Genomic DNA, 112,645 nt, shown 5'->3' on the forward strand with positions numbered 1-112,645 from the left:
TGTTCCACGGGCATGGTGCCCAGGGCTGGAGTGTGTTCCATCAGCCAGTCGCGCATGGCGGATTCGGCGCCCTCAATGACCGGCCGGTTGTCCCAGAGGGTGTCGTCCAGGTCGAAAGTGATCAGCTGAATACTCATTCGTCCGCTCCCCGTCGCTTTGCTCTCGGGTGGGCCTGGTCGTAGACCGAGGCCAGGTGCTGGAAGTCCAGGTGGGTGTAGATCTGGGTGGTGGAAATGTCGGCGTGGCCGAGCAGCTCCTGTACTGCCCGCAGGTCCTGTGATGATTCCAGCATATGACTGGCGAAGGAATGCCGCAGCATGTGCGGGTGCAAATGCTGGCCCAGTTCACGCACTCCGGCCTGGCGCACCCGTAACTGGACTGCGCGTGCGGAGAGCCGGCGGCCCTGCCGGCTGATGAACACGGCGCGGTCGCCCGGATTGGCCATGGCGCGCAGCGGCAGCCACTCGTCCAGCGCTTCGCGGGCCTTGCTGCCCACCGGCAGCTCGCGAATCTTGTTGCCTTTGCCGCGTACCCGCACTAGACCGGCGGACAAATCGAGGCCGTCGAGGTCCAGGCCCACCAGTTCGGACAGGCGCAGACCGGATGAGTAGAAGAGCTCCAGCATGGCCTGGTCGCGACGGGCGATGAAGTCGTCCTCAACAGCACCGTCCAGCAGTTGCTGGGCGCGGTCGGCATCCAGCGCACGGGGCAGGCGGCGAGCGCCCCTGGGGGCGGCAAGACCATTGGCCGGGTCGTGACGGCAGCGACCTTCACGGATCAGGTATTGGTAGAGGCCACGCACGGCCGAGAGCAGACGGGCCAGGCTGCGACTGGACAGGCCGTCCTGGTGCAATCGGGCAATAAAGCTGCGCAGGCTGCGGACGTCCAGGTCCTGCCAGTCGGCAATGCCGAACTTCTCGCAGAGCGCACGTACCTTGAGCAGGTCGCGGTGGTAGCCGTCCAGGGTGTGAGCTGAAACCTGACGCTCGCTGCGCAGGTGATTCAGGTAAGCATCCAGGTCGGCTTGCATGGGACTTCCTTGGCGTGCGTGGTGGCGGGCTATCTCACCGAACGCAGGGGTGTGGCGAAGCGTGGCAGCACCCGGGCCAGGACTTCGGCGATATAGCCGAGGAACAGGGTGCCGAGGGAGCTCTTGTAGTGCTGCGGATCCGGGCTGCCAATGGCAAGTACGCCGTGCAGGCCCTGGTGGGTCAGGCTGACCACGGCAGCGGAGCCGACCTGGTCGCGCTCCTCGGCGCCGAACAGGAACTCCAGCTCATGGCCGCGCAGTATGCCGCAGATGGTCTTGCCGCCGGCCAGCAGTCCACCGATGCTCTGGTGCGCGTCGGCAACGGTAACGCTCCGACCTACCGGTAGGGTGCTCTCGCTGAACAGGATGAGGCTGACGAAGGGCACCTGGAACTCGTGACGCAGGCTGTCTTCCACGGCGCCCACCACTTCTTCCAGGCTGGAGGCGTCCAGCAGGTCGAGCACCAGGCGGCGGGTCTTGTCGAAGAGCCGGTCGTTCTCCCGCGCGACATCCATCAATTGCGCCAGGCGATGGCGCATCTCGATGTTTCTCTCGCGCAACAGCTTCACCTGGCGTTCCACCAGGGACACAGCGTCACCCGGCTGGTGCGGGATGCGCATTTCGGGAATCAACTCTTCATGCTGGACGAAGAATTCCGGATGGAGGCGCAGGTAGGCCGCCACCGTCTCGGAGTCGAGGTGCTGTGGCGGATCCTGATGCTGGTCGGTCATAGGCGAACCTGTCCTTCGAATACGCGAACGGCGGGTCCGGTCATCATAACGGGATGCCCCGGACCGGCCCACTCGATAGAGAGCCGGCCGCCCGGCAGTTCGAGTTGCACCGGTGAGTCCATCCACCCCTGGCGGATCGCGGCCACTGCGGCGGCGCAAGCACCGGTTCCGCAGGCCAGGGTTTCCCCGGCGCCGCGCTCCCAGACGCGCAGTTTCGCCTGCTTGCGGTCGACGATCTGCAGGAAGCCCACGTTCACGCGCTGCGGGAAGCGCGGATGGTGCTCCAGCTTAGGCCCCAGGCTGTGTACCGGTGCGCTGGCGACATCATCGACGCGCAGCACCGCGTGGGGGTTGCCCATGGAAATGGCTGCCAGTTCGACCGTCTGGCCGTCCACCTCGACCGGGTAGCTCAAGGCTTCGGCGTCGGCCACGAAGGGAATCTGTTGCGGGACCAGGCGCGGCGGGCCCATGTCCACGGTGACCTGGCCATCGGGTCGCACATCCAGTTCGATGATGCCGCTCTTGGTCTCGACGCGAATACGCTTCTTCACCGTCAGGCGCTTGTCGATGACGAAGCGGGCGAAGCAACGCGCGCCATTGCCGCACTGTTCCACTTCCGAGCCGTCGGAGTTGAAGATGCGGTAGCGGAAGTCGACATCCGGGTTGGTCGGGGCTTCGACGATCAGCAGTTGGTCGAAACCGATACCGGTGTGGCGGTCGCCCCACTGTTTGGCGTGCTTGGGCTGGATATGGGCGTGCTGGCTGACCAGGTCGAGGACCATGAAGTCGTTGCCGAGGCCGTGCATCTTGGTGAAGCGCAATAGCATGGATGCGCCCTCACTGCGGCAGCAGGCTTTCGCCGGCATAAAGGTCTTCGATTGTCTCGCGGCGGCGCACCTCGAAGGCTTGCTCACTGTCCACCAGCACCTCGGCGGCGCGGCCGCGGGTGTTGTAGTTGGAACTCATCACGAAACCGTAGGCGCCGGCAGAGCGTATCGCCAGCAGATCGCCCTCGGCCAGCACCAGATTGCGCTCGCGGGCAAGAAAATCGCCCGTTTCGCAGATCGGGCCGACCAGGTCGTAGGTGCGCTCGATGCCGGCATGGGGCTGCACCGGTACCACGTCCATCCAGGCCTCGTAGAGCGCCGGGCGGATCAGGTCGTTCATGGCCGCGTCAATCACGGCGAAATCCTTGTGTTCTGTGTGCTTGAGGTATTCGACCTGGGTCAGCAGCACGCCAGCGTTGGCGACGATGGAGCGACCGGGTTCGAACAGCAGTTCCAGGTTGCGGCCCTGCAGGCGCTGGCGCACGGCCTGGATGTAGTCGCCGGGCTGCGGTGGCTGCTCATCGCGGTAGCGCACGCCGAGGCCGCCGCCGAGGTCCAGGTGACGAATGTTGATGCCACGCGCGCTCAGGCGGTCGATCAGTGTCAGCAGGCGGTCGAGAGCGTCGAGGAAGGGTTCCAGGCTGGTGAGCTGGGAGCCGATATGGCAGTCGACGCCGATCACATCGAGGTTCGGCAGGCTGGCGGCCTGGGTATAGACGGCTTCGGCCTCCTCGATGGAAATGCCGAACTTGTTTTCCTTCAGGCCAGTGGCGATGTACGGGTGGGTGCCGGCGTCCACGTCGGGGTTGACCCGCAACGAAACCGGAGCCTTCACCTCCATGGTGGCGGCGACATTCTGCAGGCGTTCCAGCTCGTTGCGCGACTCGACGTTAAAGCAGTACACGCCGGCCTCCAGGGCGCGGCGCATGTCGTCACGGCTCTTGCCTACGCCCGAGAAGACAATGCGTCCAGGTGCGCCGCCGGCTGCCAGCACGCGCTCCAACTCACCGCTGGAAACGATATCGAAGCCCGCGCCGAGGCGCGCCAGCAGGTTCAGCACACCGAGGTTTGAGTTGGCCTTGACTGCATAACACACCATGCCCGGCGTTCCAGCCAGCGCATCGGCATAGGCCATGTAGCCGGCTTCGATGGCCGCGCGGGAATAGACATAGGTAGGCGTGCCGAAGCGAGCGGCGATGTCGGACAGCGCTACGCTTTCCGCGAACAGCTCGCCGTCGCGGTACGTGAAAGCGTCCATGACTGCTCCCCCGATCAGCGGATGTACACGTCTTTCTGGTGTTCTTTCGCTGCTTTTTCGTCGTCAGGCATGTAGAGCGGGCCTTTCTGGCCGCAGCCAGCCAGCAGGCAGGCAGCAGCGAGCAGGGCGACGAAAGGGGCGTGGAGTCGCTTCATGACGGAATCCTTGCAGAAAACGTGAATTGTTCCGGAGTATACCGACCCCCCGACGCCTTGCCTATTCGCCGGAAAACCCGTCCGGCGTGGCCTGCGGGCCTGTGCAGGGCTAGCATTGGCGGCTGGAAAAAGGAGATCCCATGGATAACGCCGCATCCCTTGCCGGTTCGGTCTCGGTTGCCTATCTACAGGGTCTGATGGCGCGGCTCGAGCCGCTAGGCGTGGCCCCTGCCGACCTGCTTGGCCATGTCCAGCTGACGCCGGCGATCCTCGCCCAACGTGACCAGCGCATTGCCGCCAGCGCCTACCTCGAGCTGCTCGGACATGCTGCACGGCTGTCCGGCGATCCGCACCTTGGGCTGCATCTGGGCGAGGCCGTGCGCCCTGGCCACTACGGTGTACTGGGCTTCCTGCTGATGAGTTGCGCCACGCTGGCCGACGCTCTACACCGCCAGGCGCGCTACGCCGCCCTGGTGGGTAACCTGGGGCGGGTCGAGCTGGCTGACGAGCCACCCTGTGAGGGCCTGGAGCCCCAGGTGGCGCACAGTTGGGAGTCCATCCTGCCGCAGCAGCGCGCCCTGCTGGCAGAAGAGACCCTCGCCGGCTGGGTGACCTTCGGACGCTGGATCACCGGATTGGATATTCCGCCCACCGAGGTGCGCTTCCAGCATCCGGCGCCGGTGGACATCTCGGAGCACCAGCGGATCTTCCGCTGCCCGATACGCTTCGGTCAGACGGACAATGCCCTGGTCTTTCCCAAGCGCCTGCTGGCCACGCCGCTTGGCCAGGCCGACGCCGAGGTGCGCCGGCTATTCGATGGCTATGCCGAGCGCCTTCTCGGTGAATTGCGCCAGGGCCATAGCGTGCTGGATCGCGCCCGCGAGATGCTGGCGGCTCAGCTGTCTGCCGCCGGGCCGGATCTGGAGCGCCTGGCTGATGCGCTGGCGCTGAGTCCGCGTACCCTGCAGCGCCGCCTGCGCGAGGCCGGGTTATCCTTCAGCCAGCTGGTGGACGAGACGCGCCAGCAGCTGGTGCTGCACTATCTGCGCGATCCGACGCTGGAGCTGGCGGACATTGCCTTTCTGATCGGTTTCAGTGAACCCGGCTCCCTGGGGCGCGCCTTCCGCCGCTGGACCGGACAGAGTCTCGGCGAGTACCGTCGCCCTTCATCCCCTATGCCCTGAGGTAATCCCTGATGAGTTTGAGCGAAGCCCAATTCCACGACCTGGTCGATGAAGCCCAGGAGCGTGTGGAAGACGCATTCGATGACAGCGACCTGGATCTGGACCTGGAAAACAGCGCGGGTGTGCTCACCGTGCGCTTCGAGAACGGCAGCCAGGTGATCCTCAGCCGCCAGGAGCCTCTGCGCCAGCTCTGGGTGGCCGCACGTTCGGGGGGCTTCCACTTTGACTATGACCAGGCCAGCGGTCGCTGGATCTGCGACAGCAGCGACGAACCGCTGGGCGAGCTGCTCAGCCGCGTAACCCGCGAACAGGCGGGCGAAGACCTTGAGTTCGACGAACTCTGACAGCGCGCCCCAGGCTCGCCATCCGTCGCCGTGCATCCGACGCTGCTGTCTGGACGATACGGACGTCTGTGTAGGCTGCGGCCGAACCCTTGCGGAAATCTGCGAGTGGAACCAGGCCAGCGACCCGCGCCGCCGCGAAATCTGTGCCGCCGCCGAACTGAGACGGCGACCGATGCGCGGCTGACCGGCCGGTCTTGCCAATCGCGGGTGCCCTGACGTACTGTCGGGCTTCCGGGCAAGTCGTCCGGTTAGACAGAATCTGAAACCCCGCCTTCGGGCGGGGTTTCGCTTTTTTCGCTACCTGCATAAGGAGTCGCGCGTTCGCCATGAACACCCACCCGCCCATCACCATTACCCGTCTCGACCTGCAACGCCTGGAGCGCCTGCTCGACAGCCTGGAGGAGTTCGGCCCCGCCGCCGAGGCGCTGGAGCGCGAGTTGGCTCGCGCTCAGGTGGTTGGCCATGAGGAAGTTCCGCCGGGCGTCGTCACCATGAATTCCCGCGTGCATTGCCGCGAGGAAAGCAGTGGCAAGGACTATCACCTGACGCTGGTCTACCCGGAAGACGTGGGTGGCGAAGGCAAGGTCTCCATCCTCGCCCCGGTCGGCAGTGCGCTGCTCGGCTTGTCCGTCGGTCAGCATATCGATTGGCCGGTTCCCGGCGGCAAGACCCTCAAGCTGACCTTGCTGGAAGTCGAGTACCAGCCCGAAGCGGCCGGCGAATACAGCCGCTGATCCGTCCTGTTGTAGGGGCGACTTCAATCGCCAAGCGGACCGAAGGTTCGCCTCTTGAGATTCGCCCCTACAAGACCCTTCGCCCCGGCCAGCTCAGCCGTCTCGTAACGCCCTGTTCAGCTGTTCTTCCAACTCCACCTTGTAACGCAGGTAGTGGACGGTCTGCGCCTGACCCTTGCCGGGCACCCGCGACAGGTCGAGGTCGGTGATGTAGCACGGGTAGCGCTCAGGCGTACGGCGCTGGGCGATGATGTGTCGGGCTACGGCGGCAAAAAGGCCGGTGCCGTACTCCAGTTCTGAGAACTCGCGGTGGTTGCAGTACAGGGTCACATGCACCAGGCCCTGTTCGGCCGGCTCGACGATGGCCTGCACGTCGTAGAAGGGGTGGCTGACCACCGCTGAGGGCGCCGGGCGTCGTTCCAGGTGACGGCCTTGGCGAACCACCTCGTAATAAAGGATTTCCGGCACCAGCGCAGCGTGCGGACTGTCCAGTGGCAACAAGGCATTGCGTCGGTAGAGCAGCGACTGCAGGAAGCGGTGCAGTGGCGTCAGCAGGCTCTGCTCGTCACGGAAGGGCAAGCGTTGGCGCCAGAGAGCGTTGTGCTCGTCCAGCAGGCTGATCTCGGCACTGTCGCCCTCCCGGCGGTAGAACACCTGGATGCATTCCGGTCGGCCGATGGGCAGGATCACAGCGAGATCCTGATCTTCCAGGGCGTGGCGATCCAGTTGCAGAGGACTGTAGCCCGGAAGATCGCGCCCCAGGTGCTCCACCAGCCCCGGCAGGTCGACCAGGCTGGCGTGGCTCACCTGGCCTGGCTCCAGTTGTAGGACGTGGAAGCGCTGCTGGATTTGCAGCAGGAAGCGCGGCACTCCGGCTGCGCCGAGCAACTCCTGGGCGTCGTCGAACAGTTCTTGTACCCGCTGACCGATCGCCTGAGCCCGGTTGCGGCAGAAACAGCGTACTCGCAGGCCGGGGCGTGCGCTGCTGCTGGGCAGACTGTTGAGGTAGTCGCGCAGGCAAGCGAGCAGGGCGTCCGGACCTTCGAAGCGGTTGACCAGCATCTCGTTCCAGCTGTTCAAGACCACTTGATCGATGGTCAACACCAGGTTTTCGCGCGCCCCGGAATAGCCCAGGGCATCCGTGCGCTCGGTGGTGAGGTGGAGGTTCTTCTGGCTGTGCTGCTTCAGGGGGTCGACGCCGATATTCACCAGCAACAGCACCTCGGTCGGAGTGCCGGCCCTTAACAAGGCGCTGTCATCCACCTGTCCCAGAGGCTGGGGGAAGGTCTGCTGCAGGCTGGTCAGCAAATTGGACAGTTCGTACTCGGTCAGATCGCTGCTCCCCGGGTGCAGGGAAACGCGGGTACTGGTGTCGATCACACCGTTTCGATGGCACCAGGCAAGGAGCGGCATCAGTTCGCGGCTGCGTTTCAGCGGCGCGAAGTCCTGCCATTCCAGGGCATTCAGGCTGCCGGAAAATAGCGTCCACTGGGTTTCGCCCTCGGCATCCGGGCTGGTGCACTGCACCAGGGTGAGAGTGTCTTCGGCGATGTCCGGGGCGATCCCTGGGTTGATGAACTCCACCTTGCCCGCCTTGCGCTCGAAGGCAGCGTAGAGTCGCCGGCCGAGTACCCCCAGGTCGCGGCTGCTGAGGGTGCCGCTGGCCTGTTCGCTGCGGGCGAACTGGGAGAGGAAGCGATAGCTGTAGGTCAGCTCATTGACCAGGGCGCGGCGCTCGGCCAGCACTTGGCGTACTTTCCACTGGCTGCGGCTGTCGAGCATCGCCAACTGGCGTTGCTGCCAGTGCCATTCGGCGGTCAGGCGCTCCAGCAGCAGGCGCTGCCAGCTCTTGTTGCGGTTGCGTGGCGGCCGGCTGAGTTTCTTGTCCACCTTCAGGTAAAGGCAGCGGCGGATCAGCTCTAGGCGCTCGGTTTCGTTGCGCCCGCGCAGGTACTCCTCGAGGCGGCGGTAGACCACCATGTAGGGGTCCAGCTCGTCCAGGTCCAGGCGGTTGGCATAGACCGCCTCCTTGAAACGCAGGGACAGGCAGGCCACCTGCGGATGCTCGCTGGCGTAGACCTCGGTTAGCAGCAGCTTGAGTACCGACTTGTAGGGCGATTCGATGCCCTTGAACAGCTGCCACATGCTGGCGCCAATGAACTCGCCGGGCGGTATGTGCGCCAGGTGCCCAAGGTCGAGTACTTCTTCGGCGCGGATGAAACGCTTGGACAGCAGGGTCTCGGTGTACGCGGTGTAGCGTGACTCTTCGTACACCGGCACCAGCCACCACAGCGGGGTGCGCCCGGCGAGCCAGATGGCAGTGCGATAGAACTCGTCGAGCAGCAAGTAGTGTTGGGTGGTGCCGCAGTCGTCGGAGGTCAGTCGTGTCTCGCGATCGCCCTGGGTGAAGCGGGCCGGGTCGATGAGAAAGAAGTGCGCTTCGGCACCCTGGCTGGCCGCCCATTCCTCCAGCGCGCTGCACTTGCGTTGCAGTTCGGCGGTGGCGGCGGCGTCCAGGTCCGGCGCGTGGCAGACCCAGATGTCCATGTCGCTCTGTTCGGCCTGGGCGATGGTCCCCAGGCTGCCCATCAGGAACAGGCCGTGGATCGGCGTCGGCTGCGGGCCGCGGCGCGGCTTGTAGGCGAAGGAGCGGGTGAGCCGCTGGACTTCGGCCAACAGGTCGTCATCGGGCTCGTAGGCGGCGACCCCGGCCGGCGTGGTGCCGGAGACGTAGCCGGGCAGCAGCGGGTGGTTGACATGGAACAGCAGCGGCAACAGCTTCAGGACCAGTTGCTGGCGTGTGGACAGCGCCTGCATGGCACGATCCAGGCGGCCATTGTTGACCTTGAGGAAGCGGGCGCGCAGTTGCGCAAGGACCTTGCGGTCGATGCCGTCGTCGATGTCCGGGCGGATTTCCTGGGTGCGCGTCATGCTCTGCTCGTGTCCCGATGCTGGCTGCCTGCCGTCAGCCTTCACTGCCGGCAGGCGTCCGCATTGTATCGCCCGTTATGTTGCCGACTTGAGCGGCAGCGGCTTCAGGCGGGCTGGGGCTGGAGAATGGTGCGCAGGGACTGGACGTGTTCGGCAGCATCCAGGCCGAGGCTGGTCAGGTAGCCGCCGTCGGGCTGGGTGATCAGGCCCTTCTGGTGCAATCGCATCACTGCGGCCTGGGCCTTGGGGTTGGCATTGTTGTGGACTTTCAGGCCTTCCTGGGTGTTATCCAGGTTGAACAGGGCCAGCAGTTCGAATTCGGCAATGAGTTCGGGGGTGAAGACCATGATCGCTCCTAGTTCTTGTTGTACCGCGGAGGCCGGCAATGGCCGGCCGGAATCTGGAGTCTATGGAGTGTAGAGAGGTCAGGCCTGATCTTCAGGCAGGTCCGGCAGTGCCCGCAAGGCCTTTTCGTACCATTCGGTGTCGAAGGCGCGGTCGGCCGCGAGCATGGCATCGATCTCGTGGGCCAGGACCAGCGCCATCAACTGGAGAATCTCCTCGCGCTCGTAACCCACCAGGCTGAGCTTGTTGAAGGTGGCGCGGGCAGCGGGCGGTTCACCGGCCTCGATCTGGTTCTCGATGGCCTGGGTCAGCGTGGCTTCGGCGAAGGCTTCCTCGCCTTCATCAATGTCGTCGGTCATTGCGATTTCCTGTCATCGAGACAACCGGGCGGCGCGTGGGGCGTCACCCGGCAAGAGGGTCAGCGGGCGGCGAGCAGGGCTTTGCCGCGCTCAACGGCGGCGCGCACCTGGTTCGGTGCGGTGCCGCCGATGTGGTCGCGGGCGTTGACCGAGCCTTCCAGGGTCAGCACGGCGAAGACGTCGTCGCCGATCTGGTCGCTGAACGTGCGCAGCTCCTCGAGGCTCATCTCGGCCAGATCCTTGCCGCTGTCCACGCCGTACTTCACCGCGTGGCCGACGATTTCGTGGCAGTCGCGGAAGGGCAGGCCCTTGCGCACCAGGTAGTCGGCGAGGTCAGTGGCGGTGGAGAAGCCGCGGCGGGCCGCTTCGCGCATGATTTCGCGCTTGGGCTTGATCGCCGGAACCATGTCGGCGAAGGCGCGCAGGCTGTCGCGCAGCGTGTCGGCGGCGTCGAACAGCGGCTCCTTGTCTTCCTGGTTGTCCTTGTTGTAGGCCAGCGGCTGGCCTTTCATCAGGGTCAGCAGGCCGGTGAGGGCGCCGAAGACCCGGCCGGATTTGCCACGCACCAGCTCCGGCACGTCGGGGTTCTTCTTCTGCGGCATGATCGAAGATCCGGTGCAGAAGCGGTCGGGCAGGTCGATGAACTGGAACTGGGCACTGGTCCAGAGCACCAGCTCTTCGGAGAAGCGCGACAGATGCATCATCGCCAGGGAGGCGGCAGCGCAGAACTCGATGGCGAAGTCGCGGTCGGACACGCCGTCCAGGGAGTTGCCGCCGACGGCATCGAAGCCGAGCAACTGGCAGGTGACTTCGCGCTGGATGGGGTAGGTAGTACCGGCCAGGGCGGCGGAACCGAGCGGCATGCGGTTGACCCGCTTGCGGCAGTCCACCAGGCGCTCATGGTCGCGGCTGAGCATCTCGAACCAGGCCAGCAGGTGGTGGCCGAAGGTCACCGGCTGGGCGGTCTGCAGATGGGTGAAGCCCGGCATGATGGTGTCGGCTTCCGCGTCGGCCAGCCCCAGCAGGCCCTGCTGCAGGCGGGTGATTTCGCTGAGGATGATGTCGATCTCGTCGCGCAGCCACAGGCGGATGTCAGTGGCCACCTGGTCGTTGCGCGAACGGCCAGTGTGCAGCTTCTTGCCGGTGATGCCGATGCGGTCGGTCAGGCGTGCTTCGATGTTCATGTGCACGTCTTCCAGGTCCACGCGCCAGTCGAAGCTGCCGGCTTCGATTTCGCCCTGGATTTGTTTCAGGCCGTCGATGATGGTGTCGCGCTCTGTCTCGCTGAGTACGCCGACCTGTGCCAGCATGGTGGCATGGGCGATGGAGCCCATGATGTCGTGGCGGTACAGGCGCTTGTCGAAGTCTACGGACGCGGTGAAACGGGCGACGAAGGCGTCGACGGGCTCGCTGAAGCGGCCACCCCAGGACTGGTTGGTCTTGTCGGTGCTCATGGGTTCACTCGGTGAGGATGGTGAAAGAAAGCCGATGGGCCGGAAAATACCGTCGATAATAACAGTGTTGCCGAAAAAACCGGCGCGGCCTGTCCGGTCGGGGGCTGGGCAGATTGCCGGAGCCTTTCACGGACGTGCCGTGGATTTGATGGTTCAGTACAGGCTTTTGCCCGGCGACCCCGATTTGTCGCCTGCCGGGCCATTGGGGATATGTCCGGGATGCCGAAGCGCCTGAAAAAGAAAGCGCGTTCCAGAACCGCCAACGACGATTTCTTTCTGCCGGAGCTGTGCCTGCCCGAAGCATTGCTCGGGCTGGTACTGTTGGCGGAACTGCTGGTGCTGGTGCTGGTGCTGGCCGAGCCCATGTTGCCCAGCTTCAATTGGGTGCGCCTGGCCCTGACCTCGCTCTTCGTGCAATGGATCGTCCTGCTCTCCGCTGCGCTGCTGTGCCAGCTGCGGCCGCTGCTGGCGCGTTTGCGCGCGGCGCTGGCCGGTGGCCTCTGTTGCGCCTTGGTGGTGGGCCTGACCCTGGCCGGCACCGCGGTGGCCGACTACTTCGATCTCGGCGGGCCGCTGCCGCGCAATGGCGAGGTCAACCTCTACCTGCGCCACGGGCTGATCAGCCTGATCATGTCGGCGTTACTGCTGCGCTACTTCTACCTTCAGAGCCAGTGGCGCAAGCAGCAGCAGGCGGAACTCAAGGCGCGTATCGAGTCACTGCAGGCTCGCATCCGGCCGCACTTCCTGTTCAACAGCCTGAACAGCATCGCCAGCCTGGTGGTGATCGACCCGGACAAGGCCGAGCAGGCTGTGCTCGACCTCTCCGACATATTTCGTGCCAGTCTGGCCAAGCCTGGCACCCTGGTTGATTGGGGCGAGGAGCTGGAGTTGGCGAAACGATATCTCTCGATCGAGCAATATCGTCTCGGAGAACGGCTACAGTTGGATTGGCAGGTGAATGAAGTACCGGACGATCTGCCCATCCCCCAGTTGACGCTGCAGCCTTTGCTGGAGAACGCCCTGATTCATGGCATCCAGCCGCGCATCGAAGGGGGGCTGGTACGGATCGAAGCGGATTATCGCGACGGTATGTTCCGCCTCTGCGTGAGCAACCCTTACGAAGAGGTCCAGGGACAGTTGCCATCGCGTGGTACCCAGCAGGCTCTGCGCAATATCGACGCCCGCCTGACGGCACTTTTCGGGCCGCGGGCAAGTCTCAGCGTGGAGCGCCGTGACGGCCGCCACTTCACCTGTCTACGCTATCCTTGTGCGAGACTCACGCAGGAAGCCCGTGCGATATGAATGTCCTGATCGTCGACGATGAACCCCTTGCCCGCGAGCGCCTCAGCCGTCTGGTCGGCGACCTCGAGGGGTACCGTGTACTGGAGCCTGCCGCCAGCAATGGCGAGGAGGCACTTACCCTGATCGACAGCCTCAAGCCGGATGTCGTTCTGCTCGACATTCGCATGCCCGGCCTGGACGGGTTGCAAGTGGCCGCCAGGCTCTGTGAGAAGGAGGCACCGCCAGCGGTGATCTTCTGCACGGCACATGACGAGTTCGCCTTGGAGGCTTTCCAGGTCAGCGCCGTGGGCTACCTGGTCAAACCCGTGCGCTCTGAGTCGCTCGCCGAGGCGTTGAAGAAGGCCGAGCGACCAAATCGTGTGCAACTCGCTGCGCTGACCCGTCCTGCTGCGGTCAGCGGGAGCGGTCCCCGAAGTCACATCAGCGCCCGTACCCGGAAAGGAATCGAACTGATCCCGCTGGATCAGGTGATCTTCTTCATCGCCGACCACAAGTACGTGACCTTGCGCCACGAACACGGTGAAGTGCTGCTGGACGAGCCGTTGAAAGCGCTGGAGGACGAATTCGGTGATCGCTTCGTGCGCATCCACCGCAACGCCCTGGTGGCCCGTGAGCGCATCGAGCGCTTGCAGCGCACCCCGCTGGGGCATTTCCAGCTCTATCTCAAGGGGATGAACGGAGAGGCCCTGACCGTCAGCCGCCGCCATGTCGCTGGTGTGCGGAAACTGATGAACAACCTCTGACCGGCTGCCGTCGAACAGATTGACGGCAGTCCGGCGTTCGCCCGCTGCGTTTCTTCGACAACCCGTGTCGCTGCGCGACAACCACCCGCGCCCAGGCAGTGCACGGGCCTGTTATGATTCCGGGCATTACCGTTTCCGGAAATGATCATGTCCCGCGAGATCCGCATCGCCACCCGCAAGAGTGCCTTGGCCCTGTGGCAGGCCGAATACGTCAAAGCCCGTCTCGAGGAGGCGCATCCTGGCCTCAAGGTCAGTCTGGTGCCCATGGTCAGCAAGGGTGACAAGCTGCTCGACGCGCCGTTGGCGAAGATCGGTGGCAAGGGCCTGTTCGTGAAGGAACTGGAAACCGCCCTGCTGGAGAACGAGGCTGACATCGCCGTGCACTCGATGAAGGACGTCCCCATGGACTTCCCCGAAGGTCTCGGCCTCTATTGCATCTGCGAGCGCGAAGACCCGCGCGACGCTTTCGTCTCCAACCGCTTCGACAGCCTCGACACCCTGCCTGTCGGCAGTGTGGTCGGTACCTCCAGCCTGCGTCGCCAGGCCCAGTTGCTGGCCCGCCGACCGGACCTGAAGATCCAGTTTCTGCGCGGCAACGTGAACACCCGTCTGGCCAAGCTGGATGCCGGCGAGTACGACGCCATCATCCTCGCTGCTGCCGGCCTGATCCGTCTCGGCTTCGAGGGTCGCATCCGTTCCTCGATCAGTGTCGAAGACAGCCTGCCAGCCGGCGGCCAAGGTGCCGTTGGCATCGAGTGCCGTACCGCCGACAGCGAGATCCATGCGCTGCTGGCGCCGCTGCACCACCGGGACACCGCCCTGCGGGTTATCGCCGAGCGCGCCTTGAACAAACACCTGAACGGCGGCTGCCAGGTGCCTATCGCCTGCTACGCCGTACTTGAAGGCGACCAGCTCTGGCTGCGCGGACTGGTCGGCCAACCCGATGGCGGCCAGCTGCTGCGCGCTGAAGCCCGCGCGGCTGTCGCCGATGCCGAGGCCCTGGGTGTGAAGGTCGCCGATGAACTGCTGAAACTGGGCGCCGAGGCTATCCTCAAGGCCGTCTACGGCGAGGCCGGTCACCCGTGACGGGCTGGCGGTTGCTGCTGACGCGCCCCCTTGAGGAGTGCGAGGCCCTGGCCGCGGCTCTGTCGGAGCAGCAGGTCTTCAGCAGCAGCCTGCCGCTGCTGGCCATCGAAGCTCTCGAGGAAACGCCCGAACAGCGCAGCGTGATCCTCGAACTCGACCGTTACTGTGCCGTGGTGGTGGTCAGCAAGCCTGCGGCACGCCTCGGCCTCGAGCGGCTCGACCGCTATTGGCCGCAACCTCCGGCGGACCAACACTGGTTCAGCGTTGGCGCAGCTACCGGCACCCTGCTCCAGGATTACGGCCTGCCTACGACCTGGCCGGAGGCAGGTGACGACAGCGAGGCCCTGCTGACGCTGCCGCAGCTGGCTGAAGCGCTGTCCGTGCACGACCCCAAGGTGCTGATCATGCGCGGCGAAGGTGGCCGAGAATTCCTTGCCGAGCGCTTGCGCGGCCAAGGCGTCGCGGTCGACTATCTGGAACTCTACCGGCGCTGCCTCCCGGATTACCCGGCCGGCACCCTGGCGTCTCGTGTCGAGTCGGAGCGCCTGAACGGCCTGGTGGTCAGCAGTGGCCAGGGGCTGGAGAACCTCCAGCGTCTGGCAGGGGACGCCTGGCCAGAGCTGGCCCGCCTGACCTTGTTCGTACCCAGCCCGCGGGTGGCTGAACAGGCTGCCGAGGCGGGCGCGAAGAATGTTGTGGACTGCCGTGGCGCCAGTGCCGCGGCCTTGTTGGCCGCGCTCAGGCAGTATCCGGCGCCGGCCCACTGATGCGAAGGATGGATACGTGAGCGAAGCAGAAGCCCCGAAACAAGAGCAACACACCGCAGCCGCCGAACCCGTCACCCCCAGCAGTGCTGCGCCTGCCCCTCGGGGCAATGGCCTGGCCCTGTTCGCCCTACTGGTGGGCGCCGCCGGCATCGCCGCGGGCGGCTGGGGCATCTGGCAGGTTCGAAATCTGGAAGCCCGCGACCAACAGCAGCTCAGCATGGTCGAGGACGCGCGTGGCCAGACCCGCGCCCTGGCCCAGCGTGAGCAGCAACTCACCCAGCGCCTGGAAGAGCTGCCCAGCGCCGCCGAGCTGGATGAGCGTCGTCGCCTGCTGGTGGACCTGCAGGGCGACCAGCAGCAACTGCGCCAGCGCCTGGAAACCATCCTTGGCGCCAGCCGCAAGGACTGGCGCTTGGCCGAGGCCGAGCACCTGCTGCGCCTGGCCAGTTTGCGCCTGTCCGCACTGCAGGACATCTACAGCGCCACCGCTCTGGTGCAGGCGGCCGACGATATCCTTCGCGAGCAGGATGACCCCGCAGCCTATGCTGCCCGCGAACAGCTGGCGAAAAGCCTGGTCGCCCTGCGCAGTACCGCGCAGCCGGACCGCACCGGCCTGTTCCTGCAATTGGGTGCCCTGCGTGAACAGGCAGCCCAGCTCAATCCGTTGGTACCTGCCTTCGAGGACAAGGGCGGTGTGCTGATGGACATGGCCGCCGAAGGCGATGGCCGCAGCCGCTGGTCTGAGTGGCTGGAAAAGCTCTCTCACTATTTCCGCATCCAGCTGAATGCCAGCCAGGACATCAAGCCGCTGCTCGCAGGGCAGAGTCTGTCGCAGGTCCGGCTCGCCCTGTCGCTGGCTCTGGAACAGGCGCAATGGGGCGCGCTGCACGGCCAGACCCAGGTCTACCAGCAGTCGTTGCGCCAAGCCCGTGAAGTGCTCAGCGGCCACTTCAATGAAGAGAACCCGGACAGTCGCGCCCTGCTGGCACGCCTCGACGAACTCGCAGGCAAGCCTGTGGAAGTGCAGGCGCCTGATCTCGCGCCGGCGCTGAGTGCGTTGCAGTCCTATCTGCAGCGTGTTCCTGGCGCTACTCCCGCCGAAACCGAGGAGCCGGGTGCTGCCGAGCCGGCCAAGGAGGCCGGCCAATGAAGCGCCTGTTCAAGGTCCTGCTGATCCTCCTGGTGATTGGTGCTGCCGCTGCGCTCATTGGCATGGCGGTGGCCCAGCACAAAGGCTACGTGCTGGTGGCCTACAAGGGCTTCCGCTACGAATCCACCCTCTGGGCCACCCTGGCGCTGCTGGCGGTGCTCTGGTTGCTGTTCGCTGGCCTGCGATACCTGCTGCGGCTGGTGGCAGTGTCCGGTGGTGTGGTCAATCCCTGGTCGCGACGCAATGCCCGGCGCCGTGCGCGCCTGGCTTCCGAGCAGGGCCTGCTGGATCTCGCCGAAGGCCGATGGGCGCGCGCACTACGTCATCTCAAGCGTGCCGCCGAAGGCGATTCGCAGCCGCTGATCTATTACCTGGGCGCCGCTCGTGCCGCGCAGAAGATCGGGCAGATCGAAGAAGCCGAGCAACTGCTGGAACGTGCCCTGGAGCGCCAGCCCCAGGCCGAGCTGGCCATCGCCCTGGCCCATGCCGAGTTGCAGCTGGACCGTGGTGACTCCGTTGCCGCACTGGAAACCCTCAAGGCCGTTCACGAGCGTCATCCGCGTCATCACCAGGTGCTGCGTCAACTTCTGCATCTGCATGAGGTGCGCGGCGACTGGTCCTCCCTTGTTGGCCTGCTGCCGACCTTGCGCAAAGAGAAGGCGCTGCCGGAAAGCCAACTGGCAGAGCTCGAGCTGCGTGCCTGGAGCGCGCGCCTGCACCAGGCTGGCGAGGAGGGGCAGAACGAAGGCGAAGCCGCCCTGCAGCCCCTCACCCGAGCCTGGCAGCAACTGACGTCCTCCCAACGCAACGAACCCCGCCTGGTGCTCGCCTTCGCCGAGCAACTGCGCCGGTTGGGAGCGGAGGAAGAGGCCGAGGAATCCGTACGCAGCGCCATCAAGCGCGGCTACGATGATGCCTTGGTGCGACTTTACGGCCTGCTGAGAGGTCGCGATCCGGTCCGTCAGTTGCAGACGGCAGAAGGCTGGTTGAAGGAGCACCCGAGTGACGGGACGCTGCTGCTCACCCTTGGCCGGCTGTGCTTGCGCAACCGCCTTTGGGGCAAGGCAAGGGAGTACTTCGAGAGCAGCCTGAGTTTCCGTCGTGATCCGGAAACCTGCGCGGAGCTGGCTCGCCTGCTTGCGCAGCTGGGAGAGGTAGAGCGCAGCAACCAACTCTTCCAGGAAGGGCTCGGCCTGCTCGATCAGCGCCTGCCGGCCTTGCCCTTGCCGGCCGAAAAGATTGCCTGATGCGAAAAGGCCCGGGAACCCCCGGGCCTTTTTCATCGCGGCTCGCTCGGATCAATTCCCCGCATAGTCGATGCGATAGATAGCCCCGGCGTGGTCGTCGCTAACCAGCAGGGCGCCCTCCGGGGTAACCAGCACGTCCGCCGGGCGGCCCCAGACTTCCCCATCCTCCAGCCAACCCTCGGCGAACACGCTCTGGCGTTTCAGGCTGCCGTCAGGGTTAAGCTCAACTCGCTTGATCCGGTAGCCAATTTTCTCGCTGCGGTTCCAGGAGCCGTGTTCGGCGATGAACAGATTGTTGCGGTACTCCGCCGGGAACTGGCTGCCGGTGTAAAAGCGCAGGCCGAGTGGCGCCACATGAGGGCCGAGCTTGGCCACGGGGGAGACGAATTCGCTGCAGGGGCGCTGGGAGAACTTCGGGTCTGCCAACTCGCCAGCATGGCAGAAGGGAAAGCCGAAATGCTGGCCGGCCTTTTCCAGGCGGTTCAGCTCGCAGTCCGGCACATCGTCACCCATCAGGTCACGGCCGTTGTCGCTGAACCAGAGCTCACCGGTCTGCGGATGCCAGTCGAAGCCCACTGTGTTGCGCACACCGCGCGCCACCAGCTCCATGCCACTGCCATCTGCGTTCATGCGGTGGATGGCGGCGTAGAGGTCGGGGTTCTCGTTGCAGACATTGCACGGTGCGCCCACCGGCACGTAGAGCTTGCCGTCAGGGCCGAAGGCGATGAACTTCCAGCCGTGGTGGGTTTCTCGCGGCAGGTCCGCATAGACCACCTCAGGCTCGGGCGGGGCATCCAGTCGCGACTCTATATCGCGCAGGCGCAGGATTCGGCTGACCGCCGAGACGTAAAGATCGCCTTCCTTGTAGGCCACGCCGACCGGCAGCTGTAGGCCGCTGGCGATAGTGCGAACCTTGCCGCTCGAGGGATTCAGTGCGTAGACCTTGCCCGCCGCATTGCTGCCGACGAACAAAGTCCCGCGTTCGCCCCAGGCCATCTCCCGGGCGTTGGCAACCTGGTCGCTCACCAGCGTGATGCGAAAGCCTTCGGGTAGCCTGATGCGATCCAGAGGCAGGGCAGCCATCGCCAGCCCGGGCAGCAGCAGAAACGTAAGCACCAGTAGCCGACACATGGCAGTGTTCTCCGGATAGGCGACCTCCACCAGCCTAGACGGTCGCCTTGAAAGCCCAAGGTGCTTTCCACTACCGTATCGCCCTTTCCGATAACCCAACGGAGCCGCCATGTCCCTGGCAAGCCCGCGTTCGCTTTTCCTGCTCGCCTTCCTCGGCTGTGTCGCCATCATGGGCGGTGCGCTTTATCTCGAACACGCCCTCGGTCTCGAGCCTTGTCCGCTGTGTGTCGTCCAGAGGGTGTTCATCATCGCCTTTGGCGTCATCTGCCTGATCGCTGCACTGCATGGTCCAGAACACATCGGACGGCGCGTCTACGCCGCACTGGCGCTGCTGTTCTCCGCAGGCGGCGCTGCTGCTGCCGGGCGCCAGATCTGGCTGCAGAGCGTGCCGGCGGACCAATTGCCTGCCTGCCTGCCGAGCTTTGACTACATGATCGAGGCCTGGCCCTTCCTCGATATCCTCAAAACCATGCTCCACGGTACTGCCGATTGCGCGGAAGTGACCTGGACCCTGTTCGGCATGAGCATCCCCGAGTGGAGCCTGCTGGCCTTTGCCGGCTGCGTGCTGTTCTCGCTCTATCAACTGCTGCGCCGCGCCTGACTGAATTGGGCGCATGACCTGTCGTGCGCCCTTCGCCTGTAAGTTCCCGCCTGGTTCTCCTGCGTTCTTTCCCTGCGCCAATCCGTCACGCAGCGCTCAAGGCTCCGGCCAGACCAGCCGTGGCCTGCCAATTAAACGCTCGTATGAATTTTTTCCTGCCCGTGCCTTGCTGGTAGTGCCCTGCGGGCATAATCTGGCCCGCACGCGCCGCCGGAATATTGCCGTTTTGGTGGTGTCTTCCCAGGATCTTGCACCGGTCGACAAAAAACCGTCTCGGAGCGGACGTATAACGGCATTACCGAATTAGGGAAGTGAGGTCGTCACCATGCTCGAAAGTTGCCAGAACGCTCAGGAACGTTGGGGTGGCGTGCACCAGCTGATCGACCGCTGGTTACAGGAACGCCAAGAGTTGGTTCGCGTCTACAGCTCGCTGAGCGACAAGCCCCAGGCCCCCAGCGCCAATGCAGAAGGGCTGCAAAGGTTTTGTGAGGTCCTGCTGGACTACGTTTCCGCAGGGCACTTCGAGGTCTACGAGCAACTGCTCAACGAGGCGAAAGCGTTTGGTGACCAACGCGGCCTCGACCTCGCCAAGCAAATCTATCCTCGCATCGAAGCCATCACCGAAGTTGCGCTGGCCTTCAACGACCGCTGCGACAACGGCGACTGCCGTGACCTCAGTTTGACGACCGAGTTGACGAATCTCGGGCAACTGCTTCACGAACGCTTCGAGCTGGAAGACTGCCTGATCGAAGTGTTGCACAACGCCCACCAGGGACAGGCCTCGCAACCGGCCTGACTGCACCCTGCTGGCGCTGGAATCGGGCCGGGGTACGCCCCGCAGGCCTTATTCCAGAGCCTTCCTGGCGTTGCCCAGCTGTCGGCGCGAACAGGGTTCCCCGGCCTTGCATTGCCAGGTTCGGATCGCTCCAGCGGAACCCTGTACCGACACCTAGTCGCAAGGCCTGTGCGGGCGGAATGGCTTGGCCTCTGGCGACTCGCGAAACAGGCGACTAGTATGGGCCAAATAACGCCCGCCAGGAGGCATACCATGTCGGCCAAGAAGAAGCCCGTAAGCACCCCGCTGCACCTGCTGCATCAGCTTTCCAACAGCCTGCTCGAACACCTCGAAAACGCCTGCGCCCAAGCCTCGGTCGACGCTGAAAAGTTGCTGACCAAGTTGGAGAAACAGCGCGGCAAGACCCAGGAAAAACTGCATGCCGCACGCACCAAGCTGCAGGACGCGGCCAAGGCCGGCAAAGCCAAGGCGCAAGCCAAGGCCAAGGACAGCATTGGCGAACTCGAAGCCTTGCTGGACACCCTGAAGAATCGCCAGGCCGAAACCCGGACCTATATCGCCCAGCTCAAGCGCGACTCCCAGGAAAGCCTGAAGCTCGCCCAGGGCGTCGGCAAAGTACGTGAGGCTGCCACCAAGGCACTGACCTCCCGCGAAGCCAAACCTGCTGCCGCCAAGGCGGTTGCGAAGCCGGCTGCCAAACCTGCGGCCAAACCCGCTGCCAAGGCCGTTGCTGCCAAGCCCTCGGCGAAACCAGTTGCTAAAGCGGCTGCGAAGCCGGTTGCAAGGGCTGCTGCCAAGCCTGTTGCGAAGCCGGCTACCAAGGTTGCCGCTGCGAAACCTGCTGCCAAGGTTGCAGCCAAGCCGGTTGCAAAGGCCGCCGCTGCCAAACCTGTCGCAGCTAAACCTGCTGCCAAGGCTGCAGCCAAGCCAGTTGCGAAGGCCGCTGCTGCCAAGCCTGCCGCAGCCAAACCTGCGCCTAAAGCTGCAGCTAAACCGGCCGCGAAACCAGCTGCTAAAGCTGCAGCCAAGCCGGCCGCGAAGCCCGCCGTTGCGGCGAAACCCGCAGCCGCCGCCAAGCCTGTCGCCAAACCAGCTGCGACTGCTGCCGCTGCCAAACCCGCGGCGAAGAAGCCAGCGGCTAAACCGGCCGTGAAGAAAGCCGCTCCGGCCAAGCCCGCAGCCGCCAAACCCGCCGTAGCACCGGCTGTCAAACCGGCTGCCGCTACTCCGGTCGCTCCGACAGTGCCGGCTGCCGCGCCGGTTGCCAGCGTGGCGCCGACCAGCAGCAACGGTGCTTCCCCGACGTCACCGTCGAACTAAAGCGCCAGGGCCGCGACGCGCAGTAGATCGAGCGCGTCGCGGTCCGCTCCTTCCAGCCCCGGGCAAATGCCCAGAAGCCAAGGCTGAACCTGCTCCATCCCTCCTTCTGCCCAACCATCGGTGGCGCCTTCCAGGCGCGCCAGCAGTTTGCGCTCGGCGTCCATTTCAAGCGCCTTGATCTGCTCTCGTAACCCGGCCAACGCCTGATCGTCCTGCGCTTGCGTCCGCCAGTTCTGGCGGAGTTCACGTAACGGTTTCACCACTTGTTCCTGCCAGGGCTCGCACACCTTGTTCAGGGCGTCCAGGCGTGAGGCGTCGAACGTTGCGCCGCACCGTCCCAGCCAGCAGGCTGTGAGCAACAGGCAGACGTCGGCGCCAGTCTCCTGAAGATGCAGGCAGGCCTGTTCGACACCGGGCTCGGTGTAGAGGCGAAGGGCGAAAGTCCACAGGTCTGAAGTCATGGCGCTCCTCGGGCGATGGGGCGACGAAGCTGATAAACTCCGCCGCCATCATGATCCGACTGCAAAATCTCACTCTACAGCGTGGTCCGCAGCGCCTGCTAGAAGGCGCTGAAATGACCCTGCACGCCGGCCAGAAGGTCGGTCTCATCGGCGCCAACGGTGCCGGCAAATCCAGCCTGTTCGCCTTGCTGCGCGGCGAGCTGGGGCCTGATGCCGGCGATTGCCTGCTGCCCGCTGATTGGCGCATCGCCCACATGCGCCAGGAAGTGGACAACCTGGAGCGCCTGGCCGTGGACTATGTGCTTGACGGCGACCAGCACCTGCGCCAGGTACAGCGTGACCTTGCTGCCGCTGAGGCGGGCCACGACGGCACTGCCATTGCCCGCCTGCACATCGAGCTGGACAGCGCCGACGGCTACACGGCGGACGCCCGCGCGCGCAAGCTGTTGGCCGGCCTTGGCTTCACCTCGGAGCAAATGGACCGCCGCGTCGGCGACTTCTCCGGCGGCTGGCGGATGCGTCTCAACCTTGCCCAAGCGCTGATGTGCCCGTCCGAACTGTTGCTGCTCGACGAGCCCACCAACCACCTTGATCTCGACGCCATCCTCTGGCTCGAAGAGTGGCTCAAGGGCTACCCAGGCACCTTGCTGCTGATCTCCCATGACCGGGACTTCCTCGACGCGGTCGTCGACAACGTCGCGCATCTCGAGCAGCAGAAGCTGACCCTGTACCGCGGTGGCTACTCGGCCTTCGAGCGCACCCGCGCCGAGCGACTGGCGCAGCAGCAACAGGCCTACGAAAAACAGCAGGCCCAGCGTGCGCACATGGAGAAGTACATCGCCCGCTTCAAGGCGCAGGCGACCAAGGCTCGTCAGGCACAGAGCCGGATCAAGGCGTTGGAGCGCCTCGAAGAGCTGGCGCCCGCCCATGTGGATTCGCCCTTCGACTTCAGCTTCCGCGAGGCCGACAAGATCTCCAGCCCGCTGCTGGATCTGTCCGAAGGCCGCTTGGGCTATGGCGACAAGGCCGTGCTCCAGCAGGTCAAGCTGCAGCTGGCGCCGGGCGCTCGCATCGGTCTGCTGGGCCCCAACGGTGCAGGCAAGTCGACCCTGATCAAGACGCTTTCCGGCGACATCGAGCCCCTCGGCGGGCGCTTGGCACGCGGTGAGAACCTGGCCATCGGCTACTTCGCCCAGCACCAGTTGGATGCGCTCGACGCCAAGGCCAGCCCGCTGTTGCACCTGCAACGTATCGCACCGAGCGAACGTGAACAGACCCTGCGCGACTTTCTCGGTGGCTTCGACTTCCGCGGTGATCGCTGCGACGAAGCGGTGGTCAATTTCTCTGGTGGCGAGAAGGCGCGCCTGGCCCTTGCGCTGATCGCCTGGCAGAAACCGAACCTGCTGCTGCTCGACGAACCGACCAACCACCTCGATCTGGAAATGCGCCTCGCCCTGACCATGGCGTTGCAGGATTTCGCGGGTGCCGTCCTGGTCGTGTCCCACGACCGTCATCTGCTCAAGAGCACCACCGACGAGTTCCTGCTGGTGGCCGATGGCCGCGTGCAGAGTTTCGATGGCGACCTCGACGACTATGCCCGCTGGCTGGTGGATTACCGAGCGCGCCAGGCTCCCGTGACCAGTACACCTGTGAACCCGGACAAGACCGACAAGCGCGCCCAGCGCCAGGCTGCGGCCGCCCTGCGTCAGCAACTGGCGCCGCACAAGAAGGAAGCCGACAAGCTGGAGAAGGACCTGGGCAAGGTGCACGAGCAGTTGGCGGGCATCGAGGAACGCCTGGGCGATTCCGCCCTTTACGAGGCGACGCGCAAGGACGAACTGCGTGACCTGCTGGCCGAGCAGGCGCGCTTGAAGGCCCGCGAGGCCGAACTGGAAGAAGCCTGGCTCCTGGCCCTGGAAACCCTGGAGGATCTGCAGCGGCAACTGGAGGCCGCGGACTGATGGATGACCTGCAACTCCTGACTGCCTGGAGCGAGCCGCTGATCCGCGCAGCGCAGGTATTGCTGATCGTGCTGCTGGCCTGGCTGGTGCAGCGCATCGTCACCCGCGGCATCACCCGTCTCGGGCAAAGCTATCCCCAGCTGCCTTCCGAGCTGATGTTGCCCCTGCGTGGGCTCCTGCGCTGGATGATCCTCGGCAGTGCTTTCATGCTGGTGCTGGAGCGTTTCGGCGTGTCGGCCGAAGTGCTGTGGACCGCCCTGACCGGTTTTGCAGCCGTGGCCGCCGTGGCTTTCTTTGCCATCTGGAGCGTGCTCTCCAACATGTTCTGCGCGGTGCTGATCTTCTCCCTGGGGCCGTTTCGCCTGGGGGACAAGGTGGAGGTGATAGAAAGCGCTGACAAGCCGGGCGTGAAGGGCAGGGTGATCGCCATCAACCTCTTCTACACCACCCTCGAAGATCTCAGCGAAGACTGCCATGGCGCGCTGGTGCAGGTGCCCAACAGCCTGTTCTTCCAGAAGGCTGTGCGCCGCTGGCGCTGACGGTACTGGGCAGCGGTTGGACGAAGGGGTAGGCTCTGCGGCCTGCCTTTTTCGTTTCCGAGGTATCTGCCATGGCGCTTCAGACCTGGCTCGCTTTCCTGGTCGCCTGCTGGGTGATCAGTCTGTCACCGGGTGCCGGTGCCATCGCCTCCATGTCCTCCGGCCTGCAATACGGCTTCCTGCGTGGCTACTGGAACGCGCTTGGCCTGCAGATCGGCCTGGCCCTGCAGATTGCCATCGTCGCCGCCGGCGTCGGCGCCATCCTCGCCACCTCCGCCCTGGCCTTCAGCCTGATCAAGTGGTTCGGCGTGATCTATCTGGTCTACCTCGCGGTGAAGCAGTGGAAAGCGTTGCCCAGCGACCTCAGCAACGATTCCGCCGAACGCCCCATCGGACGCCCGCTCACCTTGGTGCTGCGCGGTTTCCTGGTGAACTTCAGCAACCCCAAGGCGATTGTCTTCATGCTCGCCGTGCTGCCGCAGTTCATCGACCCCCACGCGCCGCTGGTGGAGCAGTATCTGGTGATGGGCGTGACCATGATCACCGTCGACCTGATCGTCATGGCCGGCTACACCGGCCTCGCCGCCCGCGTCCTGCGTCTGCTGCGCACGCCGGGTCAGCAGCGGGTGATGAACCGCAGCTTCGCTGCACTGTTCGTCGGTGCCGCAGCATTGCTGGCGACCGTGCGCCGGGCGCCAGTCTGAGCCGCGCATCTCCCGGCGAGCAGGCGCTCGCCGGGCGTCTTCCGGTCTGAAATCTCTTTCCGGCGATCTGTCCAAAGGATTTTTAACCCTGCTACAGGCCAGGTTTGGCGGGACCTGTAGCCAAGTCATGCGACAAATCACCGCTGCGGGTCAAGCTATCCGGGGTTGAGCTGAGTCGTTAGGAAGGTAACAATTCCGCTCCCCATTCTCATTTGAGATTGACTCATGTTCCCGATTCCGAGATTGCTCAGCTGGCTCCTGATGCCGCTGATGGCGCTCTGCAGTTTCAGCCTGATGGCCGACCCGGCCGACGGCGCCGCCCAGGCACTGCACCTGCTCAGTTACATTGGTGCCGACTACCCAGCCACCGTGGTCGATGGCAAGGTCATCGACTCCGGTGAATACCGCGAACAGATCGAATTCCTCGGTGTGCTGCAGGGCCTGATCGTTGCCCTGCCGGCTCGTGATGGCCAGAAGGACCTGGAACAGGGCGTCGCCAGCCTGCACCAGGCCATCGAAAGCAAGCAGGATGGGGCCGCCGTTGCCCGCCAGGCGCGTCAGTTGGCCACCCGGCTGGCGGCGACCTACGAGGTCAGCCAGGCTCCGCTCATCACCCCGGACCCCGCCCGTGGCGCACCACTTTATGCCCAGCATTGCAGTGTCTGCCACGGCGACAGCGGTGCCGGTGACGGCCCGGCGGGCCTGGGGCTGGAGCCGCCACCGGCCAATCTGCGCGATCAGGCGCGGATGGACCGGATGAGCCTCTACGACCTCTACAACACGCTCGGCCTGGGTGTTGAAGGCACCGATATGCCGGCCTTCATCGACCAGCTGGATGATCGTCAGCGCTGGGATCTGGCCAGCTACATCGCTGGCTTCAGCGCCGATTCTTCGGTGAAAGGCCAGGCCATCTCCCTAGGGGAGTTGGCAGGCCGCACGCCGGAGGAAGTCGGCGTCAGCCAAGGCGTTGCTGCCCAGGCGTTGTTCCGTGCCCAGCGGGCCCAGCCGCCGATCCAGCAGCGCGGGCCCAAGGAGCTGATCGGCCATACCCGCGCGACCCTGGAGCAGAGTCTCAAGGCCTACCGTGATGGCGATGCCGACCAGGCCTACGACCTTTCGGTCGCTGCCTACCTCGAAGGCTTCGAGCTGGTGGAAAGCTCCCTCGACAACCTCGATGCGGTGCAGCGCAAGACCACCGAGCGTGCGTTGATGGCTTACCGGCAGGCCCTGCAGGATCGCCAGTCCGTGGGGCAGGCGGCGCAGTTGCTGGAGCAGGCCAAGGCTGAGCTGGACAAGTCCGCGAACCTGCTGGGTGGCGATGGGTTGAGCGGCTCGTTGAGTTTCATTTCCAGCCTGCTGATCCTGTTGCGTGAGGGCCTGGAGGCGATCCTCGTGCTGGCTGCGATCCTCGCTTTCCTGCGCAAGACCGGCCAGGAGCATGCGGTACGCGGCGTCCACGTCGGTTGGGGGCTGGCCATCGTTGCCGGCTTCGCGACTTGGGCGGTGGCAGCCTTCCTGATCGATGTCGGTGGTGCCCAGCGCGAGCTGATGGAAGGCTTCACCGCGCTGTTCGCCTGCGTGATGGTGCTCTGGCTCGGTGTGTGGATGCACGACCGCCGCCATGCGGCTGCCTGGCAGAGCTATATCAAGGAACACCTGCTGAGCAGCAGCGGCCGGTTCGGCTTCGCGACCCTGGCGTTCTTCTCGGTGTACCGCGAGCTGTTCGAAGTGATCCTGTTCTACGAAACCCTCTGGCTGCAGGCCGGCCCGGCCGGTCACAGCATGGTGATCGCCGGTGCGGTGACTGCGCTGGTGCTGCTGGTGGGGCTGGCCTGGGTCATCCTGCGTGGTTCAGCGAAGTTGCCGCTGGGAACCTTTTTCATGGCCAACGCCATGCTGCTTTGTGCCCTGTCGGTGGTGTTCGCCGGCCACGGCGTGGCGGCGCTGCAGGAAGCCGGGGTGCTGGGCACTCGTCCGGTGCCTTTCTTCGAGTTCGACTGGCTGGGCATCCATCCGGACGCCTACACCCTGTCGGCGCAGGGGCTGGCGCTGTTGGCCATCGCGGCGCTCTATGGCCGCAGCTGGCTGCGCGAGCGCGACGCGGCTCGGGCTTGAATCCAGGGCGAGGGGTGTAAACTCCTCGCCCTTTTTCATTTCGGAAGGTGAAGCCAATGCGCGTCTGGATCGATGCCGATGCCTGCCCTCGGGCGGCCAAGGACCAGGTGATCAAGTTCGCCCTGAAGCGCAAGTTCGAGGTGGTGCTGGTGGCCGGGCAGAGCCAGGTGAAACCGGCCTTCGCCTGCGTGCAGCTGGTGGTGGTACCCAGCGGACCGGATGCCGCCGATGACTACCTGGTGGAGAACGCCGTGCCTGGCGAACTGGTGATCTGCAGCGACGTACCCCTGGCCGATCGCCTGGTGAAGAAAGGCGTGGTTGTACTCGATCCGCGCGGTCGCGAGTTCGACGAACGCAACATGGGCGAGCGCCTGGCGGTGCGTAACCTGCTCACCGACTTGCGCGACCAGGGCCAGATGGGCGGTGGCCAGGCGGCCTACGGTGAGAAGGAGCGGCAGGCCTTTGCCAACACCCTGGACCGCTTGCTGACGAAACTGAGCCGACGCTGATGTGGAGGGCACGCCTGCGGCCTGCTTGGCGAATGAAATGGCTATGTCTGCTAGAGATTGACCCATGGGCCAAGAGCCTTGTAGGAGCTGGCTTGCCAGCGAAACGGGGCCATTCGCTGGCAAGCCAGCTCCTACGGGCGATGCAGGTGCTTGCAACACGTCATGCAGACATAGCCAATGAATTCGCCGCTACAGGATGAGCCCGGTCACGATCTGCTCAGCCACAGAGGTAGGTACCGGTGCCCACCGCCACCAGTGTGCCGTCGTCGGCGTGCAGTTCCGAACGCACCACGGCCACCTTGTTGCCTGAGCGCAGCAGCACGGCGGTGGCGGTGAAGTGCTGGCCGCGACCGGGGCGCAGGTAGTCGATACGCAGGTCGATGGTGCCGAGCTTGGATAGCCGCGCCATGCGCTCCGTTGTGGATAAGTGCTGGTGCCGTTCGAAGGCACCGATCAATGCCATGGCACCACCCACGACATCGAGCAGGCTGGAAATCACCCCGCCGTGGAGGATGCCGTGGACGAAGTTGCCGATCAGCTCGTCCTTCATGGGCAGGTGCATGACCACTTTCTCGGTGCTCATCTCGCCGAGCTGGATGCCGAGCACTCGATTGAACGGAATGCGTTCGAAGAAGCCCGCAACGGCCTGTTGCAGTTCAGGGGTGAGGATGAAGTTGGTCTGGCTCATGGCGCCTCCTGGATACATCGATGCTTCGACGCTGCCGCAGAAACGGCCGGGGTGCCAGAGGGGCGGCGGGAGAGGCGGGAGGATTGGCCGGATCGACACGGGGCGGGTGGCTGGCGCCACCCGCCCGGGGGACTTCAGTGGGCCAGTTCCAGCACCCGGTCCACCAGTTTGTAGATGCCGGCGGCGGCTTCGCTGATGGACTGCGCCAGCATGTAGGCCGGGGTGGTCACCAGCTTGCGTCGCTCGTCTTCGACGATTTCGCTGACCACGCAGTCCACGTGCCGGGCGCCCATTTCCGCCAGGGCAGCTGCAGTACCAGCGTCGTTGCCGATGGTGCAGCTCACGCCCTCGCCGTAGATCTTCGCCGCCAACGCCGGGGCGATGCAGATCAGACCCACGGGTTTGCCCGCCTCGGCAAAACCTCGGGCGGCGGCCAGCACGTCGGGCTGGACGGTGCAGTTGGCGCCACTGATGGCGAAGTCAGAAAGGTTTTTTGCTGCGCCGAAGCCACCGGGAACGATCAGGGCGTCGAAGTCGGCGGCATTCAGTTCTCGCACGTCCTTGATCTCGCCACGAGCGATACGAGCCGATTCCACCAGCACGTTCCGGCTCTCTGGCATCTCGTCGCCGGTGGTGTGATTGATCACATGGTGCTGTGCGATGTTCGGGGCGAAACACTGGACCTTGGCACCGCGCTGGTCCAGGCGCAGCAGGGTGACCACGCTCTCGTGGATCTCCGCACCGTCATAAACGCCACAGCCGGACAGGATCACGGCAACTTTCTTGGTCATGGACATCTCCAGGTCATTGGGCCGGCCCGAGGGTTTCGCGCAGGAACGCAAGCGCGCGTCGCTGGGCATCCTGGGCTGGGCCGGGTTGGTAGGTATTCAGGTCGCTGCGCTGGTCGAAGACGTGGTCGGCATCGCCGTACTGCACCAGCTCCAGACGTGCATCGTCCAGACTGTCGAGGGCCGAGAGGCACTGCTTGTGGTCGGTGATGTGGTCCTTGCCACCGAGGAACATCAGCACCGGCGTGTTGTGGCCAAGGCCTGCACGCAGGTGGGCGGGGAAGCCGCAGTAGGGGTAGTAGGCGATCACGCCACGCACACCGGCCAGCGCGCCTTTGCCTGTGGCAGGGAAGCCGTGGCCGGCACTGCCGTCATAGGAGAGGGCGTCGAGGATGGTCCAACCGCCGTGGGAATAACCAAGCAGGGCCAGCTTGCTGCTGTCGATGGCCGGGTTCTTCCGTGCCAGTGCCAGGGCTGCGTATACGTCGATGGCGCGTTCGTTGCCCCACAGGCGCTTGCCGTCGCAAACCGGGCGCCAGTTCTCGATGCCGCGCGCGGCGTGGCTGTCGACGAACATCACGGCGTAGCCGGCGGGCAGTAGCCAGGCGTTCACGTTGCGCATGAACAGCGGGCTCTGGCCGCTGCAGCCGTGGAACACCAGCACGGTGGGAAAGGGGCCGCTGCTGCCTTCCGGTGTGAACAGATCAAGGTGAGGTGCCAGGCGCTGCGCCGTCGCAGGCAGGTCGGCGGTTTGCGGCAGCAGGGCATCGCGATAGGGATAGAGTCCGAGCAGGGCCGCGCAGGCCAGGAGAAGCAGGAATATCAGGGCGGGTTTCAGGAGTTTGCGCATGCTGTCGTCATATGCCGCTTGGGTTGGCACGCCACGCCGAGGGGGCGGGTCGGCTGCGGGAGTAGCATCCCAGGTGCTGAACGAAAGTTGCCAGTGCTTGGTGAGCTTTCGTCTAGACCCTGACGAGCAATCCTAGCAGGCCGGGGAATCGGGTCGCGAGCGCTGCGCCACTCCTCTGTGCCGCCTGTGGGTCACCGGACAAGAACGACGACAAGGCTGCCCCATGAATTACGTCCTCTATGCAGTACCCTTCTTCTTCCTGCTGATCGGTATCGAACTGATCGCCGACCGCTGGCGGGGAATGAACAACTACCGTACCGCCGACGCCTTGAACAGTCTGAGCGCTGGCGTGCTGTCCACTACCAGCGGACTGCTGACCAAAGTGGTGGGGGTGCTGACTTATTCCTTCGCCTGGGAACACCTGGCGATCTTCGAGCTGTCGGCGTCGAACCTCTGGGTATGGCTGCTGGCGTTCGTCTTCTACGACTTCTGCTACTACTGGAACCACCGTTTGGGTCACGAGCGCAACGTGCTCTGGGCGGCTCACTCAGTGCATCACCAGAGCGAGGAGTACAACCTCTCCACCGCCCTGCGCCAGACCAGCACGGGGTTTCTCTTCGGCTGGATCTTCTACCTGCCCATGGCCCTCGCCGGCGTGCCTCCCCTGGTGTTCCTCTCCGTGGGCGCGATGAACCTGCTGTATCAGTTCTGGGTGCACACGCGCCATGTGCCCAAGCTGGGCTGGTTCGAGTGGGTCTTCATCACGCCGTCCAACCACCGCGTCCATCATGCGCAGAACCCGGTCTACATGGATCGCAACTACGGCGGCGTGTTCATTCTCTGGGACCGCCTCTTCGGCACCTTCCAGGAGGAGCTTGACGAGGAACCGGTGATCTTCGGTGTGACTACGCCGCTGGCGAGCTGGAACCCGATCTGGGCCAACCTGCAGTTCTATGTGCAGCTCTGGCGCGACGCGGTGCGCGCCGAATCCGGGTGGGACAAGCTGCGCATCTGGTTCATGCGCACCGGCTGGCGTCCGGCGGACGTCGCTGAACGTTATCCACAGGCCAAGCCCGACCTGTCACGCTTCGCCAAGTTCGAGGTGCCCCTGGGCCTTGCGCAGAAGTGGTATGCCGGATTGCAGTTCGCCCTCTACGTTGTGGCCGGCACCTGGTTGCTGGGCACGGGTAGCGAGGCTTCGCTGGCCGGGCTCTGGCTGGCTTGGGCCTGGATGGCCTTTGGGCTTTATGTGATCGGCAGCTGGCTGGAAAACCGCCCTTGGGCGCGCTGGCTGGAGTTGGCGCGGCTGGCAGTCAACTGGCCTACCCTCTGGGCTGGCGCGGCGCTGGGGCTGCTGCCGCTGGGGGCGATGGGGTGGGGATTGCTGGCGCTTTATAGTCTGATCAGTCTGGTCGCACTGTTCGGCCTGCCGCGCCGCGAGGCAGCCCTGGCAGTCTGAATCAGTTGTCCTTGCCGTTGTTGCGCAGGCGGCGTCTCAGCCAGAGCAGGCCGCCAAGGGCGAGCAGGCCGCCGAGGACCATCAGCTCGTAGCGTTTGAGGTTGCCCAGCATGCCTTCGAGCACGGCACCGAAGTGGAAGGCGGCAAAACCCAGGGCCAGGGCCCAGACCAGCGCACCGATGCCATTGAGGATCAAGTAGCGCAGCGGCGGGTAGCCGGACAGCCCGATGGCCACTGGCATCACGGTGCGCAGTCCGTAGACGAAGCGGAAGCTCAGGACCCAGATATCCGGGTGGCGGCGGATATGTGCCAGGGCGCGGTCGCCCATGGCCTGCCAGCGCGGCTTGCGGGCAAGGATCTGACGGCCCTTGTGGCGGCCCAGGTAGTACCAGAGCTGGTCGCCGGCATAGCTGCCGAAGAACGCCGTGGCGACCACGGCGTTGATGTCCATGTAGCCCCGGAAGGCGAGAAAGCCGGCCAGGACCAGGATCGTCTCACCCTCGAAGAAGGTGCCGAGAAAGAGGGCGAAGTAGCCGAAATCCTGGAGAAATTGTTGCAGCATGGTTGGGGTGCGCAGCGAAATGAACGCGCAGCCTAACCGGGTTGGCGCCCCGGGAAAAGCTCCAACCCGCGCCGATTGACATCAGATTGACCCCGGACAATGCCCACATTGCGCCGGTCGACGCGACTGCGGGTCGCTGTCGCGCGTTGTTACCATTCGGTCATAATCGGCGCTTATATTTGTCACACTGCGTCCGTTCCGGGCCCTGGAGTCTGCTGTGAGCTTTACCCCCGCCAATCGCCTGTTCCCTGCAACCCGCCTGCGCCGCAATCGTCGTGACGATTTCTCCCGCCGCCTGGTACGCGAGAACGTCCTGACCGTAGACGACCTGATCCTCCCCGTATTTGTGCTAGACGGTGAAAACCGCCGCGAAGCCGTGCCTTCGATGCCGGGCGTTGAGCGCCTGTCCATCGATCTGCTGCTCAAGGAAGCCGAGACCTGGGTCAAGCTGGGTATCCCGGCGCTGGCGCTGTTCCCGGTGACGCCGCTGGAAAAGAAATCCCTCGACGGCGCCGAGGCCTGGAACCCGAATGGCATTGCCCAGCGCGCCATCCGCGCCTTGCGTGACCGCTTCCCGGAACTCGGTGTGATCAGCGACGTGGCCCTGGACCCCTTCACCACCCACGGTCAGGACGGCATCCTCGACGAGAACGGCTACGTGCAGAACGATGTGACCGTCGATGCGCTGGTGAAGCAGGCGTTGTCCCATGCCGAAGCCGGCGCCCAGGTAGTGGCCCCCTCGGACATGATGGACGGCCGCATCCAGGCCATCCGCGAGGCCCTGGAGTTGGCCGACTTCCCCAACGTACGCATCATGGCCTACTCGGCCAAGTACGCCAGCGCCTACTACGGCCCCTTCCGTGATGCGGTCGGCTCCGCCGCCAACCTCGGCAAGGGCAACAAGGCCAGCTACCAGATGGACCCGGCCAACACCGACGAAGCGCTGCATGAAGTGGCCGCGGACCTCGCCGAAGGCGCCGACATGGTGATGGTCAAGCCCGGTATGCCCTACCTCGACATCGTTCGTCGGGTGAAGGATGAATTCCGCGTGCCGACTTTTGTCTATCAGGTCAGCGGCGAGTACGCGATGCACATGGCGGCGATCCAGAACGGCTGGCTGAGCGAGGCCGTCATCCTCGAATCCCTGGTGGCCTTCAAACGCGCCGGCGCCGATGGCATCCTCACCTATTTCGCCGTACGCGCCGCAGAAATGCTCAAGACGGGAGCTTGATCTCCCCCCAGGAACTGCAGATGAACACCGAAGGACTCAATCCCAGCGCTTTGCTCGAACCCCTGAAAGAGGCCACAGAGATTCCGGTGGCCCCGGAGGAGCCGGTCGCCGAGGCGGCCCCCGCCCCAGCCCCGGCGCCCGCTCCGGCACCACTGGTGGTGCCGAGCCTGGACGACAGCAGCCTGTACATCCACCGTGAGCTGTCTCAGTTGCAGTTCAACATCCGCGTGCTGGAGCAGGCGCTGGATGAGTCCTATCCATTGCTCGAACGTCTGAAGTTCCTGCTGATCTTCTCCAGTAACCTGGACGAGTTCTTCGAAATTCGCGTTGCGGGCCTGAAGAAACAGATCACCTTCGCCCGCGAACAGGCTGGCGCCGATGGTCTGCTGCCGCACCAGGCGATGGCGCGCATCAGCGAGCTGGTGCACGATCAGGTGACCCGTCAGTACAGCATCCTCAACGACATCCTCTTGCCGGAGCTGGCCAAGCACCAGGTCAACTTCATCCGTCGTCGCTACTGGACCGCCAAGCTGAAGGCCTGGGTGCGCCGCTACTTCCGCGACGAGATCGCGCCGATCATCACGCCCATCGGCCTGGACCCTACGCACCCCTTCCCGCTGCTGGTGAACAAGAGCCTGAACTTCATCGTCGAGCTGGAAGGTGTCGACGCCTTCGGCCGCGATTCCGGCCTGGCGATCATCCCGGCGCCCCGTTTGCTGCCGCGGGTGATCCGTGTGCCCGAAGACATCGGTGGGCCGGGAGACAACTTCGTCTTCCTGTCCTCGATGATCCACGCCCATGCCGATGACCTGTTCCCCGGCATGAAGGTCAAGGGCTGCTACCAGTTCCGCCTGACCCGGAACGCCGATCTCTCGGTGGACACCGAAGACGTCGACGACCTTGCCCGCGCCCTGCGTGGCGAGCTGTTCTCGCGCCGCTACGGCGACGCGGTACGGCTGGAAGTGGCCGACACCTGCCCGAAGAACCTCTCGGACTACCTGCTCAAACAGTTCGGCCTGGCTGAGAGCGAGCTGTATCAGGTCAACGGTCCGGTGAACCTGACGCGCCTGTTCAGCATCACCGGCCTGGAAAGCCATCCGGAGCTGCAGCACTCGACGTTCACCCCGGTGATCCCCAAGCTGCTGCAGAAGGCCGAGAACCTGTTCAGCGTGGTGGGCAAACAGGACATCCTGCTGCTGCATCCCTTCGAATCCTTTACCCCGGTGGTGGATTTCCTGCGCCAGGCCGCCAAGGACCCCAATGTCCTGGCGATCAAGCAGACCCTCTACCGCGCCGGTGCCAACTCCGAGATCGTCGACTCCCTGGTGGAAGCGGCGCGCAACGGCAAGGAAGTCACTGTGGTGATCGAATTGCGCGCGCGTTTCGACGAGGAGTCCAACCTGCAGCTGGCGAGCCGTCTGCAGCAGGCGGGTGCCGTGGTGATCTACGGCGTCGTTGGCTTCAAGACTCACGCCAAGATGATGCTGATCCTGCGTCGCGAGAACGGCGAGCTGCGCCGCTACGCGCACCTGGGGACCGGCAACTACCACGCGGGTAACGCGCGCCTGTATACCGACTACAGCATGCTGACCGCCGACGATGCGCTATGCGAAGACCTGCACAAGCTGTTCAACCAGCTGATCGGCATGGGCAAGACCCTGCGCATGAAGAAGCTGCTGCACGCGCCTTTCACCCTGAAGAAGACGCTGCTCGACATGATCGCCCGTGAGGCCCTGCATGCCAGTGAAGGCAAACCGGCGCACATCATGGTCAAGGTCAACGCGCTGACCGATCCCAAGGTCATCCGCGCGCTCTACAAGGCCAGCCAGAGCGGCGTGCGCATCGACTTGGTGGTGCGCGGCATGTGCTGCCTGCGCCCCGGTATTCCCGGTGTGTCGCACAACATCCAGGTGCGTTCGATCATTGGCCGCTTCCTCGAGCACAGCCGGATCTACTACTTCCTCAACGGTGGCGACGAGAAGATGTACCTCTCCAGCGCCGACTGGATGGAGCGCAACCTCGACATGCGCGTCGAGACCTGCTTCCCGGTGGAAGGCAAGAAGCTGCTTACTCGCGTGAAGAAGGAGCTGGAGGCTTACATCAGCGATAACACCCAGAGCTGGGTGCTGCAGCCGGATGGTCGCTACCTGCGCAACAGCCCGAGTGGCAACCAGAACTCGCGCAACGCCCAGGCAACGCTGCTGGACAAGCTGACCAACCCGCCGATCAGCGCACGCTGAGTGCGACATGAAAACGGGGCCTTCGGGCCCCGTTTTCATTGTCGAGTCTTGCAGGGTGGAGAGCGTCTTTCATTTCACCCCTGCTTGCTACCTCAACTCACGTTCAGCGCAAAATCGATGCGCTTCAGCCATTCGGCTTCCTGCTCGAAATCCGCTTGCGTCAGTGGGTTGGCTTCCAGCCAGTCTTTCGGGAATTGCACTTCAAGGCTGTTGTCGGCGGCCTTGAGTTTCACTTCAGGCATGGCCGAGGTGCCCCGGATGTGGTGGAAGAGAATGGCGAAGCGCAGCAGCACACAGAGGCGAAGCAGCTTCACGCCCTCTTCGCCGAATTCGGCGAACCTGTCCTTGGGGATGTTGCGGCGGTGGCCGCGCACCAGCAGGGCAAGCATCAACTGGTCCTGGCGGGAGAAGCCGGGCAGGTCCGAGTGCTCGATCAGGTAGGCGCCGTGCTTGTGGTAGTGGTAGTGGGCGATGTCCATGCCGATCTCATGGACCCGTGCTGCCCACAGCAGCAGGTCGCGGTGCCAGTCATCGTCCAGCCCCCAGCTGTCCGCGACCTTCTCCAGGGCGGCCAGTGCCTTGGCCTCGACCCGCGCGGCCTGCTCCAGATCCACATGGCAGCGTTCCATCAGGGCGCTCAGGGTGCGCTCGCGGACGTCCTCGTGGTGGTGGCGGCCCAGCAAGTCGTAAAGCACACCTTCGCGCAGGGCACCTTCGGAATGGGTCATGCGCTTGAGATCGAGCGCTTCGAAGATGGCCTCGGCAATCGCCAGGCCGGCGGGGAAGATGGGGCGGCGATCAGGCTTGATGCCGTCCAGGTCGATCTTCTCGACGTCGCCCAGCTTGAACAGTTTGCGCTTGAGCCAGGCCAGGCCTTCCGGGTTGATCTCGCCATTGCCCAGGCCCGCGGCCTGGATCGCCAGGCCCACTGCGCGAATGGTGCCGGAGGCGCCTACGGCTTCCTGCCAGCCTAGGCGGCGCAGGCTGTACTCGATGCCCATCAGCTCCAGGCGCGCTGCCGTGTAGGCCTGGGCATAGCGAGCCGGGGTGATCTTGCCGTCGCGGAAGTAGCGCTGGGTGTAGCTGACGCAGCCCATCTGCAGGCTCTCCCGCAGCTGAGATTCGAAGCGCTGGCCGATGATGAATTCGGTGCTGCCGCCGCCGATGTCCGCCACCAGGCGGCGACCGGGGGTGTCCGGCAGGGTGTGGGAGACACCCAGGTAGATGAGGCGCGCTTCCTCGCGGCCGGAGATGACTTCTACGGGGTGTCCGAGGACTTCCTCGGCGCGGCGGATGAACTCGGCGCGGTTGTGCGCCTCGCGGAGGGCGTTGGTGCCAACGATACGCACCGCGCCCTCCGGCAAGCCGGCAATCATCTGGGCGAAGCGGCGCAAGCAATCGAGGCCGCGCTGCATGGACTCCTCGCTGAGGTTGCGGGCTTCGTCCAGGCCTGCCGCCAGCTGCACCTTGTCGCCGAGCCGCTCCAGGATGCGGATCTCACCGTGGTCGACCTTGGCCACCACCATGTGGAAGCTGTTCGAGCCGAGGTCGATGGCGGCGATCAGGGACGGGATTTCGACGGGCTTTTGCGGCATGGTTTCGGGTCTCGAGGCTGAACCGCGCAATCCTGCCACGGTTGCCCGGTCGCGCCAATGCGAATAGCGGTACGTCAGTACCAGTCTGGCTTGGGCCGGAAACGGTCGGTTGGGTGCGGTTTTCTGGCAAATAGCTGGCTGTGCAAACTATAGGTGGGATATGACAGTCGCGCGTCATTGGGCCAGTGGTCCGCTCAGGCAGCCCTGGGATCGGCTGACAGATTGACGCCGGCTCGCACATCTATCAGCTTTTCCGCGTAACACCATAGCGAAGCTCAATCGCCTTCGGCTTTCGGTCCCGGAAAAGCCGGGCTATGATGGCTCCACTTTTTTGCTTCCGAACCACGGAGATTCTTCCATGAGCGAATTCATCACCAACGTCACCGATGCCAGCTTCGAGCAAGACGTGCTCAAAGCCGAAGGCGCGGTGCTGGTCGACTACTGGGCCGAGTGGTGCGGTCCGTGCAAGATGATTGCCCCCGTCCTCGACGAAATCTCCAAGGATTACCAGGGCAAACTGAAAGTCTGCAAGCTGAACATCGACGAGAACCAGGACACCCCGCCGAAGTACGGTGTGCGTGGTATCCCGACCCTGATGCTGTTCAAGAATGGCAACGTCGAAGCGACCAAGGTAGGTGCCCTGTCCAAGTCCCAATTGGCAGCCTTCCTCGACGCCAACATCTGATTCGCGCGGCCTCCAGCGCCGTCGAAGCCGCATCAGAAGCGTCCCGGAAAAGCCCCGCGCAAAGCGGGGCTTTTTCATTGGTCGGCACTAGACTCCCCGTTGCGCCGGTGTTACATTCGGACCGCTGCTCTTTCTCGCAGCCCTCCACGCCGTCGCCGACGCACTCCTATTCGAATAAGCACAGCGATCCTGTCGCCTTCTCAGCGGCGCGGCCTAAAAAGCTCAATGCTTTCCCTTCTCCATATCTATCTACGTCATTCCTATGAATCTGACCGAACTCAAGCAAAAGCCGATTGGCGAACTTCTGGAAATGTCCGACGCCATGGGCCTGGAGAACATGGCCCGTTCGCGCAAGCAGGACATCATTTTCGCCCTGCTGAAAAAGCACGCGAAGAGCGGCGAGGAGATCTCTGGTGACGGTGTGCTGGAGATACTCCAGGACGGCTTCGGCTTCCTGCGCTCCGCTGACTCTTCCTATCTGGCCGGCCCTGATGACATTTACGTCTCCCCGAGCCAGATCCGCCGCTTCAACCTGCGGACCGGCGACACCATAGTTGGCAAGATTCGTCCTCCGAAGGAAGGCGAGCGTTACTTCGCGTTGCTCAAGGTTGACTCGATCAACTACGACCGCCCCGAGAACGCCAAGAACAAAATCCTGTTCGAGAACCTCACGCCCCTGTTCCCCAACGAGCGCCTGAAGATGGAAGCCGGCAACGGCTCCACCGAGGACCTCACCGGCCGCGTGATCGATCTCTGCGCACCGATCGGCAAGGGCCAGCGTGGCCTGATCGTGGCGCCGCCGAAGGCGGGCAAGACCATCATGCTGCAGAACATCGCAGCCAACATCACCCGCAATAACCCCGAGTGCCACCTGATCGTCCTGCTGATCGACGAGCGCCCGGAAGAAGTGACCGAGATGCAGCGCACCGTGCGCGGCGAAGTGGTCGCCTCCACCTTCGACGAGCCGCCGACCCGCCACGTGCAGGTCGCCGAGATGGTGATCGAGAAGGCCAAGCGCCTGGTCGAACACAAGAAGGACGTGGTCATCCTGCTGGACTCCATCACCCGTCTGGCACGTGCCTACAACACCGTGATTCCAAGCTCCGGCAAGGTACTCACCGGTGGTGTCGACGCCCATGCCCTGGAGAAGCCCAAGCGCTTCTTCGGCGCCGCGCGCAACATCGAGGAAGGCGGCTCGCTGACCATCCTCGCCACTGCGCTGGTCGAAACCGGCTCGAAGATGGATGAAGTCATCTACGAAGAGTTCAAGGGCACCGGTAACATGGAGCTGCCGTTGGACCGTCGCATCGCTGAGAAGCGTGTGTTCCCGGCCATCAACATCAACAAGTCCGGTACCCGCCGTGAAGAGTTGCTGACCGCCGATGACGAGCTGCAGCGCATGTGGATCCTGCGCAAGCTGCTGCACCCGATGGATGAGATTGCCGCCATCGAGTTCCTGCTCGACAAGCTGAAAGACACCAAGACCAACGACGAATTCTTCCTGTCGATGAAGCGCAAGTAAGTCTTGGATGTGCCGCAAGAGCCGGGGAAACCCGGCTTTTGCGTTTCTGTGCTGGCCCATTGTCCTTCTGAATAACCCAGTTCGGCGCTAAACTTTGCGCCCCGACCTGCACGCCCCAAGAGGCTCAAGCATGCAGTATCGCGATCTGCGCGACTTTATTAGCGGCCTGGAACGGCGCGGCGAGCTCAAGCGCATCGCCACCCCGGTTTCGCCCGTGCTGGAAATGACCGAAATCTGCGACCGCACCCTGCGCAAGCAAGGTCCGGCGCTGCTCTTCGAGAAACCCACCGGTTTCGATATCCCGGTGCTCGGCAACCTCTTCGGCACCCCCGGACGCGTGGCATTGGGGATGGGCGCCGAGGACGTCGGCGAGCTGCGGGAGATCGGCAAGCTGCTGGCCTTCCTCAAGGAGCCCGAACCGCCCAAGGGCCTGAAGGACGCTTGGTCCAAGCTACCGATCTTCAAGAAGGTCATTGCCATGGCGCCCAAGGTCCTGAAGGACGGCCCCTGCCAGGAAGTGGTGGAGGAGGGCGATGATGTCGACCTCACCAGGCTGCCGGTGCAGACTTGCTGGCCTGGCGATGTCGCCCCGCTGATCACCTGGGGCCTGACCGTCACCCGCGGCCCGAACAAGGAGCGGCAGAATCTCGGCATCTATCGCCAGCAGGTAATCGGCCGCAACAAGGTCATCATGCGCTGGCTGAGCCATCGTGGCGGCGCCTTGGATTACCGCGAGTGGTGCGCCAAGCATCCAGGCCAGCCGTTCCCGGTGGCCGTCGCCCTGGGCGCTGATCCGGCGACCATCCTCGGTGCCGTTACCCCGGTGCCGGATTCTCTCTCCGAATACGCTTTCGCCGGCCTGCTGCGGGACAATCGCACCGAGCTGGTGAAGTGCCGTGGCAATGACCTGCAGGTGCCGGCCAGCGCTGAAATTGTTCTCGAAGGGGTGATCCATCCCGGCGAGATGGCCGATGAAGGTCCCTATGGTGACCACACCGGCTACTACAACGAAGTGGACAGCTTCCCGGTATTCACGGTGGAGCGCATCACTCGCCGCCAGAAACCGATTTACCACAGCACCTACACCGGACGGCCGCCGGATGAGCCGGCCATCCTTGGCGTGGCGCTGAACGAAGTCTTCGTGCCGATCCTGCAGAAGCAGTTCCCCGAGATCGTCGACTTCTACCTACCGCCGGAGGGCTGTTCCTACCGCATGGCGGTGGTGACCATGAAGAAGCAGTACCCAGGCCACGCCAAGCGCGTAATGCTGGGTGTCTGGTCGTTCCTGCGACAGTTCATGTACACCAAGTTCGTCATAGTCACCGACGACGACGTCAATGCGCGGGACTGGAACGACGTGATCTGGGCCATCACCACGCGCATGGATCCCAAACGCGACACGGTGATGATCGACAACACGCCGATCGACTACCTGGATTTCGCTTCACCCATCTCCGGTCTCGGCTCGAAGATGGGCCTGGACGCCACCCACAAGTGGCCCGGCGAGACCAACCGCGAATGGGGTCGGGTTATCGTCCAGGACGAAGCGGTGAAGCGCCGCGTCGATGAGCTTTGGTCTTCTCTGGGAATCGATTGATGCGTGTCACCCTGCAACCTTCTGGTGCGGTCATCCAGACGGCTCCCAACGAGCGGATTCTGGATGCGGCGCGCCGTCTCGGCTACGAGTGCCCGCAAAGCTGCCGCAACGGCAACTGCCATGTGTGCGCGGCCCTGCTGGTGGAAGGACGGGTGCGCCAGAACGGTGCCGAACTGAGTCAGGGCGAGCTCTTCACCTGTCTGGCTGAACCGATGGAAGACTGCGTGCTGCATTGGGACGGCGTGTTGGCCCCGGGCGAGCTGCCGGTGCGCGCATTGAGCTGCCAGCTCAGCGAGTGCGTGGAAGTGGGCGGCGATGTCTGGCGCGTGCGTCTGCGTGCCCCGGCCGGCAAGCCGCCGCGCTACCACGCCGGGCAGTACTTGCTGATCGAGCGTGACGACGGTGAGTCATCGGCCTTTTCCATGGCCTCGGCGCCTAGCGCCGGGCGGGATATCGAGCTGCATATCCTTGGGCGCGAGAGCAGCGCCAAGGCACTGCTCGCGCAACTGCAGCGTACCCGCATGGCCAAGGTCCGCATGCCCTTCGGCGATACCCACCTGGCGGAACTGCCTGATGGCCCTCTGGTGCTGATCGCTGCTGGCACCGGCATGGGCCAGATGCACAGCCTGATCGAACACTGCCGATCTGCAGGCTTCAGGCACCCGGTGCATCTGTATTGGGGGGTGCGTCAGTCGGAGGACTTCTATCAGTTAGCCCACTGGGATGACTGGCAGCGTCTGGACAACCTCTTCCTGCACAAAGTGGTCAGCGAACCGACTGACTGGCAGGGTCGCTGCGGCCTGTTGCATGAAGCGGTGTGCGAGGACTTTCCTGACCTCACGTCGCTGCGGGTCTACGCCAGCGGCTCGCCCGCCATGGTCTATGCGACCCTCGATGCCCTGGTGGCAGCCGGGATGGATGCCCACCAGATGCGTGCTGACGTGTTCGCCTATGCGCCTCGTTCCTGAACTCCGGACACCTGAACTCCGGACATGGAAAGGCCGCCCTCGGGCGGCCTTGCGCATTTCGTAGAAGGGCTTGCGCTTTCGCTCCACCCATCCTACGGGTCAATGCTTCAACGCACTTCCACTACCACCTTGCCTACGGCCTGGCGCGTGGCCAGGGCGTTGATGGCGTCGCTTGCGCGCTCCAGCGGGAAGGTCTGGGACACCAGCGGTTTCAACTTGCCCTCGGCATACCAGGCGAACAGCTGCTGGAAGTTGGCCAGATTGTCCTGGGGCTGGCGCTGGGCGAAAGAACCCCAGAATACACCCACCACTGAGGCACCCTTGAGCAGCGCGAGGTTGACTGGCAGCTCGGGGATGCGACCGCTGGCGAAGCCGACGACCAGCAGGCGGCCATTCCAGTTGATCGAGCGCACGGCGGCGTCGAACAGGTCACCGCCCACCGGGTCGTAGATCACGTCGGCACCTTGGCCGCCAGTGAGTTCCTTGACGCGGTCCTTCAGGTTTTCCTCGCTGTAGTTGATCAGCGCGTCGGCACCGGCAGCCTTGGCCACTTCCAGCTTCTCCGCACTGCTGGCGGCAGCAATCACCCGCGCTCCCATGGCCTTGCCGATTTCCACCGCCGCCAGGCCGACGCCGCCGGAGGCGCCAAGTACCAGCAGGGTCTCGCCGGGTTGCAGGTTGGCGCGTTGCTTGAGGGCGTGCATCGAGGTGCCGTAGGTCATGCCGAAGGCGGCAGCGGAGTTGAAGTCGATGCCTTTGGGAATCGGCATCACATTGTAGGAAGGCACCGCCACCTGTTCGGCAAAGCTACCCCAGCCGGTCAGCGCCATCACGCGATCGCCTGGCTTGAGGTGGCTGACCTTCTCGCCAACCGCCGCGACCACGCCGGCTGCTTCGCCGCCCGGGGAGAAGGGGAACGGTGGCTTGAACTGGTACTTGCCTTCGATGATCAGGGTGTCGGGGAAGTTGACCGCCGCGGCATGTACGTCAATCAGGACCTCGTTCTTCTTGGGGTCGGGGCTGGCGACTTCCTCCAGCACCAGGGTGTCGGCGGGACCGAAGGCTTTGCACAAGACGGCTTTCATCGCGGAGCTCCTTGGCTTGGGGCGCTGGCCCCGGGCATGTGGCCTTGCAGTGTAGGTGGGGTGCCTGGAGGGTCAATCAGCATGGCTGCGCCTGATGGGCCTGCATAAACGAAGGTCTTGGGGCTGGCCGCACCTGTGGCTATGCTAGGCGCCATTCGTGCTGAGGATAATCCAGGTGAAAAGACTGACTGCAATGTTGCTGGCCCTGACCCTTCCCCTGCTGGCGGTTGCCAGTGAGGAAGAGCCCAAGGAAGGAGAGACGCCCAAGGTTGCCTACGTCGATCTGGTGCCCTCCCTGGTCGGTAACTATGGTTCCGGGCCGCGCCTGAAGTATTACAAGGCGGATATTTCGCTGCGGGTCACCGGCCCTGAAGCCCAGGAAAAGGTCACTCGTCATGAACCTTTGATTCGCAACCAGTTGGTGATGCTTTTCTCCCAGCAGACCGACGAGACCCTGAACGCGTCCGACTCCAAGGAGAAGTTGCGCCAGGAGGCCCTCAAGCAGGTGCAGCAGGTGTTGCATAGCGAGGAAGGTCTGCCCTTGGTGGACGACCTGCTGTTCAACAACCTGATCATTCAGCCCTGACCCTTCTCCCACAAGCAAGTGCGGTTGCGTCCCTCGTGCTTGGCCCGGTAGAGCGCGGCGTCGCTGCGTGATACCAGGCTGTCGGGCTGGTCCTCGCGGGCTGGGTCGGAGATTGCGATACCGATACTCAACGTCAGGTACCCCTCCGGGCTGGCCGGGTGTTCGATGGCCAGTGCGGCTACTTGCGCCATAACCCGTTCCGCCACATGTCGCGCACCGTCTTCGGCGGTATTGACGAGAATGATGGCGAACTCCTCGCCACCGTATCGGCAAGCCACGTCGCCTTCGCGTTGCAGGCTCTGTTGCAGCGCCTGGGCCACCTGGCGCAGCGCGTCGTCGCCAGCCTGATGGCCGAGACGGTCGTTATATGCCTTGAAGTGATCCACATCCAGCATCAGCAAGGCCAGCGGCGCGCCAAGGCGACGCAGGCGGCGCCACTCGCCATTGAGCTGACGATCGAAGTATCGCCGGTTGTAGAGACCGGTAAGGCCGTCCTGCTGGGATAGTCGCTGCAGACGCGCCTCCAGCTCGAGGCGTTCGCGGTTGTCGCGGGACACACCGATCAGGTAATCACGGCCATTCAGGCTGACCATTTGTGCACTGATCTCGGCTGCCTGGAGGCTGTCGTCGGCGCGGCGCATCTGCCGCTGGAAGATGCCGGAGTCGCCATCCCTGCGCGCCTGGCGCACCAGCTCCAGCCAGGTATGGAAGCCGGGCAGCAGCTGTTCCGGATCTTCCTTCAGCAGTTGTCGGAATGCCTCGGCGCTGTAGCCCAGGCTGGCGTGGGTGGCCCGGTTCATGTGCAGGACCTCCCGGTTGGCGAGATCGAAAATGAACAGTCCATCCTCGCTGGAATCGGTCAGGTCGAGCACCAGTTGCAGGCGCTCGCGGCTTTCACGCAGATCTTGTTCGACGTGCTCACGCTGACTGACCTCTTCATTCAGGCGCCGGTAACCGGCCTGTAGGGCGCTGGCGCGGCGGGCGTTTTCCAGCGCCAGGACAAGCGCGGCGACAAGCAGCAGGCTCGTGAGCAGGCTGGCGCCGAGAACCACCTGCGGGAGTGGCGACCTGAGCTGCTCCACTAACTTGGGGGTCGGAGAGAGTTGCAGGGAGAAGTTGCTGTTGTTGAGCAGGTGAAGCGGCACGCGTTGGCTGAGAGACGGCAGACTTTCGGGTTGCTCCTGGTGATAGATGGCGCGGCCTGACTCCAACAGCAGGACGCTGAAGTCCTGGTTGTCGAGGTCGGTGAGGAGCTCATCCATCAAGGTCTCGACCCGAAATACGCCTTGGAGGAAGCCGTCGAAGCTCCGATCACTCTGTTCGTCGCGGATGTAGAGCGGGGTATAGAGGACGAAGCCGCGTCCGCCCTGGACCAGGGCGAAGCTGTTGGACATCTGCGCCTCGCCACTGGCCTTGGCCTGCATGGCGAGGTTGAAGTTGGGATGGTTGCGGGTCAGACGAAAGCCGATTGCGGCTTCATTGCCCTGCTCGGGCAGTACCCAGCGCATGCGTAGATCGGCCCCCATCCACTGGATCGACTGGTAACCGGGGAAGTGTTCCAGGGCGAAGTTGGCTTCCAGGGTCCACTCGTTCCGGGGGATGCGGCCTCGATGGTTCCACAAAAGGGCCATGCGACGCAGGCCCTCGACCTCATCGATCAGGTTGTTTTCCAGCTCGGTCGCGAGTGTTCGCGCCTGATAGCCCACGCGGTCACGGATGCGCTCCTGCTGGGCGTCTTCCAGTTGTTTCCAGAGCAACAGGCTGGTTCCGCACATCGCCAGGAAGAGCAGGGCAAGTGCCGTTCGGACCAGCCAGGCAGGATGAGAGTGCGGCATGGATACGCCCCGGGGGATTCCCCTCCGTCATAGCACAGGGCCACTTCTGACTCAACGCAGCGCGAGTACTCCGGACCATTCTTCCTCGGTCACCGGCATTACCGACAGACGGCTGCCCTTCTGCACCAGAGGCATGCCGCAGAGCACGGCCTGTTCGCGCAGTGCGGCCAACGGAATTACGCGGGGGAAGGCCTCGACGAATTCAACGTCCAGGGCGCTCCAGGGGTTCTTCTCCGCGTTGGCCTTGGGGTCGTGATAGTGGCTTTGCGGGTCCAGGGCAGTGGGGTCCGGGTAGGCCTCGCCAGCAATCCGTGCAATACCGGCTATGCCTGGCTCGGGGCAACTGGAGTGATAGAAGAAGAACAGTTCGCCCGGGCGCATGGCGCGCATGAAGTTGCGCGCCTGGTAGTTGCGCACGCCATCCCAGCGCGCCTTGCCCAGGTGTTGCAGGTCGTGAATGGAAAGTTCGTCGGGTTCGGATTTCATCAGCCAGAAAGGCATGAACTTTGCTCCTGTACGTTCGTCCTTAATCGGGGCACTCAAGCTTGGGCTCTGGCCGACAGCCGGTTGGCGTCATAAATTGCGTGTTCGCTCACGTTGCCGGAGAATGCCGCGCTTTAAGCTGCTACCGCCGTTCGGTCCAATCAAAACAACAACTCGCCATCGGTCATCGCGCGAAGTTTGCCTGCAAGGGGGAGGCAATCGATGAAACGCAAGCCAGACATTCTCTGGGTATTGGTCATCATTTTTGGCCTGGGTGTGGTTACTACCGGTTACACCCAAAGCCTGTGGGAGCGCCAGAGCAGCGCACCCATCAATTTGACCCAGCAGCCCTGATTTCATGCTGATCGGCACCGCAAGGATCGTGGTGCCGTCGTCAGGTTCGTCAGTACCAGCCTCTATCCGTCACGGTCGCCTGCAGGGCTACGTCCCAGCGCGCCAGCTCCAACCTGTCCACCTTCTGACATTCGTGCGCCAGGCCCAGCAGGGCTGGTTTGCGCCATTGGCGTCGACGTGCCAGATAGGCCAGGCTGCGGTCGTAGAAACCGCCGCCCATCCCCAGACGCCCGCCGTATTCATCGAAACCCACCAGGGGCAACATGACCAGATCCAGTGCCCAGACCTTGCGCTGCTGCGGCGGATTGGCGCGTGGCTCGAGGATGCGGAAGCGGTTCTTCTGCAGCCTTTCGCCTGGCCGTAGACGCTGGAACACCATCTTTTCCCGTGGCCAGGCATTCAGTACCGGTAGGTAGGTCTGTTTGCCCCGACGCTGGGCTTCGCGCAGCAACGGGCGTGGGTCGATCTCGCCATTGGTGGGCAGATAGAGGGCGACATGTCGGGCACGGCGGAACAGCCGGTTCTGCGCGAGCTGGCGATAGAGGGACTTTGCGGCGTGTTTCTGCTGGAGGGGGGTGAGTGCGCGGCGGGCCTGGCGAAGCAGGCGGCGCAGGCTCTGGCGGGAATGGGAACCAGCGCAGATCATGAAAAAATAGACTCCCCGGTTGTGCCGCTGTCGGGTTAGCCCTTGAACCCGAAAGTTCAAGGTGGAGGCTGCAGGAGGCGTTAAGGCTTTCCGTCAGGCGGACATGCACACCGGCCTCAACTTGCAACCCCCGTGGTTGCATTTATCGGCTCAGGGACATCACCGACTGGCCAACACACCAGGGAGCTGGCGGCGAGTATACCCCAAGAACCGTTCAGGAAACTGCTGCGCGTCGGTCCGGCCGCGTCAAAAAACGCCAAAGAGCGTCACTTTGTCGCGGCAAGGGGGCTCAGGCCTGCTGGGTGTCCGGGTCAGCCGCCAGGGCGTGGTCGACACGCTCCAGCAGGTCGCGGACCCGCTCGCGGGTGGACGAGGCTTCCTGGTCCAGGCGTTGCTGCTTATGCAGCAAGTCATGGGTGATGTTCAGGGCGGCCATCACGGCGACACGGTCGGCACCGATGACTTTCCCGCTGGAACGGATCTCGCGCATCTTGCCGTCCAGGTAGCGCGCGGCGCTTTCCAGGTTGGCGCGCTCGTCCGCAGGGCAGGCGATGCAGTATTCCTTATCGAGGATTTGGACGGTAACGGTGTTGGACTGGGTCATGAATCCTGCTCCAGGGCTTTCAGGCGCGAAATCATCGCTTCGACCTTTAGCCGGGCCATTTCGTTCTTTTCGATTAGATGAGCGCGTTCTTCGCGCCAGGCCTTCTCGCTGGCAAGCAGGAGCCGGTTCTGGGCCTTGAGCTGCTCGACACGCTGGATCAGCAGTTCCAGCTTGGCTGTCAGTGCATGCAGTTCGGCATCTTCCATGGGCTGTCTACTTGGTGGGGAGTGACCGGGACTATATAGGACCGACTCCGGGAAGGGTCAAACCCGCAAGCGCCAGCGCGATTGGTTGCATGCCTGCGGTCAGGTCCTGAGGACCGGAAGGCCAATGCTGCCTTCACGGCGCCAGGCTGCTAGGATACGAGGCCGTCATTCTAGTGATTGCGCCCTCTGGCGCCTAGCCACCCTTATGTCCAGTTCGAATTCTCCCTACAACGCTTTCGCCGCGCTCCTCGCTTCCACCGGTCAACCGGTTTCCCCCGCTGAACTGCACGGCCTGTTGCTCGGCCGCAGCTGCGCTGGCGCCGGCTTCGACCCCGAGCCCTGGCTGGAGGATGCTGCCGAACTGCTCGGTGGCGCCCCGCAGGACAACCTGCGCCAGGCCCTGATCGGCCTGCAGGAAATGGTCAAGAGCGAGCTGACCGGCACCGAAATGGCCGTGGTGCTTCTGCTGCCCAGCGACGATGCGCCGCTGGCTGAACGCGCTGCTGCCCTAGGCCAGTGGTGCCAGGGCTTCCTCGGCGGCTTCGGCCTGACCGCCCGTGAAGGCGCGTTGTCCGGCGAAGCCGTCGAAGTGCTTCAGGACCTCGCCTCCATCGCGCAGGTGCAGAGCGCCCTGGAAGACTCCGACGATGGCGAGAGCGACTATATGGAAGTGATGGAGTACCTGCGCGTCGCGCCCCTGCTGCTCTTCGCAGAATGTGCCAAGCCTGCCGCGCCGGCCGCCAAACCCTCGTTGCATTGATTCGAGTGGCGGGCCATCTGCCCGCCCTGAAGGAGCGCGCATGACCCGTATCCCCAAGGCAGAATATGCCCGCCGCCGCAAGGCGCTGATGGCGCAGATGGAAGCCAACAGCATTGCCATCCTGCCCGCCGCGCCCGTGCATATTCGCAACCGCGATGTCGAGCACGTCTACCGTCAGGACAGCGACTTCCAGTACCTCAGCGGGTTTCCCGAGCCGGAAGCCGTGCTGGTGCTGATTCCCGGCCGCGAGCATGGCGAGTGCGTGCTGTTCTGCCGCGAGCGCGATCCGGAGCGTGAACTCTGGGACGGCCTGCGCGCCGGCCAGGACGGCGCCATCCGGGACTTCGGCGCGGATGATGCCTTCCCCATCGGTGACATCGACGACATCCTTCCCGGCCTGATCGAAGGGCGCAGCCGCGTCTACTACTCCATCGGCACCAACACCGAGTTCGACCAGCATCTGATGGAGTGGGTCAACGTGATCCGCTCCAAGGCCCGTCAGGGCGCACAACCGCCCAAGGAATTCGTCGCCCTCGACCACCTGCTGCACGACATGCGCCTGTACAAGTCGGCGGCGGAAGTGAAGGTCATGCGCGAGGCCGCCGAGGTCTCCGCGCGCGCGCACGTGCGCGCCATGCAGGCCGCCCGGGCCGGGCTCTACGAGTACCATCTGGAAGCCGAACTGGAATACGAGTTCCGCAGGGGCGGGGCGAAGATGCCGGCCTACGGCTCCATCGTCGCTGCAGGCAAGAACGCCTGCATCCTGCATTACCGCGAGAACGACGCACCGCTGAAGGATGGCGACCTGGTACTGATCGACGCCGCCTGCGAGCTGGACTGCTACGCCAGCGATATCACGCGCACCTTCCCGGTCAGTGGCCGCTTCAGCCCCGAGCAGAAGGCCATCTATGAGCTGGTGTTGAAATCCCAGGAGGCCGCCTTCCTCGAAATCGCCCCCGGCAAGCACTGGAACGAAGCCCACGAGGCGACTGTGCGGGTCATCACCGCCGGTCTGGTTGAACTCGGTCTGCTCAAGGGCGATGTCGACGAACTGATCGCTTCCGAAGCCTACAAGGCCTTCTACATGCACCGTGCCGGTCACTGGCTGGGCATGGACGTGCACGACGTCGGCGAATACAAGGTCGGCGGCGAGTGGCGCGTGCTGGAGCCGGGCATGGCGATGACCGTCGAACCCGGCATCTACATCGGCGCCGACAATCAGAACGTGCCGAAGAAGTGGCGCGGCATTGGCGTGCGAATCGAGGACGACGTGGTGGTGACGAAGACCGGCTGCGAGATACTTACGGGTGGCGTGCCCAAGACGGTCGACGAAATCGAGGCGCTGATGGCTGCTGCGCGCACCCAGGCCGCCTGATATGCATCACTGCCAAGTCGCGATCATCGGCGGTGGTCTGGTTGGCGCCAGCCTCGCCCTGGCGCTACAGGAAGGCGCGCGCGCGCGGGGCTGGAAGATTGTCCTGATCGAACCTTTTGCCCCCGGCAACAGCTTCCAGCCCAGCTACGATGCCCGTTCCTCTGCGCTGTCCTTCGGCAGCCGGCAGGTCTACGAGCGCCTCGGCCTCTGGCAGGCCATCGCCCAACGTGCCGAGCCCATCCTGCAAATCCACGTGTCTGACCGCGGGCGTTTCGGCGCAGCCCGCCTTGCTGCCCTGGAAGAGGGGGTACCGGCCCTGGGCTACGTGGTAGAGAACGCCTGGCTCGGCCAGTGCCTCTGGCAGGCCCTGGACGAGGAGGTGGTGACCTGGCACTGCCCTGCCGAAGTGGTCGGCATGCAGGCGCTGGAGGGTGGTTACCGCCTGACCCTGAACGACGAAACCCAGCTCGACTGTGACCTTGCGGTGCTGGCCGATGGTGGTCGCTCCGGGCTGCGCGAACAGTTGGGCATCGGCGTGCGGCGTATTCCCTACCGGCAAACGGCGTTGATCGCCAACGTCAGCCCGCTGGAAGCCCACCGCGGCCAGGCCTTCGAGCGCTTCACCGATGACGGTCCGATGGCCTTGTTGCCGTTGCCGGAAAATCGCTGCGCACTGATCTGGAGCCGTCCGGGGGATGACGCCGAGCGCCTCGCCCGGTTGGACGAGCGGCGTTTCCTCGTCGAGCTTCAAGAAACCTTCGGCTACCGTTTGGGCGCTTTCCAGCAGGTGGGCGCGCGGCACCTCTACCCGCTCGAACTGGTGGAAGCCGACGAACAAGTGCGCTCCAGCCTGGTGGTACTGGGCAATGCTGCCCACAGCCTGCACCCCATCGCCGGGCAGGGTTACAACCTGTCCCTGCGCGACGCCCAGGCCCTGGCCGAGGCGCTGCTGACCAGCGAACAGCCACTGGGTCATATCGCCACCCTGCAGGGTTACCTGCAGCGCCAGCGCCTGGACCAGAACCTCACGGTGGGCTTCTCCGACCAGGTGACGCGCCTCTTCTCCAATGCCGAGCCGTTACTGGCCGCCGGACGCAACCTGGGCCTGCTCGGCCTCGACCTGCTGCCGCCGGCCAAGCGCTGGTTCGCTCGCCAGGCCATGGGCCTGGGCACCCGCCCGGACTGATCGGGCGTGCCTCATTCGAACACTCAGGGAGCCTCGAGGCCTGATATGGAACTGCGCGCGGATCTGATCATCGTGGGCGCCGGGATGGTCGGCAGTGCCCTGGCCCTGGCGCTGAAAGACAGCGGCCTGGATATCCTGCTGATCGATGGCAGCCCGCTCAGCGTCAAACCCTTCGATGCAAGCGCGGCCTTCGAACCGCGGGTGAGCGCGCTGTCCGCTGCCAGCCAGCGCATCCTCCTGCGTCTGGGTGCCTGGCCGGGCGTCATGGCGCGGCGCAGCAGCCCTTATTCCGAAATGCATGTCTGGGATGGCTCCGGCACCGGGCAGATTCATTTCTCCGCCGCCAGCGTGCATGCCGAGGTGCTTGGCCACATCGTCGAGAATCGCGTGGTCCAGGACGCCTTGATGGAGCCCCTGCACGACAGCGGTATCGGGCTCATGCCCGGTGCACGCCTGGAGCGCCTGCGCCGTTCCGGCGACGACTGGCTGCTGACCCTGGTGGATGGCCGCGAACTGCGCGCCCCGCTGGTGGTGGCCGCCGATGGCGCCAACTCCGCGGTACGCCGCCTGGCCGGCTGCGCGACGCGCGAATGGGATTACCTGCACCACGCCATCGTCACCAGCGTGCGTTGTGCCGAACCGCACCAGCGCACGGCCTGGCAGCGCTTCACCGACGACGGTCCGCTGGCGTTCCTGCCGCTGGAGCGGGAAGGCGAGCACTGGTGCTCCATCGTCTGGTCGGTGACCCCCGCCGAGGCCGAGCGCCTGATGGCCCTGGACGATGTCGGTTTCTGCAGCGAACTCGGGCGTGCCTTCGAATGGCGTCTGGGTGAGGTGCTCGGCGCCGACCCGCGCCTGTGCATCCCGTTGCGCCAGCGCCACGCCAAGCGCTATGTGGAAGAAGGGCTGGTGCTGATCGGTGACGCTGCCCACACCATCCACCCGCTGGCGGGGCAGGGGGTCAACCTCGGTTTCCTCGACGCGGCGGTGCTGGCGGAAGTCCTGCTCCACGCCAACGGCCGTGGCGAGCGTCTGGCCGATGAGCGCGTGCTGGGCCGCTACGAGCGTCGACGCATGCCCCACAACCTGGCGATGATGGCCGCGATGGAAGGCTTCGAGCGGCTGTTCCAGGCCAATCCGCTGCCGCTGCGCTGGCTGCGCAACAGCGGCCTGAAATGGGTGGACGGCATGCCCGAGGCCAAGGCACTTTTCGTCCGCCAGGCCCTTGGCCTGTCTGGAGACCTGCCGGACCTGGCACGGGCTTGAACCTGGGGGGGCACTTTCCCACCCCGGGCTTTTCTGATTCCTCAGGCGAAAGATACACACCCGGACATAAATCACTCTTCAGCTTGCAACTGAGGTTGACTATCATTCAGCCTTTGTCGCCATCAAGAGGTTCCAGCAATGTGGGCACGTAAGTCCCTTTTCGCGCTCCTCGCGCTCTCCGCCGCCGCCAGTTCGGCCCAGGCCGCCGAAGAAGTGGTGGTCTATTCCTCGCGGATCGATGAGCTGATCAAGCCGGTGTTCGATGCCTACACCGCCAAGACCGGTGTGGAGATCAAGTTCATCACCGACAAGGAAGCCCCGCTGATGCAGCGGATCAAGGCCGAGGGCGAGAACGGTGTGGCCGACCTGCTGCTCACCGTCGATGCCGGCAACCTCTGGCAAGCCGAGCAGATGGGTATCCTGCAGCCTTTCACCTCGCCTGTGATCGACGCCAACATTCCGCCCCAGTACCGCTCCGGTAGCCATGCCTGGACCGGCCTGTCGCTGCGCGCACGGACCATTGTCTACTCCACCGAGCGGGTGAAGCCGGAAGAGCTGTCCACCTACGAGGCGCTGGCCGACAAGAACTGGGAAGGTCGCCTCTGCCTGCGTACCGCGAAGAAGGTCTACAACCAGTCGCTGACCGCCACCCTGATCGAGACCCATGGCGCGGCCAAGACCGAGGAAATCCTCAAGGGCTGGGTGAACAACCTGGCCACCGACGTCTTCGCCGACGACAACGCCGTGATTCAGGCCGTGGATGCCGGCCAGTGCGACGTCGGTATCGTCAACACCTATTACTACGGCCGACTGCACAAGGAAAACCCGAACCTGCGGGTGAAGATTTTCTGGCCGAACCAGGCTGATCGCGGCGTACACGTGAACCTGTCCGGCATTGGCCTGACCACTCACGCCCCGCATCCCGAGGCCGCCAAGGCGTTGGTGGAGTGGATGACCACCGATGAGGCGCAGGGCCTGTTTGCCGGCATCAACCAGGAATTCCCGGCCAATCCGAAGGTCAAGCCGTCGGCGGAGGTGGCTGCCTGGGGCAGTTTCAAAGCTGACAGCATCCCGGTGGAAGTGGCCGGCAAGCGCCAGGCCGAAGCCATCAAGATGATGGACCGCGTCGGCTGGAACTGATCCGCCGCTGTGCCGCTATACTCGACGCCCCGGCCTGCCCGGGGCGTCCTGTTTTGATCCCCGAGAGGTTTGCGTGGCCCATCCCGCCCAGCGTCGCTGGTATCCCATCAGCTTTGCCGTCGCCGTCCTGGTTCTTCTGCCCCTGAGCGTATTGCTGCTGTCCTGGGGCGAGGTGGATGGGGAGATCTGGTCCCACCTCTGGGAAACCCAGATGCCGCGCCTGCTGGGCAACACCCTGATGCTGGTTGCCGGTGTGTCGGTGGGGGTGACCGTGATCGGCGTCAGCCTGGCCTGGCTCACCAGTCTCTGCGAATTCCCCGGCCGGCGCTGGCTGGACTGGGCGCTGATGCTGCCCTTCGCTGTTCCGGCCTATGTGCTGGCCTTCGTCTTCATCGGCCTGTTCGACTTCTCCGGCCCGGTACAGACCCTGCTCCGCGAATGGTTCGGCAGTGGCCTGCGGCTGCCGCGCGTGCGCTCCACCGGTGGGGTGATCCTGGTGCTGGTGCTGGTCTTCTATCCCTACGTCTACCTGTTGGCTCGCGCGGCCTTCCTTGCCCAGGGCAAGGGCCTTATGGAAGCCGCGCGGGTGCTCGGACTGTCGCCTTGGCAGGCCTTCTGGCGCGTTGCCTTGCCCATGGCGCGGCCCGCCATTGGAGCCGGCCTGGCCCTGGCCGTGATGGAGACGCTGGCCGATTTCGGTGCCGTGGCGGTGTTCAACTTCGATACCTTCACCACGGCCATCTACAAGACCTGGTACGGCTTCTTCAGCCTCTCCAGTGCGGCACAACTGGCCAGTCTGCTGCTGCTGGGCGTCTGCCTGGTGCTCTACGGCGAGCGCCGTGCCCGTGGTGCCAGCCGCCCGGCGAGCGAACGACCGCGGGGCAAGGCGCTTTACCATCTGCACGGCATCAAGGCCCTGGCGGCCACCTCATGGTGCGCCCTGGTGTTCGCCTGCGCCTTCGTCATCCCCATGCTGCAGTTGCTGGTCTGGTTCTGGCAACGAGGACGTTTCGACCTCGATGAGCGTTATGCCGGACTGATCCTGCACACCCTCTACCTCGGCGGCATGGCTGCGCTGCTCACGGTCTGTGTGGCGCTGCTGCTGGCCTTCGCCCGGCGCCTGGCACCGACGCGGCCGGTACGAGCTGCGGTGGGCCTGGCCAATCTCGGCTATGCACTGCCGGGTTCGGTGCTGGCAGTGTCGATCATGCTGGCCTTCAGCTACCTCGACAGCCATCTGGTGATCCCGCTGTCCGGTTGGCTAGGTGGTGCCGGCAAGCCGCTGCTGCTGGGTAGTCTTGGCGCGCTGTTGCTGGCCTACCTGGTGCGCTTCATGGCGGTCGCCTACGGGCCGCTGGAAAATGGCCTGGCGCGCATCCGCCCGTCTCTGCCGGAAGCCTCTCGCAGCCTGGGTGTCGGCGGCCCGGCGCTGTTCTTCCGGGTCTACCTGCCCCTGTTGTTGCCCGGCACCCTCAGTGCGGCCCTGCTGGTGTTCGTCGATGTGCTCAAGGAGATGCCCGCCACCCTCCTGATGCGCCCATTCGGCTGGGACACCCTGGCTGTGCGCATCTTCGAGATGACCAGCGAAGGGGAGTGGGCCCGGGCCGCGTTGCCTGCCTTGACCCTGGTGCTGGTCGGCCTGCTGCCGGTGATCGGCCTGATACGCCGTTCGGCACGGCGGATCGGCCACTGACGACGGGCGCAAAGGCGTCCGCAAGCTAGACCTGAACAGGGTCCCTTGCCGATTTTCCGACTCACGGCCGCACCGCTCGCGCACTGCTGGCTGGAGTGTCCAGTGCCTCACCTTGCGGCTACAATGCGCGCCATTCGTTGCGGCCTACCCTGCTGCGGCAGCGGAATTTTCCGCGCCCAGGGCCTGCCGCATCCTCGCCAAGCCCGGAAGGAGAAACCCATGGGACAGCGCACTCCATTGCACGACCAGCACCTGGCGCTGGGAGCCAAGATGGTCGATTTCGGCGGCTGGGACATGCCGCTGCACTACGGTTCCCAGGTCGAAGAGCACCACCAGGTGCGGCGCGACTGCGGTGTCTTCGACGTCTCCCACATGACTGTGGTGGATGTCTCCGGTGCCCAGGCCAAAGCCTGGCTCCAGCACCTGCTGGCCAACGATGTCGAGCGCCTGCAGGCGCCCGGCAAGGCCCTGTACAGTGCCATGCTCAACGAGCAGGGCGGGGTGATCGACGACTTGATCGTCTACCTCACCCAGTTCGGTTATCGCCTGGTCGTCAACGCCGCTACCCGCGACAAGGACCTGGCCTGGATGCAGGCCCGCTGCCAGGGTTTCGATGCCCACCTGACCGAGCGCGCCGACCTGGCCGTACTCGCCATCCAGGGGCCGAATGCCCGTGCCAAGGTCGCCGAACTGTTGAGCACCGAACGTGCCGCGCTGATCCACGAGCTCAAGCCCTTCCAGGGCCTGCCCGACGGTGACTGGTTCATCGCCCGCACCGGCTACACCGGCGAAGACGGCCTGGAAATCATGCTTCCTGCCGACCAGACCGCCGGGTTCTTCAACGAGCTGGTGGGAGCCGGTATCGCGCCCATCGGCCTTGGCGCCCGCGACACCCTGCGCCTTGAAGCCGGCATGAACCTCTACGGCCAGGACATGACCGAAGAGGCGTCCCCGCTAGTGTCCAACATGGCCTGGACCATTGCCTGGGAGCCCGAAACCCGTGACTTCATTGGCCGCCAGGCCCTGGAAGCCGAACGCGCTGCCGGAGTGGCCAGCAAGCTGGTCGGCCTGGTACTGGAGGAACGCGGCGTGCTGCGTGCCCATCAGGTGGTGCGGGTGGAAGGCGTGGGCGAGGGCGAGATCACCAGCGGCAGCTTCTCCCCAACCTTGAACAAATCCATCGCCATGGCGCGCGTGCCGATGGCCACCGGCGATCGCGCCGAGGTGGAAATCCGCGGCAAATGGTTCCCGGTCCGCGTTGTGCGGCCGAACTTCGTGCGCAATGGCAAAGCCTTGATCTAAATTTGCAGGCGGGCCATCCGCCACAGTCTCTGAGGAACTCGACATGAGCAACATCCCCGCTGATCTGCGTTACGCCCCCAGCCACGAGTGGGCCCGTCTGGAAGCCGATGGCACCGTTACCGTGGGTATCTCCGACCACGCCCAGGAGGCCCTGGGTGACGTGGTCTTCGTCGAACTGCCGGAAGTCGGCAAGACCGTTGCCGCTGGTCAGGAAGCTGGCGTGGTGGAGTCGGTGAAGGCCGCCTCCGATATCTATGCGCCGATCGGCGGTGAAGTGATCGCGGTGAACGAGGCGGTCAGCGACGCCCCCGAAAGCGTCAACAGCGATCCGTACGGTTCCTGGTTCTTCAAGCTCAAGCCGAGCGACGTGGCCGAGCTGGACAAGCTGCTCGATGCCGCTGCCTACAAGGCCGCCGCCGACGCCGATAGCTGATTCTCCCGCTATCCTTCAAAAAGCCTCGCTAGTCGAGGCTTTTTGTTTTTCTGAAGAGGCCAAACGAGGTTCTGCCCCATGTCCCAGATGCCCTCGCTGTCCCAGCTCCAACAGCCCGACGCCTTCCTCCGCCGCCACCTGGGCCCGGACGAGGCGGAACAGCAGGCCATGCTCGAGGCCCTGGGCCTCGCCAGCCGCGACGAGCTGATCGTGCAGACGGTGCCGCCGGCGATTCGCCTGAATCGGCCCCTGGACCTGCCGCCGGCGCTGGATGAGCAGCAGGCCCTGGCCAAGTTGCGTGGCTACGCGGAGCAGAACCAGTTGTGGACCAGCCTGATGGGCATGGGCTACTACGGCACGGTCACGCCCACCGTGATCGTGCGCAATGTGTTGGAAAATCCCGGCTGGTACACCGCCTACACCCCCTACCAGCCGGAAATCGCCCAAGGGCGGCTGGAGGCGTTGCTGAACTTCCAGCAACTGACCATCGACCTCACCGGCCTCGATCTCGCCAGCGCGTCCTTGCTGGACGAGGCCACCGCCGCCGCCGAAGCCATGGCCCTGGCCAAGCGCGTAGCGAAATCGAAAAGCAACCTGTTCTTCGTCGACGAAGACTGTCACCCGCAGACCATCTCGGTGGTGCAGACCCGCGCCCAGGCCTTTGGCTTCGACCTGGTGGTGGCCCCTGTGGATAACCTTGCGCAACACCAGGTTTTCGGCGCATTGCTGCAGTACCCGGACACCCATGGCGAAATCCGCGACCTGCGGCCCCTGATCGAACACCTGCACGGCCAGCAAGCACTTGCCTGCGTCGGCGCCGACCTGCTCAGCCTGCTGCTGCTTACCCCGCCCGGTGAACTGGGCGCCGACGTGGTATTCGGCTCGGCCCAGCGTTTCGGCGTGCCCATGGGCTATGGCGGACCCCATGCGGCGTTCTTTGCCACCCGCGACGACTTCAAGCGGGCCATGCCGGGGCGGATCATCGGCGTCTCCAAGGACGCCCGGGGCAATGTCGCGCTGCGCATGGCGCTGCAGACCCGCGAGCAACACATTCGCCGTGAGAAGGCCAACTCCAACATCTGTACGGCCCAGGTACTGCTGGCCAATATCGCCAGCTGCTACGCCGTCTATCACGGCCCCGAGGGGCTGAAGCGCATCGCCCAGCGGGTCCACCGGCTTACCACCATCCTCGCAGAAGGGCTGGCGCGCCGGGGCATCCAGCGCGACAACCAGTACTACTTCGATACGCTCACCCTGGATGTGGGCGGCAGCCAGACCGCGATCATCGAATCAGCCAAGGCGGTGCGTATCAACCTGCGCATCCTCGGTCGCGGCAAGCTGGGCGTCAGTCTCGACGAGACCTGCACGGCCGACACCCTGGAGCAGCTGTTCTGCATTTTCCTCGGCGCCGACCACGGCCTTTCCGTCGCCGAGTTGGACGCGTCGGTGCTGGTCCCGGGCATTCCAGCGGAGCTGCAGCGCAGCACGGGCTATCTCAGCCACCCGGTGTTCAACGCCCACCACAGCGAAACGGAGATGCTGCGCTACCTCAAGCAGCTGGAGAACAAGGACCTGGCGCTGAACCAGGCGATGATCCCGCTGGGCTCCTGCACCATGAAGCTCAATGCCACCAGCGAGATGATCCCCATCACCTGGCCGGAGTTCGCCAACCTGCACCCTTTCGCCCCCCGCGAACAGGCCCTGGGCTACAAGCTGATGATCGACGAGCTGGAAGACTGGCTCTGCGCGATTACCGGTTTCGATGCCATCTGCATGCAGCCCAACTCCGGAGCCCAGGGTGAATACGCCGGGCTGCTGGCCATCCGCCGTTACCACGAGAGCCGCGGCGAGGGGCACCGCAATATCTGCCTGATCCCGGCTTCTGCCCATGGCACCAACCCGGCGTCGGCGCAAATGGCGAGCATGCGCGTGGTGATCGTCGAGTGCGACCAGGACGGCAACGTCGACCTGGAAGACCTCAAGCGCAAGGCTGGTGAAGCCGGCGGCCAGCTGTCCTGCCTGATGGCCACCTACCCGTCGACCCACGGCGTATACGAGGAAGGCATCCGCGAGATCTGCGAGGTTATCCACAGCCACGGCGGCCAGGTCTACATGGATGGCGCGAACCTCAATGCCCAGGTGGGCCTGGCGCGACCGGCAGATATCGGTGCCGACGTTTCCCACATGAACCTGCACAAGACCTTCTGCATTCCCCACGGCGGTGGCGGGCCGGGCATGGGGCCGATCGGCGTGCGGGCGCACCTGGCGCCCTTCGTCGCCAACCACCCGGTGATCGAGCTGAAGGGGCCGAATCCGGAGAATGGTGCGGTCAGTGCAGCGCCCTGGGGCAGTGCGAGCATCCTGCCGATCAGTTGGATGTACATCGCCATGATGGGGCCGGAACTGGCCGATGCCACCGAAGTGGCCATCCTCAGCGCCAACTACCTGGCCAAGCAGCTCGGCGATGCCTACCCGGTGCTCTACAGCGGGCGCAATGGACGGGTCGCCCACGAATGCATCCTTGACCTGCGGCCGCTCAAGGCGGAAACCGGCATTTCCGAGGAGGACGTTGCCAAGCGCCTGATGGACTACGGCTTCCATGCCCCGACCATGAGTTTCCCGGTGCCGGGCACGCTGATGGTCGAGCCCACCGAGAGCGAAAACAAACACGAGCTGGACCGCTTCATCGAGGCGATGCTGAGCATCCGGGCCGAGATCGCCAAGGTGCAGGCGGGCGACTGGCCGGCCGAGGACAACCCGCTCAAACGCGCACCGCACACCCTGGCCGACGTGATCGGTCACTGGGAGCGTCCCTACAGCATCGAGGAAGCCGTCGCCCCCAGTGCCCATACCCGCGCCCACAAGTACTGGCCGACGGTAAACCGGGTGGACAACGTCTACGGCGACCGCAACCTGTTCTGCGCCTGTGTGCCGGTGGATGACTATCGCGAGTAGGCAAATTCCCGGGCTGTGTCGGCTATTTCTGAAGTCTCGCCCATGGCGTTGACCTGACCCGGGGCGGGCGTCAAGGTGTGCCCCGCACGTTGCCCGCGTGGACTCTCGTCGGTGTGGGACGTGTTCATCGTGTGCTGCCGGTGTGGGTAGCAACCCCTGAGCCCCGCTGCATGGCGGGGCTCTTTTTTGTCCACAGATAACGTCCGCCGCGCATGGCTGGGCGATGCGCGGCGGCGTCGGGAGTCACTCTTCGGTGGCAAGAATCGCGCTGGCTAGCTCACCGTCACTGGCTTTCAGGTCCGGGTGCTCGCTGCGGATGCGCTGCAGCGCGGCTTCCAGGTACGGGCCGCGAATCTCGCCGCCGCTGGCGAGGAAGCTGCTGGCGTCGTCGCGGGCCGCGACTATCAGTTTGTCGTCCTTGAAGGTCAGGTAGGTGGAGGCGGTGGTGGCGCCGGACGAAATGACGTCGCGCCAGAAATCACTGTCGGCCATGGCCGACCCTATGGGCAGGGCGATCAGGGTGAGAGCGGCGGCATACAGGCGAGTGCGCATGGCGGTTACTCCGATTGCAGATGGACCTGAACCATCAGATTCGGCCGCCTTTAGCCGAGTTCAACCTGGCTGCCAGCCGGTCATGGCGTCTCGCCAGCCCGGATCATTCCCGACGAAGTGCGGGGTCGTCGGGGTTCTGCTGTTCCAGTTCCGCCAGCAGCGCCTGGACTTTCTGGATCTGCCCGGCTTCGCGCCAGTAATTGATCAGCGCCAGGCGTGCTTCGCGGTTGGCGGGGTCGCGCTCCAGCAGCTCCTCCAAGCGGTGGCCGGCGGCTTCCAACTGACCGCTGTCGTGCAGGGCTACCGCGTAGGCGTAGTCGTACGCGACGCTCTTCGGCTCCAGCCGGACCGCCTCGGCGAAGGCTTTGAGGGCGGCGGGCAGATCGCCCTTGCGGAGTAGCAACAGTCCGTTGGCGTGCTGCAGCAGTGCCGATTGCGGATGCTCCCTGATGGCCTGCTCGAGCAGGGCGCGGCCTTCTTCCCAGCGGAAGTTGCCGTCCAGCCATTGCACCAGGACAACCAGGGCCGGCAGGTAGGCCGGGTCGCGCTGCAGCGCGGTGCGCAGGCGCGACTCCACCTGGTCGGCGCGGCCGTCGGCCTGGTACAGCAGCGCCAGGTTCAGATTCGCCTCAGCGCGATCCTGCAGGCTGAGCTGTGCCGCTTCGTACTCGGCAATGGCCTTGCTCCAGCTCTTCTCGTAATTGCCCAGACCCGTTGCGCGCATGCCCAGCAGCTCGTGGGCTGCGGCGATGCGCACCGCTCGCACCGGGTCATTCAGCAGGGGGGCCAGCAGGTTGCGGCGCTGCTCCGGCGGCACCAGGGCGCCCACTGCCCTGATCGCCGCCTCGCGCACCTGTGGCGCCGGATGGGTCAGATCACGGGCGGCAGCCTTGAGGGCGCGCTCGCTGGGGTAGCTGGGCAGCTCGGCGAGCAGGGTGGCGCGGCGAATGGCCGGCAGTTCGCGGGATTCCAGTTGCTGGTAGAGCGCCCGCGAGGCGCCTGGTCGGCCATTGCGGATCAGCCACAGGCTCTCGTCGTAGCGCGTCGCATTGACCTTGCCTTCTCCGTACCAGAGGTGGAACTGCTCGGCGACCGTGTCGCCCGGCTGGTCGCGGTGACAACCCAGGCAGGCATCCGTGGTGCCCAGACGCAGGGCGCGGGCCGGGTTGGGCAGGGTGAAGCCGTGGTCGTGGCGGTAGTCGTTGCCCAGGAACAGCTTGCCCGGCATGTGGCAATCCACACACTGCGAGCCGGCCTCGCCCTGGGTGTGGTGGTGATGCTCGGGGCTGTCGTAGTTCTTCGCCTTCAGGCCCTTGCCGTCGATGCCCTCGATCCCGGCCTTGCCCGATGGGTTGTGGCACTGCAGGCAGAGGCCGTTGCCCGGCACCTTGAGCGCTGTGCTGTGGGGATCATGGCAGGTGCTGCAACGCAATCCTTTGGCGAACATCCGGCTCTGGGCGAAGGCAGCGTATTCGTACACCTCGTCCTTGATCTTGCCGTCCAGTTCGAAGAGTTCACGGGTCAGCGCGCTGGGCAGATAGTCGTCCATCAAGCGCTTTTCGTGGTGATAGCCGTCATCCAGGGGCACGCGACGGGAATGGCAGCGGGCGCAGGTTTCCACCGACTTGATCCGGTCCGCCTGGGTCAGGTCGACATCGAATCCGGCGTTGGCCGCCTTGAGCTTGTTCGTCGCCCAGTCGAGGTGCCGGGACGCCGGGCCGTGGCAGGCCTGGCAGCCGACGCCGAGGCTGTTCCAGCGGCTGGCGTAGCGGTCGCTGGCCGGGTCGTAGTTGCGCTGGTAGCCGGTGGTGTGACATTCCACGCAGAGGACGTTGGCGTTCTGCTGCGGACGGCTCCAGTGCTGCGAATTCTTCGCCTCCACACCCTGGCCAGGCTGCAGCTTGAACCAGGTGCGCTGTTCCACGTCCCAGGCCACGTCCAGGGCTTGCAGGCGCCCGCCGGGGGCGTCGACCAGGTACTGCTGCAGCGGCGCAACGCCAAAGGTATAGGTGACGCGGAAATCCGCCGGCTTGCCATCTGCGCCAGGGGTACTGACCCAGAAGCCACCGTCCTTGCGGAAGAACCGGGTGGTTTCCTGATTGCTCTGGAAGGTCGAATCGTTGAAGTCCCCTTGCACGCTGGCGTCGTTTGCTGCCTGCATCGCCAGTCGATGGTGGCTGCCGTGCCAGTCACGGGCCTGCTGGGTGTGGCAGCTAGCGCATTGCGCTTCGTCGACCATGCTGGCCGGCTGGCCGCTGATCGGGGACGGCGCCTTGCCCGGCAGGGCACCGCTACCCCCCTTGAGGAACAACCAGACAGCCAGGCCGAGCAATAGCAGCAGGCCCGCGAGGACCGGGTAGACGGGGCGCCGGACAGGCCGGTGCGGGGGAATCTGGTGGTGCTTCGACATGCAGACATCCGCTGTGCTGGCAAGCGTGCTTCACGGTGGCGTGCAGGTTCCGTGAATGCCCCGGAGGCCGTCAAGGCTGTCTGATGATGCGCCCGTGGATGCTTACTTCACCCATACCCAAACAGGTAGCCTGCCCGCTGGGCGTCACGCCGGCTCAACCTTGAGCAGCACGCCGTCCTGGCCGATGACCCGGACTTGGCTACCGGCGGGCAGGTCGGGGCCGACCACCAGCCAGACGGAGTCGCCGGCGCGGATCTTGCCCCGTCCACCGCTGATGGCTTCATGCAGGGCGAACTCGCGGCCAATGAACTCCTGTCCGCGCTGGTTAAGGCCGGGCTGCGCGGAGGGTTTTGCGGCACTGCGCTGGCGCTGCCACCAGTACACTGCGGTAAAGATCGAAAGCACGCCGAAGAGCAGAAACTGGATGGCCCAGTGCAGCTCCGGGACGATGAACGTGAGCACGCCGACGCTGGCCGCAGCCACGCCTACCCAGAGCAAGTAGCCGCCGGCGCCGAAGACTTCGAGGATCAGCAGCAGGGTGCCCAGGGCCAGCCAGTCCCAGTAGGTCAGGTGCTGGAGGTAGTTCCACATCGGTTCAGCCCTTCTTGCTGTCGAAAGTGGCGCGGACGATTTCGCCGATACCGCCTACGGCGCCGATCACCTGGCTGGCTTCCAACGGCATCAGCACCACTTTGCTGTTGTTGGCACTGGCCAGGTTGCCCAGGGCCTCGACGTACTTCTGCGCGACGAAGTAGTTCACCGCCTGCACGCTGCCCTGGGCAATGGCGTCGGAAACCATGCGCGTCGCTTCGGCTTCGGCCTGGGCGCCCCGTTCACGGGCCTCGGCCTCGAGGAAAGCGGCTGCACGCTGGCCTTCGGCCTTGAGGATCTGCGCCTGCTTTTCGCCTTCGGCGGTGAGGATTTCGGCCTGGCGGCGACCCTCGGCTTCGAGGATCTGTGCACGCTTGAGGCGCTCGGCCTTCATCTGGCTGGCCATGGCTTCCACCAGGTCGGCCGGCGGGGTGATGTCCTTGATCTCGATGCGGGTGACTTTGATGCCCCAGGGCGCGGTGGCTTCGTCCACGGTGCGCAGCAGGCGCTCGTTGATCGAGTCGCGCTGGCTGAGCATGGCATCCAGCTCCATGGAGCCGAGCACGGTGCGGATGTTGGTCATCACCAGGTTGCGGATGGCGTGCTCCAGGTCGTTGACCTCGTAGGCGGCCTGGGCGGCGTTGACCACCTGGAAGAAGCACACGGCGTCGATGGTGACGATGGCGTTGTCGGCGCTGATGGCTTCCTGCGGCGGGATGTCCAGCACGCTTTCCATCACGCTGAGCTTGCGGCCGATGCGGTCCATCACCGGCACGATGATGTTGAGGCCCGGTTTCAGGGTATTGGTGTAGCGGCCGAAGCGCTCCACGGTCCACTCGAAGCCTTGTGGCACGACCTTGAAACCCATGAACACAATCGCGATCGCAAGGACGACGAAGAGAATGACGACACTGCCGATTTCCATGGGGAAAGCTCCGTTTGCTGGCTGTGATTCTTGTTGGTCGGGGCCCCTCCGCCCCAAGCCGACAAGGATTTCATTTCTGCTCGCTTTGTGGCGTGACCCGCAGCACTTCTTCGATGGTCGTCAGGCCTGAGGCGACCTTCTGCGCGCCGGACAGGCGCAGGCTGCGCATGCCTTCCTTGAATGCGGCCCGGCGCAGGGAAATCAGGTCAGTGTCGGCGGTGATCAGCGGCTTGACGGCATCGGACAGCAGCATGATTTCGTATACCCCGGCGCGGCCACGGTAGCCGGTATCGCGGCATTCCAGGCAACCGACAGCGCGATGGGCGCCGGTGGGCAGTGGTGCGCTCCAGGGTTTGGTCAAGTTGTTCCAGTCGTCCTCGGCGAGCTCCATCGGCGCCTTGCAATGCGGGCAGAGGGTACGTACCAGGCGCTGGGCCATGACCCCGAGCAGGGTGGCGCGCAGCAGGTAGTAGGGCACACCCAGCTCCAGCAGTCGGGTGATGGCGCTGGGTGCGTCGTTGGTGTGCAGGGTGGAGAGCACCAGGTGACCGGTCAGCGCGGCCTGGATGGCCATCTCGGCGGTTTCCAGGTCGCGGATCTCGCCGACCATGATGATGTCCGGGTCCTGCCGCATCAGCGCACGTACGCCACTGGCGAAGGTCAGGTCGATGTTGTGCTGCACCTGCATCTGGTTGAAGGCGCCCTCGATCATCTCGATGGGGTCTTCGATGGTGCAGACGTTCACCTCGCTGGTGGCCAGTTGCTTGAGCGTGGTGTAGAGCGTGGTGGTCTTGCCCGAGCCGGTGGGGCCGGTGACCAGGATGATGCCGTTGGGCTGGTTGGTCATGCTCTGCCAGCGGCGCAGGTCGTCCTGGGAGAAACCGAGTTGGTCGAAGCTCTTCAGCAGCACCTCGGGGTCGAAGATCCGCATCACCATCTTTTCGCCGAACGCGGTGGGCAGCGTAGACAGGCGAAGTTCCACTTCGCCGCCGTCCGGGGTCTTGGTCTTGACCCGGCCGTCCTGGGGTTTGCGCTTCTCCGCCACGTTCATCCGTCCGAGGCTCTTCAGGCGGCTGACTACCGCCATGGTGACCTGGGGCGGGAACTGGTAGACGGTGTGCAACACGCCGTCGATGCGAAAACGCACCGTGCCCTGCTCGCGGCGCGGCTCGATGTGGATGTCGCTGGCGCGTTGCTGGTAGGCGTACTGGAACAGCCAGTCGACGATGTTGATGATGTGCGCGTCGTTGGCGTCCGGCTCCTGGTCGCTGGCGCCGATTTTCAATAGCTGCTCGAAGTTGCCGACGCCGCTGGTCTTCTGGTCCACCGCGCTGGCGCCGCTGACCGACTTGGCCAGGCGGTAGAACTCCAGGGTGAATTTCTGGATGTCGATCGGGTTGGCCACCACCCGCTTGATCGGGCGCTTGAGCACATGGGTGAGGTTGCTTTCCCAGCTCTGTACGAAGGGCTGCGCGCTGGCGATGGTCACCGCTTCACTGTCGACGGCTACGGCGAGGATCTTGTGGCGCTGGGCGAAGGCGTAGGACATCAGCGGGGTGATGGCGGCGACATCGATCTTCAGCGGGTCGATGCGCAGGTACGGCTGGCCGGCGTGCTCGGCCAGCCAATGGCTGAGGGTCTCCAGGTCGAGCTTTTTGCCGGGGCGCTTGAGGTCGTCCACCTGCTGCGCGGCGAGAAACTCCAGGGGGTGCTGCTGGTTGTTCACGGCGCTACGGCGAATAGCCAGGCAGTGCTCGGCCTGGTCCTGGCTCAGGCGGCCCTGGGCCACCAATTCGCGCATCAGGTCGTTGAGGTCGAGCCAACGGTCCTGGGCGGGTGAGGCAAAGGCGGACATGCAAGCTCCTCGGTCACGCTGCTCAGTCTGGAAGAGTAGTCAATCGCTCTTCTCGCGGGACGGCAAGCATGCCCGATTCGCCAGCATTCGGCTAAGCGCTGGATCAAGGAACGGAAGCCTGTTCCAGCTCAACCGAGAACACGCTGACCAGCGACCGCATTTTCTGCGCGATGACTTCCGCCCGGTGCGGCGTCAGCCCCGGTTGGCGCAGTTGCACCAGCAGGTTGTCACCCAGCTGATTGACCTCCAGCCAGCGCGGCACCAGCTGCAGCTGGGCGAAGTAGGCGAGCAGGCGACCGAGGATGTCGGCTTCCGCTTCGGCGAGGATGGCGAACTGCATCTCGCCAGCATGGAGCTGGGCGGTGCGCCGGTGCCAGTGGTCTTCGCGGAGGGCGGGGGCTGTCTGCAGGCTGGGCATGGAAGATTCCTCGGTGGGGATGCCGATAGTTTTCCAGTCTGAATGGGGATTTTTCTGCCTGAATTGCGTGGATAGGTAGAATCTTTGGATAAACTTTCCGGGGAACTCGAAAAGCGGGGAAATTTTATGTCCGTCACCCTGGATGTCTACGACAAACGAATTCTCGACCTGCTGCAGGAGGATGCCAGCCTGTCCACCGCCGAGATCGCCGAGCGGGTGGGGCTGTCCCAATCGCCCTGTTGGCGGCGCATCCAGCGCCTGAAGGATGAGGGCGTGATCCGTTGCCAGGTCACCCTGCTGGATCGCCGCAAGGTCGGCCTCAACGCGCAGATCTTCGCCCAGGTGAAGCTCAACGCCCACGGCCGCTCCAACCTCACCGAGTTCGCCGAGGCGATGCGCCAGTTTCCCGAGGTGCTGGAGTGCCATGTGCTGATGGGCGCAGTGGACTTCATGCTGCGCATCGTCACCAGGGACATCGAGGCCTACGAGCGCTTCTTCTTCGAGAAGCTGTCGCTGGTGCCGGGAATCCAGGAGGTGAACTCCATCGTGGCGCTGTCGGAGATCAAGTCGACCACCAGCTTGCCGGTGGGGCAGGGGCTTTAGGGGCGATCTCAATCGCCGGGGGCAGCGCGGCTGACCTGTCAGGCTCAACCAGTTTGGCGAACCTTCGGCTCGCTTGGCGAATGAATTCGCCCCTTCTACAAAAGAGTTCTCAGGGGGCCTTGTCGCCGTCCGTCAGCACCACCGGCTCAATCGCCAGGCGGCCGGCCTGATGCGGCGGGGCGAGCCCCATGGACAGATAGATGCCCGTCAGTCCGTCGACACCCATGTCCGCCGGGCGCACCCATTCCACCGGGACGTAGATCAGCCCGCCGCCCACCGGGATAGGCGCTGTGGGCACGAGCACGGCGCAGTACTGGCGGCCTTCCAGTTCGAAGGATTCCGAGCTGGGGCGCAGCGCCAGCACGGCTGCACCGTCACCGCCGAAGAAGCACCAGACCGGGCTCATGGCGGCGATATCGGCGTTCTTGCTGCGGTCCAGCAGGCCGACGAAGCGGTCGGCCAGACTGTACAGGCTGCCCACCAATGGCGCGCGGCGCAGGGTCATGTCCAGCAGCCACGCCAGTGGGCGGCGCAGGCCGAGCTGCACCGCCAGGCCCAGGGGATAGAGGCTGCCCAGCAGCACCAGGGTGCCGACCAGATACGCTAGCACCGGATTGCTGGCGAATGGCTGGCCGAGAGCACCGAGGAGCTGGCCGATCACCGTGGACGGCCCCACCAACTTGTTCAGCAGGCTCACCAGCCAGGCCAGCAGCGCCAGTGTCAGCACCAGCGGCAGTAGGGCCAGCAGGCCGGTCAGCCAGGTGGTGACCACGGAGCGGAAGCTTTGCCTGAGCATGGTGGCGTTTCCGTTTTACTTGGCCAGTGCCTTCCAGCTGCGCAGGCTGATCAGGGTCTGCGCCTGCTCGCCGCGGGCGGCCAGTACTTCGCCGTCCAGCGGCAGGGCCGCCAGCTCAGCGAACTTGGACAGCTCGCCATAGGCGCGGTCGACCTCCGGCACGTCCAGCACCTGCCGCGCCAGGCGCAACCAGACCAGCAGGCGCTCGATGCGCGGCAACTGCTCGGCCAGGTCCTCGGGCTGGCGCTTGTAGCGCTCCAGCTTCAGGGCCTCGGCTTCTTCGCTCAGCAGGCGCGGCAGCCAGTTGCCCAGCGGCGCCTTGCCTTGGCGGTTGCCGCGCTCATTGCGCTCGACGGTCCAGGCGCGGGTCAGTAGCCAGCGGGAGGTATTCAGGGAGAACAGGCCCCAGCGGGTGCCCTGCAGTTCTTCGGCGAACTGCTGCGGCGCGCCGTGGCGCACGGCCTCGTCCAGCTCACCGGCCTGGAGACGCGGGCGCCAGTCCTTGAGCAGGGCATCCAGGGTTTCGCGCAGTTCGTGGCTGCTGGCGCGCGGGGCGGCCTGGCCGAGGCTGCCGATCAGGGCGCGCAGGTCGATCAGTTGCTGCAGCCAGTCCACCAGCAGCTTCCAGTGGCCGTTGAAGCGGTACTGCTCGGCCAGGCGCTGGCTGCTGCCCAGCAGGTGCCAGGCGAGCGCGGCGAAGGCGTCGTCCAACGACAGTTCCGCCGACAGTGCGGGCGCCGGCAGGCTGAGGTGATAGCTGTTGGCGTCATGAAGGCGGTAACCGCGCTCGGCCTTGCTGATATCGCAGGGCATCAGTGGCAGGTCGGCGGCCAGTTCGGCGGCCAGTTCCAGCAGGGCCTCGGGTTCGCCCTGACGCAGCTCCAGCTCCAGCTCGCAAATCTCTTCCTGTTGCTTGCCGGCGATCACCTTGCCCAGGTCCAGGGCGGCTTCGATCACCACCTTGGCCTTGCCGCGACCCCAGGCGATCTCGGCGCGGTCGCGATTGAAGTCGGTGGTGAAGATCGGCTTGAGCTGCTTCTTGTCCAACTCGGCCAGGCTGGCGGGCCAGCAGTCGTCGGTGAGTTTCTTCGGGTCCAGCTTGGCCTTGTCCAGGTACCAGTCCCACTCGTTGCGCTCGGACAGCCCGGCGACGCTCTGGCCACGGGTCTTGAGGGTCTGGATGAACTGTTCGCCGTCACGGCGCAGGCGCAGGGCCACGCGGGCCTGGGCCAGGTCGCGCTCGGGCGTGTCGAAGTACTGGTTGAAGAGTTCGCGGCGTTCCCAGCCGGACTTGTTGCGCTTCTTCAGCAGCGGGTGGTCGCGCAGGGCTTCCAGGGTCTCGCGGCTGGCGCGAAGCTTGATTTCGGTCTCTTTGTTCATCGCCGGGGTCTTTAGACGCAGCCAGGGGGTGGCTACCAAGGCGGTGAAGTTTACAGGACAGGTCCGCACCTTGCCGCAGCGGTTTCGCCCGGCGCGGGCTTGGGCCTATGATGATTGCTTGCCCGTGGAGGTCCCCGATGCCTGTTCCAGACCTGAAATCGCAGTTCGCCGCGCTGATCGCCACGCCTTCGGTGAGCTGTACCCAGCCCAGTTGGGACCAGTCGAACCAGGCGGTGATCGAGTTGCTGGCCGGCTGGCTCGGCGACCTGGGTTTCCGTTGTGAGATCCAGCAGGTGGCGCCTGGCAAGGCCAATCTGCTGGCCACCTACGGCTCGGGCCCCGGTGGCCTGGTGCTGGCCGGCCACAGCGACACGGTGCCCTTCGATGCCGCCCTGTGGAAAACCGACCCGCTGAAACTCAGTGAGGTGGGCGATCGCTGGTTCGGCCTGGGCAGCTGCGACATGAAGGGTTTCTTCCCGCTGGCCATCGAGGCCGCACGCGGCCTGCTGGACCAGCCGTTCCGCCAGCCGCTGATCATCCTCGCTACCTGCGATGAGGAAAGCTCCATGGCCGGCGCCCGCGCCCTGGCCCAGGCGGGGCAGCCGCTGGGCCGCGCGGCGGTGATCGGCGAGCCGACGGGCTTGAAGCCCATCCGCCTGCACAAGGGCGTGATGATGGAACGCATCGACATCCTCGGGCAGAGCGGCCACTCCTCCGACCCCAGCCTCGGCCACAGTGCCCTGGAAGCCATGCATGCGGTCATGAGCGATCTGATCGAATTACGCGGCGAATGGCAGCAGGAATTCCGCAACCCGCAATTCACCGTGCCGCAGCCCACCCTCAACCTCGGCTGCATCCACGGCGGCGACAACCCCAACCGCATTTGCGGCCAGTGCAGCCTGGAGTTCGATCTGCGTCCGTTGCCGGGCATGAACCCGGACACCCTGCGCGCAGTGATCCGCCAGCGCCTGCGACCGGTGGCCGAGCATTACCAGGTGAAGATCGACTTCAAGCCGCTGTTCCCGGCGGTACCGCCGTTCGAGCAGTCGCCGGAAAGTGATCTGGTACGCGTGGCCGAACGTCTTACCGGGCATACCGCGCAGGCGGTGGCCTTTGGCACCGAAGCGCCGTATCTTCAGCAGCTCGGTTGCGAGACCCTGGTACTCGGCCCCGGCGATATCGCCTGCGCCCACCAGCCCGACGAGCACCTGGAACTGTCACGGATCGAGCCTACCGTTGCGCTACTGCGCCAGCTCATCCAGCATTACTGCCTGTAATCCGCCACCACCTACTGATAGAGAGGGATTCCGTTGATGCTCATGCGACGACGATAACGCGCCGCCTCACTTTCATTCCCAGAACCGCTGGGAGTCGCACTCGTCATTTCGCTTAACCAAAGGCTCACGGAACCATGCCTGATTACGTCAACTGGCTGCGCCACGCTACCCCCTACATCAATGCCCACCGGGACTGCACCTTCGTGGTGATGCTGCCCGGCGAGGGCGTCGCTCACCCCAACTTCGGTAACATCGTCCATGACTTGGTGTTGCTGCACAGCATGGGCGTACGCCTGGTGCTGGTGCATGGCTCGCGCCCCCAGATCGAGGCGCGCCTGGCAGCCCGCGGCCTGACGCCGCATTTCCATCGCGACCTGCGGATCACCGACGGCCCGACGCTGGAATGCGTGATTGATGCCGTGGGCCAACTGCGCATTGCCATCGAGGCGCGCCTGTCCATGGATATCGCCGCGTCGCCCATGCAGGGCTCGCGGTTGCGGGTGAGTACCGGCAACTTCGTCACCGCGCGGCCCATAGGCGTGGTCGACGGCATCGACTATCACCATACCGGCGAAGTGCGCCGGGTGGACCGCAAGGGCATTGGTCGCCTGCTGGACGAGCGCACCATTGTGCTGCTGTCACCACTCGGCTACTCGCCCACCGGGGAAATCTTCAACCTCGCCTGCGAGGACGTGGCCACCCGCGTGGCCATCGACCTGGGGGCGGACAAGCTGATCCTGTTCGGCGCCGAGCGTGGTCTGATCGACGAGTCCGGCAAGCTGGTGCGCGAACTGCGCCCGCAGCAGGTGCCGCCGCACTTGACCCGTCTCGGCAACAACTACCAGGCCGAGCTGCTCGATGCGGCCGCCCAGGCCTGTCGCGCCGGGGTCAAGCGCAGTCACATGGTCAGCTACGCCGAAGATGGCTCGCTGCTCACCGAGCTGTTCACTCGCGACGGTGGCGGCACCCTGGTGGACCAGGAACAGTTCGAGTCACTGCGCGAAGCCACCATTGACGACGTCGGCGGCCTGATCGACCTGATCACTCCGCTGGAGGACCAGGGCATTCTGGTGCGCCGTTCGCGGGAAGTGCTGGAGCGGGAGATCGAGCAGTTCACCATCGTCGAGCGCGACGGTCTGATCATCGCCTGTGCGGCGCTCTATCCCATCGCCGACTCCGACACCGCTGAGCTGGCCTGCCTGGCGGTGAACCCGGAGTATCGCCACGGCGGCCGCGGCGATGAACTGCTGGAGCGTATCGAGGAACGCGCCCGTGCCTTGGGGCTGAAGACCCTCTTCGTCCTCACCACCCGCACCGCGCACTGGTTCCGCGAGCGCGGCTTCCAGCCCAGCGGCGTCGAACGTCTGCCGGCTGCGCGGGCGTCGCTGTACAACTTCCAGCGCAATTCACAGGTGTTCGAGAAAACGCTGTGAACCGCTTGGACCAAGCTGGCAAGGCCTTACCCTGTGGGGGCGAATTCATTCGCTAAGGGCAGACCTGCGGTCTGCTTGGCGATTGAAATCGCCCCCACAGGAACGGTGAAGGGCGATTTGGCGATCAGTTGCTGATCAACCCCAGGATGCTCGCCTGGTAGGCGGCGACGAAGGTGTCGAAGTCCACTTCCGGTTCGGCTTCCAGCCGCGCCTGTTCGTCCAGGGACGCGCGGGCCATGGCCTCGAGGTGGGCCTGGTCTTCGGCGCTCAGCGGCTGGCTGCGGAAGTACTCGGCATGCTGGCGGCTGTGGCGCAAGGCGAATTGGCTGAAGCTTTCGTTGCGTTCGCGCAATTCGGCCAGCACCTGGGCCGACGGGGTCAGCGCCGGGTCGGCGACCTTGGCACGTTGAGCGGCCAGGGCCTGCGAGTGAGCTTCGCCACCCTGGGCGGCGTCCAGCAATTCGGCGGTGCGGGCGATGCGGTCGAGCAGCTCGGTGCCCCACTCGGTCAGGCCAACGGCATGGCCGTGACGCTGCAGTTGCAGACCCGGGCGCCGGCCTTCCTTCACCACACGCTGGAAGTTGTCGGTGGCGCAACCGCATTCCTCGCCGGCCATCGGCGGGCTGTCCTGCAGGGCACAGAACAGCAGGAATGCATCGAGGAAGCGCGCTTCAGTCAGGTCGATACCCAGCGGCAGGAATGGGTTGATGTCCAGGCAGCGCACTTCCACGTACTGCACGCCACGGGCCATCAATGCCTGGATCGGACGCTCACCGGTGTAGGTGACGCGCTTGGGACGGATCGACGAGTAGTACTCGTTTTCGATCTGGATCACGTTGGTGTTCAGTTGTACCCACTCGCCGTCCACCTTGGTGCCGATCTCGGCGTAGGGCGGGTAGGGTGTGGACACGGCCTGACGCAGGCTCGCGAGGTAGCTGTCGAGGCTGTTGTAGCAGGGCGTCAGGCCGGCCTGGGCGTTGTTCTGGTAGCCCAGGTCGCTCATTCGCAAGCTGGTGGCGTAGGGCAAGTAGAGGGTGTCGGCATCCAGGGTGTCGAGGTCGTGCGGGTGGCCGCGCAGGAAGCTCTTGTCCAGGGCGGGAGCTGCGCCGAACAGGTACATCAGCAGCCAGCTGTAGCGGCGGAAGTTGCGGATCATCGCGATGTAGCGCGCCGACTGGTAGTCGCGGTCGCTCTGCGGATCGCCTTCGGCTTGCTTCAGCAGCGGCCAGAGCGCTTCGGGCAGGGAGTAGTTGTAGTGGATGCCGGCGATGCACTGCATGGTCTTGCCGTAACGCACGGCCAGGCCCTTGCGGTAGACGTACTTCAGGCGGCCAATGGGCGAGGTGCCGTAGCGGGCGATCGGGATGTCTTCCTCCGCCGGCAGCCGGCAGGGCATGGAAGGGCTCCAGAGCAGTTCGTCGCCGAGCTTGCTCACCGTGAAGCGGTGGACCTTTTCCAGGTCTGCCAGGGTCTGCGCCGGATCGGTTTCGGCCGGAGTGATGAACTCCAGCAGGGATTCGGAATAGTCCGTGGTGATCTGCGCATGGGTCAGGGCCGAACCCAGGGCCGGGGAGTGTGGCGTCAGCGCCAGTTGGCCATTGCCATCGACCCGCAGGCATTCACGCTCGATGCCATGCAGGCAACGGGTGAGCAGGTGCAGGTTGGCGCGCTCGCCGAGCAAGGCCAGGCGGCGGGAAAGAAGATCGCTCAATTTGGAATCCTTCACGCGTCGGTCGCCCCAATATGGGGGTGGACCAAGCTGTCTACAAGAGGCGGACTTTGCCGCCGGCCGAAATACTTTTCTTGCCGGCGGCTCACGTTGTCGCTTCGTCCAGAATAGAGCGTTGTCACTGTCCCGCTGTTACAGCTGAGCGAAGGTGCCTTGTCCCTTGGCGACCAGCTTGTCGCCTTGCAGCACATCCGCTTCCACCACCAGGGTGCGCTTGCCGGCGTGCAGCACGCGCGCCTTGCAGATCACCTCACCCTCCGCCACCGGGCGGATGTAGTTGATCTTGCACTCCAGGGTGGCGCTGCGCCGGTCGAAGCCGTGGGTGCTGGTGCAGGCCAGCCCCATGGTGATGTCCAGCAGCGAGAAGATGGCCCCGCCATGCATCACCTGCCCGCGATTGCGCAGGTGCTCGTCCATGGGCAGACGAGCCTCGGCGACGCCGTCGCCAAGGCTCAGCGGCTCGATGCCCAACAGCTTGCTGTAGGCACTGGTGGTTTGCTGGTCGGTGAAGTCCATGGTCACTTCTTCTTGATCTGCTTGGCGTTGGCGAACAGCGAAGCCATGGCGCCGGAAGCCGGCGGTGCGCTCTGGCGCGGGGCGCTCTGCTGCTGGCGCGGCTGGCCTCCCTGGCGACCACCTCCACGCGGTCCGTCGACTTTTTCGCCAGGGGTGTCGCCCATGCGCATGGACAGGCCCACGCGGTTACGCGGGATGTCCACTTCCATGACTTTCACGCGGACGATGTCGCCAGCCTTGACCACTTCGTATGGGTCCTTGACGAACTTTTCCGACAGCGCGGAGATGTGCACCAGGCCGTCTTGATGGACGCCGATGTCGACGAAGGCACCGAAGTTGGTGACGTTGGTCACCACGCCTTCCAGGACCATGCCGGGTGTGAGGTCCTTGAGGCTTTCCACACCTTCCTGGAACTCGGCGGTCTTGAACTCGGGGCGCGGGTCGCGGCCGGGTTTGTCCAGTTCCTTGAGAATGTCGGTGACGGTGGGCAGGCCGAAGGTTTCGTCGGTGAACTTGGCCGGGTCCAGGCGCTTGAGGAAGCCGGAGTCGCCGATCAGCGAGCGGATGTCGCGGCCGGTATCGGCGGCGATGCGCTGCACCAGCGGGTAGGTTTCCGGGTGCACGGCGGAAGCGTCGAGCGGGTTGTCGCCGCTCATCACGCGGAGGAATCCTGCGGCCTGCTCGAAGGTCTTCTCGCCCAGGCGGCTGACCTTCTTCAGCTCGTCGCGGGTCTTGAAGGCGCCGTTGGCGTCGCGGTAGCTGACGATGTTCTGCGCCAGGGTGGCGTTAAGGCCGGAGATGCGTGCCAGCAGGGCGGCGGAAGCGGTGTTCACGTCCACGCCCACGGCGTTCACGCAGTCCTCGACCACGGCATCCAGGCTGCGCGCCAGTTGAAGCTGGGAAACGTCGTGCTGGTACTGGCCGACGCCGATGGATTTCGGGTCGATTTTCACCAGCTCGGCCAGCGGGTCCTGCAGACGGCGTGCGATGGACACGGCACCACGCAGGGAAACGTCCAGGTCAGGGAATTCCTTGGCGGCCAGCTCGGAAGCGGAGTACACCGAAGCGCCGGCCTCGCTGACCATGATCTTGGTCATCTTCAGGGCGGGGTACTTCTTGATCAGCTCGATGGCGAGTTTGTCGGTCTCGCGGCTGGCGGTGCCGTTGCCAATGGCGATCAGGTCAACGCTGTGCTTGGCGCAAAGCTTGCCGAGGATGGCCAGGGTCTCGTCCCATTTGTTGTGAGGCACATGCGGGTAGACGGTGGCGGTGTCCAGCACCTTGCCGGTGGCGTCGACCACGGCCACCTTGCAGCCGGTACGCAGGCCCGGGTCTAGACCCAGGGTGGCGCGCGGACCGGCCGGGGCCGCCAGCAGCAGGTCGTGCAGGTTGCGGGCGAAGACGTTGATGGCTTCGCTTTCGGCCGCTTCACGCAGCTCGCCCATCAGGTCGGTTTCCAGGTGGGTGTAGAGCTTGACCTTCCAGGTCCAGCGCACCACTTCGGCCAGCCATTTATCGGCCGCGCGGCCCTGGTTGGAGACGCCGAAGCGTTCGCCGATCATCAGCTCGCACGGGTGCATGGTGCCGGGCTGCTCTTCGCCAACCTTGAGGGCGATGCTCAGCACACCTTCGTTGCGGCCACGGAAGATCGCCAGGGCACGGTGCGACGGCACGCCCTTGAGGTTCTCGTCATGCTCGAAGTAGTCGCTGAATTTGGCGCCCTCCTGCTCCTTGCCGGCCACCAGGCGGGCACTGAGGGTGGCGTTGTCCTTGAGGAAGCCACGCAGGTTGGCAAGCAGGGTGGCGTCTTCGGCGAAGCGCTCCATGAGGATGTACTTGGCGCCCTCCAGCACCGCCTTGACGTCGGCGAAGCCCTTCTCGGCGTCGATAAAGCGCTCGGCTTCGGTTTCCGGGGTCAGGTTCGGGTCGTTGAACAGCGCGTCGGCCAGCTCGCCGAGGCCAGCTTCCAGGGCAATCTGGCCCTTGGTGCGACGTTTCTGCTTGTAGGGGAGGTAGAGGTCTTCGAGGCGGGTCTTGGTATCGGCGAGCTTGATCTCGCGCTCCAGTTCCGGGGTCAGCTTGCCCTGCTCGGTGATGCTGGAGAGGATCGCGGTACGGCGGTCCTCCATTTCGCGCAGGTAGCGCAGGCGCTCTTCCAGGTTGCGCAGCTGGGTGTCGTCGAGGCTGCCGGTGACTTCTTTCCGGTAACGGGCGATGAAGGGCACGGTGGAGCCTTCGTCCAGCAGTTCCACGGCGGCGGCGACCTGTTGCGGGCGCACGCCCAGTTCTTCAGCGATGCGGTTGTTGATGCTGTCCATTGAAAACACCTGCATGGGCGGCAGCCCGGGCCGGGCCACGGAGGCTACCGCGGAATGACAGACCGGCGAGCCAGGGGCTCGCCGGTGATGAAAGGCGCCGCATTATAAACACCGAGTTTCAAAGGGTAGGGAACCGTTCGGGGAAAAATCTGCTAACAATGGGCAAGCCGCCGCGCGCCCGTTGCAAGCGATAATGCGCGGCTTGCCGAACAGGAGAAAACATGAGCAGCAACCCGACCGCTGAAGGTGAAAAGATCCTCATCGTTGACGACGACGCCCGCCTACGGCGCCTCCTCGAGCGTTTTTTCGACGAGCAGGGCTTCCGTGTGCGTGCCGTGGAGAACGTCGAGCAGATGGATCGCCTGCTGGCTCGCGAACTCTTCAACCTGGTGGTACTGGACCTGATGCTGCCTGGCGAGGACGGCCTGTCGGCCTGCCGCCGGCTGCGCGCGTCCAACAACCAGGTGCCGATCATCATGCTCACCGCCAAGGGCGACGAGACCAGCCGCATCCAGGGCCTGGAACTGGGCGCCGACGATTATCTGGCCAAGCCGTTCAACCCCCGCGAGTTGCTGGCGCGGATCAAGGCGGTACTGCGTCGCCAGGCGCCGCAAGTGCCGGGTGCCCCGGCCAGCGAGGACGAGAGCGTCAGCTTCGGCGAGTACGAACTGTCGCTCGCCACCCGCGAGCTGAAGAAGGGCGACGACGTGCAGATGCTCACCACCGGTGAGTTCGCCGTGCTCAAGGCATTGGTCCAGCACGCCCGCGAGCCGCTGACCCGCGACAAGTTGATGAACCTGGCCCGTGGCCGCGAATGGGACGCCCTGGAGCGCTCCATCGACGTGCAGATTTCCCGCCTGCGCCGACTGATCGAGCCGGACCCTTCCAAGCCACGCTACATCCAGACCGTCTGGGGCGTCGGCTACGTGTTCGTACCTGATGGCAACAAGTGAACGCGCGGCGGGAGTTCCCGCCGCCGGGCAACCCAGGGTGGTGATGCGCACCCCCTACTGGTTCCCGCAGAGCTTCTTCTCCCGCACCCTCTGGCTGGTGCTCATCGTCGTGCTGTTTTCCAAGGCGCTGACCCTGGTCTACCTGATGATGAACGAGGACGTGCTGGTGGACCGCCAGTACAGCCATGGCGCGGCGCTGACCCTGCGCGCCTACTGGGCGGCGAGCGAAGAAGAGCGTCACGACCTGGCCAAGGCCGCCGGCCTCAAGCGGGTCACCCGCGATGCCGTGCCTGCCAGCGAGCAGCATTGGCCCTACAGCGAAATCTTCCAGCGCCAGATGCAGGCCGAGCTCGGTCCTGGCACTGAAGTGCGCCTGCGCGCCCAGAGCCCGCCGGCGCTCTGGGTCCACGCCCCGGAACTGGGGCCGGACTGGGTGCGCATCCCGCTTTATCCCCACCCCCTGCGTGGGCAGCGCATCTGGAGCGTACTCGGCTGGTTCCTCGGTATCGGCCTGCTGTCCACCGCCGCTGCCTGGATCTTCGTGCGCCAGCTCAACGCCCCGCTCAAGCGCCTCGTCTTCGCTGCCCGCCAGGTCGGCCAGGGTCGCAGCGTGCGCCTGCCGGTGAGCGACACACCGAGCGAAATGGCCGAGGTGTACCGTGCCTTCAACCAGATGGCCGAGGACGTCGAACGCGGCGCCCGCGAGCGCGAGCTGATGCTGGCCGGTGTCTCCCATGACCTGCGCACGCCGCTCACGCGCCTGCGCCTGTCCCTGGAGCTGATGAGCAATGACTCCGAGCTGACAGAAGACATGGTCCGCGACATCGAGGACATGGACGCCATCCTCGACCAGTTCCTCGCCTTCATCCGCGATGGCCGCGACGAGCGCGTGGAAGAGCTGGACCTGGGCGAGCTGGTGCGTGAAGTGGTGGCGCCCTACAACCAGCAGGAGGAGCAGGTTCGCCTGTGCCTGGAGCCGCTGCCACCGTTCCCGCTGCGGCGCGTGTCGATCAAGCGTCTGTTGGTAAACCTGATCGAGAACGCGCTGCGATACGGCGGCAATGGCGTCGAAGTGGCGGCCTTCCTGGCTGGCGATAATGCTGCGCCCTACGTGGTGCTGAGCGTGCTGGACCGAGGGCAGGGCATCGATCCTTCGGAACTTCTGGACATCTTCAACCCCTTCATCCGCGGCGACCGCGCCCGTGGCGGCAAGGGCACCGGCCTGGGCCTGGCCATCGTCAAGCGCATCGCCGCCCAACACGGCGGCAACGTCGAGCTGCGCAACCGCTCGGGCGGTGGGCTGGAAGCGCGGGTGTGCCTGCCGCTGGGCCTCATGCTCCCCCGCGACGCGGTGTAGGTTCCTACGAAAAGGGATACCGCACGCGCCCTACTGTTGGGCGCTTCTGCTCCTGAAATCCCTTCGGTCCAGGATTCCGGCCTGCCATCGGCGGTGATGCCACTGGGCCATTTTTTCGGGGTACGCTAGGCCGGCGCTGGGCTATCCTCAGCTTGCGCACCGACATGAGGTCAGTATGCCAGCTGCTCCCTTCCGACTGCCCCAATGGACTTGGTGGTTGCCTTTGCCGTTGCTGCATCTGGCGACCTGGATGTCCCTGGCGACACAGGCGACCACCGGGCTCGCAGTCTGGTATTTGCCCTTCGCCCTCGGCCTTGTGTTCTGTCTCTGGTGGGGCGCCCGGGTACTGCCCGCCATCTACTTCAATGCCTTGCTCAGCGCCCCCTTGTTGGACCTGAACTGGTACTGGGCGCCGTTCCATGCACTACCGGAAACCCTCAGCGTCGCTGCGGGCTGGTGGGCGCTCAAGCGGGCAGGCTGCCACGCCGATCTGCGGGACTTCCCCGAACTTCTGCGCTTCATGCTCTACGGCGTGCTGCTGCCGGTCAGCCTGCTGGTCTACGGCGAGCAGACGGCCTTGATGTTGGCCGGTAGTCCTGTGCGGGACAGTTGGGGCAAAGCCGCCCTGCTGGTCTGGCCCGGAGCCTGCCTGACCACCCTGGCCGTGAGCCTGCCGCTACTGACCTACCTGACCCCAATGTTCAGTCGCCGTGGCTGGGTGCCGGAGCCGGTGGAGGCATTGCCGGAAACCCTGCACCGCCTGCCGCCCTGGCCGCTGCTGCTGGCCCTGGCATTGCTCATTCCCTGGCTGCTGACGTTGGTGCCGCTGATCCTCACCCTACCGCCCATTGGCCTGATGATGCTCGGCCTGGCGCTGGTCTGGGGGTTCCCCGGTGCCCTTTGCGGCGCTGGCCTCACCGCACTGACCGTGCTCGCCCTGCCGGCACTGCGTCAACTGGGTGGCGCGGCGCACATGGCCGAGCCGCAGTGGGGCGTCGAGCTCTACTTCAGCGTGCTGTTGCTGATGATGTCGGCGCTGCTGGTGGGACGCAGCCTTAGCGACCTGCGCCTGGCCCTTGGTCGCCGTGACGAGATGCAGAAGGAACTGGCCCTGACCAACCTGGCGCTGCAGGCCAGCCCCCTGGGGGTGACCATCGTTGACGCGCGCCAGGCCGATCAGCCACTGATCTACTGCAACCCGGCTTTCGAGCAGATGAGCGGTTATCCGCGACAGGAGGCCCTGGGCAACCACTGGCGCTTCCTTCTCCACCACGACCGCAACCAGTCCGAGTTGCCACGCCTGCAAGATGCCCTGCAACGCGGCGAACAATGCCACCTGGTGCTGCGCAACTACCGCAAGGATGGCAGCCTGTTCTGGAACGAGATCACCGTGGCGCCCATGCGCGACGCCCACGGCATCAGCCACTTCGTTGCCTTGCAGCACGATGTCAGCAGCCGCGAGATGCTCTCCGAGGAACTGGATACCCGCCGTGACGAGTTGCTGCGCCAGACCCACCTGTTGAACCAGACTGAAGCCATCGCCGACATCGGCAGCTGGGTGTTGGAGATTGCCACCCTGAAGATGGCCTGGAGCGAGGGTAGCTTCCGCATCTATGAGCTGGACCCTGGCGCCGGTGCGCCCAGCCTTGGCCAAATGCTGAGCTTCTTCGATCCGGCCAGTCGCGCCATTCTGGAAGACACCCTGGAACAGTGCCTGCGCAGCACCGAGCCCTTCGAGGTGGAACTGCGCATGCAGGGCGCCCGGGGCACCACGCGCTGGCTGCGGATCAAGGGCCTGGCCGAACACGATGGCGACCAGGTGATCCGTATCTACGGCGCCATGCTCGACCTGACCGGTCAGAAGCGAGCAGAGCGCTTGCAGCACGAACGCGACAAGCACCTGCACCTGTTCTTCGAAGCGCCGCTGATCGGCATGGCCCTGTGCACCCCAGACCAGCGCTGGGAGGAGGTCAACTACAAGCTCTGCAGCATCCTCGGCCGCTCCCGCGAGCAACTGCGGGGTGTCGACTGGATGAGCATGACGGTGGCTGAGGACCGTGCCGCCGAGGAAGCCCTGCTGGAGGAGGTGCGCAAGGGCGCGCGCGACGGCTACGAGCTGGACAAGCGCTTCATGAAGGGCACCGGCGGTACCGTGCATACGCGGGTCAACGTGCGCGGTGTGCGTGACCTTGATGGCCAGCTCTATGCGTTGCTGGCGTTGGTGGAAGACATCAGCGCCCGTCGCGAGGCTGAGGCGCGCTACCGAACCCTCGTGGAGCACGCGCCGGAAGCCATCCTGGTATTCGACCCGCAGCGCGGCATAGTCGAGGCCAACGAGAATGCTGCGCGTCTGTTCGGCCTTTCCCGCGAACAGCTGCACGGCCACATGCCCACCGACTTCAGCCCACCGCTGCAGGCCGATGGCCGCTCTTCGCGGGAGCTGGGCAACGCCTACACCCGCGCGGCGCTCAAGGGTGAGACCCCGACGTTCGATTGGCTGATGCGTGACGTCAACGGCCGTGTACGCCCGTGCGAGGTGCGCCTGGTGCGCCTGCCTGGAGAGGGAAGGCCGCTGATCCGTCTGAGCATTACCGATATCTCCGAACGCCAGCGCTACCAGCGCGAGATCGAGCGCCTGGCCTATAGCGATGAACTTACCGGCCTGCCCAATCGCCGCCTGCTGCTCGACCGTCTGCAGCACGCCATGGCCCGCGAACAGCGCGAAGAACGCTTCGGTGCGCTGCTATTCATCGACCTGGATCACTTCAAGACGGTCAACGACAGCCTCGGTCACCCGGTGGGCGACGCCCTTCTGCGGGAAGTCACCGCGCGGCTCGCCGGTTGCCTGCGCAATGAAGACACTCTGGCGCGTCTCGGTGGCGATGAGTTCGTGGTACTGCTCGAGGCCATGGCCGATACCCCGGAGCAGGCCGGCAAGCTGGCCGCCGAGGTCGGGGACAAGTTGCTGCAGAGCCTGCATGGCAGCTACATCATCGGCGAGCATGAACTGGTGGTCAGCGCCAGCATTGGCATCGCCCTGCATCCTTTCGCAGAACAGGTTGCCGCTGACGTACTCAAACAGGCGGATACCGCCATGTACCGGGCCAAGCAGTCCGGACGCAATGCTCTGCATTTCTTCGCCCCGGAAATGCAAGCGGCCATCGACCAGCGCCTGCAACTGCAGAACGAACTTCGCCAGGCCATGGATCGCGGCCAGCTGGGGCTCGAATTCCAGCCCCAGCTGGCCCTTGCCGATGGTCGGGTACTGGGCGCCGAGGCCCTGATGCGCTGGCACCACCCCACCCGCGGCGAGGTGCCGCCGGCGCAGTTCATTCCGCTGGCGGAAGAAACCGGCCTGATCATCGAACTGTCGGACTGGATGTTGGAGCGCGCCTGTTCGTGCCTGGCCAACTGGCAGGCCGATCTGCCCTGGCTGGTGCTGGCCATCAACGTCAGCCCCCGCGAACTGCGCAAGCCTGGTTTCGTCGAGCGCATCAGCAGCGCGCTGCAACGCCACGGCGTGCCGGCGGGGCGGCTGGAGCTGGAAATTACCGAAGGCAGCCTGCTGGAAGAAGTCGAACAGTGCATCGCCGCCATGCAGGCGCTCAAGGCCCTGGGCGTGCGTTTCGCCATCGACGATTTCGGCACCGGCTATTCATCCCTGGCCTACCTCAAGCGCCTGCCGCTGGACCGACTGAAGATCGACCGCAGTTTCGTCGACGGCCTGGCCGTCGACGCGAGCGACCTGGCCCTGGTGGAAACCATCCTAGCCATCGGCCGCAATCTGGGCCTGGAATGCATTGCCGAAGGCATCGAGTGCGAGGAGCAGCTTTCCATGCTGCGCCAGCGTGGTTGCGAGCTGGGCCAGGGCTATTACTTCAGCCGACCACTGGACGAGGCCGGCTTCCGTGCCTGGATCCGTGAGCGCGAGGGGCAGCAGGTGCTGGAGCGCAGCTTGTAGGGCGCCGCTGCCTTCTTGTGGAGGTTACCGGGTCACCCCTTGCCTTTCGTCCTGGTCGAGTTGGGGCAGGCGTTCTTTTCCAGGTACTGGATGATGATGCCGGCTACATCATGCCCGGTGGTGGTTTCGATGCCTTCCAGGCCGGGCGAGGAGTTCACCTCCATCACCAGTGGTCCGTGGTTGGAGCGCAGGATGTCCACGCCCGCCACCGAAAGCCCCATCACCTTGGCGGCGCGAATAGCGGTCATGCGCTCTTCCGGCGTGATCTTGATCAGGCTGGCGCTGCCGCCGCGGTGCAGGTTGGAGCGGAATTCGCCGGGCTTGGCCTGGCGCTTCATCGCTGCGATCACTTTGTCGCCCACCACGAAGCAGCGGATGTCGGCGCCACCGGCTTCACGGATGTACTCCTGCACCATGATGTTCTGCTTCAGGCCCATGAAGGCCTCGATCACGGATTCGGCGGCCTTCTCCGTCTCGCACAGCACCACACCGATACCCTGGGTGCCTTCCAGCACCTTGATCACCAGAGGCGCGCCGTTGACCATGCGGATCAGGTCGGGGATGTCGTCGGGGGAGTGGGCGAAACCAGTCACCGGCAGGCCGATGCCCTTGCGCGACAGCAGTTGCAGCGAGCGCAGCTTGTCCCGCGAGCGGGTGATCGCTACGGACTCGTTGAGCGGGAATACGCCCATCATTTCGAACTGGCGCAGCACGGCACAGCCATAGAAAGTGACCGAGGCGCCAATCCGCGGAATCACCGCATCGAAGCCTTCCAGTGCCTGGCCGCGATAGTGGATCTGCGGCTTGTGACTGGCGATGTTCATATAGGCGCGCAGGGTGTCTATGACCACCATTTCATGGCCGCGCTGCTGGCCAGCCTCTACCAGGCGGCGAGTCGAATACAGGCGCGGATTGCGCGATAACACGGCGATTTTCATTGGGCACCCGGAAGGGAAAGTGTCGGTTTTTCCTGAACGTAGGTGAGGGCCGGGTTGACCACCAGTTGCGCCTGCACCAGGGCCTTGGAGCCCAGCAGTACGCGGTAACGCATGGTCTTGCGGCAGGCCAGGGTGAACTCGATGGGCCAGACCCGGTCACCCAGGGCAAGCAGGGTGCGGATGACGTAGCGGGTCTGTGCCTGGCCGTTGGAGCTTTTTATGGTCTTTACCGTGACCACTTGCGCCTCGCAGCGGTGACGCCGTTGCACCAGGGTGCCGAGGTGCGCGGTGAACCTGACCCAGCGCTCGCCGCTCTTCTCGAAGGGGACGATGTCGCTGGCATGCAGGGTGGAGGTGCTGGCCCCGGTATCAATCTTCGCGCGCAGGCCAACCATGCCAAGTTCCGGCAGGGCGATCCATTCGCGGAGTCCGATTACGGAGAGATGGTCGAAAGTCTTCAATGCAGGCTTTCCGGTAAAGTTGGCGCATTCTAGTGGGCCGATGTGACAACTGCATCAGGCCCTGGCTGAGCTTAGACCGGGCTGACGAATGGGGCAGCCCTGGCGAGATGGAAACGAGTCATGCGTGAGAAAGACGAAAAAGACGACAAGGTTCGCCTCGATAAATGGCTCTGGGCTGCGCGCTTCTACAAGACCCGTGCCTTGGCAAAAGAAGCCATCGAGGGCGGCAAGGTCCACCACCATGGCGAGCGCTGCAAGCCTTCGAAGGAGCCGAGGATCGGAGACGAATACGTGATCCGCGCAGGCTTCGACGAGCGTACCGTGGTCGTTCGCGCGCTGTCCGCAGTGCGTCGCGGGGCCCCCGAAGCTCAGGCCCTCTATGAGGAAACCGCCGAGAGCCTGACCAGGCGCGAAGCGGCCGCCGCCATGCGCAAGGCCGGCGCCCTGGGCATCCAGACCGACGGTCGGCCGACCAAGAAACAGCGTCGGCAGATCCATTTCCTGCGTGGTGGTCACGAATAGGGCGGCGACGCAATCGGGCGGCGTTCGGCATCGATAGAAAACACCTGCGCTGGCGATAGACAACCGGCCCTTGGTCAGCCAACGGATTTGCGCATAAAATCGCCAGCCTTTCGGCCAAATTGGCCCAAATGCAGCGAGTCCGGCATGACCGATTTCACCCAACGTTTTCTGTTCGACGACACCGATGTGCGAGGCGAACTGGCCTCCCTCGGCGAGAGCTACGCTCACGTCCTGGCCAAGCACCCCTACCCGGAGCCGGTTGCCCAACTGCTCGGTGAAATGCTCGCCGCCGCTTCCCTGCTGGTCGGCACCCTGAAGTTCGACGGCCTGCTGGTGCTGCAGGCGCGCTCCAGCGGCGCCGTTCCTCTGCTGATGGTGGAATGCTCCAGCGATCGCGAAGTGCGCGGCATCGCCCGATACCACGCGAGCCAGGTCACCCCCGGTGCCGGTCTGCACGAGCTGATGCCCGAGGGCTCGCTGACCCTGACCGTGGACCCGAAGCAGGGCCAGCGCTACCAGGGCATCGTCGCCCTCGAAGGCGCCAGCCTGGCCGAATCCCTTTCCGGCTACTTCGACAACTCCCAGCAACTGCCCACTCGGTTCTGGCTTTACGCCGATGGTCGCAATGCCCGTGGCATGTTGCTCCAGGCCCTGCCGGCCGACCGACTGAAGGACCCAGAGGCTCGCGAGGCCAACTGGCAGCACCTCACCACCCTGGCCGACACGTTGACCGCCGAGGAACTGCTCGGCCTGGACAACGAAACCGTGCTGCATCGCCTCTATCATGAAGAAGCGGTGCGCCTGTTCGATCCGCAGGTCATCCATTTCCGCTGCAGCTGTTCGCGCCAGCGTTCGGCCAATGCATTGGTCAGCCTGGGCAAGGACGACGCGCAAGCCCTGCTGCAGGAAAGCGGCGGCAACGTGGTGATCGACTGCCAGTTCTGCAACCAGCGCTACAGCTTCGACGCGGCGGATATCGCGCAGCTGTTCGCCGGTGGCGGCAGTGCGGCGCCTTCGGAAACGCGCCACTGAATATGTAGCGTGCCCGCAAGGTCGCCGCGTGACTGAAGTGCGATTATCGGTCAGGAATATGCCCGGCTGACAGGAGGTTTCTACCCAAAGCGGGCTTTTCTGGCATAATCGCGCGCACTTTTTTCGCTGTAGGGGGTCGCAGTACCCACTACAAATCGTTTGGAGGACTCGGCTTTTCGCCGACGGGGAACCACATGACGCAAGCCAATACCGCCGTGTACACCGATATCAGTGCCGCGCAACTGGTCGAAGAGGCCATCCGCCGTGGCGAGGGTGAACTGGCCGCCAACGGTTCGTTGGTCGTCCAGACCGGCCACCGCACCGGTCGTTCTCCGGCAGATCGCTTCATCGTTCAAGAGCCGAGCACCGAAGCCAAGATCGCCTGGGGCAACATCAACCGCCCCTTCCCGGCGGACAAATTCGATGCGCTGTGGGCCCGCGTTGAAGCTTATGTGACCGAACGTGAGCGTTTCGTTTCGCATGTGCACGTTGGTGCTGATCCCGAGCACTACCTGGCCGTCAAGATGACCACCGAGACCGCCTGGCACAACCTGTTCGGCCGTTGCCTGTTCATCAACCCGGAACAGTACAACCCGCAGTCCCGCCAGGAATGGCAGATCATTAACGCGCCGAACTTCGTCTGCGAGCCGGAGCGTGATGGCACCAACTCCGATGGTTGCGTGATCCTCAACTTCGCCGCCAAAAAAGTCCTGATCGCCGGCATGCGCTACGCCGGTGAAATGAAGAAGGCCATGTTCTCCGTGCAGAACTTCCTGCTGCCGGAAAAAGACGTGCTGCCGATGCACTGCGCCGCCAACGTTGGCGAAGAAGGCGACACCACCCTGTTCTTCGGCCTGTCCGGCACCGGCAAGACCACCCTGTCCGCTGACGAAAGCCGTTACCTGATCGGTGACGACGAGCACGGCTGGGGCGTGGGCACCGTGTTCAACATCGAAGGCGGCTGCTACGCCAAGTGCATCGACCTGTCCGCGAAAAACGAGCCGGTGATCTGGAAAGCCATCCAGTTTGGCGCCGTGCTGGAAAACGTGGTGCTGAACCCGGAAACCCGCCTGCCCGACTACAGCGATGACAGCCTGACCCAGAACACCCGTGCGGCCTACCCGCTGCAGCTGGTCGAGAAGCGCGTCGAGGCCAACCGCGCCGGCGAGCCGAACGCAGTGATCTTCCTGACCTGCGACCTGACCGGCGTGCTGCCGCCCGTTTCCATCCTGAACAACGAACAGGCTGCCTACCACTTCCTGTCCGGCTACACCGCGCTGGTTGGTTCCACCGAAATGGGTTCCGGCGGCGGCATCAAGTCCACCTTCTCCACCTGCTTCGGCGCGCCGTTCTTCCCACGTCCGGCTGGCGAGTACGCTGAGCTGCTGATCAAGCGCATCCAGGGCTTCGGCTCCAAGGTGTACCTGGTCAACACCGGTTGGACCGGCGGTGGCTACGGCGTTGGCAAGCGCTTCAACATCCCGACCACCCGTGGCGTGATCGCTGCCATCCAGAGCGGTGCCCTGATCGGTGCCGAGACCGAGCACCTGGACACCATCAACCTGGACGTGCCGAAGGCCGTTCCGGGCGTCGAAACCAACCTGCTCAACCCGCGCAACACCTGGGCTGACAAGGCTGCCTATGACGAAGCTGCCAAGGCCCTGGCCAAGCAGTTCGTCGAGAACTTCAAGAAGTTCGACGTCTCCGACGCCATCAAGAACGCCGGCCCGCAGCTCTAAGCTGCACCGTGTCGAGAAAGCCGCCTTCGGGCGGCTTTTTCATTCCTGGCGAGTAGGCTGGCGTCGAGCGAAGCGAAACCCATCAAGGCCCTGCACCATCAACCGTGCAAGGATGGATATCGTCGTTCACGTCCTGCATCGGTCCCCGGCGCGCCCTCCGATGGTGGTTCGATGAAGCGTGACCCACCCCATGCTTGTGCCGAGCCGTACCATTCGCACCGGAGCTCCGGACTCGTCCGACCCATTTGGCGCTCCGAGGCAGTGTGCTTCGGGTCATGATCGTTGGCCCCTTCGAAGGAGTGAAGCCATGCCCCTCAACACCCTTGCCCGTGTCTTCGGCTACGACCATTTCCGCCCCGGCCAGGAAGCCGCCATTTCCGCCGTGCTGGCCGGTCGCCCGGCCGCCGCCATCTTCCCCACCGGCTCCGGCAAGTCGCTGTGCTACCAGTTGCCGGCCTTGCACTTGCCGCACCTGACCCTGGTGGTGTCGCCACTGCTGGCGCTGATGCAGGACCAACTGGCCTTCCTTCACCGCCACGGCATCGCCGCCGCCAGTATCGACTCGGCGCAGAGTCGCGAGGAGGCCGCCGAGGTCATGGCCAGGGCGCGCTCGGGTGAGCTGAAAATCCTGATGATCTCGGTGGAGCGATTGAAGAACGAGCGTTTCCGCAGTTTCATCCAGCAGGTGCCGATTTCCCTGCTGGTGGTGGACGAGGCCCACTGCATTTCCGAGTGGGGCCACAACTTCCGCCCCGACTACCTCAAGCTGCCGGAGTACCAGCGCCAGTTCGGCATTCCCCAGGTGCTGTTGCTGACCGCCACCGCGACGCCGACGGTGATCGTCGACATGCAGCGCAAGTTCGCTATCGCCGACGCCGATGTCATCACCACCGGCTTCTATCGCCCCAATCTCAACCTGCTGGTGGAGCCGGTGGCCGGCGCACGCAAACTGCAGCGGCTGGTGGATTGGCTGGGCTCCCGCGTCGGTCAGCCGACCATCGTCTACGTGACCTTGCAGAAGACTGCGGAAGAGGTTGCCAGGCACCTCAGCGAGCGCGGCATCGCTGCCAGCGCTTACCACGCAGGAATGCCCATGGAAGCGCGCGAAGCACTGCAGCGCCGGTTCATGGCCGGAGAGGTCAATGTGATGGTCGCCACCATTGCCTTCGGCATGGGCATCGACAAGAGCGATATCCGCCAGGTGGTGCACTACGACCTGCCCAAATCGGTGGAGAACTACAGCCAGGAAATCGGCCGCGCCGGGCGTGACGGCCAGCCTTCGGATTGCCTGGTGCTGGCGAACCGCGACAGCCTGAACGTGCTGGAAAACTTCGTCTACGGCGACACCCCGGAGTCGTCCGGCATCCGCCAGGTGCTGGCGGAGCTCAAGGCGGCGGGGCAGGCCGGCGAGCGCTGGGAGCTGATGCTCGGCGCGCTCTCCGACCAGAGCAATATTCGCCAGTTGCCGCTCAAGACGCTGCTGGTGCAACTGGAGCTTCGCGGCATCATCGCGCCGCTGTTCGCCTACTTTGCCGAGTACCGCTTCAAGTACCTGATCGAGCCTGAAGCGCTGGTGGCGAAATTCGAAGGCGAGCGCCGCCAGTTCGTCGAAGCGCTGGTGCGCACCTCAGCCCGCGCGCGCACCTGGTGCACGGTGGATTTCGACAGTCTCTACCGCCAGCACAGCGCCGAGCGCAGCCGTGTGGTGAAGGCCCTGGACTACTTCCAGGAGCGCGGCTGGATCGAGCTGGAGAGCAAGCAGATGACCGAGGTCTACGCCGTGCTGAAGCCCGACTTCGAGGCGCACGCGCTGGCCGCCGAGCTGCACAGCTACTTCTGCCAGCAGGAAGACAGCGAGATCGCCCGGATCCAGGCGATGCTGGCACTGTTCGCCAGCGAGACCTGCCTCAGCGCGCGACTGGCGCATTACTTTGGCGATCGCGACGTGCCGGAGCGTTGTGGCCACTGCTCGGTCTGTGAGGGCCGCGTAGCACGCCTGCCCGCGCCGCCGGCACTGGCTCCGCTTGCAGAGCGCAGCTTCAGTACCCTGTGCGACGGCTTCATCCAGCGCTTCGCGGAACTCAAGGGCGAATCCCCCAGTGCCGAGTGCCTGACCCGTCTGCTCTGTGGCATCAGCGCGCCGCTCTTCACCCGGCTCAAGGCGCGCAACCTGCCGGGCTTCGCTGCGCTGGAGGCTTATCCCTACGCTGAGGTGCGCGACTGGGTGAGTCAGCAAGCAGGTTGAGACTCACAACGGCATTCTGATTTTTTGATGAGTTAAATCATTAATCAGCGTTGGTAGTGGGCGTCTCGGCTGCTTAGGATGGCGCACTTTCAATTTCGCCACTCTCAGGAGCACGCCATGCATATCGATGAAGCCATCCGCAGCCGCCGCGCCATCAAGGGCTACGACACCAACCACAGCATCAGCCGTGAAGAGAAGGACGAGCTGCTGCAGCTGGCCCTGCTCGCGCCTACCGCCTTCAACCTGCAGCACGTGCGCCTGGTGGAAGTCAGCGATCCGGCGCTGCGCCAGCGCATTCGCGACGTGGCCTGGAACCAGGCGCAGGTGACCGAGGCCTCGATGCTGGTGATCGTCTGTGCGCGCCTCGATGCCTGGGAAAAGGACGCCGCCCGCGTCTGGGCCGAAGCCCCGCTGCCGGTGCAGGACTTCATGGCCGGCGCCATCGACAACTACTACCGCGACAAGCCCCGCGTGCAACGTGATGAAGTGATGCGCAGCTGTGGCCTGGTCGCCCAGACTCTGATGCTCGCCGCTCGTGGCAAGGGGCTGGATACCTGCCCCATGGACGGCTTCGACTTTGACGCCGTAGCCGACCTGATCCGCTTGCCGGAAAACCACGCCATCGGCCTGATGGTGGCCGTGGGCAAGCAGACCGCCCCCGCCCATCCGCGCATCGGCAAGCTGGCCTTCGACGAGGCGGTGATCCGCAACCAGTTCTGATGCCGTGATGCTGCACGCTCCGTAGGATGGGTAGAGCCTGCGAAACCCATCGTCCAGTGGTGATGGGTTTCGCTTCGCTCGCGGAACGCCGCCCGCCCCATCCTACAATCGCCCAATGGCCATCAAGCGTTCCATCAGCCATTGCAGCGCTTCGTCCTCTTCGCGCTGGGCCACGCTCACCAGGTCGAGATGGAAGGGGCCGAGGGCGAAGGGCAGGGGCTGCACCTGCAAGGGCAGCAGGCTGGCGAAGTGCTGGGCCAGCCGTGCCGGCAGCACCACGGTGAGGTCGGTACCGGCCACGATATGCGCCGCCTGCAGGTAGTTTGGCGTGGTGTAGACGATGTCCCGCGCCAGGCCTTGTTCCCCAAGCCACTGATCGACCATGCCTTTGGTCTGGCCACCGTGTACCCAGAGATGACGTAGCCTGAGGAAGCTGGACAGGTCGGGCGCTTCCTGCAATTGCGGGTGGTCGTGGCGGGCCACCAGGCGCAGCGTCTCGCTCATCCAGCGGCGGCTGGCGAAGCGTGACGGAATGCTTTCGAAGCGGCCCAGCACCAGGTCCAGTTCACCCTGGTCCAGCGCCGCAGCGGGCAGGCTGGGGGATAGGTGGCGGATGGCGATCTTCACCCCCGGCGCTTCTTCGGCCAGTTGTTGCAGCAAGCGTGGCATGCAGATCAGCTCCACGTAGTCGGTCAGCGCAATGGTGAAGCGCTGGCGACTGCGCGCCGGGTCGAAGCCTTCGCCGACCACCAGGCTCTGTTCGATCTGTTTGAGCGCGGCGCGAATGGGCGTTTCCAGGGCCAGCGCCCGCGGCGTGGGCTGCATTGCCCGGCCCACGCGTACCAGAAGCGGGTCGCCGAGCAGTTCGCGCAGGCGGTTGAGTGCATTGCTCACCGCCGGCTGGCTGAGGGACAGGCGCTCCGCCGCGCGGGAGACGTTGCGCTCGCGCAGCAGGGCGTCCAGCACCCGCAGGAGGTTGAGGTCGAAGTTGGAGATATTCACCGAGGGAATGCCACGTATCACAAGACTAAATTTCAAAAATAGTACCGGCTTCCTTAAGGTGATTGGCGATTTTGTCTCCCCATCAGAACAACAAGAGGGCCAGCCATGACCCAGAGCGTATTCAACATCCAGCGGGCCGCCGTGATCGGCGCCGGCACCATGGGCCGCGGTATCGTCATGAGCCTGGCCAGCGCCGGCCTTGTGGTCCGCTGGCTGGACAACAACCCGCAGATGCTCGAGCAAGTCCTGGGGGCGGTTGCCGATACCTACGCCCACAACGTGCGCCAGGGGCGTATCAGCGAGGCCCAGGCTGCCGAGCGCGTGGCGCGCATCCAGGCGGTGGGCAGCTACGACGACCTGGCGGAGGTCGACCTGGTGATCGAGGCGGTGTTTGAAAACCTCGAACTCAAGCAAGCCATCTTCCGTGAACTGGATGCCCGCTTGAAGCCGGACGCCATCCTCGCCAGCAACACCTCGGCCCTGGACATCGACGCCATTGCCGCCATCACCCAGCGCCCGGAGCAGGTCCTCGGCCTGCACTTCTTCAGCCCGGCGCACATCATGAAGCTGCTGGAAATCGTCCGCGGCGCGCGCACCGCGCCAGCCGTTCTCGCCGCCGCCCTGGAACTGGGTCAGCGCATGGGCAAGGTCAGTGTGGTGGCGGGGAACTGCAAGGGTTTCATCGGCAACCGCATGCTTCACACCTATGTGCGCGAGGCGCGGATGCTGCTGCTGGAGGGCGCTTTCCCGCACCAGGTGGATAGCGCCCTGCAAGGCTTCGGTTTCGCCATGGGTCCGTTCCGCATGTACGACGTGGTGGGCATTGACCTGGAGTGGCGCGCCCGCGAATTGGCCGGCAAAGGCCAGGACGACCCGGCGGTGCAGGTGGACAACCGCCTCTGCGGCCTCGGTCGCCTCGGCCAGAAGGCTCGCATGGGCTACTACCGCTACGCCGAAGGCAGCCGTCAGGCCGAACACGACCCTGAGGTTGATGCGCTGGTACTGCAGGTTTCCGAGCAACTCGGCTTCCGCCGTCGCGATATCAGCCCGGAGGAAATCCTCGAGCGTTGCCTGCTGGCCCTGGTCAACGAAGGGGCAAAGATTCTCGAAGAGGGCGTCGCCACTTCCAGCGCCGATATCGACACCGTTTACCTCAATGGCTACGGCTTCCCGGCAGACAAGGGCGGGCCCATGGCCTGGGCCGACAGCCAGGGTCTGCCTGCTATTCGCGGGCGCCTGGATGCCCTTGCCGAGCGCTTCGGCACCCACTGGCAACCGGCGGATTTGATTCTTCGGCTGGCTGAATCCGGCGGCCGTTTTTCCGATTTCCAACAGGAGGCCTGAACATGGCTTACAAGGCACCCCTGCGCGACATGCGCTTCGTGCTTCACGAACTCTTTGACGTTTCCAGCCACTGCGAGCTGCTGGCCAACGGTCTGGACCGCGAGCTGATCGACGGCGTGCTGGAAGAAGGCGCGCGCTTTGCCGGCGAAGTGGTTTCGCCGCTCAACCGTAACAGCGACGAGGAAGGCGTGACTCTGGTGCAGGGCGCGGTGACCACGCCCCATGGCTTCCGCGAAGCCTATCGGCAGTACTGCGACAACGGCTGGGCGAGCATGACCGGGCCGCAGGAGTTCGGTGGCCAGGGTTTCCCGCAGATGGTCGCTTGCAACTTCCACGAGATGCTGATGGGCGCCAGCCTGTCTTTCCGCGTCTACTCCGGTCTGACCGAAGGCGCCGTGGTGGCGCTGCACAAGCACGGCAGCGACGCACTCAAGCAGGCCTACCTGGAAAAACTGGTGAGCGGTCAGTGGGCCGGCACCATGTGCCTGACCGAGCCCCAGGCCGGCACCGACCTGGCCCTGCTGCGCACCCGTGCCGAGCCTCAGGCCGATGGCAGCTACAAGGTCAGCGGCAGCAAGATCTTCATCAGCGGCGGTGAGCAGGACCTTTCCGAGAACATCGTCCACCTGGTGCTGGCGCGCCTGCCGGATGCCCCTGCCGGGGTGAAGGGCATCAGCCTGCTGCTGGTACCCAAGTTCATCGCCAACCCCGACGGCACGCCGGGGACGAAGAACGCCCTGGGTTGCGGCGCCATCGAGCACAAGATGGGCATCAAGGGCGCGGCCACCTGCGTCATGAACTTCGACGGCGCCACCGGCTGGCTGATCGGCGAAGCCAACCAGGGCCTGGCCTGCATGTTCACCATGATGAACGACGCGCGCTTCCAGGTCGGCCTGCAGGGGCTCGGCATTGGCGAACAGGCCTTCCAGGGAGCCCTGGCCTATGCCCGTGAACGCCTGCAGTCGCGCGCCCTCAGCGGCCCGGCGGCTCCGGACAAGCCCGCTGACCCGATCATCCACCACCCCGACGTGCGGCGCATGCTGCTGACCCAGAAGACCCTGGTGGAAGGCAGCCGCATGCTGTCCGCCTATTGCGCACGCCAACTGGACCTGGAACACGGGCACCCGGATGTCGCCCAGCGCAAGGCGGCCGGTCGACGTGCGGCACTGCTGATACCCATCGTCAAAGCCTTCCTCACCGACATGGGGCAGGAGGTGGCCAGCCTGGGTGTGCAGATTTACGGGGGGCATGGCTTCATCCGCGAGTGGGGCATGGAACAGCTGATGCGCGACAGCCGCATTACGCAAATCTACGAAGGCACCAACGGCATCCAGGCGCTCGACCTGATCCGCCGCAAGCTGATGGGTGATGGCGGTGCGGAACTGACCGCATTGCAGGATGAGTTCGCCGCCCTGGCCGATGTCCAGGCCAGCCGTGGGGAACTGGCCGAGCTGGCCGGCGCGGTGCTGGCACGCCTGCAGGAATGGCGTGCCCTGACCGTCACCTTGCTGGATCGGGTACGGGAGGCCCCGGAGGAAATCGGTGCCGCCTCGGTGGACTTCCTCCAATACTCGGCCTATGTGCTATTGGCAGGGTTCTGGTTGCAGGCTGCGGCCCGTGCCCAGGACGCATTGGACGCGGGCACGTCGGACGTGGATTTCTACCAGGCCAAACTGCACAGCGCGCGCTTCTACATGCGCCGCGTGCTACCGCGTGCCAGCGGTCACCGTGAAGCCCTGTTGGGTGGCGCGGATTGCCTGATGGCGTTGCCCGAGGCGCATTTCGCGTTCTGAGCCTGTCACTCTGCGCGCCGCGCCATCGCGGCGCACACACAACAAAGGAGGACGCCAAGATGCAGCCCTTCAGTTTTGCCACTACCGCGCAGATTCTCTGCGAATCCGGTTCGGCCGTGCGCCTGGCCGAGCTTTGTCGTGAGCGCGGCGCCCAGCGTGTGCTGCTGGTCAGCGACCCGGGGATTACGCATTTCGGCCTGCTCGATGAGGTTCTTCCCGGCTTCGCCGCCGCCGGCCTGACCGTTGCCGTCTATGATCGAGTCCAGGCCGATCCGCCGGAAGCCATTGTGCTGGAGGCGGTGGCTCTGGCGCGGACCCTCAATGCGGAGCTGGTGGTGGGCTTCGGCGGTGGCAGCTCCATGGATGTGGCCAAGCTGGTGGCCCTGCTGGCGCACCCGGATTGCCGCCAGGGGCTGGCGGATGTCTATGGCGTGGGTAACGCGCGGGGTCGGCGCCTGCCGTTGCTGCAGGTGCCGACCACTGCTGGAACCGGCTCCGAGGTAACTCCCATTGCCATCGTCACTACCGGCGAGACCACCAAGATGGGCGTGGTGTCGCCGCTGCTGTTGCCGGACTTGGCATTGTTGGACGCGGACCTGACGCTTGGCCTGCCGGCGGCGGTGACTGCGGCCACCGGTATCGATGCGATGGTCCATGCCATTGAGGCCTACACCAGCAAATTGAAGAAGAACCCGCTGTCCGACTTGCTGGCCCGCGAGGCCCTGCGCCTGCTGGCCGGTAATCTGGACACGGTGGTACACAACGGTCGCAACCGCGAGGCTCGCCAGGCCATGCTGCTGGGTGCCTGCCTCGCCGGCCAGGCATTCGCCAACGCCCCGGTGGCCGCTGTGCATGCCCTGGCGTATCCCCTGGGCGGGCACTTCCATATTCCCCACGGGCTGTCCAACGCGCTGGTGCTGCCCCATGTGCTGGGTTTCAACGCCGAGGTGGCCGCGCCCCTCTATGCGGAGCTGGCACCGCTGGTGCTCGGGGGCAAGCTCAAACCCGGTAGCGACGCCCAACTCACCGAGCAGCTGATCCTCGAACTGGCCGATTTCAGCGCTCGCAGTGGCCTGCCCACACGCTTGCGAGAAGCCGGCGTGCCGCAGGACATGCTGTGCACGCTGGCCAGCGACGCCATGTTGCAACAGCGGCTGCTGGTGAATAATCCGCGCGAGGTCAGTGAGGCCCAGGCCCTGGCCATTTACCAGGCGGCCTACTGAGCCTCCTGTAGGAGCCAGCTTGCTGGCGAATGCATCCGTTCGCGAGCAAGCTCGTTCCTACAGGAATCGATCCAACCGAACCCAGGGAACCCCATGAGCCAACCCCAGCACCTGCGTGGCGACTACCGCCACTTCCAGCCCATCACCACGCGCTGGCACGACAACGACCTCTACGGCCATGTGAACAACGTGGTGTATTACGGCTACTTCGACAGCGCGGTGAACACCTATCTGATCGAGCAGGGCGGCCTGGATATCCATGACGGCAACGTGGTGGGCTTCGTGGTCAGTTCCTCTTGCGACTACTTCGCCTCCATCGCCTTCCCCGACCGCATCGAAGTCGGGCTAAGGGTGGGCAAGCTCGGCAACAGCTCGGTGCAATATGAACTGGCGATCTTCAAGCAGGACGAAGACGAAGCCTGTGCGGCCGGGCGATTCGTGCATGTGTTCGTCGACCGCGCGAGCAATCGACCGGTGCCGATCCCCGAGCGACTGCGCGCGGCGCTGGCGGAGCTGGTGGTGGAGGGCTGATCCCGGTCACCACGGGGAAGAGCAACTGCCCTCGAGAGATTCAGGGGCAGACCTGCGGTCTGCATGGCGAATGAATTCACCCTTACAGCCAACTTTCACCCAGTCGACCCGAAACGGCTGAAATAGCGACATCCAGCGGCCCGACCGTCTGTCCGCTCTACCCATCCGCAGTGCGAATCCGCACAATGCGCGCCAAACTCGAAACGACCCGTCCGGCTGCGAGGTGATTCACCACGCGGCGCGGCGCTTTCTTTTTCGCTGATCTGCGGCAGTGAAGGCGAGGTGTCATCGGGGTTCAATGTCCACTCTGGGCCAGCCAGTGCACGGCCCGACGTTCAGCGGTACCTGCCATGACTCACGCAAACGGCTCCATCCTGCAACGCTTGAAACGCACCAGCCTGGTGACCCGGATCCTCATCGGTCTGATCGCCGGCATCGCCCTCGCCCTGACTTCGCCCGAGTACGCCAGCGCCGTTGGCCTGCTCGGCACGCTCTTCGTCACCGCGCTGAAAGCGGTTGCACCGATCCTGGTGTTCATCCTGGTGACAGCGGCCATCGCCAACCACAAACCGGGTGAGCGCACCCAGATCCGCCCGATTCTCGTCCTCTACCTGATCGGCACTTTCTCCGCTGCCGTGGTGGCGGTAATGGCCAGCAGCCTGTTCCCGTCCACCTTGACGCTGACCACAGCAGCCACCGACGTGGCGCCGCCGGCAGGTATCTCCGAGGTGCTGTTGAGTCTGCTGTCCAGCGCTGTGGCCAACCCGGTCAAGGCCCTGATGGAGGCCAACTTCATCGGCATCCTGGTTTGGGCCGTGGGCCTGGGCATTGCCATTCGCCAGGGCAGCGAAACCACCCGCAACGTGTTCAGCGACTTGTCTCACGGTGTGTCGTTGATCGTCCGTGTCGTGATCAGCTTCGCGCCGCTGGGTATCTTCGGTCTGGTGGCTTCGACCCTGGCGGAGAACGGTGTTGGCGTGCTGGCCGACTATGCCCACCTGCTGGCGGTGCTGCTGGGCTGCATGCTGTTCGTGGCCTTCGTGGTGAACCCGCTGATCGTGCTCTGGAAGATTCGCCGCAACCCCTACCCGCTGGTGCTGACCTGCCTGCGTGAAAGCGGCATCACCGCCTTCTTCACCCGCAGTTCGGCAGCCAACATTCCGGTCAACCTGCAGTTGTGCGAAAAACTGGGCCTGCACGAGGACACCTACTCGGTATCCATCCCGCTGGGCGCCACGATCAACATGGCCGGTGCGGCCATCACCATTACCGTGCTGACCCTGGCAGCAGTGACCACGCTCGGTATCCAGGTGGACATCCCCACCGCCATCCTGCTCAGCGTTGTGGCTTCCATCTGCGCCTGCGGCGCTTCCGGCGTGGCCGGCGGCTCGCTGCTGCTGATTCCGCTGGCGTGCAGCCTGTTCGGCATCCCCAGCGAAGTGGCGATGCAGGTGGTGGCTGTGGGCTTCATCATCGGCATCCTCCAGGACGCCGCCGAAACCGCACTGAACTCCTCCACTGACGTGCTCTTCACCGCGGCTGCCTGCATGGCCAGCGGTGATGTGGACGAGGCGCGCGCCGAGCAGATCGGTTGATACCCGCCTGAAACGAAAAAGCCCGGCACTCGTGCCGGGCTTTTTCATGGGCGCATCGATCAGTGGCGATGCTTGCGGTGCTTGCGGTGACCGTCGTGATCGTCCTTGGTCAGTTCGGTGGCGATGGCACCACCTGCCGCGCCGCCGAGGCCCGCGCCGATAGCGGAGCCGGTGGAGCCGCCCAGTGCGCGACCGGCTACCGAGCCGCCCGCTGCGCCCAGGCCCCCGCCGATGGCGGCTTCGGTCTTCTTGCCGCTCTTGGCGGTCATGGCGCTACCGGCAGCACCACCCAGGCCGGCGCCAATTGCCGCGCCGGTGCTGCCGCCGACAGCATTGCCGACAACGTTGCCCAGTGCGCCGCCGAGGCCGCCGCCGATGGCGTTGTTGGTGGTCTCGCCGGCTACAACGACCTGGGTTGCCAGTAGGCTGAGGGCGAGGGCGGTTACTGCTTTGCGCATCGTGCTGTTTCTCCGTTTCGAAAGGGGGTGTTGATGGTCCCGCGGCAACGCGGAGTGCCCCATGACACAGGTCAGATTATGTATTTGGAAGGGGACCGGTCGTCGCTCGACCAGACCTCAGGTGTGGAAAAAAGCCCGCTGGAAGCGGGCTTTTTTTGTTGGCGTGTGTTGATCAATCATCCCAGCCGCGGTGCTTGTGCTTGCGATGGCCCCAGGCGTGACCACGACCAGGGTGATCGCGGTAGGAGCGACGGTAATGGCGATGATCATCATCGTAGTCGTCATCGTCGTAGCGGTTCCTGTCGCCGTATTCATTGCCCAGGGCGCCGCCAGCGCCGCCACCCAGGGCTGCGCCGATCAGGCCGCCGGTGGTTCCGCCCATCTGCCGGCCGACGACTTGACCGCCGGCGGCGCCGAGGCCACCGCCGATGGCGGCTTCAGTACGGTTGCGGCGCGGGGCAGCGACTGCACCACCCGCCGCGCCACCTACGCCAGCGCCGATGGCTGCGCCGGTGCTGCCGCCCACGGCATTGCCGACCACGGAACCCAGGACCCCGCCCAGCGCACCACCAATACCGGCATCGGTATTGCCGCCTGCGAAGACGCTGCCGCTGGCCAGGCCAAGAGACAGGAGAAGGATCGAGGTGTACTTCATGGTGAGGATCGCCTCAGTGGTTTTGGTGAGGCGATATTTGCTGTGGGAATTAACTTACGCAAGTGTCGGACGACGAAAAGCACTAACTTTTCTTATTTTTTTAATTGCTTGATTTACTGGTAGAACTTTTTCCGAGTCGGGCTGTCTGAGACCTATTCCCGCCCGCGTCATTCCTGCTTTTTACGCCACTTGCAATGCTGGCAAAGTGCCAAATCAGATAAAGTTCCTTCGGAGCTTTATATAGGCATTAATTCCCTATTTCAAATTGTTTCTGCCGGAAACAAGTTAGAGAAACAAACTTCCCTTACTGCAGTTAAAGACGGGCTTGCGCCCCACTGTTGCGTGTCGGCAGGGTAGCGTGCGCGTGGACACTTCGAGTGGATACCTTGGTGAGCATCGTGCGCCGGCCAGTGGCTCCGGACCCGGCAGGTGCCGGTCCGGAGCCGCATCCTCAAAGGATGCGGTCGTTGTCGCGGGAGGCTTCGAGGCGGATGGCCACGAACTTGGAGGTGGGGGTGTAGCTGCCCTCGCCGTAGCTTTCCAGCGGCACTAGCGGGTTGGTTTCCGGGTAGTAGGCGGCGGCCTGCCCGGTTGGAATGTCGAAGGCCAACAGGCTGAAGCCGGATACCCGGCGCTCCACGCCGTCGTCCCACAAGGTCACCATGTCCACCTTCTGTCCTGGCTCGAAGCCCAGGCGACGGATGTCTGCCTCGTTGGCGAAGACCACTTCGCGTTGGCCACGTACGCCGCGGTAGCGGTCGTCCAGACCGTAGATGGTGGTGTTGTACTGGTCGTGCGAGCGCAGGGTCTGGAGGATCAGGTGCGGCTTCTCGCCGGTGTTGCGTACCTTTTCGTGGAGCAGGTCAGCCGGCAATGGCGCGGCCATGAAATTGGCGCGACCGCTCTGCGTGCTCCATTGTCGCGCATTGGCGGTGTTACCCAGGTAGAAGCCGCCTGGGTGCTGCACGCGGCGGTTGAAGTCCTCGAAGCCGGGAATCGTGTCGGTGATCAGCTCGCGGATGCGGTCGTAGTGGGCCACCAGGGCGTCCCAGTCCACCGGGTGGTTGCCCAGGGTGGCCTTGGCGATTCCTGCGATGATGGCCGGTTCCGAGCGCATCTCGCGGGAGGAAGGCTCCAGTTGACCGTAGGACGCATGGATCATGCTGAAGGAATCTTCCACCGTCACCGCTTGTGGGCCTTCCGCTTGCCGATCGATATCGGTGCGGCCGAGACAGGGAAGGATCAGCGCTTCCTGGCCGACAGTCAGGTGGCTGCGGTTGAGCTTGGTGCTGATCTGCACCGTCAAATCGCAACTCTGCAGCGCGGCATGGGTGCGCGGGCTGTCCGGTGTGGCCTGGGCGAAGTTGCCGCCCAGGCCGATGAACACCTTCGCGTGGCCATCGAGCATGGCGTTGATCGCTTCCACCGTGTTGTGGCCATTGTCCCGCGGGACCCGGAAGCCGAAGCGTTTCTCCAGCGCATCGAGCAGCGCTGCCGGCGGCCGGTCGTTGATGCCCATGGTGCGGTCGCCCTGCACGTTGCTGTGGCCGCGCACCGGGCAGAGGCCGGCGCCGGGGCGGCCGACATTGCCGCGCAGCAGTTGCAGGTTGACGATTTCCTGGATGGTCGCCACCGAGTGGCGATGCTGGGTGATACCCATGGCCCAGCAGATGATCACGCTGCCGGCGTTGCGGTAGATGCGCGCGGCAATCTCGATCTCAGCCAGGGTCAGGCCGGATTGTTGTTCGATCTGCGTCCAGGGCGTGGCGTCGAGTTCGCTCAGGTAGGCGTCGACGCCGTCGGTGTGCTCGGTGATGAACGCGTGGTCAAACACCGGCGCCTCGCCGTTCGCCTGGGCCTCGCGTTCCCATTGCAGCAGGAACTTGGCGATACCGCGGATGGCGGCCATGTCGCCACCCAGTGCCGGACGGAAGAAAGCGGTGTTCAGCGGCCGTGAGCCGTTGCTGAGCATTTCCAGGGCGTGCTGCGGGTGCTGGAAACGCTCCAGGCCGCGCTCCTTGAGCGGGTTGAAGCAGACCACCTGGGCACCGCGCTTCACCGCTTCGCGCAGCGGTTCGAGCATGCGCGGGTGATTGGTGCCCGGGTTCTGGCCAAGCACGAAGATGGCGTCGGCATGTTCGAAGTCGTGGAAGGTCACGCTGCCCTTGCCCACGCCAACGCTCTGGCCCAGGGCTACGCCGCTGGCCTCGTGGCACATGTTCGAGCAGTCGGGGAAGTTGTTGGTGCCGAAGGCGCGGACGAACAGCTGGTAGAGGTAGGCTGCCTCGTTGCTGGCGCGACCGGAGGTATAGAACTCGGCCTGGTGCGGGCTTTCCAGGTTGCGCAGGTGCCGGGCGACGAGGGCGAAGGCGTGTTCCCAGCTGACCGGGACATAGTGGTCGGTCTGGCGGTCGTAGCGCATGGGTTGGGTCAGGCGGCCCTGGTACTCGAGCCAGTAGTCGCTCTGCTCGCGCAATTGGCTGACGCTGTAGCGCGCAAAGAAGGCGGCATCCACCCGGCGCTTGGTGGCTTCCCAGTTGACCGCCTTGGCACCGTTCTCACAGAACTTGATGCGACCGTCCTTGGGGGAGTCGCCCCAGGCGCAGCCGGGGCAGTCGAAGCCGCCGCTCTGGTTGGTCTTGAGCAAGGCGCGCAGGTTCTTGAACGGCTGTTTGCTGTCCAGCCAGAAGCGGGTGACGCTCTTCAGCGCACCCCAGCCGGCCGCGGCGCCCTTGTAGGGTTTGTAGCGAGGTTGTACGGGTTGCAGGCTCATTCTTTCGGGGCGTTCGCTTCTGGCGCCGGGCTGTAGACCCGTGGGGCGCTATGGTGGGGCAGGTGGATGAGGTTGAGGTGGTGCCGGCGTGCCCATTCCACGGTCAGGCTGGTGGGCGCGGAGAGGCTGACCAGGGTGGACAGGCCTGCGCGCACCGCCTTGTGGATAAGTTCCAGGCTGCAGCGGCTGGTGACCACGGCGAAACCCGCGCGTGGGTCCAGGCCTTGGCGTAGCAAGGCGCCGATGAGTTTGTCGAGGGCGTTGTGGCGGCCGATGTCTTCACGGCACAGGCGCAGTTCCCCGCTGGCATCGACGAACAGCGCGGCGTGCAGGGCGCCACTGCGCCGGGCCAACTCCTGCGCCTCGTTGATGCGCTGGCGCAGGTCGCGGAAGTGTTCGGCTGGCGGCAGGGGGGCCGGGTCCAGCGAGCGTAGCTCAGGCAGCGCCTGTTCCAGCGCTTCCACGCCGCAGAGGCCACAGCCGGTGGTGCCGGCCAGGTTTCGGCGCTGTTCCTTGAGCGACCAGAAGGCGCGATTGCCAATGTCCACTTCGGCGTGCAGGGCGATACCTTCGCCTTCGATCTGGATGTCATAGATGTCGTCGATGGATTGCACCACCGCGCTGCTCAGGCTGAAGCCCGCGACGAAGTCTTCCAAGGCACTCGGGGAAACCATCATGACGGCGTAGCTGATGCCGTTGTAGGAAATTGCCAGGGCGCATTCTTCCGCCAGGTCGGCGTCCTCAATGCGTGCGGCGGCGTCCAGTTCGGCATATTGGTAACCGGTGGGTGCGGGTGGGTTATCCACAGCGGAGAGATAGCGCTTGGCGTCTGGGTTTGGCATCGATTTGCCCCCTGCGACGGATTGACTCAGCCATCCTAGGCCCCTCTGGCAAGGGCGTCTAATCGCTATTCCCGATTCAGTGATCGAGCGCGCTTATCAAGAGGCGGAATCGAGCCCCAGCAAGGTCCGCGCTTCGGAGAAGCAGGCATCCGCCAGAGCCGAGCGGGGGGCGCCCCGGCGCAGGATCAGGCCCAGCGGTGCGAGGGTGCGGGCGTCTTCGATGGGGGTCAGCGCCAGGTGCTCAGTGAAGTCGTCGAGGCCGCTGTCCAGCGGCATGATGGCGCAGCACAGGCCGGCACTGACGGCTTGCAGCAGCTGGTGGACGGCGTCGGTCTCCAGTCTGGGCTGAGGCGAGAGGCCACGGCTGCGAAAGCCATGGTCGATGGACTGGCGAAAGTGCATGCCGCCGAAGAGCAGCCCCAGGGGCAGGTCCACCAGGCTTTCCCAGGGCAGTGCGGGGATGTCGAAACTGAAGTGGCGGCGGTCGTGCAGCAAGCCCATGCGGGTCTGGGCCAGTTCCAGGCTTTCGAAGTGCTCGCGGTCCAGGCGGTCGAGGTAAGAAAGGCCCAGGTCCAGCTGGTTGCGTGCCAGGCCTTCGAGAATCTGTTCGGAGCTCAGGGAGAACAGTTGGAAGCGCAGGCTCGGGTGCGGGCCGGAGAAGGCTTGTACCAGGCGCATGGGGTCGAAGCCGGCCAGTGGCACCATGCCCAGGCGCAGGGTGCCGACGAGTTGGCCGCGGCAGGCTGCCGCCTCGGCGTAGAGACCATCGTGGGCCGCCAGCAAAGTGCGCGCCCAGGCCAGTACACGCAGGCCGGCGTCGGTGAATCCCTCGAAGCGCTGGCTACGGACGACCAGTTCCAGACCCAGTTCTTCTTCGAGGCTGCGCAGGCGCATCGACAGTGTTGGTTGGGTGACGTGGCAGCGCGCGGCGGCCTGGCCGAAGTGACGGGTCTCTTCCAGGGCGATGAGGAACTTCAGTTGCTTGATGTCCATGCCGGCTCCTTGATCAGGGCATGGATTCTAGCCTGTCGTCGCCCGTGGGGAGGTTGAAGTGGAGCGGCCGTCTAGACTTGCACTTCCCAGGCGCCGGGCGCGCCGTCCCTATGGAACGAGAGGATCTGTCATGGGCATCTTCGACTTTGTCAAAGAAGCGGGTGTGAAGCTGTGGGAAACCCTGGTAGGGCAGGAGGCGCAGGCCGCCGAGACGTTGAAGGAGCACGTGGCCAAGGTGGGGCTGGGCAATCCGGCCATCGAGCTGACGGTGGAGGGTGACAAGGTGATCGCCCGTGGTGAAGTGGCGACCCAGGAAGAGAAGGAGAAAATCCTCCTGGCCCTCGGCAACGTCGAAGGTGTGGCCCAGGTCGAGGATCAGATCAGCGTCAGTGCACCCGCCGTGGCGCCGGCCCGCTTCGTCACGGTGAAGAAGGGCGACACCCTGAGCGCGATTGCCAAGGCCGAGTATGGCAACGCCAATGCCTACATGAAGATATTCGAAGCCAACAAGCCGATGCTTTCGCATCCGGACAAGATCTATCCGGGGCAGGTACTGCGCATCCCCGAATGACGATCTGCTGCGCGTCGGAATAACGGCGTTGAGAATGGCCTCGGAAAGCCGCTAGCGGCTAACGCGCTTCAGCGCGGCCCGGAGGGCGAACGAAGTGAGTACTGCTCATTTACAGCTCGTAAACTCCGCGCCCTCGGCCATTCTCGCTTTGTTCTTCTCTAGCTCGCGCGATCGTCAGCCGCATGGTTGAGGCTGTCCACCAGGCTCTGGTAGCTGTCCACCGCGGCGAATTCCTCGGTGTCCTTCGGGCCCTTGCGACTGTCCGGCTCGCGTACCGCCAGCAGTTGGGCGATGCCGTACTGTCGCGCACTGCGCAGGACCGGCAGGCTGTCGTCGATGAACAGACTGCGCGCCGCATCGAAGCCGAAGTCTTGTTGCAGGGCGTGCCAGAACTGCTGGTCTTCCTTGGGATAGCCGTAATCGTGGGAGCAGATCAGGCGGTCGAACCAGGGGGCGAGCTGGACTCGCTCCATCTTCAGCGACAGGGAGTCGCGGTGGGCGTTGGTGATCAGTGCCACGCGCTTGCCTGAGCGTCGCAAGGCCGCGAGGAAGAGGTCGGCATCCGGGCGCAGGGCGATCAGGTGCGCCACCTCGCGCTTGAGTTCGCGGATCGACAGGCGCAGCTCGCGACTCCAGAAGTCCGTGCAGTACCAGTTCAGTTGCCCGGCGTTGTCGCGAAACAGCGGCAGCAGCTCGGCGTCGGCCAGCTCGCGGCTGATGCCGTGGTGCTCGGCATAGCGTTGCGGCAGGTACTCCATCCAGAAGTGGTTATCGAAGTGCAGGTCGAGCAGGGTACCGTCCATGTCGAGCAGGACGGTGTCGATGTCGTTCCAGGGCAGTGATGGCATGGGTGCTGTCGGTCGTTCCGGTGGGCTGTCGCCGTTACGTCGCTGGCCGTCGCTGGTACGCAATCTCCAGCGGGGACATTGGGCAAAGGCGGGGTATGATAACCCGCCGGTCATGCCAAGGAGTTCGTTATGCGTCAGAAGCCCACGGTGCTTGCTCGCGAGATAGTCGCCAGCAGCCGCCTGTTCCGTGTCGAGGAGCTGCAATTGCGCTTCGCCAATGGCGTCGAACGCACATACGAACGCCTGGTCGGCAAAGGCGCCGGCTACGGCGCCGTGATGGTGGTGGCCATGGCCGATGCCGAACACGTGCTGTTGGTGGAGGAGTACTGCGCCGGCACCGACGACTACCAGCTGTCCCTGCCCAAGGGCTTGATCGAGCCGGGCGAGGACGTGCTCGCCGCCGCCAATCGTGAACTCAAGGAAGAGGCCGGGTTTGGCGCACGTCGCTTGGAGCACCTTACCGAACTGTCCCTCTCGCCTGGCTACATGAGCCAGAAGATCCAGGTGGTCCTGGCTCGTGATCTCTTCGAAGAGAGCCTGCCGGGTGACGAGCCCGAACCGCTGCGAGTCGACCGCATCAGCCTGCGCGAACTGTCCAGCCTCGCCCAGCACCAACAATTCAGCGAAGGTCGCGCCCTGGCCGCGCTCTACCTGACCCGAGACATCCTGACCCAACGTGGGGAGTACCAACCTTGAACCATCCCTTGCTTCCCGCCGTGATCGAACTGGTGCGCCAGGCGGGTGACGCCATCCTGCCTTTCTGGCGCGGCGAACTGGCCGTTACCGAAAAAGACGACGCTTCTCCTGTTACCGCTGCTGATCTCGCGGCTCACAAAGTGCTGGATGCCGGCCTCGCGGCACTGGACCCGAGTATTCCGGTGCTTTCCGAAGAGGCAGCGAACATCCCCCTGGCCGAGCGTGCCAGCTGGCAGCGTTGGTGGCTGGTGGACCCACTGGATGGCACCAAGGAATTCATCGCTGGCAGTGAAGAGTTCACCGTCAACGTGGCGCTGATCGAAGGCGGCCGGGTGGTGTTCGGTGTGGTCGGCATGCCGGTCACCGGACGCTGCTACTACGGCGGTGCTGGCCTTGGTGCCTGGAGTCAGGATGAGGAGTTCGAAGCCGACGAAATCGCTGTACGCATCGCGCCGGACGAAGCGTTCACCGTGGTCGCCAGCAAGCGTCATTCGAGCCCGGCCCAGGAGCGTCTGTTGGCGTGGCTGTGTGAGCGCTTCGGTGATCTGCAACTGGCCAGTATCGGCAGCTCGCTGAAGTTCTGCCTGCTGGCCGAAGGCTCAGCGGACTGCTACCCGCGCCTGGCCCCCACTTCCCAGTGGGATACGGCCGCCGCTCAGGGCGTGCTAGAAGGCGCTGGCGGTGAGGTGCTGGATCTTTCCGGCAAGCCGCTTACCTATGAAGCCCGCGAGGGTTTCCTCAATCCGTCCTTCCTGGCGTTGCCGGCAGCCGCCGAATGGCGGGCGGAGCTGATTCAGCTGGCGCGTGCGCTGGACTGAAAACACCGGAAACGAGCAAGGGCCCCGAGGGGCCCTTTTTCATGGCTGCCGCTTCATACAAGATTCGTAGGATGGCGTAGAGCGAAGCGATACCCATCACCGCAATCGACGGATTTCGCAGGCTCGCGGCGCCAAGTAGCGGCTTCAGTCGAGCATGTCGGCGAAGCGCTCGTCCTTCCGGTAGCGCAGCGTCTGGGCGAAGCCGGGCACCTGGATGCCCTCAGGGCTCAGTTCGATTTGCTGCTCGTCGATCAGGTCGTTGCCGAAGTTGTAGATGATGTCGAACTCGCCCAGGCGAGCGCGGCGGTCGTATTCCTCGGCGTTGGCGCGGGTCTGTTCGCGTTTGGCTACGTAGGTGGCAAAGGCGGTCTCGCCATAGCGTTTCTTCAGCATCTTCTCGGCCAGGCGCGGGGAGATGACCACACCGGTGGCGTTGTTTCCGCCGAAGCCCTTGGAGTTGATGAAGCAGACGTCCAGCTGACGATCGCCCAGGACACGGTCACGGGTTTCGATGGACAGATGCTGGCGGTGCACGTCGTCGGCCACCCGGTCGATGGTCTTGATGCCTGGGAGGATGCCGTACTTGAACGTGCCCAGGGCGGCGATCACCTGGTCGCCGCTGGCGGTCGCCAGGGAGTGCCCGACGTAGGCCTTCACGGCGGCGACCGGCCATTCATCGATGCCAAAGGCGCCGGCAACGCGGTCCAGCAGCTCGGATTCGGTCACGCGGTTGGCCGGGGTGCTGGAGCCGTGGGCGTGGACGAAGCTCCGTTCGCGCACACCGTCCGGGCCAATCAGCTGGGCGGCGGCGGCCACGGCCTTGGCCAGGGTCAGGTAGTTGCCCGGGCCGGGGGCGGAGATGGATTTCTTGAAGCCGTCGGCGTTGATGAAGACATCGGTCACAGCGCCGTGGATATCGGCACCCAGTTCCAGCGCCAGTTCGTCATCCATCAGCACCACGTACTGGCTGGACTCGGCCAGGGTGAAGCCGCAGTTCTCGCCGAACGGGCGGCTGGCACGGCGGAAGTCCACGTCTTCGCGGCCACCCACCTGGCGCAGGCCCTCTTCGGTGGCCAGAGCGCCCATGGCGCCGTAACCGTCGATGCATTCCTGGTTGATCGGTGCCTCGGCGTTGCCCACCAGGACCACGCGGGAGCGGCCGGAGGTGATGAGCTCGATGCCCTTCTGCAGGTTGTAGAGGAAGGTGGCGCAGGCGCCCGTGACGCTGCCAGTGGTACCGACGCTGCCCAGCACGTAAGCATTGATGAAGTCGGCGGGCATGGTGTTCAGGCCCAGTGGCAGCTGCTTGGCGCTGACGCGGCTGCCCTTGAGGCGCGATTGCATCAGGCCGCCGAAGCCGTTCTCGTCCAGCTGGCTCATGATGCTGCCGGAGAACACGGCGATCTCGTCCGGTTGCACGCGGTCGACGATGCTCTTCCACGCCAGGCCAATGGAGCGGATGGCATCGGTAGCGGCAACGACCGACATCTGCAGCCCGCGTGGGTGGAAGCGCGAGTTGTACAGCTCGCCCGGCTCGAAACCGGTGGGCAGTTGGCCGGCGGACTTCACTGGCAGTTCGCGGTAGCTGTCCACCTTGAAGTCGCAGGTGCCCTGGAGGGTCACCTGGACTTCACCGTTATCCAGGGCTTCCACGTTCCAATTGGCGGGCAGCGGTTCAGGCAGTTGCTTGCGCGATGTGGTGAAGCTGAGGGCCTGGTTGTCACCGACCTGGGCCGTGAGGCTCTTGTGCCAGTGGGCGGCGTCCACGTCCAGGTGCTGCTTGCCGATGCGGCGTACCAGGGTGGAGTCGAGGATCTCGGCGGTGTAGCGGGTCTCGATCTCGGCCAGGCTCAGGGCCTTGCCGTCGGCATCCAGGTACTGGCCGTCGGTCACGGAAACCAGCTTCATCATCACGGCGAGGCCAGCCAGGGTCTCCTGACGGGCCTGAGCGTCCAGCGTCTCGATCACGATGCGACGGAAACCGTGGTGAAACGAGCTTCGTCCGGCCGCGTTGTAGCCGCCAAAACCCACAATCACTGGAAGTCGGGACATCTCTCGGAAACTCCTCAAAAAGACCATCTCATGCCGGCCGGCAGGCTTAGCCGCGGGGCGCCGCGCTCAGGTGGCGGCAGTTTGCGGCATCAAGCATCACGGGCCAGGTGGCATGAGCCAGGTGGCAGCTCGAATGAATGGGATGTCTACCTGACGCGGGGTGTGACTATCAAGTCACGCCGATGGTCATTCGGCAGGAGATTGGGAGCGATGCGGAGGGGAGGGAAGCAACCTTGTGGGGGCGATTTCAATCGCTGAGCAGACCGCAGGTCTGCCCATGGGATTTCAAGGGCAGCTGCGCTGCCCTTTGCGAATGAATTCGCCCCCACAGGGGGGGTAACGCTTGTGGATCAGCGGTATTCGATTCCCGCCTTCTTGGTGGAAACGCGTGTACCGGATTTGCCTTCGGTGATGGCCACGATGTTTTCCAGGGAGCCGATCACCGCGTCCTTGCCAGTGTTGCGAGCGAATTCCATCGCCGCCTGGACCTTCGGCCCCATGGAGCCAGCGGCGAAGCCCAAGCGTTCCAGCTCGTCCGGGTGGGCCTGGGCGATGGCTTTCTGGGTCGGCTTGCCCCAGTCGATATAGGCGGCATCGACGTCGGTGGCGATGATCAGGACGTCGGCGTCCAGTTCCTCGGCCAGCAGGGAGGAACAGAGGTCTTTATCGATCACCGCTTCGACGCCGGAGAGCTTCTTGCCGGATTCGTCGTACATGGTCGGAATGCCGCCGCCACCGGCGCAGATGACGATGGTGCCTTTCTCCAGCAGCCACTTGACCGGGCGAATCTCGAAGATGCGCTTGGGACGCGGGCTGGCGACCACGCGGCGGAACTTGTCGCCATCGGGCGCAATGCTCCAGCCCTTCTCCTTGGCCAGGGCCTCGGCCTCTTCCTTGGAGTAGACCGGGCCGATCGGCTTGGTCGGGTTCTGGAAGGCCGGGTCTTTGGCGTCGACTTCGACCTGGGTGAGGAGGGTGGCGAATGGCACTTCGAATGGCAGCAGGTTGCCCATTTCCTGTTCGATCATGTAGCCGATCATGCCTTCGGTCTCGGCGCCGAGAACGTCCAGCGGGTAGGGCGTGACCTTGTCATAGGACGCGCCCTGCAGGGCCAGCAGGCCGACTTGGGGGCCGTTGCCGTGGGCGATCACCAATTCGTTGCCGGGCGCGACCTTGGCGATCTGCTCGGCGGCAATCTTCACGTTGGCGCGCTGGTTGTCGGCAGTCATGGGCTCGCCACGACGCAGCAGGGCGTTACCGCCCAATGCGACGACGATACGCATAGTGATTTCCTCCTGAGGGTGAAAATGCGTCCCGGACCGGCGAGCGCGTCGCGGTCCGGGGCGTATCGGGACTTACATGTCGGCGAGGGTCGAAACGAGGATCGCCTTGATGGTGTGCATGCGGTTTTCCGCCTGCTCGAAGGCGATGTTGTACGGGGACTCGAAGACGTCTTCGGTGACTTCAATGCCGTTCTTCAGGTTCGGGTACTTGGCAGCGATTTCCTTGCCAACCTTGGTTTCGCTGTTATGGAACGCCGGCAGACAGTGCATGAACTTCACGCGCGGATTGCCGGCCGCTTTCATCATGTCCATGTTGACCTGGTAGGGCAGCAGTTCCTGGATGCGCTCGCCCCAGGCTTCCACCGGCTCGCCCATGGAGACCCAGACGTCGGTATGGATGAAGTCCACGCCCTTGACCGCTTCTTTCGGGTCTTCGGTGATGGTGAGGCGGGCGCCGCTTTCTTCAGCGAATTTCTTGCAGGCCGCGACGTGCTCGTCGGTCGGCCACAGTTCTTTCGGCGCGGCGATGCGTACATCCATGCCGAGCTTGGCGCCGATCAGCAGCAGGGAGTTGCCCATGTTGTTGCGGGCGTCGCCCAGGTACGCATAGGAGATTTCGTGCAAGGGCTTGTCGCTGTGCTCGCGCATGGTCAGTACGTCGGCCAGCATCTGGGTCGGGTGGTATTCATCGGTCAGGCCGTTGAACACCGGCACGCCGGCGTACTTGGCGAGCTCTTCGACGATTTCCTGCTTGAAGCCCCGGTACTCGATGGCGTCGTACATGCGGCCAAGCACGCGGGCGGTGTCCTTCATGCTCTCTTTGTGGCCGATTTGCGAAGAGTTCGGGTCGATGTAGGTGACGTTGGCGCCTTGGTCATAGGCGGCCACTTCAAAGGCGCAGCGGGTACGGGTGGAGGTCTTCTCGAAGATCAGCGCGATGTTGTTGCCTTTGAGGTGCTGTTGCTCGGTACCGGTGTACTTGGCGCGTTTCAGGTCGCGGGACAGGTCCAGCAGGTAACGCAGCTCGCGAGTGCTGTGGTGCATCAGGCTGAGCAGGTTACGGTTGTGCATGTTGAAAGCCATGGTTCTTTCTCCTTGTGGGCAGCTTGAAACCTGGCCCCGTCAGAACAGCTCGTGGCTGGCGGGGCGGGCGACTCCGGGTTGAGAGCCGCCTTGGAATATCAACTCAGTAGTCGATCGGGTCGCGCAGGATCGGGCAGGTCATGCAGTGACCGCCGCCACGGCCGCGGCCGAGTTCGCTGGCGCTGATGGTGACCACCTCGACACCGGCCTTGCGTAGCAGGGTGTTGGTGTAGGTGTTGCGGTCGTAGCCGACCACCACGCCGGGTTCCAGGCAGACCACGTTGTTGCCGTCGTCCCACTGCTCGCGCTCGGCTTCGAAGGCATCGCCGCCGGTCTGCACCACGCGCAGCTTCTTGAGGTTGAGGGATTCGGCCACCACGGAAATGAAGTCCTTGTCCTCGCGGCGGATATCGATGCCGTAGGGACGGCTTTCATCCGGGCGCAGGATGAAGGGCACGATTTCCTTGACCACTTCCGGGAAGACGGTGACCAGGTCGCGGTCGCAGAAGGTGAAAACGGTGTCCAGGTGCATGGCGGCGCGGGATTTGGGCAGGCCGGCGACGACGACTTTCTGCGCGGCGCCTTTGGCGAACAGCGATTGAGCCAACTGGCCGATGGCCTGGCGCGAGGTCCGCTCGCCCATCCCGACCAGCACTACGCCGTTGCCGATGGGCATTACGTCGCCGCCTTCCAGGGTGGACATCCCATGGTCCTTGTCAGGATCGCCATACCAGACTTCGAACTCGGCCTCGGTGAAGGTCGGGTGGAACTTGTAGATGGCCGTGGTCAGCAGGGTCTCCTGGCGACGGGCCGGCCAGTACATCGGGTTGAGGGTCACGCCGCCGTAGATCCAGCAGGTGGTGTCGCGGGTGAACTGGGTGTTGGGCAACGGCGGCAGGATGAAGCTGGAATGGCCCAGGTAGTCGCGGTACATCTTGATGGCGCTGACGCCTTCGCTTTCCGGCAGATCAGAGCCGGCGACGCCGCCGATGAGGAATTCGGCGATCTTGCGTGGCTCCAGACCTTCGATCCAGGAGCGCACTTCATTGACCAGGCCGACGCCGACCTGGTCGTTGGTGAGCTTGCGATCGAGGATCCACTTCAGGGCTTCCTTGTTCTGCACGATGTCGGTGAGCAGATTGTGCATTTCCAGGACGTCGATGCCGCGCTCACGCATCTTGGTGACGAAGTCGAAGTGGTCGCGCTTGGCCTGGTTCACCCAGATCACGTCATCGAACAGCAGCTCGTCGCAGTTGTTGGGGGTCAGGCGCATATGTGCGAGCCCCGGCGAGCAGACCATTACCTTATGCAGTTTGCCGGCTTCCGAATGAACGCCGAGTTTGACTTTGGACATGGCAGGGTCTCCTTACGGGTTACAGGGTCAGGAAGCCGTCGTAGAGCCCGTAGGCCGCCACAAGCGCGCCGATTACCACGGCGGCGAAGATCAGCTTCTCGACATTGGTGAATACCGGTTGG

The 112,645-nt window shown here is 64.6% G+C and carries 103 protein-coding genes and 1 other RNA gene (2 of these 104 running past the window's edge); 55 read left to right on the plus strand and 49 right to left on the minus strand.

Annotated elements, in window-relative coordinates; translation table 11 throughout:
* The 6 genes in view from E8F20_RS19960 to E8F20_RS19985 are tightly spaced (at most 29 nt apart) and all read right to left on the minus strand, a layout consistent with a single transcriptional unit that may run on beyond the window.
* Positions 1-137, minus strand: the beginning of a protein-coding gene (locus E8F20_RS19960) for an HAD family hydrolase (RefSeq protein WP_280285284.1). It extends 568 nt beyond the left edge of the window; 137 of the gene's 705 nt are visible here — the first part of the coding sequence; it begins with the start codon at positions 135-137; its stop codon lies off the left edge, out of view.
* The gene (xerC, locus tag E8F20_RS19965; protein ID WP_280285285.1) at positions 134-1,030 is read right to left on the minus strand and encodes a tyrosine recombinase XerC; all 897 of its coding nucleotides are present in this window, start codon (positions 1,028-1,030) and stop codon (positions 134-136) included. Before xerC ends, E8F20_RS19960 begins: the two co-directional genes overlap by 4 nt.
* 29 nt (positions 1,031-1,059) lie before the next feature.
* Positions 1,060-1,761 carry a DUF484 family protein gene (locus tag E8F20_RS19970; protein ID WP_280285286.1) on the minus strand — a complete coding sequence of 234 codons (702 nt, stop codon included), beginning with the start codon at positions 1,759-1,761 and terminating at the stop codon, positions 1,060-1,062.
* The gene (dapF, locus tag E8F20_RS19975; RefSeq protein ID WP_028626861.1) at positions 1,758-2,588 is read right to left on the minus strand and encodes a diaminopimelate epimerase; all 831 of its coding nucleotides are present in this window, start codon (positions 2,586-2,588) and stop codon (positions 1,758-1,760) included. Before dapF ends, E8F20_RS19970 begins: the two co-directional genes overlap by 4 nt.
* A gap of 10 nt (positions 2,589-2,598) precedes the next feature.
* The gene (gene lysA / locus E8F20_RS19980; RefSeq protein ID WP_280285287.1) at positions 2,599-3,846 is read right to left on the minus strand and encodes a diaminopimelate decarboxylase; all 1,248 of its coding nucleotides are present in this window, start codon (positions 3,844-3,846) and stop codon (positions 2,599-2,601) included.
* 14 nt (positions 3,847-3,860) lie between these two features.
* Positions 3,861-4,001 (minus strand): lipoprotein, encoded by a 141-nt coding sequence (locus tag E8F20_RS19985; RefSeq protein ID WP_028626859.1) that lies wholly within the window; start codon positions 3,999-4,001, stop codon positions 3,861-3,863.
* Positions 4,002-4,141: 140 nt separating this feature from the next.
* Here E8F20_RS19985 and E8F20_RS19990 point away from each other — a divergent pair, with 140 nt between their 5' ends.
* From E8F20_RS19990 to rnk, 4 genes are all read left to right on the plus strand, one after another.
* On the plus strand, positions 4,142-5,185 hold the full coding sequence (locus E8F20_RS19990; RefSeq protein ID WP_280285288.1) for an AraC family transcriptional regulator: 1,044 nt from the start codon (positions 4,142-4,144) through the stop codon (positions 5,183-5,185).
* 11 nt (positions 5,186-5,196) lie between these two features.
* Entirely contained in the window at positions 5,197-5,529 is a 333-nt protein-coding gene (gene cyaY / locus E8F20_RS19995) for an iron donor protein CyaY (protein ID WP_028626857.1), read from the plus strand.
* Entirely contained in the window at positions 5,510-5,713 is a 204-nt protein-coding gene (locus E8F20_RS20000) for a DUF1289 domain-containing protein (RefSeq protein ID WP_280285289.1), read from the plus strand. Before cyaY ends, E8F20_RS20000 begins: the two co-directional genes overlap by 20 nt.
* Positions 5,714-5,855: 142 nt before the next feature.
* The gene (rnk, locus tag E8F20_RS20005) at positions 5,856-6,263 is read left to right on the plus strand and encodes a nucleoside diphosphate kinase regulator (RefSeq protein WP_028626856.1); all 408 of its coding nucleotides are present in this window, start codon (positions 5,856-5,858) and stop codon (positions 6,261-6,263) included.
* A 93-nt stretch (positions 6,264-6,356) separates the two neighbouring features.
* Here the strand turns inward: rnk and E8F20_RS20010 are convergent, their stop codons facing one another.
* The 4 genes from E8F20_RS20010 to argH all read right to left on the minus strand — a co-directional run bounded on the left by E8F20_RS20010 (position 6,357) and on the right by argH (position 11,352).
* Positions 6,357-9,194, minus strand: a complete 2,838-nt coding sequence (locus E8F20_RS20010) for a class I adenylate cyclase (RefSeq protein WP_280285291.1) — start codon at positions 9,192-9,194, stop codon at positions 6,357-6,359.
* Positions 9,195-9,298: 104 nt separating this feature from the next.
* Positions 9,299-9,541 carry a TIGR02647 family protein gene (locus E8F20_RS20015; RefSeq protein ID WP_028626854.1) on the minus strand — a complete coding sequence of 81 codons (243 nt, stop codon included), beginning with the start codon at positions 9,539-9,541 and terminating at the stop codon, positions 9,299-9,301.
* Positions 9,542-9,619: 78 nt separating this feature from the next.
* Positions 9,620-9,898 carry a hypothetical protein gene (locus tag E8F20_RS20020; protein WP_280285292.1) on the minus strand — a complete coding sequence of 93 codons (279 nt, stop codon included), beginning with the start codon at positions 9,896-9,898 and terminating at the stop codon, positions 9,620-9,622.
* 59 nt (positions 9,899-9,957) lie between these two features.
* Entirely contained in the window at positions 9,958-11,352 is a 1,395-nt protein-coding gene (gene argH, locus E8F20_RS20025) for an argininosuccinate lyase (protein ID WP_280285293.1), read from the minus strand.
* Positions 11,353-11,571: 219 nt separating this feature from the next.
* Here argH and E8F20_RS20030 point away from each other — a divergent pair, with 219 nt between their 5' ends.
* The 6 genes from E8F20_RS20030 (at position 11,572) to E8F20_RS20055 (ending at position 17,647) form a co-directional block, all read left to right on the plus strand.
* A complete protein-coding gene (locus tag E8F20_RS20030; RefSeq protein ID WP_280285294.1) occupies positions 11,572-12,654 on the plus strand; it encodes a sensor histidine kinase in 1,083 nt (360 codons plus the stop codon).
* Entirely contained in the window at positions 12,651-13,397 is a 747-nt protein-coding gene (locus tag E8F20_RS20035; protein ID WP_016495333.1) for a LytTR family DNA-binding domain-containing protein, read from the plus strand. The genes E8F20_RS20030 and E8F20_RS20035 overlap by 4 nt, the downstream gene beginning before the upstream one ends.
* Positions 13,398-13,541: 144 nt before the next feature.
* Positions 13,542-14,483: a hydroxymethylbilane synthase gene (gene hemC / locus E8F20_RS20040; RefSeq protein WP_280285435.1), complete on the plus strand. Its 942-nt coding sequence runs from the start codon at positions 13,542-13,544 to the stop codon at positions 14,481-14,483.
* The gene (locus E8F20_RS20045) at positions 14,480-15,250 is read left to right on the plus strand and encodes a uroporphyrinogen-III synthase (RefSeq protein ID WP_280285295.1); all 771 of its coding nucleotides are present in this window, start codon (positions 14,480-14,482) and stop codon (positions 15,248-15,250) included. The genes hemC and E8F20_RS20045 overlap by 4 nt, the downstream gene beginning before the upstream one ends.
* 16 nt (positions 15,251-15,266) lie before the next feature.
* Positions 15,267-16,400, plus strand: coding sequence for a uroporphyrinogen-III C-methyltransferase (locus E8F20_RS20050; RefSeq protein WP_280285296.1), 1,134 nt, complete (start codon positions 15,267-15,269; stop codon positions 16,398-16,400).
* Positions 16,397-17,647, plus strand: a complete 1,251-nt coding sequence (locus E8F20_RS20055; protein WP_280285297.1) for a heme biosynthesis HemY N-terminal domain-containing protein — start codon at positions 16,397-16,399, stop codon at positions 17,645-17,647. The genes E8F20_RS20050 and E8F20_RS20055 overlap by 4 nt, the downstream gene beginning before the upstream one ends.
* Before the next feature lie 51 nt (positions 17,648-17,698).
* Here the strand turns inward: E8F20_RS20055 and E8F20_RS20060 are convergent, their stop codons facing one another.
* Complete coding sequence (locus tag E8F20_RS20060; RefSeq protein ID WP_280285298.1) at positions 17,699-18,778, minus strand: PQQ-dependent sugar dehydrogenase; 1,080 nt, start codon at positions 18,776-18,778, stop codon at positions 17,699-17,701.
* 109 nt (positions 18,779-18,887) lie between these two features.
* On the opposite strand from E8F20_RS20060, the gene E8F20_RS20065 reads away from it, so the two are divergent.
* From E8F20_RS20065 to E8F20_RS20075, 3 genes are all read left to right on the plus strand, one after another.
* A complete protein-coding gene (locus tag E8F20_RS20065) occupies positions 18,888-19,379 on the plus strand; it encodes a disulfide bond formation protein B (protein ID WP_280285299.1) in 492 nt (163 codons plus the stop codon).
* A 325-nt stretch (positions 19,380-19,704) separates the two neighbouring features.
* The gene (locus E8F20_RS20070) at positions 19,705-20,175 is read left to right on the plus strand and encodes an Rsd/AlgQ family anti-sigma factor (RefSeq protein WP_028626844.1); all 471 of its coding nucleotides are present in this window, start codon (positions 19,705-19,707) and stop codon (positions 20,173-20,175) included.
* Positions 20,176-20,427: 252 nt separating this feature from the next.
* Positions 20,428-21,495 carry an AlgP family protein gene (locus E8F20_RS20075; RefSeq protein ID WP_280285300.1) on the plus strand — a complete coding sequence of 356 codons (1,068 nt, stop codon included), beginning with the start codon at positions 20,428-20,430 and terminating at the stop codon, positions 21,493-21,495.
* Here the strand turns inward: E8F20_RS20075 and E8F20_RS20080 are convergent.
* Complete coding sequence (locus E8F20_RS20080; protein ID WP_280285302.1) at positions 21,492-21,956, minus strand: TIGR02444 family protein; 465 nt, start codon at positions 21,954-21,956, stop codon at positions 21,492-21,494. The two genes, E8F20_RS20075 and E8F20_RS20080, sit on opposite strands and share 4 nt — an antisense overlap.
* Before the next feature lie 50 nt (positions 21,957-22,006).
* Here E8F20_RS20080 and E8F20_RS20085 point away from each other — a divergent pair, with 50 nt between their 5' ends.
* The 5 genes from E8F20_RS20085 (at position 22,007) to E8F20_RS20105 (ending at position 27,784) form a co-directional block, all read left to right on the plus strand.
* Positions 22,007-23,917: an ATP-binding cassette domain-containing protein gene (locus E8F20_RS20085; protein WP_280285303.1), complete on the plus strand. Its 1,911-nt coding sequence runs from the start codon at positions 22,007-22,009 to the stop codon at positions 23,915-23,917.
* The gene (locus E8F20_RS20090) at positions 23,917-24,456 is read left to right on the plus strand and encodes a mechanosensitive ion channel family protein (RefSeq protein WP_280285304.1); all 540 of its coding nucleotides are present in this window, start codon (positions 23,917-23,919) and stop codon (positions 24,454-24,456) included. The genes E8F20_RS20085 and E8F20_RS20090 overlap by 1 nt, the downstream gene beginning before the upstream one ends.
* 71 nt (positions 24,457-24,527) lie before the next feature.
* Positions 24,528-25,160 carry a homoserine/homoserine lactone efflux protein gene (gene rhtB, locus E8F20_RS20095; RefSeq protein WP_028626839.1) on the plus strand — a complete coding sequence of 211 codons (633 nt, stop codon included), beginning with the start codon at positions 24,528-24,530 and terminating at the stop codon, positions 25,158-25,160.
* A gap of 225 nt (positions 25,161-25,385) precedes the next feature.
* Positions 25,386-27,275, plus strand: coding sequence for a cytochrome c/FTR1 family iron permease (locus E8F20_RS20100; protein WP_280285305.1), 1,890 nt, complete (start codon positions 25,386-25,388; stop codon positions 27,273-27,275).
* Positions 27,276-27,331: 56 nt separating this feature from the next.
* Positions 27,332-27,784 carry a YaiI/YqxD family protein gene (locus E8F20_RS20105; protein ID WP_280285306.1) on the plus strand — a complete coding sequence of 151 codons (453 nt, stop codon included), beginning with the start codon at positions 27,332-27,334 and terminating at the stop codon, positions 27,782-27,784.
* 217 nt (positions 27,785-28,001) lie between these two features.
* Here E8F20_RS20105 and E8F20_RS20110 read toward each other — a convergent pair whose 3' ends face one another.
* The 3 genes from E8F20_RS20110 to E8F20_RS20120 all read right to left on the minus strand — a co-directional run bounded on the left by E8F20_RS20110 (position 28,002) and on the right by E8F20_RS20120 (position 30,110).
* Positions 28,002-28,472: a thioesterase family protein gene (locus E8F20_RS20110; protein ID WP_280285307.1), complete on the minus strand. Its 471-nt coding sequence runs from the start codon at positions 28,470-28,472 to the stop codon at positions 28,002-28,004.
* A gap of 134 nt (positions 28,473-28,606) precedes the next feature.
* Entirely contained in the window at positions 28,607-29,263 is a 657-nt protein-coding gene (gene elbB / locus E8F20_RS20115) for an isoprenoid biosynthesis glyoxalase ElbB (protein WP_280285308.1), read from the minus strand.
* Positions 29,264-29,276: 13 nt separating this feature from the next.
* A complete protein-coding gene (locus E8F20_RS20120; protein WP_280285309.1) occupies positions 29,277-30,110 on the minus strand; it encodes a dienelactone hydrolase family protein in 834 nt (277 codons plus the stop codon).
* A gap of 223 nt (positions 30,111-30,333) precedes the next feature.
* Here E8F20_RS20120 and E8F20_RS20125 point away from each other — a divergent pair, with 223 nt between their 5' ends.
* On the plus strand, positions 30,334-31,569 hold the full coding sequence (locus tag E8F20_RS20125; RefSeq protein ID WP_280285310.1) for a sterol desaturase family protein: 1,236 nt from the start codon (positions 30,334-30,336) through the stop codon (positions 31,567-31,569).
* Between the two features lies 1 nt (position 31,570).
* On the opposite strand, the gene E8F20_RS20130 is transcribed toward E8F20_RS20125, so the two are convergent.
* Entirely contained in the window at positions 31,571-32,131 is a 561-nt protein-coding gene (locus E8F20_RS20130; RefSeq protein WP_280285311.1) for a DedA family protein, read from the minus strand.
* Positions 32,132-32,348: 217 nt separating this feature from the next.
* On the opposite strand from E8F20_RS20130, the gene hemB reads away from it, so the two are divergent.
* Both hemB and ppk1 read left to right on the plus strand, forming a co-directional pair.
* The gene (hemB, locus tag E8F20_RS20135) at positions 32,349-33,362 is read left to right on the plus strand and encodes a porphobilinogen synthase (RefSeq protein WP_280285312.1); all 1,014 of its coding nucleotides are present in this window, start codon (positions 32,349-32,351) and stop codon (positions 33,360-33,362) included.
* Between the two features lie 20 nt (positions 33,363-33,382).
* Positions 33,383-35,602 carry a polyphosphate kinase 1 gene (gene ppk1, locus E8F20_RS20140; RefSeq protein WP_137821945.1) on the plus strand — a complete coding sequence of 740 codons (2,220 nt, stop codon included), beginning with the start codon at positions 33,383-33,385 and terminating at the stop codon, positions 35,600-35,602.
* Positions 35,603-35,694: 92 nt separating this feature from the next.
* Here the strand turns inward: ppk1 and ppx are convergent, their stop codons facing one another.
* Complete coding sequence (gene ppx / locus E8F20_RS20145; protein ID WP_280285313.1) at positions 35,695-37,197, minus strand: exopolyphosphatase; 1,503 nt, start codon at positions 37,195-37,197, stop codon at positions 35,695-35,697.
* A gap of 358 nt (positions 37,198-37,555) precedes the next feature.
* On the opposite strand from ppx, the gene trxA reads away from it, so the two are divergent.
* The 4 genes from trxA to E8F20_RS20165 all read left to right on the plus strand — a co-directional run bounded on the left by trxA (position 37,556) and on the right by E8F20_RS20165 (position 41,969).
* Positions 37,556-37,882 carry a thioredoxin TrxA gene (gene trxA / locus E8F20_RS20150; protein ID WP_028626828.1) on the plus strand — a complete coding sequence of 109 codons (327 nt, stop codon included), beginning with the start codon at positions 37,556-37,558 and terminating at the stop codon, positions 37,880-37,882.
* A gap of 262 nt (positions 37,883-38,144) precedes the next feature.
* Positions 38,145-39,404 (plus strand): transcription termination factor Rho, encoded by a 1,260-nt coding sequence (rho, locus tag E8F20_RS20155; RefSeq protein ID WP_016495310.1) that lies wholly within the window; start codon positions 38,145-38,147, stop codon positions 39,402-39,404.
* Positions 39,405-39,534: 130 nt separating this feature from the next.
* On the plus strand, positions 39,535-41,001 hold the full coding sequence (ubiD, locus tag E8F20_RS20160; RefSeq protein ID WP_280285314.1) for a 4-hydroxy-3-polyprenylbenzoate decarboxylase: 1,467 nt from the start codon (positions 39,535-39,537) through the stop codon (positions 40,999-41,001).
* A complete protein-coding gene (locus E8F20_RS20165; protein ID WP_280285315.1) occupies positions 41,001-41,969 on the plus strand; it encodes a CDP-6-deoxy-delta-3,4-glucoseen reductase in 969 nt (322 codons plus the stop codon). Before ubiD ends, E8F20_RS20165 begins: the two co-directional genes overlap by 1 nt.
* A gap of 107 nt (positions 41,970-42,076) precedes the next feature.
* On the opposite strand, the gene E8F20_RS20170 is transcribed toward E8F20_RS20165, so the two are convergent.
* The gene (locus tag E8F20_RS20170; RefSeq protein ID WP_280285316.1) at positions 42,077-43,054 is read right to left on the minus strand and encodes an NADPH:quinone oxidoreductase family protein; all 978 of its coding nucleotides are present in this window, start codon (positions 43,052-43,054) and stop codon (positions 42,077-42,079) included.
* A 175-nt stretch (positions 43,055-43,229) separates the two neighbouring features.
* Here E8F20_RS20170 and E8F20_RS20175 point away from each other — a divergent pair, with 175 nt between their 5' ends.
* A complete protein-coding gene (locus tag E8F20_RS20175; RefSeq protein WP_280285317.1) occupies positions 43,230-43,640 on the plus strand; it encodes a flagellar basal body-associated protein FliL in 411 nt (136 codons plus the stop codon).
* Here the strand turns inward: E8F20_RS20175 and E8F20_RS20180 are convergent.
* Positions 43,631-45,475, minus strand: coding sequence for a diguanylate cyclase (locus tag E8F20_RS20180; RefSeq protein WP_280285318.1), 1,845 nt, complete (start codon positions 45,473-45,475; stop codon positions 43,631-43,633). The two genes, E8F20_RS20175 and E8F20_RS20180, sit on opposite strands and share 10 nt — an antisense overlap.
* 51 nt (positions 45,476-45,526) lie before the next feature.
* The gene (locus tag E8F20_RS20185) at positions 45,527-45,976 is read right to left on the minus strand and encodes an EVE domain-containing protein (RefSeq protein ID WP_280285319.1); all 450 of its coding nucleotides are present in this window, start codon (positions 45,974-45,976) and stop codon (positions 45,527-45,529) included.
* A gap of 204 nt (positions 45,977-46,180) precedes the next feature.
* Here E8F20_RS20185 and E8F20_RS20190 point away from each other — a divergent pair, with 204 nt between their 5' ends.
* Positions 46,181-46,312: a hypothetical protein gene (locus E8F20_RS20190; RefSeq protein WP_256658067.1), complete on the plus strand. Its 132-nt coding sequence runs from the start codon at positions 46,181-46,183 to the stop codon at positions 46,310-46,312.
* A gap of 49 nt (positions 46,313-46,361) precedes the next feature.
* Here E8F20_RS20190 and E8F20_RS20195 read toward each other — a convergent pair whose 3' ends face one another.
* The 4 genes from E8F20_RS20195 to E8F20_RS20210 all read right to left on the minus strand — a co-directional run bounded on the left by E8F20_RS20195 (position 46,362) and on the right by E8F20_RS20210 (position 47,768).
* A complete protein-coding gene (locus E8F20_RS20195) occupies positions 46,362-46,958 on the minus strand; it encodes a 5-formyltetrahydrofolate cyclo-ligase (protein ID WP_280285321.1) in 597 nt (198 codons plus the stop codon).
* Positions 46,959-46,966: 8 nt separating this feature from the next.
* A non-coding RNA gene (ssrS, locus tag E8F20_RS20200) (6S RNA) lies at positions 46,967-47,146 on the minus strand.
* A gap of 101 nt (positions 47,147-47,247) precedes the next feature.
* Positions 47,248-47,562 carry a cell division protein ZapA gene (locus E8F20_RS20205; RefSeq protein WP_028626820.1) on the minus strand — a complete coding sequence of 105 codons (315 nt, stop codon included), beginning with the start codon at positions 47,560-47,562 and terminating at the stop codon, positions 47,248-47,250.
* A complete protein-coding gene (locus E8F20_RS20210; RefSeq protein WP_028626819.1) occupies positions 47,559-47,768 on the minus strand; it encodes a TIGR02449 family protein in 210 nt (69 codons plus the stop codon). Before E8F20_RS20210 ends, E8F20_RS20205 begins: the two co-directional genes overlap by 4 nt.
* A gap of 205 nt (positions 47,769-47,973) precedes the next feature.
* Here E8F20_RS20210 and E8F20_RS20215 point away from each other — a divergent pair, with 205 nt between their 5' ends.
* The 9 genes from E8F20_RS20215 to gcvP all read left to right on the plus strand — a co-directional run bounded on the left by E8F20_RS20215 (position 47,974) and on the right by gcvP (position 59,878).
* Positions 47,974-48,528: a YecA family protein gene (locus E8F20_RS20215; protein WP_280285322.1), complete on the plus strand. Its 555-nt coding sequence runs from the start codon at positions 47,974-47,976 to the stop codon at positions 48,526-48,528.
* A 40-nt stretch (positions 48,529-48,568) separates the two neighbouring features.
* The gene (gene pepP, locus E8F20_RS20220; RefSeq protein WP_280285323.1) at positions 48,569-49,903 is read left to right on the plus strand and encodes a Xaa-Pro aminopeptidase; all 1,335 of its coding nucleotides are present in this window, start codon (positions 48,569-48,571) and stop codon (positions 49,901-49,903) included.
* Position 49,904: 1 nt separating this feature from the next.
* The gene (gene ubiH / locus E8F20_RS20225) at positions 49,905-51,089 is read left to right on the plus strand and encodes a 2-octaprenyl-6-methoxyphenyl hydroxylase (RefSeq protein ID WP_280285325.1); all 1,185 of its coding nucleotides are present in this window, start codon (positions 49,905-49,907) and stop codon (positions 51,087-51,089) included.
* A gap of 51 nt (positions 51,090-51,140) precedes the next feature.
* Complete coding sequence (locus tag E8F20_RS20230) at positions 51,141-52,355, plus strand: 2-octaprenyl-3-methyl-6-methoxy-1,4-benzoquinol hydroxylase (protein ID WP_280285436.1); 1,215 nt, start codon at positions 51,141-51,143, stop codon at positions 52,353-52,355.
* Positions 52,356-52,493: 138 nt separating this feature from the next.
* The gene (locus tag E8F20_RS20235) at positions 52,494-53,495 is read left to right on the plus strand and encodes an extracellular solute-binding protein (RefSeq protein ID WP_280285327.1); all 1,002 of its coding nucleotides are present in this window, start codon (positions 52,494-52,496) and stop codon (positions 53,493-53,495) included.
* A 73-nt stretch (positions 53,496-53,568) separates the two neighbouring features.
* Positions 53,569-55,188, plus strand: coding sequence for an iron ABC transporter permease (locus E8F20_RS20240; RefSeq protein WP_280285329.1), 1,620 nt, complete (start codon positions 53,569-53,571; stop codon positions 55,186-55,188).
* 219 nt (positions 55,189-55,407) lie between these two features.
* Complete coding sequence (gene gcvT / locus E8F20_RS20245) at positions 55,408-56,490, plus strand: glycine cleavage system aminomethyltransferase GcvT (RefSeq protein WP_280285331.1); 1,083 nt, start codon at positions 55,408-55,410, stop codon at positions 56,488-56,490.
* A 43-nt stretch (positions 56,491-56,533) separates the two neighbouring features.
* Positions 56,534-56,923, plus strand: a complete 390-nt coding sequence (gene gcvH, locus E8F20_RS20250) for a glycine cleavage system protein GcvH (RefSeq protein WP_137821938.1) — start codon at positions 56,534-56,536, stop codon at positions 56,921-56,923.
* Between the two features lie 78 nt (positions 56,924-57,001).
* Complete coding sequence (gcvP, locus tag E8F20_RS20255; RefSeq protein ID WP_280285333.1) at positions 57,002-59,878, plus strand: aminomethyl-transferring glycine dehydrogenase; 2,877 nt, start codon at positions 57,002-57,004, stop codon at positions 59,876-59,878.
* Between the two features lie 243 nt (positions 59,879-60,121).
* On the opposite strand, the gene E8F20_RS20260 is transcribed toward gcvP, so the two are convergent.
* The 6 genes from E8F20_RS20260 to E8F20_RS20285 all read right to left on the minus strand — a co-directional run bounded on the left by E8F20_RS20260 (position 60,122) and on the right by E8F20_RS20285 (position 66,629).
* Positions 60,122-60,430 (minus strand): DUF2388 domain-containing protein, encoded by a 309-nt coding sequence (locus E8F20_RS20260; RefSeq protein ID WP_280285335.1) that lies wholly within the window; start codon positions 60,428-60,430, stop codon positions 60,122-60,124.
* A gap of 103 nt (positions 60,431-60,533) precedes the next feature.
* Complete coding sequence (locus tag E8F20_RS20265; protein WP_280285336.1) at positions 60,534-62,840, minus strand: tetratricopeptide repeat protein; 2,307 nt, start codon at positions 62,838-62,840, stop codon at positions 60,534-60,536.
* A 144-nt stretch (positions 62,841-62,984) separates the two neighbouring features.
* Positions 62,985-63,431: an NfeD family protein gene (locus tag E8F20_RS20270; RefSeq protein WP_280285337.1), complete on the minus strand. Its 447-nt coding sequence runs from the start codon at positions 63,429-63,431 to the stop codon at positions 62,985-62,987.
* Positions 63,432-63,435: 4 nt separating this feature from the next.
* Positions 63,436-64,356, minus strand: coding sequence for an SPFH domain-containing protein (locus E8F20_RS20275; protein WP_280285338.1), 921 nt, complete (start codon positions 64,354-64,356; stop codon positions 63,436-63,438).
* A gap of 70 nt (positions 64,357-64,426) precedes the next feature.
* Positions 64,427-66,211: a GspE/PulE family protein gene (locus E8F20_RS20280; RefSeq protein ID WP_280285339.1), complete on the minus strand. Its 1,785-nt coding sequence runs from the start codon at positions 66,209-66,211 to the stop codon at positions 64,427-64,429.
* Between the two features lie 103 nt (positions 66,212-66,314).
* The gene (locus E8F20_RS20285) at positions 66,315-66,629 is read right to left on the minus strand and encodes a hypothetical protein (protein ID WP_280285340.1); all 315 of its coding nucleotides are present in this window, start codon (positions 66,627-66,629) and stop codon (positions 66,315-66,317) included.
* A 126-nt stretch (positions 66,630-66,755) separates the two neighbouring features.
* On the opposite strand from E8F20_RS20285, the gene E8F20_RS20290 reads away from it, so the two are divergent.
* Entirely contained in the window at positions 66,756-67,232 is a 477-nt protein-coding gene (locus tag E8F20_RS20290; protein ID WP_028626803.1) for an Lrp/AsnC family transcriptional regulator, read from the plus strand.
* A gap of 109 nt (positions 67,233-67,341) precedes the next feature.
* Here E8F20_RS20290 and E8F20_RS20295 read toward each other — a convergent pair whose 3' ends face one another.
* Together E8F20_RS20295 and E8F20_RS20300 are read right to left on the minus strand one after the other, a co-directional pair.
* A complete protein-coding gene (locus tag E8F20_RS20295; RefSeq protein WP_280285341.1) occupies positions 67,342-68,028 on the minus strand; it encodes a DUF502 domain-containing protein in 687 nt (228 codons plus the stop codon).
* A 15-nt stretch (positions 68,029-68,043) separates the two neighbouring features.
* Positions 68,044-69,408, minus strand: coding sequence for a CYTH domain-containing protein (locus tag E8F20_RS20300; RefSeq protein WP_280285342.1), 1,365 nt, complete (start codon positions 69,406-69,408; stop codon positions 68,044-68,046).
* Between the two features lie 137 nt (positions 69,409-69,545).
* Here E8F20_RS20300 and argE point away from each other — a divergent pair, with 137 nt between their 5' ends.
* Together argE and argA are read left to right on the plus strand one after the other, a co-directional pair.
* Positions 69,546-70,685, plus strand: coding sequence for an acetylornithine deacetylase (argE, locus tag E8F20_RS20305; RefSeq protein WP_028626800.1), 1,140 nt, complete (start codon positions 69,546-69,548; stop codon positions 70,683-70,685).
* Positions 70,686-70,819: 134 nt separating this feature from the next.
* A complete protein-coding gene (gene argA / locus E8F20_RS20310) occupies positions 70,820-72,118 on the plus strand; it encodes an amino-acid N-acetyltransferase (protein ID WP_280285343.1) in 1,299 nt (432 codons plus the stop codon).
* Positions 72,119-72,242: 124 nt separating this feature from the next.
* On the opposite strand, the gene gshA is transcribed toward argA, so the two are convergent.
* The 3 genes from gshA to E8F20_RS20325 all read right to left on the minus strand — a co-directional run bounded on the left by gshA (position 72,243) and on the right by E8F20_RS20325 (position 76,681).
* Positions 72,243-73,829: a glutamate--cysteine ligase gene (gshA, locus tag E8F20_RS20315; RefSeq protein ID WP_280285344.1), complete on the minus strand. Its 1,587-nt coding sequence runs from the start codon at positions 73,827-73,829 to the stop codon at positions 72,243-72,245.
* A 150-nt stretch (positions 73,830-73,979) separates the two neighbouring features.
* Positions 73,980-74,363 carry a PaaI family thioesterase gene (locus E8F20_RS20320; RefSeq protein WP_028626797.1) on the minus strand — a complete coding sequence of 128 codons (384 nt, stop codon included), beginning with the start codon at positions 74,361-74,363 and terminating at the stop codon, positions 73,980-73,982.
* Positions 74,364-74,365: 2 nt separating this feature from the next.
* Positions 74,366-76,681, minus strand: a complete 2,316-nt coding sequence (locus E8F20_RS20325; protein WP_280285345.1) for a Tex family protein — start codon at positions 76,679-76,681, stop codon at positions 74,366-74,368.
* A gap of 221 nt (positions 76,682-76,902) precedes the next feature.
* Between E8F20_RS20325 and ompR the strand changes: the two genes are divergently transcribed.
* From ompR to E8F20_RS20340, 3 genes are all read left to right on the plus strand, one after another.
* Positions 76,903-77,634: a two-component system response regulator OmpR gene (gene ompR, locus E8F20_RS20330; RefSeq protein ID WP_028626795.1), complete on the plus strand. Its 732-nt coding sequence runs from the start codon at positions 76,903-76,905 to the stop codon at positions 77,632-77,634.
* Positions 77,635-77,677: 43 nt separating this feature from the next.
* Positions 77,678-78,991 carry an ATP-binding protein gene (locus E8F20_RS20335; RefSeq protein ID WP_280285437.1) on the plus strand — a complete coding sequence of 438 codons (1,314 nt, stop codon included), beginning with the start codon at positions 77,678-77,680 and terminating at the stop codon, positions 78,989-78,991.
* Positions 78,992-79,166: 175 nt separating this feature from the next.
* Entirely contained in the window at positions 79,167-82,952 is a 3,786-nt protein-coding gene (locus tag E8F20_RS20340; protein ID WP_280285346.1) for an EAL domain-containing protein, read from the plus strand.
* A gap of 32 nt (positions 82,953-82,984) precedes the next feature.
* On the opposite strand, the gene rimK is transcribed toward E8F20_RS20340, so the two are convergent.
* Together rimK and E8F20_RS20350 are read right to left on the minus strand one after the other, a co-directional pair.
* The gene (gene rimK / locus E8F20_RS20345; protein WP_028626792.1) at positions 82,985-83,890 is read right to left on the minus strand and encodes a 30S ribosomal protein S6--L-glutamate ligase; all 906 of its coding nucleotides are present in this window, start codon (positions 83,888-83,890) and stop codon (positions 82,985-82,987) included.
* The gene (locus E8F20_RS20350) at positions 83,887-84,324 is read right to left on the minus strand and encodes an ATP-dependent zinc protease (protein WP_256658068.1); all 438 of its coding nucleotides are present in this window, start codon (positions 84,322-84,324) and stop codon (positions 83,887-83,889) included. The genes rimK and E8F20_RS20350 overlap by 4 nt, the downstream gene beginning before the upstream one ends.
* A 147-nt stretch (positions 84,325-84,471) precedes the next feature.
* Here E8F20_RS20350 and E8F20_RS20355 point away from each other — a divergent pair, with 147 nt between their 5' ends.
* From E8F20_RS20355 to E8F20_RS20375, 5 genes are all read left to right on the plus strand, one after another.
* Complete coding sequence (locus E8F20_RS20355; RefSeq protein WP_280285347.1) at positions 84,472-84,873, plus strand: S4 domain-containing protein; 402 nt, start codon at positions 84,472-84,474, stop codon at positions 84,871-84,873.
* 144 nt (positions 84,874-85,017) lie between these two features.
* Positions 85,018-85,905, plus strand: coding sequence for an Hsp33 family molecular chaperone HslO (gene hslO / locus E8F20_RS20360; RefSeq protein WP_280285348.1), 888 nt, complete (start codon positions 85,018-85,020; stop codon positions 85,903-85,905).
* A gap of 194 nt (positions 85,906-86,099) precedes the next feature.
* Positions 86,100-87,644, plus strand: a complete 1,545-nt coding sequence (locus E8F20_RS20365; RefSeq protein ID WP_028626788.1) for a phosphoenolpyruvate carboxykinase — start codon at positions 86,100-86,102, stop codon at positions 87,642-87,644.
* A 307-nt stretch (positions 87,645-87,951) separates the two neighbouring features.
* Entirely contained in the window at positions 87,952-89,889 is a 1,938-nt protein-coding gene (locus E8F20_RS20370; RefSeq protein WP_280285349.1) for an ATP-dependent DNA helicase RecQ, read from the plus strand.
* Positions 89,890-90,006: 117 nt separating this feature from the next.
* The gene (locus E8F20_RS20375; protein WP_280285350.1) at positions 90,007-90,609 is read left to right on the plus strand and encodes a nitroreductase family protein; all 603 of its coding nucleotides are present in this window, start codon (positions 90,007-90,009) and stop codon (positions 90,607-90,609) included.
* Positions 90,610-90,711: 102 nt separating this feature from the next.
* Here the strand turns inward: E8F20_RS20375 and E8F20_RS20380 are convergent, their stop codons facing one another.
* The gene (locus tag E8F20_RS20380; RefSeq protein WP_280285438.1) at positions 90,712-91,611 is read right to left on the minus strand and encodes a LysR family transcriptional regulator; all 900 of its coding nucleotides are present in this window, start codon (positions 91,609-91,611) and stop codon (positions 90,712-90,714) included.
* Between the two features lie 105 nt (positions 91,612-91,716).
* Here E8F20_RS20380 and E8F20_RS20385 point away from each other — a divergent pair, with 105 nt between their 5' ends.
* From E8F20_RS20385 to sstT, 5 genes are all read left to right on the plus strand, one after another.
* Positions 91,717-92,955 (plus strand): 3-hydroxyacyl-CoA dehydrogenase, encoded by a 1,239-nt coding sequence (locus E8F20_RS20385; protein ID WP_280285351.1) that lies wholly within the window; start codon positions 91,717-91,719, stop codon positions 92,953-92,955.
* Between the two features lie 2 nt (positions 92,956-92,957).
* Positions 92,958-94,748, plus strand: coding sequence for an acyl-CoA dehydrogenase C-terminal domain-containing protein (locus E8F20_RS20390; RefSeq protein WP_280285352.1), 1,791 nt, complete (start codon positions 92,958-92,960; stop codon positions 94,746-94,748).
* Positions 94,749-94,807: 59 nt separating this feature from the next.
* Positions 94,808-95,971, plus strand: a complete 1,164-nt coding sequence (locus tag E8F20_RS20395) for an iron-containing alcohol dehydrogenase (RefSeq protein ID WP_280285353.1) — start codon at positions 94,808-94,810, stop codon at positions 95,969-95,971.
* 93 nt (positions 95,972-96,064) lie between these two features.
* A complete protein-coding gene (locus E8F20_RS20400) occupies positions 96,065-96,502 on the plus strand; it encodes a thioesterase family protein (RefSeq protein WP_280285354.1) in 438 nt (145 codons plus the stop codon).
* A gap of 350 nt (positions 96,503-96,852) precedes the next feature.
* The gene (sstT, locus tag E8F20_RS20405; RefSeq protein WP_280285355.1) at positions 96,853-98,097 is read left to right on the plus strand and encodes a serine/threonine transporter SstT; all 1,245 of its coding nucleotides are present in this window, start codon (positions 96,853-96,855) and stop codon (positions 98,095-98,097) included.
* A 59-nt stretch (positions 98,098-98,156) separates the two neighbouring features.
* On the opposite strand, the gene E8F20_RS20410 is transcribed toward sstT, so the two are convergent.
* The 5 genes from E8F20_RS20410 to E8F20_RS20430 all read right to left on the minus strand — a co-directional run bounded on the left by E8F20_RS20410 (position 98,157) and on the right by E8F20_RS20430 (position 103,818).
* Positions 98,157-98,555 carry a glycine zipper domain-containing protein gene (locus E8F20_RS20410; RefSeq protein ID WP_028626779.1) on the minus strand — a complete coding sequence of 133 codons (399 nt, stop codon included), beginning with the start codon at positions 98,553-98,555 and terminating at the stop codon, positions 98,157-98,159.
* 172 nt (positions 98,556-98,727) lie between these two features.
* Positions 98,728-99,210: a hypothetical protein gene (locus E8F20_RS20415; protein ID WP_280285356.1), complete on the minus strand. Its 483-nt coding sequence runs from the start codon at positions 99,208-99,210 to the stop codon at positions 98,728-98,730.
* Positions 99,211-99,661: 451 nt separating this feature from the next.
* The gene (locus tag E8F20_RS20420; protein ID WP_280285357.1) at positions 99,662-101,983 is read right to left on the minus strand and encodes an FdhF/YdeP family oxidoreductase; all 2,322 of its coding nucleotides are present in this window, start codon (positions 101,981-101,983) and stop codon (positions 99,662-99,664) included.
* Complete coding sequence (gene fdhD, locus E8F20_RS20425; protein ID WP_280285358.1) at positions 101,980-102,825, minus strand: formate dehydrogenase accessory sulfurtransferase FdhD; 846 nt, start codon at positions 102,823-102,825, stop codon at positions 101,980-101,982. The genes E8F20_RS20420 and fdhD overlap by 4 nt, the downstream gene beginning before the upstream one ends.
* 96 nt (positions 102,826-102,921) lie before the next feature.
* Complete coding sequence (locus tag E8F20_RS20430) at positions 102,922-103,818, minus strand: LysR family transcriptional regulator (protein WP_028626775.1); 897 nt, start codon at positions 103,816-103,818, stop codon at positions 102,922-102,924.
* 130 nt (positions 103,819-103,948) lie between these two features.
* Between E8F20_RS20430 and lysM the strand changes: the two genes are divergently transcribed.
* Complete coding sequence (lysM, locus tag E8F20_RS20435; RefSeq protein ID WP_280285359.1) at positions 103,949-104,389, plus strand: peptidoglycan-binding protein LysM; 441 nt, start codon at positions 103,949-103,951, stop codon at positions 104,387-104,389.
* 158 nt (positions 104,390-104,547) lie between these two features.
* Here the strand turns inward: lysM and yrfG are convergent, their stop codons facing one another.
* A complete protein-coding gene (yrfG, locus tag E8F20_RS20440; protein ID WP_280285360.1) occupies positions 104,548-105,237 on the minus strand; it encodes a GMP/IMP nucleotidase in 690 nt (229 codons plus the stop codon).
* 129 nt (positions 105,238-105,366) lie between these two features.
* Between yrfG and nudE the strand changes: the two genes are divergently transcribed.
* Both nudE and cysQ read left to right on the plus strand, forming a co-directional pair.
* Entirely contained in the window at positions 105,367-105,933 is a 567-nt protein-coding gene (gene nudE, locus E8F20_RS20445) for an ADP compounds hydrolase NudE (RefSeq protein WP_280285361.1), read from the plus strand.
* A complete protein-coding gene (cysQ, locus tag E8F20_RS20450) occupies positions 105,930-106,751 on the plus strand; it encodes a 3'(2'),5'-bisphosphate nucleotidase CysQ (RefSeq protein ID WP_280285362.1) in 822 nt (273 codons plus the stop codon). The genes nudE and cysQ overlap by 4 nt, the downstream gene beginning before the upstream one ends.
* A gap of 144 nt (positions 106,752-106,895) precedes the next feature.
* On the opposite strand, the gene E8F20_RS20455 is transcribed toward cysQ, so the two are convergent.
* From E8F20_RS20455 to arcD, 5 genes are all read right to left on the minus strand, one after another.
* A complete protein-coding gene (locus E8F20_RS20455) occupies positions 106,896-108,803 on the minus strand; it encodes a beta-ketoacyl synthase (protein ID WP_280285363.1) in 1,908 nt (635 codons plus the stop codon).
* A 350-nt stretch (positions 108,804-109,153) separates the two neighbouring features.
* Positions 109,154-110,086: a carbamate kinase gene (gene arcC / locus E8F20_RS20460; protein WP_280285364.1), complete on the minus strand. Its 933-nt coding sequence runs from the start codon at positions 110,084-110,086 to the stop codon at positions 109,154-109,156.
* 72 nt (positions 110,087-110,158) lie between these two features.
* Positions 110,159-111,169: an ornithine carbamoyltransferase gene (locus tag E8F20_RS20465; protein ID WP_280285365.1), complete on the minus strand. Its 1,011-nt coding sequence runs from the start codon at positions 111,167-111,169 to the stop codon at positions 110,159-110,161.
* Between the two features lie 103 nt (positions 111,170-111,272).
* Positions 111,273-112,523, minus strand: a complete 1,251-nt coding sequence (gene arcA, locus E8F20_RS20470) for an arginine deiminase (RefSeq protein WP_280285366.1) — start codon at positions 112,521-112,523, stop codon at positions 111,273-111,275.
* Between the two features lie 19 nt (positions 112,524-112,542).
* Positions 112,543-112,645 carry the 3' portion of an arginine-ornithine antiporter gene (gene arcD / locus E8F20_RS20475; RefSeq protein ID WP_280285367.1) on the minus strand. The gene runs 1,325 nt beyond the window's last position, so 103 of the gene's 1,428 nt are visible here — the last part of the coding sequence; its start codon lies beyond the right edge, outside the window; it ends in the stop codon at positions 112,543-112,545.

It is taken from the genome of Pseudomonas sp. BN415 (assembly GCF_029871195.1).
Taxonomy (GTDB): Bacteria; Pseudomonadota; Gammaproteobacteria; order Pseudomonadales; family Pseudomonadaceae; genus Metapseudomonas; species Metapseudomonas resinovorans.

Bases quoted from the DNA above. Each gene is read 5' to 3' on its own strand.
- xerC (WP_280285285.1), bottom strand. From the start codon at position 1,030: ATGCAAGCCGACCTGGATGCTTACCTGAATCACCTGCGCAGCGAGCGT.
- E8F20_RS19970 (WP_280285286.1), bottom strand. From the start codon at position 1,761: ATGACCGACCAGCATCAGGATCCGCCACAGCACCTCGACTCCGAGACG.
- dapF (WP_028626861.1), bottom strand. From the start codon at position 2,588: ATGCTATTGCGCTTCACCAAGATGCACGGCCTCGGCAACGACTTCATG.
- lysA (WP_280285287.1), bottom strand. From the start codon at position 3,846: ATGGACGCTTTCACGTACCGCGACGGCGAGCTGTTCGCGGAAAGCGTA.
- E8F20_RS19985 (WP_028626859.1), bottom strand. From the start codon at position 4,001: ATGAAGCGACTCCACGCCCCTTTCGTCGCCCTGCTCGCTGCTGCCTGC.
- E8F20_RS19990 (WP_280285288.1), top strand. From the start codon at position 4,142: ATGGATAACGCCGCATCCCTTGCCGGTTCGGTCTCGGTTGCCTATCTA.
- cyaY (WP_028626857.1), top strand. From the start codon at position 5,197: ATGAGTTTGAGCGAAGCCCAATTCCACGACCTGGTCGATGAAGCCCAG.
- rnk (WP_028626856.1), top strand. From the start codon at position 5,856: ATGAACACCCACCCGCCCATCACCATTACCCGTCTCGACCTGCAACGC.
- E8F20_RS20010 (WP_280285291.1), bottom strand. From the start codon at position 9,194: ATGACGCGCACCCAGGAAATCCGCCCGGACATCGACGACGGCATCGAC.
- E8F20_RS20015 (WP_028626854.1), bottom strand. From the start codon at position 9,541: ATGGTCTTCACCCCCGAACTCATTGCCGAATTCGAACTGCTGGCCCTG.
- E8F20_RS20020 (WP_280285292.1), bottom strand. From the start codon at position 9,898: ATGACCGACGACATTGATGAAGGCGAGGAAGCCTTCGCCGAAGCCACG.
- argH (WP_280285293.1), bottom strand. From the start codon at position 11,352: ATGAGCACCGACAAGACCAACCAGTCCTGGGGTGGCCGCTTCAGCGAG.
- E8F20_RS20030 (WP_280285294.1), top strand. From the start codon at position 11,572: ATGCCGAAGCGCCTGAAAAAGAAAGCGCGTTCCAGAACCGCCAACGAC.
- E8F20_RS20035 (WP_016495333.1), top strand. From the start codon at position 12,651: ATGAATGTCCTGATCGTCGACGATGAACCCCTTGCCCGCGAGCGCCTC.
- E8F20_RS20055 (WP_280285297.1), top strand. From the start codon at position 16,397: ATGAAGCGCCTGTTCAAGGTCCTGCTGATCCTCCTGGTGATTGGTGCT.
- E8F20_RS20060 (WP_280285298.1), bottom strand. From the start codon at position 18,778: ATGTGTCGGCTACTGGTGCTTACGTTTCTGCTGCTGCCCGGGCTGGCG.
- E8F20_RS20065 (WP_280285299.1), top strand. From the start codon at position 18,888: ATGTCCCTGGCAAGCCCGCGTTCGCTTTTCCTGCTCGCCTTCCTCGGC.
- E8F20_RS20070 (WP_028626844.1), top strand. From the start codon at position 19,705: ATGCTCGAAAGTTGCCAGAACGCTCAGGAACGTTGGGGTGGCGTGCAC.
- E8F20_RS20075 (WP_280285300.1), top strand. From the start codon at position 20,428: ATGTCGGCCAAGAAGAAGCCCGTAAGCACCCCGCTGCACCTGCTGCAT.
- E8F20_RS20080 (WP_280285302.1), bottom strand. From the start codon at position 21,956: ATGACTTCAGACCTGTGGACTTTCGCCCTTCGCCTCTACACCGAGCCC.
- E8F20_RS20085 (WP_280285303.1), top strand. From the start codon at position 22,007: ATGATCCGACTGCAAAATCTCACTCTACAGCGTGGTCCGCAGCGCCTG.
- E8F20_RS20090 (WP_280285304.1), top strand. From the start codon at position 23,917: ATGGATGACCTGCAACTCCTGACTGCCTGGAGCGAGCCGCTGATCCGC.
- rhtB (WP_028626839.1), top strand. From the start codon at position 24,528: ATGGCGCTTCAGACCTGGCTCGCTTTCCTGGTCGCCTGCTGGGTGATC.
- E8F20_RS20100 (WP_280285305.1), top strand. From the start codon at position 25,386: ATGTTCCCGATTCCGAGATTGCTCAGCTGGCTCCTGATGCCGCTGATG.
- E8F20_RS20105 (WP_280285306.1), top strand. From the start codon at position 27,332: ATGCGCGTCTGGATCGATGCCGATGCCTGCCCTCGGGCGGCCAAGGAC.
- E8F20_RS20110 (WP_280285307.1), bottom strand. From the start codon at position 28,472: ATGAGCCAGACCAACTTCATCCTCACCCCTGAACTGCAACAGGCCGTT.
- elbB (WP_280285308.1), bottom strand. From the start codon at position 29,263: ATGACCAAGAAAGTTGCCGTGATCCTGTCCGGCTGTGGCGTTTATGAC.
- E8F20_RS20120 (WP_280285309.1), bottom strand. From the start codon at position 30,110: ATGCGCAAACTCCTGAAACCCGCCCTGATATTCCTGCTTCTCCTGGCC.
- E8F20_RS20125 (WP_280285310.1), top strand. From the start codon at position 30,334: ATGAATTACGTCCTCTATGCAGTACCCTTCTTCTTCCTGCTGATCGGT.
- E8F20_RS20130 (WP_280285311.1), bottom strand. From the start codon at position 32,131: ATGCTGCAACAATTTCTCCAGGATTTCGGCTACTTCGCCCTCTTTCTC.
- ppk1 (WP_137821945.1), top strand. From the start codon at position 33,383: ATGAACACCGAAGGACTCAATCCCAGCGCTTTGCTCGAACCCCTGAAA.
- ppx (WP_280285313.1), bottom strand. From the start codon at position 37,197: ATGCCGCAAAAGCCCGTCGAAATCCCGTCCCTGATCGCCGCCATCGAC.
- trxA (WP_028626828.1), top strand. From the start codon at position 37,556: ATGAGCGAATTCATCACCAACGTCACCGATGCCAGCTTCGAGCAAGAC.
- rho (WP_016495310.1), top strand. From the start codon at position 38,145: ATGAATCTGACCGAACTCAAGCAAAAGCCGATTGGCGAACTTCTGGAA.
- ubiD (WP_280285314.1), top strand. From the start codon at position 39,535: ATGCAGTATCGCGATCTGCGCGACTTTATTAGCGGCCTGGAACGGCGC.
- E8F20_RS20165 (WP_280285315.1), top strand. From the start codon at position 41,001: ATGCGTGTCACCCTGCAACCTTCTGGTGCGGTCATCCAGACGGCTCCC.
- E8F20_RS20170 (WP_280285316.1), bottom strand. From the start codon at position 43,054: ATGAAAGCCGTCTTGTGCAAAGCCTTCGGTCCCGCCGACACCCTGGTG.
- E8F20_RS20180 (WP_280285318.1), bottom strand. From the start codon at position 45,475: ATGCCGCACTCTCATCCTGCCTGGCTGGTCCGAACGGCACTTGCCCTG.
- E8F20_RS20185 (WP_280285319.1), bottom strand. From the start codon at position 45,976: ATGCCTTTCTGGCTGATGAAATCCGAACCCGACGAACTTTCCATTCAC.
- E8F20_RS20190 (WP_256658067.1), top strand. From the start codon at position 46,181: ATGAAACGCAAGCCAGACATTCTCTGGGTATTGGTCATCATTTTTGGC.
- E8F20_RS20195 (WP_280285321.1), bottom strand. From the start codon at position 46,958: ATGATCTGCGCTGGTTCCCATTCCCGCCAGAGCCTGCGCCGCCTGCTT.
- E8F20_RS20205 (WP_028626820.1), bottom strand. From the start codon at position 47,562: ATGACCCAGTCCAACACCGTTACCGTCCAAATCCTCGATAAGGAATAC.
- E8F20_RS20210 (WP_028626819.1), bottom strand. From the start codon at position 47,768: ATGGAAGATGCCGAACTGCATGCACTGACAGCCAAGCTGGAACTGCTG.
- E8F20_RS20215 (WP_280285322.1), top strand. From the start codon at position 47,974: ATGTCCAGTTCGAATTCTCCCTACAACGCTTTCGCCGCGCTCCTCGCT.
- pepP (WP_280285323.1), top strand. From the start codon at position 48,569: ATGACCCGTATCCCCAAGGCAGAATATGCCCGCCGCCGCAAGGCGCTG.
- ubiH (WP_280285325.1), top strand. From the start codon at position 49,905: ATGCATCACTGCCAAGTCGCGATCATCGGCGGTGGTCTGGTTGGCGCC.
- E8F20_RS20235 (WP_280285327.1), top strand. From the start codon at position 52,494: ATGTGGGCACGTAAGTCCCTTTTCGCGCTCCTCGCGCTCTCCGCCGCC.
- gcvT (WP_280285331.1), top strand. From the start codon at position 55,408: ATGGGACAGCGCACTCCATTGCACGACCAGCACCTGGCGCTGGGAGCC.
- gcvH (WP_137821938.1), top strand. From the start codon at position 56,534: ATGAGCAACATCCCCGCTGATCTGCGTTACGCCCCCAGCCACGAGTGG.
- gcvP (WP_280285333.1), top strand. From the start codon at position 57,002: ATGTCCCAGATGCCCTCGCTGTCCCAGCTCCAACAGCCCGACGCCTTC.
- E8F20_RS20260 (WP_280285335.1), bottom strand. From the start codon at position 60,430: ATGCGCACTCGCCTGTATGCCGCCGCTCTCACCCTGATCGCCCTGCCC.
- E8F20_RS20265 (WP_280285336.1), bottom strand. From the start codon at position 62,840: ATGTCGAAGCACCACCAGATTCCCCCGCACCGGCCTGTCCGGCGCCCC.
- E8F20_RS20270 (WP_280285337.1), bottom strand. From the start codon at position 63,431: ATGTGGAACTACCTCCAGCACCTGACCTACTGGGACTGGCTGGCCCTG.
- E8F20_RS20275 (WP_280285338.1), bottom strand. From the start codon at position 64,356: ATGGAAATCGGCAGTGTCGTCATTCTCTTCGTCGTCCTTGCGATCGCG.
- E8F20_RS20280 (WP_280285339.1), bottom strand. From the start codon at position 66,211: ATGTCCGCCTTTGCCTCACCCGCCCAGGACCGTTGGCTCGACCTCAAC.
- E8F20_RS20285 (WP_280285340.1), bottom strand. From the start codon at position 66,629: ATGCCCAGCCTGCAGACAGCCCCCGCCCTCCGCGAAGACCACTGGCAC.
- E8F20_RS20290 (WP_028626803.1), top strand. From the start codon at position 66,756: ATGTCCGTCACCCTGGATGTCTACGACAAACGAATTCTCGACCTGCTG.
- E8F20_RS20295 (WP_280285341.1), bottom strand. From the start codon at position 68,028: ATGCTCAGGCAAAGCTTCCGCTCCGTGGTCACCACCTGGCTGACCGGC.
- E8F20_RS20300 (WP_280285342.1), bottom strand. From the start codon at position 69,408: ATGAACAAAGAGACCGAAATCAAGCTTCGCGCCAGCCGCGAGACCCTG.
- argE (WP_028626800.1), top strand. From the start codon at position 69,546: ATGCCTGTTCCAGACCTGAAATCGCAGTTCGCCGCGCTGATCGCCACG.
- argA (WP_280285343.1), top strand. From the start codon at position 70,820: ATGCCTGATTACGTCAACTGGCTGCGCCACGCTACCCCCTACATCAAT.
- E8F20_RS20320 (WP_028626797.1), bottom strand. From the start codon at position 74,363: ATGGACTTCACCGACCAGCAAACCACCAGTGCCTACAGCAAGCTGTTG.
- E8F20_RS20325 (WP_280285345.1), bottom strand. From the start codon at position 76,681: ATGGACAGCATCAACAACCGCATCGCTGAAGAACTGGGCGTGCGCCCG.
- ompR (WP_028626795.1), top strand. From the start codon at position 76,903: ATGAGCAGCAACCCGACCGCTGAAGGTGAAAAGATCCTCATCGTTGAC.
- E8F20_RS20335 (WP_280285437.1), top strand. From the start codon at position 77,678: ATGCGCACCCCCTACTGGTTCCCGCAGAGCTTCTTCTCCCGCACCCTC.
- E8F20_RS20340 (WP_280285346.1), top strand. From the start codon at position 79,167: ATGCCAGCTGCTCCCTTCCGACTGCCCCAATGGACTTGGTGGTTGCCT.
- rimK (WP_028626792.1), bottom strand. From the start codon at position 83,890: ATGAAAATCGCCGTGTTATCGCGCAATCCGCGCCTGTATTCGACTCGC.
- E8F20_RS20355 (WP_280285347.1), top strand. From the start codon at position 84,472: ATGCGTGAGAAAGACGAAAAAGACGACAAGGTTCGCCTCGATAAATGG.
- hslO (WP_280285348.1), top strand. From the start codon at position 85,018: ATGACCGATTTCACCCAACGTTTTCTGTTCGACGACACCGATGTGCGA.
- E8F20_RS20365 (WP_028626788.1), top strand. From the start codon at position 86,100: ATGACGCAAGCCAATACCGCCGTGTACACCGATATCAGTGCCGCGCAA.
- E8F20_RS20370 (WP_280285349.1), top strand. From the start codon at position 87,952: ATGCCCCTCAACACCCTTGCCCGTGTCTTCGGCTACGACCATTTCCGC.
- E8F20_RS20375 (WP_280285350.1), top strand. From the start codon at position 90,007: ATGCATATCGATGAAGCCATCCGCAGCCGCCGCGCCATCAAGGGCTAC.
- E8F20_RS20385 (WP_280285351.1), top strand. From the start codon at position 91,717: ATGACCCAGAGCGTATTCAACATCCAGCGGGCCGCCGTGATCGGCGCC.
- E8F20_RS20390 (WP_280285352.1), top strand. From the start codon at position 92,958: ATGGCTTACAAGGCACCCCTGCGCGACATGCGCTTCGTGCTTCACGAA.
- E8F20_RS20395 (WP_280285353.1), top strand. From the start codon at position 94,808: ATGCAGCCCTTCAGTTTTGCCACTACCGCGCAGATTCTCTGCGAATCC.
- E8F20_RS20400 (WP_280285354.1), top strand. From the start codon at position 96,065: ATGAGCCAACCCCAGCACCTGCGTGGCGACTACCGCCACTTCCAGCCC.
- sstT (WP_280285355.1), top strand. From the start codon at position 96,853: ATGACTCACGCAAACGGCTCCATCCTGCAACGCTTGAAACGCACCAGC.
- E8F20_RS20410 (WP_028626779.1), bottom strand. From the start codon at position 98,555: ATGCGCAAAGCAGTAACCGCCCTCGCCCTCAGCCTACTGGCAACCCAG.
- E8F20_RS20415 (WP_280285356.1), bottom strand. From the start codon at position 99,210: ATGAAGTACACCTCGATCCTTCTCCTGTCTCTTGGCCTGGCCAGCGGC.
- E8F20_RS20420 (WP_280285357.1), bottom strand. From the start codon at position 101,983: ATGAGCCTGCAACCCGTACAACCTCGCTACAAACCCTACAAGGGCGCC.
- fdhD (WP_280285358.1), bottom strand. From the start codon at position 102,825: ATGCCAAACCCAGACGCCAAGCGCTATCTCTCCGCTGTGGATAACCCA.
- E8F20_RS20430 (WP_028626775.1), bottom strand. From the start codon at position 103,818: ATGGACATCAAGCAACTGAAGTTCCTCATCGCCCTGGAAGAGACCCGT.
- lysM (WP_280285359.1), top strand. From the start codon at position 103,949: ATGGGCATCTTCGACTTTGTCAAAGAAGCGGGTGTGAAGCTGTGGGAA.
- yrfG (WP_280285360.1), bottom strand. From the start codon at position 105,237: ATGCCATCACTGCCCTGGAACGACATCGACACCGTCCTGCTCGACATG.
- nudE (WP_280285361.1), top strand. From the start codon at position 105,367: ATGCGTCAGAAGCCCACGGTGCTTGCTCGCGAGATAGTCGCCAGCAGC.
- E8F20_RS20455 (WP_280285363.1), bottom strand. From the start codon at position 108,803: ATGTCCCGACTTCCAGTGATTGTGGGTTTTGGCGGCTACAACGCGGCC.
- arcC (WP_280285364.1), bottom strand. From the start codon at position 110,086: ATGCGTATCGTCGTCGCATTGGGCGGTAACGCCCTGCTGCGTCGTGGC.
- E8F20_RS20465 (WP_280285365.1), bottom strand. From the start codon at position 111,169: ATGGCTTTCAACATGCACAACCGTAACCTGCTCAGCCTGATGCACCAC.
- arcA (WP_280285366.1), bottom strand. From the start codon at position 112,523: ATGTCCAAAGTCAAACTCGGCGTTCATTCGGAAGCCGGCAAACTGCAT.